The organism is Hymenobacter rigui (assembly GCF_003944715.1).
GTDB classification, from domain to species: Bacteria; Bacteroidota; Bacteroidia; order Cytophagales; family Hymenobacteraceae; genus Hymenobacter; species Hymenobacter rigui.
Map to the genome: position 1 here is coordinate 571027 of NZ_RWIT01000001.1, position 115343 is coordinate 686369.

Consider the following 115343-nt stretch of genomic DNA (forward strand, 5'->3'; position numbering starts at 1 on the left):
GCCCCCGATACCGGAACGCCCGCGCGGCAAACCAGGGTACTGTATCGGCCGCAGTAACCAGTGAAAAGCTGTTTAACATAGTTTGCGGATCATAGCGCAGCACAAAGCTGGTTGTGTCGGGCCCAACCAGCTGCCCGGCTGTTCCTAGCACTTCGGTCAGATTACGCGGAGAGGTAACTTCAAACGGAGCGAACCGGGCGGCTGTGTGAGTTTCACATGCCACCAGCTGCAACCCAACGCAACTCACCAAGGCTAAGCGGATAATTCGGAAAATGGTCATGGCCGGATGTATGATAGCAGATACCTGCGTGAATTAGCTCACTAAGCAAAAGGTAACCCACCCGCGCAAAACCCCGATATTTGTCTGCGCTATGCCCCAGGTTCCGCTGTCCGTCGTTATCATCACCTTCAACGAAGAAGCTAACATTGCCCGCTGCCTCGAAGCAGCTCGGCCTATTGCTGACGAACTGTTGGTAGTAGACAGCTTCTCCACCGACCGCACCGTGGAAATCTGCCAACAGCTGGGGGCCCGGGTGGTGCAGCACGCTTTCGAAGGCTATGTGCAGCAGAAAAACTACGCCACCGCCCAGGCCCGCCATGACTATGTGCTACAATTGGATGCCGACGAAGTGCTGACCGAAGAGCTGCGCCAGAGCATTCAGGCGGCCAAAGCCAACTGGCAGGGTGGAGGCTACACCCTGGCCCGCCTCACCAACTACTGCGGCAGTTGGGTGCGGCACGGCGGCTGGTACCCCGACCGGAAGCTGCGCCTCTACGACCGGCGCCTGGGCCGCTGGGAGGGCCTGCTGCTGCACGAGCGGTACGAGCTGCAACCCGGCCAGCCCGCGCCGTTGCCCTTGGTCGGCGACGCCCTGCATTACTCCTATGATTCCGTGGAGCAGCACGTACAGCAGCTCAACCGCTTCACCAGCATAGCCGCCGACGAACTGTGGCTGCGCGGCCGGCGTAACGTGTCCCTGTTTCATCTGCTACTGAAGCCGTGGTGGAAATTCGTGCACGGCTATGTATTGCGGCTGGGCTTCCTGGATGGCTTTGCCGGGCTGAGCATTGCCGTTATTTCGGCCTGGGGCGTATTTCTGAAATTTGCCAAGCTCAAAACCAAGCCGCGCCCATGAGTTGCACCTTCCTCCTCAGCCGCACCGATGCCATCGGCGACGTGGTGCTGACGCTGCCCGTGGCCGGCCGCCTGAAGCAGCTGTATCCCGGGTGCCGGGTGCTGTTACTGGGCCGCACCTATACCAAGGCCGTGGCCGAGGCATGTCCCTGGCTGGATGGCTTTCTGAATTTTGATGAGCTGCGGCAGCTGCCGGAATCCGCCCAGATAGGCGCCCTGCAGGCCACCGCCGCCGATACTATTCTGCACGTTTTCCCCAACAAACTGCTGGCTAAACTGGCCCGTAAAGCCGATATCCGGCAGCGCGTGGGTACTCGCAGCCGGTGGTTTCACTGGCTCACCTGCAACCGCCTGGTAGCCCTGAGCCGCCGCCACTCCCCGCTGCACGAAGCCCAACTGAATCTGCAGCTGCTGCGCGGCATAGGCGAAACGGCGGTTCTGCCTTTGACCGATGTGGTGCCGCTGGTAAAACTGCAGCCTGTCGTGCCGTTGCGGCCGGAGCTGCAGCAATTACTTGCCGCCCGGCAGCCAGAGGAGCTCAACGTCATTCTGCATCCACGCAGTCGGGGCAGTGCCCGGGAGTGGGGTCTGGCGCATTTCGGCATCTTGGCTCGGCTGCTACACCAAGCCGGGCACCGCGTGTTCATCACCGGCACGGCTGCGGAAGGCGAGGAGCTGCGCGAGTGGTTCATGGAACATCAGCCGTTCCTCGCCGCCGACCTAACCGGACAGCTGGAGCTGCCGGAGTTTCTGGCTTTCATTGCCGCCGCCGATGGGCTGGTGGCTGGTAGCACCGGCCCGCTGCACCTGGCCGCTGCTTTGGGCCGGTACGCGTTGGGGCTGTATCCGCCCATCCGGCCCATGCACCCCGGCCGCTGGGCCCCGCTGGGCTCGCACGCCGACTATCTGGTATTCGATAAACCCGACTGCCAGGAGTGTCGGGTGCAGCCTGCCGCTTGTACCTGTATTAAGGCGCTGGAGCCGCTGCAGGTGCTGGCCCGGGTGCAGCAATGGCAGCCTTTGCCCGTTGCTGGCAGTTCGCTGCCTGCCTGAAGGCCGCTACCCGATTTTTATCATTGAGCCGGAAACAGCGTTGGCCGAGAGCAGACCTAGCGTGGCTGGGTTGAAAAAATCAGCATGCAACCTGAAATGCCGCCCGGCCCGTAGGTATATTCAGCCAGCCTTATACACCTTTCCGGCCAAGGAAGTGCAACCTTCGCGTCGGGAACAGGTCAGGTCTGCGCACTCCGGCATACATGTACGCACATGGCTGGTGCGGAAACCTTCTGCGCCGGAGCCGGTATAACCCAAAGCATTTGTCAAACGGCGGTATTTTTTTAATATTCAGCCGCAATAATTAGCGTTCATGAGCGACTCTCCCGAGCGGATTCCAAAACTGAGCAAAGAGGAAAAGGACCGGCGTTTTCAGGCCGAACTAATGCCCGTGCTCGACCCCCTGTATAACTTCGCCTTCCGCCTCACTCTCGATGAAGATGATGCAAATGACTTGGTACAGGAAACTTATCTGAAAGCATATCGCTTCTTTGAGTACTTCGAACCGGGAACAAACGCCAAAGCGTGGCTGTTTCGCATCCTGAAAAATTCGTTCATCAACGATTTTCGCAAGAAGAGTAAGCAACCAGCCAAGGTTGATTACAGCGAAATCGAAGGGTACTACAACTCGGAAGATGTGGAAGCCGACAGTGATGCCGGCTCTACCTCAACCGACATGCGGCAACAGGCCGTGCGTGACCTTATCGGTGATGAGGTGGCTCGCGCGCTGAATTCGCTGCCCGTGGATTTTCGCACGGTCATTATCCTCTGCGACCTGGAAGGGTTCACGTACGAGGAAATGGCAAAAGTGCTGGACATCCCCATCGGTACGGTGCGCTCCCGCTTGCACCGGGCACGCAACTTCCTGAAAGAGAAACTTGAGAAGTACGCTAAGTCGATGGGCTACGGCTCCGAAGGCGACGGCGAAGAAGATTACACCTTTACTGAAGAGTCTGAATAACCTCCCCTCAGCCAAGCCCCCGCTATGGAAACTACTTCTACAAAGCAAACCAACCAGAGCGGCGCCCCTGTTACCAGCGGCCCCGACTGTGAACGTGTGAATACGATACTCGACCAAATCATTGTTGGGCAGGAGCCCACGGCGGAGGACGCGGAATACTTCATCAACCACGGTGAAGATTGTTCTCCCTGCTTCGATAGCCTCGAAAAACAGCACATCTTTATTGACTTTCTCAGCGCGCACGTAGGCCGCAAAAAGGCTCCCGTTACGCTGTCAAACTCAATTCTTGCGAAACTTCAGGGAGAAATGGCCTAATTTTGCCCGATGCAGGGTAAAATCATCGCCTTTTCGGCTCCCTCCGGAGCTGGTAAGACCACCATCGTACATCGGCTGCTGGAACGTATTCCGGAGCTAAGTTTCTCAATTTCAGCTTGTACGCGCGATAAGCGCGGGCGCACCGAAGCCAACGGCAAGGACTACTACTTCATCTCCGTACAGGAGTTTCAGGAGAAGATCCGGCACGATGACTTCGTGGAATGGGAAGAAGTGTACGAGGGAGCCTTCTATGGTACGCTTAAATCAGAGATTGAGCGCATCTGGGATAATGGGCAGCACGCCACGCTGGATGTGGATGTGAAAGGTGGCCTTAGCATCAAGGAGTTTTACAAAGACCGTGCCCTTGCGGTGTTCGTGAAGCCTCCGTCGCTGGAGGTGCTGGAGCAACGGCTGCGCAACCGCGCTACTGATTCCGAAGCGAGCATTTCGGCCCGGATTTATAAGGCCAACTTTGAACTCACGTTTGAGGACCGCTTCGATGTGGTCATCGTGAACGACGACTTGGAGCGTGCCATCGACGAGGCCGAGAAACTGGTGCGCGCCTTCATTACTGCCGAGTCAGCCATTCTGTGAGCAGTCCTGCTACCGAAACCCATACGGGCCGGAAAGTAGGACTGCTTTTTGGTTCCTTTAATCCCATCCATACCGGGCACCTGATTCTGGCGCACTTTATGGCTACCCATACCGACTTGGATGAGGTGTGGCTGGTTGTATCGCCGCAAAGCCCGTTTAAAGTAGGGCAGGAACTATTAGGTGAAACGGAACGGCTTGATTTGGTGGAGCGGGCCATTGCCGGCAATAATCGGCTGCGCGCCCTGGATGTGGAGTTTGTCATGCCCAAACCCAGCTACACCATTGATACGCTGGACGAATTACGACGACAATATCCGGCTCATCAGTTTGTGCTGCTGATGGGGGAGGACAACCTGCCCGGCCTGCCCCGGTGGAAGCAAGCCGACCGGATTTTAGCTGAAAACGAAATCTACGTGTATCCGCGCCCCGGGGTAGATGCCACTGAGGTGAATGCCCACCCTGGTGTGCGGGTAGTTGAGGCTCCGCTGCTGGACATTTCGGCTACCTTCATTCGCGAATGTGTACGGGAAGGCAAATCCATCCGCTACCTCGTGCCTGAGGCCGTTGAGCACCAGATTGCCGCGGCCGGCTACTGGCAGTAGTAAGCCGTACTCCTTAAACAGAAAGCCCCGGACCTCAGCTTGAGGTCCGGGGCTTTCTGTTTGTTATAGGGCAGCAGGAGAAATCAGATGGTCATGATTTCCGATTCCTTCTTGCTGAGCAGCTCATCGACTTTGCTGATGTAGATATCGGTGAACTTCTGCACTTTGGCTTCGGCATCCTTCACGGCATCTTCCGAGGCACCGTCTTTCTGCAGCTTACGCAACGATTCGTTCACGTCCTTGCGGATACCGCGGATGCGGACTTTGCCGCTCTCCGATTCGTTTTTGGCCTGCTTCACTAGGTCGCGGCGGCGTTCCTCCGTCATGGGCGGAATATTCAGACGCACACCTTCAGCATCCGACTGGGGGTTCAGGCCCAGGTCGCTGTTCTTGATGGCCTTGGCAATTTCGCTGATCATGTTCTTTTCCCAGGGCTTGATGAACAGCGTACGGGCATCGGGAGCCGCTACGTTGGCTACCTGCGCCACGGGCGTGGGCGTGCCGTAGTAATCAACGCGGAGCGAGTCGAGCATGGCCGGGCTGGCTTTGCCGGCCCGGATACGGGCAAATTCCACTTGCGTGTGCTGCAGGGCCTTGCCCATCGACTCCTCGGCCTCGTCCAGGTAAAACTTGATTTCTTCGTCCACTTCTTAAAAAGGTTGAGTGTTGGATGTAGGTGTTGAATTTGCGTGAGAACCGCGGCGGCGTTACGCCTGCTCCGGCGTGCTGTCGTGCGTAGTTGGCTGCAGGCTGCTGTGGTTGGGGTCGAGGTTGGTGGCCTTGCTGCCGTGCATGCTTACCAGCGTGCCCACGCTTTCCCCATCGAGCAGCCGCTGCAGGTTACCTTCCTTGTTCATGTCGAAGACAATAATAGGCAGGTTGTTTTCCTTACACAGCGTGAAGGCCGTCATGTCCATCACGTTCAGGTTCTTTTCCATCACCTCATCAAAGGTAATTTCCGGAAACCGTACGGCTGATGGGTCTTTCTCGGGGTCGGCGGTGTAGATGCCGTCCACACGGGTACCCTTCAGCACCACATCAGCTTCAATTTCGATGGCGCGCAGGGAGGCTGCCGAATCGGTAGTGAAGTAAGGAGAGCCAATGCCGGCCCCGAAGATAACCACGCGGCCTTTTTCCAGGTGGCGCATAGCCCGGCGGCGGATGTAAGGCTCACATACCCGCTGAATGGTAACACCGGAAAGCAGGCGGGTATTCACGCCCAGCTTTTCCAGGGCACTTTGCAGGGCCATCGAGTTGATGACGGTGGCCAGCATGCCCATGTAGTCGCCCTGCACACGGTCCAGCCCGAAGGCTTCGGCCTGCACGCCCCGGAAGATGTTGCCCCCCCCGATTACTACGGCTATCTGAGTACCCGTTTCGGCTACGGCCTTAATTTCTTCGGCGTACTGCATAAGGCGGGTGGCGTCAATGCCATACTGTTGCTGGCCCATCAGAGCCTCGCCGCTTAGTTTCAGCAGGATTCGGTTGTACTTCAAGATGAGAGAGGTTAAGCGTGAAACACGACTGTACGTAGCAAGGCCGTAAGCAAGTACCGGCGGTTGTAGCCGCACGGTATCCGCTTACGGCCCCGGGCAAAGAAAGTGCTGATTAGCTGAACTGTACCAGCACCTGGCCTTTGGTTACGTTGTCGCGCAAATTGACTTTTATAGCGGCCACGGTGCCGTCACCGGGCGCTTTCAGAATGTTTTCCATCTTCATGGCTTCCAGCACCAGCAGTGGGTCGCCTTTCTGTACGGTTTGGCCCGGGGCAACGCGCACATCCACAATCAGGCCGGGCATTGGGGCTTTCAACTCGTTGATTTTCTGGCTGGCCGCGTTGCTCATGCCCAGCTTGTCCAGCAGCAGATCAAACCGGTCTTTTGCCTCCAACTCCACGCGCTGGCCGTTCAGCTTCAGTACCAGTTGTTTGCTGGCGTAATCAGCCGATACTAGCTCTGCCGAGTAGGAGCGGCCCTCGTAGAGTACGTGGTAGCGCCCGTTGCCCAGCGGGGCAATATCCCAACTGAACGGCTGCCCGTTGACGGTAGTAGTGCCGTTAGGCTGATAATCAACCTCCCAAGCGGGTAGGGTAGGGGCAGTGCGGATCTGGAGCATCGGGAACAGAGCAGGGGTAGGGCGGAAAAGGGCTTAAAGATAGGCCAATTCTGAAATAAATTCGGAACTTGACCCTCCAATGTCCTAGTGCCTTTCCGCATGAAATATCCGCTCCTCGGTACCGTTGTTCTGGTGCTGATGTGTACTGTATACGCTCCAGCTCAGGTAGTTAAATCCAGTCGTCCCGCCTCATCGGTAAGCCACCCGGCCCGTAAAAAAGTCACGGAACCTGTTGCCGCGCCGGCGTCAGTGGCGGCCAGTGCGGCCGTGCCCAACTGGTTGCCCTCCACCAATCCGGTACAACCCTCGGCCACCATCCTGAGTGACCTGATCGATACCAAGCTGGATGTGCGCTTCGATTGGCCCAAACAGTGGCTGCTTGGGGTGGCTACGCTCACAGTTCGCCCTCATTTTTATCCGCAAAGTCAGCTGGTGCTGGATGCCAAGGGGTTTGATGTGAAAAGCGTGGAGCTCGTAAATGCTTCCCGTAAAGGCAAGGATCTGAAATTCAGCTATGATAAGAAGAAGCTGACTATCAGTCTTGACCGGCTGTACCAGCGCACTGAGCAATACCAGATCCGGATTCAGTACGTAGCCAAACCCAACGAACTGCCCAAAGGAGGCAGCGAAGCCATTACCGATGCCAAAGGCCTGTATTTTATCAACCCGCTGGGTACCGATAAAACTAAACCTCGGCAGGTCTGGACTCAGGGTGAGACAGAGGGGAGTTCCTGCTGGTTCCCTACCATCGACCGTCCCAACCAGCGCATGACGCAGGAAATCAGCCTCACGGTAGAAAGTGGTCAGAAAACCCTGTCCAACGGCCTGCTGGTTTCCTCCCGTCGCAACCCCGATGGTACCCGCACCGACCTGTGGAAGCTTAGCCAGGCGCACGCTCCATATCTGGCTATGCTGGCCGTAGGCGATTTTGCCGTGGTGTCGGACACGTGGCGCGGTAAACCTGTGGACTACTACGTGGACCCCGCGTTCCAGTACACCGCCAAGCGCGTTTTTGGGAATACCCCCGAAATGCTGGAGTTCTTCTCCAAAAAGCTGGCCGTTGATTATCCTTGGGACAAGTACGCCCAGGTAGCCGTGCACGACTTCGTGTCGGGAGCCATGGAAAACACCACGGCCTCCACTTTTCAGCAACAGCTAGTGCAGTTTACGCCCCGCGAGCTGGCTGATGTAACCTATGCCGCTTCAGAGTCGGTTATTGCGCACGAGCTGTTTCACCAGTGGTTTGGCGACTATGTAACCACCGAATCCTGGAGTAATCTGCCCCTGAACGAATCGTTTGCTGATTACTCTGAGCTGCTATGGGCCGAGCATAAGTATGGGGCCGATGCCGCGGCGCTGGTCCAGCAAACCAAGCTGCGCAACTACCTCGACGAAGCCCAGACGAAGCGGGAGCCACTGATCCGGTACCGGTACGCGGAACGGGAAGACATGTTTGACCGCCACTCCTATGATAAGGGAGGCCGCGTATTACACATGCTGCGTAATTATGTGGGCGAAGAAGCCTTTTATGCTTCCCTCACCCGGTACCTAACGCACAACAAGCTTTCCACTACCGAACTGGCAAAGCTCCGCATTGCCTTCGAGGAAACGACGGGGGAGGATTTGATGTGGTTTTTCGACCAGTGGTTTCTGCAGCGCGGCCATCCGGAGCTGCGCGTTACGCATAGCTACGAGAATAGCCAGGTAGTAGTACACGTGCAGCAGGTGCAGGATACGCTCTATCAGCCCGTATACCGTCTGCCCGTCACAGTAGCTACCTGGAACGGCAATCAGCCTACTGAGCACCGAATCATGATAACCAAGGCGGACCAGACCTTCCGGCTGGCCGTCAACCAGCGTCCCAACCTGGTCAAGTTTGACGATGAAGGCATCCTGCTGGCCGATATTGACGAAACTCAAAGTCAGGAAGAGTTGCTGTATCAGCTCAGCCACGCACGCGGTTACCTACAGAAGTATCAGGCTATCCAAGGCCTTCGCGCCAAGTCCTCCGATCTGCTGGTGAGTTCGGCGTTCCGCGGAGCACTCAACGACCCGTTTTGGGCGACCCGAGTGGCCGCACTGGATGGCCTGCGCAGATACCGTGGGGCCGAAGGCAATGCCGTCCGCAAGGATCTGCAGCGTATTGCCATGAACGAAAAGAATGGTACCGTTCGTGCTACGGCCATCAGCGTGCTGTCTTCCTTCCTTAATGAGGACTACAGTGAGGTGTATAGCTCAGCACTAAAAGATAGCTCCTATCTGGTGGCCAGCGCTGCCGTGAATGCCTTGGCGCATGCGCCCACACCTGCCACACGTACCCAGCTGGCTGCACTGCAGAATACCAATAACCCGGCGCTTCTTACAGCACTTTCCAACTACTATGGGTTAAACGGCACACTGGACGACTACCAGTGGTTCCTGCAGCGCAGTAAAGATGCGCCGGCAGAGGTTCTGTATGTAATGCTGGAGAATTTCGGCATCCTCATGCAGCGTATTCCTCCCATTGAGCGCGAGAAAGGTATCCAGCGGCTGGAAGCATTAGCCCGTACTCACCCGCAATTGTATGTGCGCTTGGGAGCCTACAAAGGATTGCATGAGTTAATAGCCAGCATGCCCACTCTGAAAGCTACGCTACAGGATATCCGAAATAAGGAGAAGGACGGTAATTTGAGAGCCATGTACAGCCTGATTCAATAAAAGCGCAACTTTTTTTCAGGTGCAGTACATTTTTTTTATAGTGATGCTTGTTATAGGTAGTCAGGTAATTATCTCTCAAAATGCTGTTCGCAGAATGCTTATCGGCGCAAAAAAGTAAAAACCTTTTTGCGCGGGCACTTGACTTACATCAGAAAGCCACTAATTTTGCAACTCCAATCGACACAGTAACGGCTTCACCGCTGCAGTTTTGAAAGGGAAGGTTTTCTGCAACCGGCAGAAAAATATAACTGGGGGCGTCGCATAGCGGCAATTGCGGGTGACTGTAACTCACCTCCTTCGGGTTCAAAGGTTCGAGTCCTTTCGCCCCCACAAAGTATCTGTATAGCTGGCTTCAGGCATTCGTCTGGAACGCAAACCGAATAGCCAGCCATTCAGTTGCTTCGCACGCGGGAGTAGCTCAGTTGGTAGAGCGGCAGCCTTCCAAGCTGCAGGTCGCGGGTTCGAACCTCGTCTCCCGCTCGGTGCCAGGAATGGCAGTGAGAAGTTACATAGATAGCATAGCTGGTAAATGTTTCTCTCCTGTTGTATCTTTGCCAAACAAATTAAAACAAGCCGTTTTAGCTCAGTGGTAGAGCACTTCCTTGGTAAGGAAGAGGTCATGGGTTCAAATCCCATAAATGGCTCAGAATTACGAGTACCAACGGGGCAGCGCGACTGCACCGTTTGGAAACTGTCAGCAAAGTAAAGCGACGTGCAGTCCCGACTAAACGGAGCTGTGTTTCGCTTTCTTACTGTATAGTCTAGTCGCGTTTCCCCCTCATCACCTCAAAATTCCTCTTAATCTCTTTACAATGGCTAAAGAAAATTTTGACCGGTCCAAGCCGCACGTAAACATCGGCACGATTGGTCACGTGGACCACGGCAAAACCACCCTCACTGCTGCTATCACCACGGTTCTGGCTAACAAGGGTCTGGCTGCCAAGCGCGACTTCTCTTCGATCGACAATGCTCCCGAAGAAAAAGAGCGTGGTATCACCATCAACACCGCTCACGTAGAATACGCTACCGAAAACCGTCACTATGCTCACGTTGACTGCCCCGGTCACGCTGACTATGTGAAGAACATGGTGACGGGTGCTGCTCAGATGGACGGCGCTATCCTCGTGGTAGCTGCTACCGACGGCCCGATGCCCCAGACGCGTGAGCACATCCTGCTCGCTCGCCAGGTAGGTGTTCCTCAGCTGGTTGTGTTCATGAACAAAGTGGACATGGTGGATGACCCCGAGCTGCTCGAGCTGGTGGAAATGGAAATCCGTGAGCTGCTGTCGTTCTACGACTTCGACGGTGACAACATTCCGGTTATCCAGGGCTCGGCTCTGGGCGGCCTGAACGGTGATGCCAACTGGGTTCCCAAAATCGAGGAATTGATGGCTGCTGTTGATAGCTACATTCCAATTCCTGCTCGTCTGACCGACCTGCCCTTCCTGATGCCCGTAGAGGACGTGTTCTCTATCACCGGTCGTGGTACGGTAGCAACCGGCCGTATCGAGCGTGGTATCATCAACTCGGGTGAGCAAGTTGAAATCCTCGGTATGGGTGCTGAGAACCTCAAGTCGACCGTAACGGGCGTTGAGATGTTCCGCAAAATCCTTGACCGTGGTGAAGCTGGCGACAACGTAGGTCTGCTGCTCCGCGGTATTGAAAAAGAAGCCATCCGTCGTGGTATGGTTATCTGCAAACCCGGTTCGGTTAAGCCCCACACCAAGTTCAAAGCTGAGGTGTACGTGCTGTCGAAAGAAGAAGGTGGCCGTCACACGCCGTTCTTCAACAACTACCGTCCCCAGTTCTATTTCCGCACCACCGACGTAACCGGCATCATCACGCTGGCCGAGGGTGTGGAAATGGTAATGCCCGGCGACAATGTAACTATCTCGGTTGAGCTGATCAACTCGGTAGCTATGGAAAAAGGCCTGCGTTTCGCTATCCGTGAGGGTGGCCGTACGGTAGGTGCCGGTCAGGTAACCGAAATCACCGAGTAGTTTTAACCAACTGCCGTTGAAATAATACAGATCCGCCTCCGAAAATTTCGGGGGCGGATTTGTTTTGTGTAAAGAGTTCCATACATTTGCAGTCCCAATCCAGCACCTTGACTGGCTGGGACGCATACACGGGCGTAGTTCAAGGGTAGAATAGAGGTCTCCAAAACCTTTGATGGGAGTTCGAATCTCTCCGCCCGTGCCACAAAAAAACTACGGCTGCTTCGGCAGCCGTAGTTTTACACCCCAAACCGGTGCTTTCTATCATGAGCAAGCTAACCAGATACTTTCAGGAGACATCCGAGGAGATGCGTTACAAAGTAACGTGGCCTTCGCTGGAGGAACTGCAGAAAAGCGCCGGCCTGGTGCTGATTGGTTCTTTGTTGTTTGCTGCCGTGGTAGGCGTGCTGGACGTGGCTTTCAAGGAAAGCCTAGAAGCATTTTATAACTCAGTCCGTTAATCGGGAGATATTCGACGACAATGGGTGAGTTGAAATGGTACGTAGTTCGCTCGGTTAGCGGACAGGAGAAAAAAGCCAAAACCTATCTGGAAACGGAAATTGGCCGTCATGGTCTTTCTGATTTGGTACCGCAGGTACTGATTCCGGTAGAGAAGGTATTCGAAATGCGCAACGGTAAGAAGCGCGTGCGTGAGCGTAACCTGTACCCTGGCTACATCATTATTCACGCCGACCTGACTCACGGGGAAGTAGACCACATTATCACCAGCACGCCTGGCGTAATTGGTTTCCTCAGCGACAAGGAAGGCAAAGCCGCCAACCAGAATACCAAACCTGTTCCCCTGCACATTTCCGAAGTAAACCGCATCCTTGGGATTGTAGATGAAGTGGAGGAGCAGGCAGCTACGCTGGAAACTCCATTCGTGGTAGGTGAACTGGTAAAGATTGTGGACGGTGGTTTCGCGGGTATGTCGGGCACGGTGTCCGAAGTATTCGAGGAACGGAAGAAACTGAACGTTATCGTGAAAATTTTCGGCCGTAGCACTCCCATGGAGCTTAGCTACACGCAGGTCGAGAAGGAAGTATAACTGCCATAACAACGTCACCGGTTATCCGCTCCGGACCGGTGGTGCTTCCACTTTTGGAGCAATTTTCATCTGAGGGCTACTACGTGTTACCGTAGAAACCCGAAGCCTTTTAAACCAAATGGCCAAAGAAATCAGAGGTTATCTGAAGCTTCAGATAAAGGGAGGCGCCGCAAACCCTGCGCCGCCGGTTGGACCTGCACTTGGTAGCAAAGGCCTTAACATCATGGAGTTCTGCAAGCAGTTCAATGCGCGGACCCAGGATAAGGCCGGCCAAGTTTGTCCTGTACTCATCACCATGTACACCGACAAGTCGTTTGACTTCGTGGTGAAGACTCCTCCGGTGCCGGTTCTGCTCATGGAAGCAGCCAAGCTCCAGAGCGGCTCGAAAGAGCCGAACCGTAACAAGGTAGGGTCGGTATCATGGGACCAAGTGCGCACCATCGCCGAGACGAAAATGCCGGACCTCAATGCCTTCAAGGTAGAGTCGGCTATGAAGCAGGTGGCTGGTACGGCTCGCAGCATGGGCATCACCATCTCGGGTACTTCTCCCTTTGCTGAATAATTAACAACGGAGAAGACACATGGCAAAGATTAGCAAAAAGCGCAAGGAAGCCCTTGCCAAGCACGACCTGACCGAAGTTCGGAACTTGGTGGAAGCTGCTAAAGTGGTAAAGGACATCACCTATACCAAGTTTGACGCTTCCGTTGACATCGATGTTCGTCTGGGTGTAGACCCCCGCAAAGCTGACCAGATGGTACGTGGCGTAGCTACGCTGCCCCACGGCACCGGTAAAACGGTTCGCGTTCTGGCCCTGGTTACCGCCGACAAAGAGGCCGAAGCTACTGCAGCGGGTGCCGACTACGTTGGTCTGGATGACTACATCGCCAAGATCGAAAAAGGCTGGACCGATATCGACGTAATCATCACGATGCCGTCGGTAATGGCCAAGGTTGGCCGTCTGGGCCGCGTACTGGGTCCCCGTGGCCTGATGCCGAACCCCAAGTCGGGCACCGTAACCACGGATGTAGCCAAGGCTGTGCAGGAAGTGAAAGCTGGTAAAATCGACTTCAAAGTTGACAAAACCGGTATCATCCACTGCTCGGTTGGTAAAGTGTCGTTCGATGACCAGAAGCTGGCTGAGAATGCCATCGAGGTTATCCAGACGCTGATCCGTCTGAAGCCTTCGTCGGCTAAAGGTACCTACATCAAGAGCATCACGCTTTCGAGCACGATGTCGCCCGCCGTTCCGGTTGACACCACGGTAACTTCCGCCTAATTTTAATCAACACGACGATATGATCCGGGAAGACAAACAAGCCCTCGTCGACGAGTTGAGCGAGAAGTTCCAATCGCACAACGCGTTCTACATTGCCGATGCTTCGGGAATGTCGGTGGCGAAAATCAACGAATTCCGTCGCCTGTGCTTTACGCGCGGCCTGGAGTTCAAAGTGTACAAAAACACGTTCATCCGCAAAGCTCTCGATACCCTAGGTGCCGATACCGCTGAGATGGACGCTGCGCTGAAAGGTCAATCGGGCATCCTGTTCTCGAAAGAGTCGGGTAACGCTCCTGCCAAACTGCTGCAAGACTTCTACAAGTCGCAGAACTACGGCAAGAACGTAGAGCCTAAGCCCGCTCTGAAAGGTGCTTACGTAGATGCTGGCATCTACATCGGCGCTAACCAGCTGGCTAGCCTGAGCACGCTGAAAGGCAAAAACGAGCTTATCGGTGACGTTATCGGTCTGCTCCAGTCGCCCGCCAAGAATGTTATCTCTGCTCTGTCGAGCGGCGGCAGCAAACTGGCTGGTATCCTCAAAACGCTTTCCGAGAAAGAAGAGGTTGCAGGCTAACCGCTGCTCATCTTTTTCACTTTCAATTTCCTTCAACAACCCCCTTTTTAACAATCTACAGAAATGGCAGATTTGAAAGCATTCGCCGAGCAGCTCGTTAGCCTGACGGTAAAAGAAGTAAACGAACTGGCTACTATCCTGAAAGACGAGTATGGCATCGAGCCTGCTGCTGCTGCTCCCGTAATGGTTGCTGGTGGTGCTGGTGCTGCTGCTGACGCTCCTGAGGAGAAAACCTCGTTCGACGTAATCCTGAAGTCGGCTGGTGCTGGCAAACTGGCTGTGGTGAAACTGGTGAAAGACCTGACCGGTCTGGGCCTGAAAGAAGCCAAAGAACTGGTTGACGGTGCTCCTAAAGCCCTGAAAGAAGGTGTTGCCAAAGACGAGGCTGAAGGCCTGAAGAAGCAACTGGAAGAAGCCGGCGCTGAAGTAGAAATCAAGTAGTTTCTGCTGCCTGCTCTTAAAACCAGCAAATAAGGGAGAGGCCTGGCAACTAAGCCAGGTCTTTTCCTGTTTGTAGGCAACAAACTAATAGGAAGTTCGTTTGCACGCCGCTTTGCGGCTTTTCGTGCCTACGGACGCCCCAAGCGCAAGGTTCTGCTTTGCGCTTTCGTGCGCCCGTTACTTCCCTTAACATCTCTCAAGATGGCGGCTTTGCGGCCATCCTGTTCTGGATTCTCCCAGTGTCCATTTCCTAACCCCACATACATTGGCTACACCGAAAGCACAGTCAGGTCTGCAAAAGCTGCAAGCTGCTGACGAGCGGATCAACTTCGCCAAGATTAAAAAGGTTATTGAGTATCCGGATTTCCTGGACGTGCAGGTTCGCTCGTTCATGGATTTCTTCCAGTTGGAAACGGCTGCTGAGAACCGTACCGATGAGGGCCTGTTCAAAGTATTCGCCGAGAACTTTCCGATTTCGGACTCGCGCGAAAACTTCGTGCTGACCTTCCTCGATTACCACGTTGACCCGCCCAAGTACTCGGTTGACGAGTGCATCGACCGCGGCCTCACGTACTCGGTTCCGCTGAAAGCCAAGTTGCGCCTGGTCTGCAATGACTCGGACAACGAGGATTTCGAAACGATTGAGCAGGAAGTGTTCCTCGGGAACATTCCTTACATGACCGAAAAGGGCTCGTTCGTTATCAACGGCGCTGAGCGCGTTATCGTATCGCAGCTGCATCGCTCGCCGGGCGTATTCTTCGCCCAGAGCAAGCACACGAACGGTACCAAGCTGTATTCGGCCCGTATCATTCCGTTCAAAGGCTCGTGGATTGAGTTTGCCACGGACGTGAATAACGTGATGTACGCGTACATCGACCGGAAGAAGAAGTTTCCGGTTACTACGCTGCTGCGCGCCATCGGTTACGGCACCGACAAGGACATCCTCGACCTGTTCGGGCTGTCGGAGGAAGTGAAGGCCGATAAAAAGAACCTCAAAAAAGCCGTTGGCCGCAAGCTGGCCGCCCGGGTGCTACGCACTTGGACGGAAGACTTCGTGGACGAGGACACCGGGGAAGTGGTGTCCATCGACCGGAACGAGGTACTGCTGGAGCGCGACTCTACCATCGAAGAGGAGGACATCGACACGATCCTGAACGCCGGGGCCAAGTCGGTGATTCTGCACCGCGAGAACGTAAACATTGCCGACTACGCAATTATTTACAACACGCTGCAGAAGGACAACTCCAACTCGGAGAAAGAAGCCGTGGAGCAAATCTATCGTCAACTCCGGAACACGGAGGCTCCCGACGAAGAGACGGCCCGCGACATCATCCAGAAGCTGTTCTTCTCGGATAAGCGCTACGACCTTGGGGACGTAGGCCGCTACCGTATCAATAAGAAGCTGGGTATTGACACCGGTTGGGACGCCCGTGTACTGACCAACGAGGACATTGTTCTCATTGTGAAATACCTGATTGGCTTGATCAACTCGAAGGCCATTGTCGATGACATTGACCACTTGAGCAACCGCCGGGTGCGCACCGTGGGTGAGCAGCTCTACGCCCAGTTCGGCGTAGGTCTGGCCCGGATGGCGCGTACTATCAAGGAGCGCATGAACGTGCGTGATAACGAGGACTTCAAGCCGGTTGACCTGATCAACGCCCGGACGCTGTCGTCTGTTATCAATTCGTTCTTCGGCACCAACCAGTTGTCGCAGTTCATGGACCAGACCAACCCGCTGGCCGAGGTGACGCACAAGCGTCGCGTATCGGCTCTGGGGCCGGGAGGTCTGTCGCGGGAGCGGGCTGGTTTTGAAGTACGTGACGTTCACTATACGCACTACGGCCGCCTCTGCACTATCGAAACGCCGGAAGGCCCGAACATCGGTCTAATTTCGTCGCTGTGCGTGCACGCCCGGGTTAACTCGATGGGCTTCATCGAGACGCCCTACCGCACGGTAGAAAACGGCAAGGTAGACACCACGGAAAACGTGAAATACCTGACTGCCGAAGAAGAAGATACCCACCACATTGCGCAGGCCAACGCCCGCATCGATGAGGAAGGTAACTTCATCAACGACTTGGTAAAAGGCCGTTTCGAAGGTGACTTCCCCGTGGTTGGTCCCGATGAATACAGCTACATGGACGTTGCTCCGAACCAGATTGTATCGGTGGCTGCTTCGCTGATTCCATTCCTGGAGCACGATGACGCCAACCGTGCCCTGATGGGTTCGAACATGCAACGTCAGGCCGTACCGCTGCTGCGCGCTGAAGCGCCCATCGTAGGTACTGGTCTGGAAGGCCGCGTGGCCATTGACTCCCGCACCCTGGTAGTTGCCGAAGGTGAGGGCGTGATTGACTACGTAGACGCCAATAAGATTGTGGTGAAGTACGATCTGACGGCCGACGACATCCTCGTAAGCTTCGACGCTGAGAAGATTTCGTACGACCTGATCAAGTTCCGTCGTACCAACCAGGATACCTGCATCAACCTTACCCCCATCGTGAAGAAGGGTGAGCGGGTGAGCAAAGGACAGCCCCTGTGCGAAGGCTACGGCACGAACAAAGGTGAGCTGGCTCTGGGCCGCAACATGCAGGTGGCTTTCATGCCGTGGCAAGGCTACAACTTCGAAGATGCTATTGTTATTTCGGAGCGTGTAGTTCGCGACGACATCTTCACCTCGATTCACATTGAGGAGTTTGAGCTGGAAGTGCGCGAGACCAAGCGTGGCGAAGAAGAGCTGACATCGGAAATTCCGAACGTGAGCGAAGAAGCCGTGCGTAACCTCGACGACAACGGCATCATTCGTCTGGGTGCTGAGGTGCGCGAAGGCGACATCCTCATCGGTAAGATTACGCCTAAGGGCGAAACCGACCCGACCCCGGAAGAGAAGCTGCTCCGTGCCATCTTCGGCGACAAAGCCGGCGATGTGAAGGATGCCTCACTTAAGGCGCCACCGTCCCTGAACGGGGTGGTAATCGGCACCAAGCTGTTCTCGCGTCCGAAGAAAGACAAAAACCTGCGGGCCAAGTCGAAGAAGGAAGTAGAGGAGCTGAAGGAGTCTTATGCCCGTGAACTGCGTGGTATTAAGGCAGTGATGATCGAGAAGCTGGTGGATTTGCTGGAAGGCAAAACCTCACAGGGCGTAAAGCACAAGTTCGGCGACGAAATCCTGACCAAAGGGGCCAAATTCGGCAAGAAGAACATCTCTGATGCCCTCTTCCCCGAGAAGAACCCCTACAAGGATGAGAGCAACTACGCCGTGCCGGAAGAGGTGAACATGTTCAAAGACCTCATTCTGGAAAATTGGACCGCCGATGCCCGCGTGAATGGTATGGTGCTGGAACTGGTGAAAAACTACACCAAGAAGCGCAACACCATCACGGCCCGCTTCAAGCGTGACCGGTTTACGCTGGAGGTTGGCGACGAGCTGCCCGCCGGTATCGTACAGCTGGCCAAAGTGTACATCGCCAAGAAGCGCAAGCTGAAGGTAGGTGACAAGATGGCCGGTCGTCACGGTAACAAAGGGGTAGTAGCCCGCATCGTGCGCGACGAGGACATGCCCTTCCTGCCCGACGGCACCCCGATGGACATCGTACTCAACCCGCTTGGTGTACCGAGCCGGATGAACATCGGTCAGATTTACGAGACCGTACTGGGCTGGGCCGGCCTGAAGCTGGGCCGCACCTACGCTACCCCCATTTTCGACGGTGCTACCGAAGAGGAAGTATCGAAAGAACTGGCGGAAGCCGGGCTGCCGCACTTCGGCCGTGCTTACCTGCACGACGGTCTGACGGGTCAGCGCTTCGATCAGCCGGTAACCGTGGGCGTGATTTACATGCTCAAGCTCGGTCACTTGGTTGACGACAAGATGCACGCCCGTTCCATCGGGCCGTACTCGCTCATCACGCAGCAGCCGCTGGGTGGTAAAGCGCAGTTCGGTGGTCAGCGCTTTGGTGAGATGGAAGTGTGGGCGCTGGAGGCCTTCGGGGCGTCCAACGTACTGCAGGAAATCCTCACCGTGAAGTCGGATGACGTGGTAGGTCGTGCCAAAGCGTACGAAGCCATTGTAAAAGGCGACGTACTGCCCAAGCCGAATATCCCTGAGTCATTCAACGTACTCATTCACGAGTTGCGTGGTCTGGCCCTGGAAATCACGCTTGACTAAGGTTTGAAAGAAGTGGCTGCTGATGCGCAAGTATCGGCAGCCACTTTTCAAGTCTTCTCATAATAGAGTACTGCAGTTGAAGCCGTCGGTGTCGTTCCGAGATAAGGTCAGAACGACATCAACGCCGACAGCCAACGCCGCAAACCGGTTCAGCTCGCTGAGCCACCCGCATACCAGACCTGGCGAAGAACTACTGCGCGGCGTACCTATCCGACCCGCAGAGCACTTTTCGCAGAGTCGAACTGTTACGTTCTTTCTGACCTCTCTTAAGAGGGGCAGAGCCAACGGACAGAAAACAAGCCACCAGCTAACAACAGCTACCCTACATGGCGTTTGCAAAAAACAAGAAACTGGTACAGGACTTCTCGAAAGTTACCATTTCGCTGGCCTCGCCCGAATCCATTCTGGAGCGGTCGAACGGTGAAGTAGTAAAGCCCGAGACGATCAACTACCGGACGTACAAGCCCGAGATGGGCGGCCTGTTTTGCGAGCGGATTTTCGGTCCCGTGAAGGACTGGGAATGCCACTGCGGCAAATACAAGCGGATTCGTTACAAAGGCATCATCTGCGACCGTTGCGGCGTGGAGGTGACCGAGAAGAAAGTACGTCGGGAGCGGATGGGCCACATCGAACTGGTGGTGCCCGTAGCGCACATCTGGTACTTCAAGTCCCTGCCCAATAAAATCGGCTACCTGCTGGGCCTGCCCACCAAGAAGCTCGATCAAATCATCTATTACGAGCGGTATGTAGTAGTACAGCCGGGCGTACTGGGCGAAGAAGGCGTGCAGCAGCTCGACTTCCTCACCGAAGATGAATACCTCGACATCATCGACAAGCTCCCCCGCGAGAACCAGATGCTGCCGAACGAGGACCCCAACAAGTTCATCGCCCGCATGGGTGCCGATGCCCTGCAACTCCTGCTGGAGCGCATCAACCTGGACGAGCTGAGCTACTCGCTGCGTGACTCTGCCGCTCACGAAACTTCGCAGCAGCGTAAAGCTGAGGCCTTGAAGCGTCTGCGTGTAGTAGAAGCTTTCCGTGACGCCGCTACCCGCGTGGAAAACAAGCCCGAGTGGATGGTCATCCGCATGGTGCCCGTTATTCCGCCGGAGCTGCGTCCCCTCGTTCCGCTGGATGGTGGCCGTTTCGCTACTTCCGACCTGAACGACCTGTACCGTCGCGTCATCATCCGCAACAACCGCCTCAAGCGCCTGATCGAAATCAAGGCTCCCGAGGTGATTCTGCGGAACGAGAAGCGCATGCTACAGGAAGCCGTTGACTCCCTGTTCGACAACTCGCGTAAGGTGAATGCCGTGCGCGCCGAAGGCAACCGCGCCCTGAAGTCGCTGTCCGATATGCTGAAAGGCAAGCAGGGCCGCTTCCGTCAGAACCTGCTCGGTAAGCGTGTCGACTACTCCGGTCGTTCGGTTATCGTGGTAGGCCCCGAGCTGAAACTGCACGAGTGCGGCCTGCCCAAGAACATGGCCGCCGAGCTGTTCAAGCCGTTCATCATCCGCAAGCTCATCGAGCGCGGCATCGTGAAAACGGTAAAGTCGGCCAAGAAGATTGTGGACCGCAAGGACGCCGTGGTATGGGACATCCTGGAAAATGTGCTGAAAGGCCACCCAGTGCTCCTGAACCGGGCCCCTACGCTTCACCGTCTGGGTATCCAGGCGTTCCAGCCCCGCCTCATCGAGGGCAAAGCTATCCAACTGCACCCGCTCGTTTGTACGGCCTTCAACGCTGACTTTGACGGTGACCAGATGGCTGTGCACGTGCCCCTCGGGCCGGCTGCTATTCTGGAAGCCTCCATGCTCATGCTGGCCTCGCACAACATCCTGAACCCGGCCAACGGCGCACCCATTGCGGTACCGTCGCAGGACATGGTACTCGGGCTGTACTACGTGACCAAAGGCAAGCGCAGCACCGAAGACGAGCAGATCCAGGGCGAAGGCCGCATGTTCTACTCGGATGAGGAAGTTGTAATTGCTCTGAACGAAGGTCAGCTGTCGAAGCACGCCTATATCAAGGTGCGCACGCAGGTTCGTGACGAGGATGATAACCTCGTCACGAAAATCATCGAGACGGTAGCCGGCCGCGTACTGTTCAACCAGCTGGTGCCGGTTGAGGTAGGTTTCGTGGATGAGCTACTGACCAAGAAGAAGCTGCAGCAAATCATTTCGATGGTGTTCAAGCGGACCGGCATGGCCCGCACCGCGCAGTTCCTCGACGACATCAAGACGCTGGGTTTCCAGTCGGCTTACAAAGGTGGTCTGTCGATGGGTCTGGGCGACATCAACATCCCCGCCGAGAAAGATATCCTCGTAGCGCAGGCGCAAGCCGACGTGAAAGCCGTAACCCAGAACTACCAGATGGGTCTGATTACGGACAACGAGCGTTACAACCAGGTTATCGACATCTGGACCCGCATCAACAACCAAATCACTGAAACCCTCATGGGTCGCCTCGAGAAGGAGAACCAAGGCTTCAACTCGATTTACATGATGATGCACTCCGGGGCCCGTGGTTCGCGCGAGCAGATCCGTCAGCTCGGCGGTATGCGGGGTCTGATGGCCAAGCCGCAGAAGTCGCTGCAGGGTTCGGTAGGTGAGATTATCGAAAACCCGATTCTGTCGAACTTCAAAGAAGGCCTCGACGTAATCGAGTACTTCATCTCGACCCACGGTGCTCGTAAAGGTCTGGCTGACACGGCTCTGAAGACGGCTGACGCCGGCTACCTGACCCGTCGTCTGGTAGACGTGTCGCAGGACGTAATCGTGAACGAAGTAGACTGCGGTACCCTCCGTGGCATCGAAACCTTCGCGCTGAAAGACAACGAGGACGTCGTAGAGCCCCTGGCCGAGCGTATCCTGGGCCGCGTAGCCGTTCACGACATCGTGGACCCGCTGACGGACGAAGTGATTCTGCCCGCCGGTGAGGAAATCACCGAGGAGGTAACCCGTCGTATCGATGCAACCAGCATCGAATCGGTGGAAATCCGCTCGGTACTGACGTGCGAAAGCAAGCGTGGTATCTGCGGTAAGTGCTATGGCCGTAACCTGTCGTCGGGCCGCATGGTACAGAAAGGGGAGGCTGTAGGCGTAATTGCTGCTCAGTCGATCGGTGAACCCGGCACCCAGCTGACCCTGCGTACCTTCCACGTAGGTGGTACGGCTTCCAACATTGCCGTTGAAGCCAGCCTGCGCGCCAAGTTCGCTGGTGTAATTGAGTTCGAAGACATCCGCACTGTGGAAACCGCCAACGCCGATGGCGAGCCGGTGAAAGTAGTGATGGGTCGCTCGGGCGAGATTCGCATCGTGGAGAAAGGCACCGGCAAGGTGTTCATCTCGAACCACGTACCGTATGGCTCATTCCTGCTCGTAAACGAAGGTCAGGAAGTAGAGAAAGGCCAGGAGCTGAACAACTGGGACCCCTACAACGCCGTTATTCTGGCCGAGTTTGATGGTACCGTTCAGTACGACGCCATCACCGAAGGCATCACCTACCGCGAGGAGTCGGACGAACAGACCGGTCACCGCGAGAAAGTGATTATCGAATCGAAGGCCAAGGACCAAAACCCGGCCATCATCGTGCGCCCCGGCAAAAAGGGCGACATGGAAGGTTCGAAAGGCTACTCCATTCCGGTGGGTTCTCACTTGAACGTGGAGAACGGCGAGAAAATCAAGGCTGGTCAGATCCTGGCTAAGATTCCGCGTGCCGTGGGCAAAACCCGCGACATTACCGGTGGTCTGCCCCGTGTTACGGAACTCTTCGAAGCCCGTAACCCCTCGAACCCGGCCGTTGTGGCCGAAATCGACGGTGTAGTAACCTACGGTACGGTGAAGCGTGGTAACCGTGAAATCTTCGTGGAGTCGAAAGACGGCGTGAAGAAGAAGTACATGGTGCCGCTGTCCAAGCACATCCTCGTGCAGGACAACGACTTCATCCGCGCTGGCTCGCCGCTGTCCGATGGTGCCATTACCCCGTCCGATATCCTGAACATTCAGGGACCCGGCGCGGTGCAGGAATACCTCGTGAACGAGATTCAGGAAGTATACCGCTTGCAGGGTGTGAAAATCAACGATAAGCACATCGAGGTGGTAGTTCGCCAGATGATGCAGAAAGTGGTTATCCTCGATGCCGGCGACACGACCTTCCTAGAGCACCAGGTAATCGACAAGATTATCTTCATGGAGGAAAACGATACCATCATCGACATGAAGGTGGTAACGAATGCCGGCGACTCGTCGAACCTGAAGCCCGGCCAGATTGTAACGGCTCGTCGCCTGCGCGACGAGAACAGCAGCCTGCGCCGCCGCGACTTGCAACTGGTAGAAGTACGCGACGCTCAGCCGGCCGTATCTCGCCCCACGCTGCAGGGTATCACCCAGGCTTCGCTGGGTACCCAGTCGTTCATCTCGGCCGCATCCTTCCAGGAAACGACCAAGGTGCTGTCGGAAGCTGCCATCCGTGGCAAGGCCGACGAGCTGCTGGGCCTGAAGGAGAACGTAATCGTAGGTCACCTCATCCCGGCTGGTACCGGTCTGCGCGAGTACACGCGTCAGATTGTGGGCTCGAAGGAAGAGCTGGAAGCCGCTCAGGCTGCCAAAGCCGACGAGACGCCTGCTCCCGCCAAGCGTGGCGCCCGCGCCTCGCGTCGCGAGTCGGTTTCGGAGTAATCTGAATCGGAGTAAATAAGAGAAGCCGGCTGGGGAAACCCGGCCGGCTTTTTCTTTTATTCGTATTTGCAACTTCATGCGCTGCTTGGCGGCGCCACATTCTGCCCTACTTTATGGCCCAAGTAACCCAACCCGAAAACACGCCCGAAACCATCCAGCCCCAAGACCCCAACGCCATCAGCATTGAGCTGTCGGAGGAAATTGCCGAGGGCGAGTACGCCAACCTCGCCATGATTGCCCACAGCAACAGCGAGTTTGTGATTGACTTCATTCGGCTGATGCCCGGTTTGCCCAAAGCCAAGGTTAAATCCCGCATCATCCTCACGCCGGAGCACGCCAAGCGGCTGGTAGCCGCCCTGAATGAGAACATCGAACGGTTCGAGCAGGCCAACGGTACCATCAAAGAGCAACCCACCGACGGGCCATTGTACCCGATGGGCTTCGGCGGAAAGATGGGAGAGGCATAAAACCTCGGAATAATACAGCACATGGAGCGGCTTTTATCGGGAAGATAGAAGCCGCTTCTGCGTTGAGTGCAAAACCTGCTGAATGAATGCACTGCGGCGCTGCCGGTGAGTGGCCGCTTGGCATTACCAGCCGAATCAGCTTCATGAGCCGGTGGGAGAGGGCAGGTTGGCGGGCATGGGAGCACTCTAAAATTAACTAATTCAACCTGTTTGCTATTTGCCGCCAACTTACCTACCTTTGCAAGCCTAATTTTTGGGAGAGAACCCTCCTTGACAAAACCTACCGTAGATGCCTACCATCAACCAGTTAGTACGAAAAGGCCGCGAGAAGCTGACGACTAAGTCGAAGTCGCCGGCTCTGGATTCGTGCCCGCAGCGCCGTGGCGTTTGCACCCGTGTGTACACCACCACGCCTAAGAAGCCGAACTCGGCTATGCGTAAAGTGGCCCGTGTGCGCCTCACCAACGGCAAAGAAGTTAACGCCTACATCCCCGGTGAAGGCCACAACCTGCAGGAGCACAGCATCGTGCTGATCCGTGGTGGCCGTGTGAAAGACCTTCCCGGCGTACGTTACCACATCATCCGTGGCGCTCTTGACACCGCCGGCGTAAACGGCCGTCTGCAGCGTCGCTCGAAATACGGCGCTAAGCGTCCGAAGCCCGGCCAGGCTGCAGCAGCTGGCAAAGGCGGCAAACCAGCTCCCGGCAAGAAAAAATAAGTGAAACCGAGGGCGGCAGCGCCCGGCGCCGGCTAGCAAATGGTTCTTAGCCTGTTGCCTGCTGTCCGTCGCTCATTTCTACACCCATGAGAAAGTCAAAACCAAAAAAGCGTATTCTCCTGCCCGACCCTAAGTTCAAGGAGACGCTGGTAACCCGTTTCGTCAACTACATGATGTACGACGGGAAGAAAAACCTGGCCTACACCATTTTCTACGATGCCTGCGAACTGGTTGAGCAGCGCACCAAAGAAAGCGGCCTGGAAATGTGGCGTAAGGCCCTGAACAACGTAATGCCGACCGTGGAGGTGAAAAGCCGCCGCGTAGGTGGTGCTACCTTCCAGGTGCCCACCGAGGTTCGTCCGGACCGTCGTATTGCTGTTGGCTCGAAGTGGCTGATTCAATATGCTCGTCGTCGTGGTGAGAAAACCATGAAAGACAAGCTGGCTGGCGAAATCATTGCCGCCGCCAAAGGTGAAGGTGCTGCCGTAAAGAAAAAAGACGACACGCACCGGATGGCAGAAGCCAACAAGGCTTTCTCGCACTTCCGCTTCTAATCAGACCAGCAGGAAGACTAGAAGTTTGGCGCGGCTGGAATGCGAAATGCATTTTTCGCGTTCTGCCAGCTCAACTACGAAACTTCCTACGTCACAACAAAAGCAATGGCTGTTAATCAAGATCTGCAATACCTCCGGAACATCGGGATTATGGCGCACATCGACGCCGGTAAGACCACCACGTCGGAGCGCATTCTCTACTATACCGGTAAAACCCACAAAATCGGGGAGGTGCACGAAGGTGCTGCCACGATGGACTGGATGGAGCAGGAGCAGGAGCGTGGTATCACCATCACGTCGGCTGCTACTACTACCTTCTGGAACTACCCGACCGTACAGGGCGACCCGACTCCGGAGACCAAGCAATACAAAATCAACCTGATCGATACCCCCGGTCACGTGGACTTCACCGTAGAGGTGGAACGCTCCCTGCGTGTACTGGACGGTGCCGTAGCTCTGTTCTGCGCCGTTTCGGGCGTTGAGCCGCAGTCGGAAACCGTATGGCGTCAGGCTGACAAATACAAAGTGCCCCGCATCTGCTTCGTCAACAAGATGGACCGTGCCGGCGCTGACTTCTTCAAAGCCGTAAACGAAATCAAAGACAAGCTGGGTGCTAACCCCGTGCCTCTGCAGATTCCGATTGGCGCTGAAGATACTTTCAAAGGTGTAGTTGACCTGCTGACTGGCAAAGCCATCGTGTGGGACGACGCCACCCAGGGCAAAACCTACAAGGAAGTTCCGGTTCCCGAAGACCTCGTGGACACGGTAGCCGAGTGGCGTGAGAAGCTCGTGGAAAGCGTAGCCGAGTACGATGACACGTTGATGGAGAAATTCTTCGACGATCCGGACTCCATTACCCGTGAGGAAATGATGACGGTAATCCGCAAAGCGGTTATCGACATGAAGTTCTCGCCCGTAATGTGCGGCTCGGCCTTCAAGAACAAAGGTGTTCAGGCTATGCTGGACGCGGTAATGGCTTACCTGCCTTCGCCGCTGGACATGCCCGCCATCATCGGTACCAACCCCGACACCGGCGAGGAAGTAGAGCGTCACCCTGACAACTCGGAGCCCTTTACCGCTCTGGCGTTCAAAATTGCTACCGACCCCTTCGTAGGTCGTCTGTGCTTCTTCCGCTGCTACAGCGGTCAGCTCGACGCTGGTTCGTACGTGCATAACAACCGCACGAACAAGAAGGAGCGTATCTCGCGCCTGATGCAGATGCACTCCAACAAGCAGAACCCCATCGACAAAATCCAGGCTGGTGACATTGCTGCCGGCGTGGGTTTCAAAGACATCAAAACCGGTGATACGCTGACCGACGAGAAGTCGCGCGTGGTACTGGAGTCGATGAGCTTCCCCGAGCCCGTAATCGGCTACGCCATTGAGCCCAAAACTCAGGCCGACGTTGATAAAATGGGTATGGCTATTGCCAAACTGGTAGAAGAAGATCCCACCCTGGTAGTGCAGACGGACCCCGAGACGGGCCAGACGGTACTGAAAGGCATGGGTGAGCTTCACCTTGAAATTATCATCGACCGGATGCGTCGTGAGTTCAAGGTTGAAATCAACCAGGGTGCTCCCCAGGTAGCTTACAAAGAGGTTCTCACCAAAACGGTTGAACACCGTGAGACCTACAAGAAGCAGACGGGTGGTCGTGGTAAATTCGGTGACATCGTATTCGAACTCGGTCCGAAACTGACCGATCCGGAGAAACCCGGTCTGGAGTTCGTAAACGACATCACGGGTGGTGTTATCCCCCGCGAATTCATTGCGCCGGTTCAGAAAGGTTTCGAAGAAGCCATGAAGAACGGTCCGCTGGCGGGCTTCCCCATCGAAGGCATGCGCGTGCGTCTGTTCTTCGGTTCGTACCACGACGTTGACTCGGACGCCCTGTCGTTCGAACTCGCTGCCCGTGGTGGTTTCCGTGAAGCTGGTAAGCAAGCTGGTCCAAAACTGCTCGAGCCGATCATGGCTGTAGAAGTTGTTTCGCCGGACGAGTACACCGGCTCGGTAACGGGTGACCTGAACCGTCGTCGTGGCATCATGAAAGGTATGGACACGAAAGGTGGTGCCAACGTTATCAAGGCTGACGTTCCGCTGTCGGAGCTGTTCGGCTACGTAACGTCGCTGCGTACCATCTCTTCGGGCCGTGCTTCCGCCTCGCTGACGTTCTCGCACTACGACCAAGTGCCTGCTAACTTGGCCGAAGGCATCATTGCTAAGCAAAAGGGTAACGCCATTCGCTAATACCGCTTTCATTCAAAGACATGAACCAGAAAATTCGCATCAAACTCAAATCCTACGACCACAACTTGGTGGACAAATCGTCGGAGAAGATTGTGAAGGCGGTAAAGGCCACGGGCGCTATCGTAAGCGGCCCCATTCCATTGCCGACCGACAAGGAAAAATTCACCGTTCTTCGTTCGCCCCACGTGAACAAGAAGTCGCGTGAGCAATTCCAGCTCTGCACCTACAAGCGCCTCGTGGACATCTACTCGACTTCGTCGAAGACGGTAGATGCCCTGATGAAGCTGGAACTGCCCAGCGGCGTTGACGTTGAAATCAAAGTCTGAGGACTGATTTCAACCGATAGGTAAGACAAACGCTCCACTGGTTCTTCGGAACCGGTGGAGCGTTTTCTGTTTTTATTGATGCAACTTGTCCCTTAAGTAAAGGCTCGTTGTACCGTGGAGCTTCCGGCCGACGTTACGTAGCACCGCCGTCCAGTAGGCTCCTTACTCCATTTCATGGCATTTTCGTTAAGGTCCGAATTGACTATTCCCCGGCTGTTGGTCGCAGCCACTTTTTTCAGTGCCTGCACCATCGTGGGCTTATTCACCAGTAGCTTTTTTCGGGTGCTGCCCAGCATCGGCATGATTGGTATGGCGGCTACGGGGCTTACCTGCTTCCTGCTGCACGGCCAACATTACCAGCGCACTAACCGAAGCAACTACCTTCCGTTCCTGCTGATTTTTCTGGTCCACGCCAGCGCCGGGGTCCTTACTTCCTCCGCCAGGATAGGGGAGTACATTCGGGATTTGGTATTACAACTGCCATTCCTCGTCCTGCCCCTGGCATTCTGGCTGCTGCCGCCATTGCCGACGCGTAACCTGCGGTTTCTGTGGCTGCTGCTGATTGGTACAACAGCGCTGGCAGCCTTGTTAAGCACAGGCAACTATCTACTGCATTTCGACCAGATCAACGAGATGTACCTGCGCTCCAAAGTAATGCCCACCGAGCCGGACCACATACGTTTCAGCCTTTTGGTCACGCTTTCCGTAGCCGCTGGTGTCTGCCTGTTGGCCCACCGGAGCGTAGTGGGAAAAGGAGCCATGGGATTATGGGCCCTTGTCATCTGTCTGGCTTTCTACCAGCACCTGCTGGCCGTACGCAGCGGGCTCGTCACGCTATACGTTATGGCTGTAGTGGCACTGCTGTGGCTGGTTTTCCGGACGCGGCAGTATCAGCAGGCGCTGCTGCTGGCTGCTGGGTTGGTTTTTGTTCCGGCCGTGAGCTACTCACTGTTTCCGACGCTACGGAATAAATCAGCCAACACCCGGGAGGACATGGGCCAGGTGGATAATACAGCTTCCGCCAACAATTACTCCTTGGTTGGCCGGGTGTACTCCTATAAAGTGGCGCTGGAAGTGGTGAAGGATAACCCGTGGTTTGGCGTAGGCCGCGCCGATATTGAACCGGAAATGGCCCTACGGTACCAGCGCGACTATCCCAATATTCGTCCGAATTTCTATATCCAGCCGCACAACCAGTTTCTGTTCTCAGCGGTGGCCTTCGGGTTGATTGGCTTGGTAGTGTTTATCGTCGGCTTCTACTACGCGGGCCTGAGTGTATGGCCCCGGTACGCACCACTGCTGTTGGCGCAGTACGTTATCGTCACACTTTCCTTTCTGGTTGAATACACGCTGGAAACGCAGATAGGATTGGGGTATGCGCTGTTTTTCATCTTGCTGGCGTTGGAAGGCCAGAAGCCGGTTCCGCAGCCGGAAGGGGAGTGGCGGCCGGTATAGACCTCCTGTAAAATTGGGTAAACAAATGCCAGTTGGTACGCATACCGGCTGGCATTCGGCTTTATACTCTGGTAAATACACCGTATTGTCTTCGGTTGTAAGCGTGCAGCGAGGAGCTAACTATCTAGCTCTTAAAATATTTCGGGAGGTAGTTAGATTATGACCTAACAATTTCCTAGCTTTGCACTCCATTTCCGAAAACGCCACTTGGGCGTTTTCAAGTGTGTCTTTTTCTAAAACCCCAATCGAATGCCTGGCATCATCGGTAAAAAAATCGGTATGACAAGCCTCTTCACTCCGGACGGGAAGAACATTCCCTGCACGCTCATCGAAGCGGGTCCGTGCGTAGTGACGCAGGTTAAGACCATCGAAACGGACGGCTACACGGCCATCCAGCTCGGCTACGGCGAGAAAAAGGCGAAGAACACCACCAAAGCACTGGCTGGTCACTTCGCTAAAGCCGGAACCACCCCCAAGAAAAAACTCGTTGAGTTCCGCACCGACGAGACCAGCAGCTTCGCTGCCGGCGCTACCATCGACGCTACCCTTTTCGAAGAAGGCGAATTCGTTGACGTAGTAGGTACCTCCAAAGGTAAAGGCTTCCAGGGCGTTGTAAAGCGTTACAACTTCGCTGGTGTTGGTGGCCAGACTCACGGTCAGCACAACCGCGGCCGTCACCCCGGTTCTATCGGTGCCTGCTCCTGGCCTTCGCGCGTATTCAAAGGAATGCGCATGGGTGGCCGCATGGGCAACGACCGTGTGAAAGTGCAGAACCTGAAGGTGATGCGCATTGTAGCCGACAAAAACCTCATCGTGGTGAGCGGCTCGGTTCCCGGTGCCAAGAACTCTTTCGTGGTCCTGGAAAAATAAGCTAGCAAGATGGAACTGTCAGTAATCAACATCAAAGGCGAGGACACCGGCCGTAAGGTTACCCTGTCCGACGCCATCTTCGGCTTGGAGCCGAACGAGCACGTGATGTACCTCGACGTTAAGCAGTACTTGGCCAACCAGCGCCAGGGCACGCACAAGTCGAAGCAGCGCAACGAAGTACACGGCACCACCAAGAAGCTGAAAAAGCAAAAAGGTACTGGTGGAGCTCGTGCCGGCTCTATGAAGTCAGGTGTATTCGTAGGTGGTGGCCGTATTTTCGGTCCTCAGCCCCGCGACTACGGCTTCAAGCTGAACAAGAAAACCAAGCGTCTGGCTCGTCTGTCGGCTCTGTCGGCACTGGCCAAAGACGGCAAGGTATCGGTAGTGGAAAACATTTCCCTGTCGACCCCCAAAACCAAAGAGTTTGCCGCCATTCTGGCTAGTCTGAAGCTGAACAACGGCCGCAAGACCCTGCTGGTAACTGGTTCGGTTGACAAGAACGTAGTTTTGTCGGCCCGCAACATTCAGCGCGTGAGCGTAGCTACCCCCGTAGCTCTAAACACCCACGATCTGCTGAACACCGACACCCTGCTGCTGTCGGAAGATGGGTTGAACGCACTGGAACAACTCTATACCACTGCTGAGTAATGAGCATCCTGAAGAAACCCATCGTAACTGAAAAGGCTACGGGTCTGAACGAGAAAAGCCAGTACGCTTTCGAAGTGGCTATCGACGCCAACAAGGTTCAGATCAAGAAAGAGATTGAGCAACTGTACGGGGTAACGGTAACGGGCATCAGCACCATCCGCACCATCGGTAAAGTGAAATCGAAGTTCACGAAAGGCGGCGCCGTTTCCGGCCGTCGTCCGCATGGCAAAAAAGCCATCGTGACCGTGAAAGAAGGCGACGTAATCGACTTCTACAGCACGCTGTAAGCCTGCCTTCCCGCCAAGAATTTTTTCCTAAGCAAGAGTAATGGCACTCAAAAAACTAAGACCAACATCACCGGGTCAGCGCTTCCGCATCGCCCCGGCCTTCGACGAGATTACCGCGTCGACGCCGGAGAAGTCGCTGTTGGCACCCCTGAAAAACTCCGGTGGCCGTAACAACTCGGGCAAAATGTCCAACCGCTACATCGGCGGTGGTCACAAAGCCAAGTACCGTATCATCGACTTCAAGCGTGACAAAGCCGGCGTTCCGGCCACGGTGAAGACGATTGAGTACGATCCTAACCGCACCGCCCGTATTGCTTTGCTGCAGTACGCCGATGGTGAGAAGCGCTACATCATTGCTCCTGCCGGCCTGGCCGTAGGTGCTTCGGTAGTGTCGGGTTCGGGCGTAGCTCCGGAAGTAGGCAACTCCCTGCCCCTGCGCGAGATTCCGCTGGGTACCATTGTGCACAACATCGAGCTGATGCCCGGTAATGGTGCTGCAATGGCCCGCTCGGCTGGTACCTACGCTCAGCTGGTAGCCCGCGAAGACAAGTACGCCACCCTGAAACTGCCTTCCGGCGAAATGCGCATGGTACTCGTTACCTGCATGGCCACGGTTGGTACTGTTTCCAATGGCGACCACATGAACGTGCGCCTCGGCAAAGCCGGTCGTAACCGTTGGTTGGGCCGTCGCCCCCGTGTTCGTGGTGTAGCCATGAACCCCGTGGATCACCCCATGGGTGGTGGTGAAGGCAAGTCGTCGGGTGGTCACCCACGCAGCCGTAACGGTATCTTCTCGAAAGGCCAGAAGACCCGTAACAAGAATAAGTATTCCGAGAACCTGATCGTAAGCCGGAAAGGCAAGAAATAAGCAATGGCACGTTCACTAAAAAAAGGGCCGTACATTGACTTCCGGCTCGAGAAGAAAGTATCGGCAATGGACGAATCCGGCAAAAAGTCGGTGGTGAAGACCTGGTCGCGCCGCTCGATGATTTCGCCTGATTTCGTTGGCCACACCTTCGCTGTGCACAACGGCAATAAGTTCATCCCGGTGTATGTAACGGAGAACATGGTAGGACACAAACTCGGTGAGTTTGCCCCGACCCGTAACTTCCGCGGCCATATCGCCAAGAAAGATAAAGGCAAGCGCTAATCATGGAAGCAGTAGCTAAACTCCGGAACGTGCCCACCTCGCCGCGCAAAATGCGCTTGGTGGCCAACCTGGTACGCGGTCAGAAAGTGACTCGTGCTCTGGGCCTGCTGAAATTCGAGGCTAACTCGGGTGCTCCTAAAATCGAAAAACTGCTCCTGTCGGCCCTGGCCAACTGGCAGCAGAAAAACGAGGATGAGCGCATCGAAGATGCTAACCTCTATATCAAAGAGATTTTCGTGGACGAAGGCCGTATGCTGAAGCGCCTGCGCCCTGCCCCCCAGGGTCGTGGCCACCGCATCCGCAAGCGCAGCAACCACGTGACGCTGATCATCGATTCGAAAGTGGAGCCCCTCGGTAGCAAAGCTGCCGCTAAGCAAGCTGCCGAAACTAAATCAGCTGCCACGGGTGTTGACGAGGCTCCGAAAAAATCGACCCGTCGCAGCTCGGCTAAAAAATCCACTGAAACCACGGCAGAAGCCACCGCATAAGCACTATGGGACAGAAAGTAAATCCGGTTGGCTTCCGTCTGGGCGTCATCAAAGGATGGGACTCGAACTGGTACGGCGGCAAGGACTTTGCCGACAAACTGGTTGAGGACGAGAAAATCCGCAAATACATCAACGCTCGTATCCCGAAAGGTGGCATCAGCCGCATCGTAATCGAGCGTACCCTGAAGCGTGTAACCATCACCATCAACACGGCTCGTCCGGGTGTGGTAATCGGTAAAGGCGGTCAGGAAGTTGATAAGATCAAAGACGAGCTGAAGCAGATCACTGGCAAAGACGTTCAGATCAACATCTTCGAAATTAAGCGCCCGGAACTCGACGCGAAACTGGTAGGTGAGAGCATTGCTCAGCAGCTGCAAGCACGTATCTCGTTCCGCCGGGCCATGAAAATGGCTATCCAGGCTGCTCTGCGCGTTGGTGCCGAAGGCATCAAAATCCAGTGCGGTGGCCGTTTGGGCGGTGCTGAAATTGCTCGTTCCGAGCAGTACAAAGAAGGACGCACTCCGCTGCATACCCTGCGCGCTGACATCGACTATGCTCTGTCGGAAGCTCAGACGGTATATGGCAAAATCGGCATCAAGGTGTGGGTTATGCGTGGTGAGGTATTCGGCAAGCCCGACCTCTCCCCTAACCAGCAGCCTGCGGGTGGTCAGGGTGGCGACAGCCGCAACGACCGTGGCCCACGCGGTGAGCGTGGTGACCGTGGTGGTGACCGTGGCCCGCGTCGCGACCGGAATGACCGGGGTGGCGAAGGCCGTGGCGGTGACAACCGTGGTGGCCAAGGTGGCGGACAGCGTCGCGGTGGCCAGGGTGGCCAGAACCGTGGCGGTCAGGGCGCAGGTGCTCCCCGTCGCTAGTCCTTTTCTTTTCTCTCGAATTTTAATTCAAGATAACTCATGTTACAACCGAAAAGGACCAAGTATCGCAAGATGCAAAAGGGTCGCGTGCATGGCTTAGCCCACCGCGGCAGCTCCATTGACTTCGGTTCGTTCGCTATCAAGTCGCTGGAACAAGCGTGGATTACGGCTCGCCAGATTGAGGCGGCTCGTATTGCCATGACCCGCGCCATGAAACGCGAAGGTCAAGTTTGGATCCGCATCTTCCCTGATAAGCCAATCACCAAGAAGCCCGCTGAAGTGCGGATGGGTAAGGGTAAAGGTTCGCCCGAGTATTGGGTAGCCTGTGTGAAGCCCGGCACCATCATGTTCGAATCGGATGGGGTTTCCCTGGAAGTAGCGCAGGAGTCGCTGCGTCTGGCTGCGCAGAAACTGCCAGTTCGGACCTCTTTTGTTGTTCGTCGCGACTACGTAGAAAGCAAGTAAAAGATGAAGAACGCAGAAATCCGCGCCCTCTCCCTGGAGGACCTCAAAAACCAGATTAAGTCGGAGCAGACCAACGGCCAGACCATGCGCTTTGCGCACGCCATTTCGCCTTTGGAGAACCCCCTCCGTCTGAAGCAAGCCCGCAAAAATGTCGCCCGTCTGCTGACCGAGTTGAAGCGTCGCGAGAACGAGCAGGCTACTAACACTGCTAACTAACGATGGCAAGCAACGAAGAACAGCAAGGCACTACCGCCGTTGAGCGGAACCTGCGCAAAGAAATCATCGGGCGCGTTACCTCCTCGAAAATGGACAAGTCCATTACGGTGATGGTAGAAAGCAAAATGAAACACCCGATCTACGGCAAATTCGTTACCAAGTCGACCAAATTTATGGCTCACGACGAGAACAACGAATGTGGCGAAGGGGATACGGTTCGCATCATGTCGACCCGTCCTCTGAGCAAGAACAAGCGGTGGAGACTGGTAGAAATTGTAGAACGCGCCAAGTAAGATGATACAGCAAGAATCCCGTCTGACCGTCGCTGATAACAGCGGCGCCAAAGAAGTTCTCTGCATCCGTGTCCTCGGTGGCACGGGCAAGAAATACGCCAGCGTAGGCGATAAGATTGTAGTAGCCATCAAATCGGCTATTCCTTCCGGCAACGCTAAAAAAGGCGCAGTTTCGAAAGCAGTAGTTGTTCGCACGAAGAAGGAAGTACGCCGCAAAGACGGTTCGTACATCCGCTTCGACGACAACGCTGCCGTACTGCTCAACAATAACGACGAGCCCCGCGGTACCCGCATCTTCGGCCCAGTGGCCCGCGAACTGCGTGAAAAGCAGTTCATGAAGATTGTTTCGCTGGCTCCTGAAGTTCTCTAAGCAATGGCAACGAAAACCAAAGCAACGCCCGCGAAACTGCACGTGAAAACCGGTGACACCGTTCTGGTGATTGCCGGCGACGAGAAAGGTAAAACCGGTGTTATCAAATCGGTGAACCGTTCGACGCAGCGTGTTATCGTGGAAGGCCTGAACCTGGCTACTAAGCACAACAAACCCAGTGCTAAGAACCCCCAGGGCGGCATCACCAAGATCGAGGCACCGATTCACGTGAGCAACGTGAAGCGCGTAGACTCGGCTAACGCCTAATCCGCTCTACGACCATGGCTCGACTGAAAGAAAAATATCAGAAAGAAGTAGTACCGGCGCTCCAGGAGAAATTCCAGTTCAAGAGCATCATGCAGGTACCGCGCATCACCAAGATCTGCATTAACCGCGGTATTGGTGCTGCTGTAGCTGACAAGAAGCTGGTTGACAACGGTGTTGATGAGTTGACCATCATCACCGGTCAGAAAGCTGTTCCAACCATCGCCAAGCGTTCGGTTTCGAACTTCAAGTTGCGTGAAGGTATGCCCATCGGCGCCCGCGTTACCCTGCGCGGTGAGCAGATGTATGAATTCCTTGACCGTCTGCTGACCGTGGCTCTGCCCCGTGTTCGTGACTTCAAAGGCATCAACGACAAAGGCTTCGATGGCCGCGGTAACTATACCCTGGGCATCAAAGAGCAAATCATCTTCCCGGAAATTTCGATTGACAAAATCAAGTCGATTGCCGGTATGGATATTACCTTCGTAACGACGGCTGAGAACGACGAGCAGAGCTACGAGCTGCTCCGCGCTTTCGGAATGCCTTTCGCTAACGCCAAGAAACAGAACAATGGCTAAGGAATCAATGAAAGCACGGGAGCGGAAGCGTATTGCTACCGTAGCCCGTTACGCTGAGAAGCGCAAGGCTCTGAAAGAGGCTGGCGACTTTGAAGGCCTGGACAAACTGCCGCGCAATGCGTCGCCTGTGCGTCTGCACAACCGCGACAAAATCGACGGCCGTCCCCGTGGTTATATGCGTAAGTTCGGCATCAGCCGCGTACGTTTCCGCGAAATGGCTCTCGCCGGCAAAATCCCCGGCGTAACCAAGTCCAGCTGGTAATCCCACTGTTCTTCCTGCCAACACAGAGCTTTCTGTAAGGCATTGTTACTTGGCAGGTTGCCAAAAGAAACCATCAGCCGAGCCCTCAAAAGCCGAGTTGAGTAGTCTTAACCGAAAATTTCGTCGCCTCTTTCCGTGGCGGCGAAATTTTCATATCTTTGCGGCTCCCTAAAAATGGGCGCTTCATTTTCATAATCGAATGAACACAGATCCAATTGCCGACTACCTGACCCGGGTACGCAATGCCATCAAGGCAAATCACCGGGTGGTAGAAATCCCGGCCAGCAACATCAAAAAGGAGATTACGAAAGTGCTCTATAAAAAGGGCTACATTCAGAGCTACCGGTTTGATGATGCCGCGGTACAGGGCACGATTAAAATCGCGCTGAAGTACAACCCGGCTACTAAAAAGCCCGCCATCACGAAGCTGGAGCGCATCAGCTCGCCTGGTCTGCGTACCTACGCTCACGTGGAGAACCTTCCCCGTGTACTCAGCGGTCTGGGTATTGCAATCCTGTCGACGTCGAAAGGCGTGATGACCGAGAAAGAGGCGAAAGCCGAGAACGTGGGCGGCGAAGTGCTGTGCTACGTCTACTAATCTGAAAGGAAAACGAGACTATGTCACGCATTGGTAAACTGCCCATCAGCCTGCCCAGCAACGTGCAGGTTGAAGTGAGCAACGAAAACACGGTTACCGTGAAGGGTCCGAAAGGCACTCTGACGGTTCCGGTTGACCGCGACATTACCGTAGCAACCGAAGACGGTCAGCTGGTAGTGACCCGCCCCACCGAACAGAAGCGCCACAAAGCCATGCACGGCCTGTACCGCTCGCTGCTCAACAACGCCATCAATGGCGTGAGCAACGGTCAGGAAGTGAAGCTGGAGCTGGTAGGTGTAGGTTACAAAGCTTCGATGGCCGGCACTACGCTGGAATTGTCGCTGGGCTACTCGCACAACATCTTCCTGTCGCTGCCGAAAGAAGTAACGGCTACAGCTGTAACGGAGAAAGGTAAAAACCCTATCGTTACGCTGACCAGCATTGACAAGCAACTGCTGGGTCAAGTGGCTGCCAAAATTCGCTCGTTGCGCAAAGTTGAGCCCTACAAAGGCAAAGGCGTGCGCTTCGTGGGTGAGCAGATTCGTCGTAAGGCTGGTAAAACGGCTTCGAAATAACATCACACCATGGCTTTCGATAAAGCAACTAGAAGAAAACGGATCCAGCGCATCATCCGCACTAAGGTGGCTGGCACGTCCGAGCGTCCACGTTTGTCGGTGTTCCGCAGCAATACGGGCATTTATGCTCAGATTATTGACGACACGACCGGTCACACGCTGGCGTCTGCTTCCTCGAAGCACGTATCGGTGGAAGGGGGCAACGGAGTCGCCCTCGCTGCCGCAGTCGGCAAAGAACTTGCTGCCCGTGCTACAGGAAAAGGAATTTCGAAAGTGGTATTTGACCGTTCCGGTTACCTCTACCACGGCCGCGTAAAATCATTGGCAGAAGGAGCCCGCGAAGGCGGCCTCAATTTCTAAATCATCATGGCAGAATTTAACAACGGCCCACGTGGTGGCAACGGCGACAACCGTGGCGGTGGTAATGACCGTCGTGGTGGTGGCAATGACCGTCGCGGCGGCAATGACCGCAAAGAAGAGTCGCGCACTGGCGACTCCGATTTGAAAGAGAAAGTGGTTGCTATCAACCGCGTAGCTAAGGTAGTAAAAGGCGGTCGTCGCTTCAGCTTCTCGGCTATCGTAGTAGTAGGTGACGGCAACGGTACCGTAGGCTACGGCCTCGGCAAAGCCAACGAAGTAACCGACGCCATTGCCAAAGGCATTGACGATGCAAAGAAAAATCTGGTGAAGGTGCCGCTGTACAAGCACACGGTTCCCCACATCATGGAAGGTAAGTACTCGGGTGGTTATGTGCTGGTTCAGCCGGCTGCTGCTGGTACGGGTGTAATTGCTGGCGGTGCTATGCGTGCCGTATTCGAAAGCGCCGGTATCAAAGACGTACTGGCCAAATCGAAAGGCTCGTCGAACCCCCACAACGTGGTAAAAGCGACCTTCGATGCCCTGCTGAAAATGCGTGACCCCATGCAAATCGCACAAGCTCGCGGCATTACTCTCTCCCAAGTTTTTAACGGTTAAGAGCAAATGGCGCAGATCCAAATCAAACTCGTAAAAAGCGTTATTGACCGCCCCGAGCGTCAGAAACGCACTGTGCAGGCCCTGGGCCTTGGCAAAATGGGCAGCACCAAGAGCGTGGAAAACACGCCTCAGGTTGCTGGCATGATCAATGCCGTTAAGCACTTGTTGGAAGTAACCGAACTCTAGGAATCTCCCGAAAATGAATCTCAGCAATCTCCAACCCGCCGCTGGCGCCACGCGCAACGAAAAGCGCATTGGCCGTGGTACGGGTTCCGGCCGCGGCGGCACGTCGACGCGTGGTCACAAAGGTGCCAAGTCCCGTTCGGGTTACTCCAAGAAGTCGGGCTTCGAAGGTGGCCAGATGCCTCTGCAGCGCCGCGTACCTAAATTTGGTTTCAAGAACATTAACCGTGTTGAGTACAAAGCCATCAACCTAGATGTGCTGGCTGCTCTAACGGAGAATGGCACCGCTACACTGGATGCCGCTTTCTTCGTAACGGCTGGTCTGGCTTCGAAGAACGCCAAAATCAAAGTGCTGGGTCGTGGTGAAATCACCAAGGCTCTGGAAGTGCATGCTCACGCTTTCTCCAAATCGGCCGTTGAGGCTATTGAGAAGGCTGGTGGCAAAGCTGTGACGCTGTAAGCCTGACTGGCAATGAACAAGTTAATCACCACGATTAAGAACATTTTTGCGATTGAAGATCTGCGTATGCGGATCTTCAATACGCTTTTTTTCATTGCCATCTACCGGCTGGGTTCTTACGTGGTGCTCCCCGGCGTCGACCCGAATCGGTTAAAACAGGGCGGTGCTACTGGCGTGCTGGGTATCCTAGATACTCTGCTCGGTGGTGCATTCAGCCATGCTTCGATTTTCGCGCTGGGCATCATGCCTTACATTTCCGCGTCAATTGTTCTGCAACTGCTGACAATTGCCGTTCCTTACTTTCAAAAGCTCCAGAAAGAGGGTGAATCGGGACGTAAGAAGATCAACCAGTACACGCGCATCCTTACCATTCCAATTGTAGCACTACAGTCAATCGGCTTTATTGCTACAATTAATGCCGAAGCCATCGTTAATCCCGGTGTCTTCTTTACCATTTCTACAGCCATGATTGTAACGGCGGGTACGCTGTTCTGCATGTGGCTGGGGGAAAAGATTACCGATAAAGGCATTGGCAACGGCATTTCCATGATCATTATGATTGGGATTGTGTCGCGCCTGCCAGGTGCTTTGATCGGAGAGGCAACGGCTCGTACTATGCGCGGTTCGTTGATTTTTCTGATTGAGTTGGTAGTACTGTTTTTGGTAGTTATGGCGGTCATCATCCTCACGCAGGCGGTTCGTCAGATTCCCGTACAGTATGCCAAGCAAATCGGTGGTGCTGCTAGCCTTAGCTCGCAGCGTCAGTATATTCCGATGAAAGTGAATGCAGCTGGCGTAATGCCGATCATCTTCGCTCAGTCGCTGATGTTCGTGCCGGCTATTGCTGCTTCTGCCTGGAACAAGAACAGCGACACGGCTACTCTCATTGGTACTTGGTTTCAGCCAAACCATTGGGTGTACAATGTCGTGTTCGGGTTGCTCATCATCATCTTCACGTACTTCTACACGGCAATCAGCGTCAATCCCAACCAGATTGCGGATGATCTGAAGCGTAGTGGTGGATTCATTCCAGGTGTTAAGCCTGGTCGTGATACCTCCGAATACATTGATGATGTGTTGACCCGGATTACCCTGCCCGGTGCAGTTGCTCTGGCCGTCATTGCTATCCTACCTTCACTGGCAACGGTAGCAGGCGTGACCCGTCCCTTTGCTCAGTTCTATGGTGGTACTTCCCTGATCATTATGGTAGGGGTAGTGCTGGATACCATGAATCAGGTAAAAAGCTATCTGCTCATGCGTCATTATGATGGCATGATGAAGACTGGTAAAACGCGGGGTCGTTCTCAGAACATTGCCCTCGCTTCGTAAGATGATTTTTTACAAGACCGAGGAAGAAATCGAGTTCATGCGGGCCAGTGCAAAAGTATTGGCGCAGGCTCATGGAGAAGTAGCTAAGCTCATCAAGGAAGGAGTTACTACGCGAGAGCTGGATCAGCGCGCAGAGGAATTCATCCGGGATAATGGCGGGGTTCCTTCTTTCAAAGGCTACAATGGATTCGAGTACAGCCTCTGTATTTCGCCGAACTCAGTAGTAGTGCATGGTTTCCCGGGCGACTACACGCTGAAAAACGGAGACGTTGTTTCGATAGACTGCGGAGTACTGCTCAATGGATACCACGCCGATAGTGCATACACCCACCCAGTAGGGGAGGTGGCACCAGAGGTAACGAAGTTGCTGGAGGAAACCAAAAAGTCACTGTATCTGGGCATTGAACAGGCAGTGGCGGGCAACCGGATGGGCGACGTCAGCTACGCTATTCAGAACCATGTTGAGAAACAGGGGTACGGAGTAGTTCGGGAGCTGGTCGGCCACGGGATTGGTAAAAAGCTTCACGAGCGGCCCGAGGTTCCGAACTACGGTAAGCGTGGAGCGGGACTCAAGTTGCAGACGGGGCTCGTGCTGGCCATTGAGCCTATGGTAAACCTCGGTACCAAAAGCGTGGTGCAGGAAAAGGACGGATGGACAATTCGGACGAAAGACCTGAAGCCATCCGCGCACTTTGAGCACACCGTAGTTGTTCGTAAAGACAAGGCGGAAATACTTACCTCCTTCGAATACATAGAAAAAGCCTTACAGTAGCCTTATGGCCAAACAAACTTCCATTGAGCAGGACGGTGTCATCCTGGAAGCCTTATCCAACGCCATGTTCCGCGTGGAGCTGGAAAATGGTCACCAGTTGATTGCCCACATTTCGGGCAAGATGCGGATGCACTACATCAAGATTCTGCCGGGAGATAAGGTAAAACTCGAAATGTCGCCCTACGATTTGTCGAAGGGACGCATTGTGTACCGTTACAAATAACCCGACGACATGAAAGTCAAAACCTCCGTAAAGAAGCGTAGCGTTGATTGCAAAATCATCCGCCGCAAAGGCAAGCTCTACGTGATCAACAAAAAGAACCCGCGCTATAAGCAGCGTCAGGGCTAGTAGCACCAGACCTTTTTAAGAAAGCACATGGCTCGTATTGCAGGGGTAGATATCCCAGACAACAAGCGCGGCGAAATCGCGCTGACCTACATTTTCGGCATTGGCCGTCCTTCTGCTCAGCAGATCCTCACCAAAGCAGGCGTTGACCTGAACAAGAAGGTGAAAGATTGGACTGAAGCCGAAGCTGGCGAAATCCGCGGCGTGATTGCCGCTGAGTATAAGACCGAAGGTGTACTGCGCTCAGAAGTGCAGTTGAACATCAAGCGCCTGATGGACATCGGTTGCTACCGCGGTCTGCGTCACCGCAAAGGTCTGCCGGTTCGTGGTCAGCGTACCAAGAACAACTCGCGTACCCGTAAGGGCAAGCGGAAGACCGTTGCTGGCAAGAAAAAGGCTACTAAATAATCTGTAGCGGGAATCGGAGCCCAGCTTCTCTTGTAGGGGCGGGCTTCAACACCTTCCGCAGTATTTTGCGATAACCAAATGGCACAAAAAAGAAAAGACAAAGCCAAGAAGCGCGTTGTCGTTGTAGAACCCGTAGGTCAGGTACACATCAAGGCCTCGTTCAACAACATCATCATCTCCATTACCAACAACAACGGCCAGGTAATCTCCTGGGCTTCGGCTGGTAAAATGGGCTTCCGTGGTTCGAAGAAGAACACGCCTTACGCCGCTCAAATGGCTATGACGGATTGCGGTAAAGTTGCTCACGACCTGGGCATGCGCAAAGCCGAAGTATTCGTGAAAGGTCCGGGTGCTGGTCGTGAATCGGCCATCCGTACGCTGGGTAACGTGGGTATTGAGGTAACGACCATTAAGGACGTGACGCCGCTGCCCCACAACGGCTGCCGTCCTCCCAAACGTCGTCGCGTTTGATTTATTGAACCTGTTCGCCTGGCGGACTACCTGAGCCGGTTGCTGCAGCTGCTTCTCACCCTTGCGAAGCCTGTTTCTGCCCGGTTCGAACGGTTCAACCCCCTCAACACTCAACAACTCCGAAATGGCACGTTATACTGGTCCTAAAACCAAGATTGCCCGTCGCTTCAATGAGCCGATCTTCGGCCCAAGCAAGGCACTCACCAAAAAAGCATACCCCCCCGGCCAGCACGGCCGTGGCCGTCGTAAGAAGCAGAGCGAGTACGCTGTCCAGCTGATGGAAAAGCAGAAAGTGAAGTACATGTATGGCGTACTGGAAAAGCAGTTCGAGAACCTGTTCCACAAGGCTGCCACGATGCCCGGCATCACCGGCGACAACCTGCTGGGCCTGCTCGAGTCGCGTCTTGACAACACGGTATACCGCTTAGGCATTGCTCCTACGCGTCGCGCCGCTCGTCAGCTCGTACTGCACAAGCACATCACCGTGAACGGTGAGATTGTAAACATTGCTTCGTACAAACTCCGCGCTGGTGACGTTGTTGCCGTGCGTGAAAAGTCGAAGTCGCTGGAGGCCATCACTACGAGCCTGAGCGCCCGCAACGCGCGTGCTTTCTCGTGGCTGGAGTGGGACGGCAAAGAAATGGTGGGCAAGTTCATCAGTGCCCCCTCGCGTGAGTTGATTCCGGAGAAAATCACGGAGCAGCTCATCGTCGAGCTGTACTCGAAGTAATTTATGGAACGGCCCGGCAGTCCGGGCCGTTTCTCTGCTTCGACTTTTTTCCTTGTTATATCTGGAAATGGGTAGCAGGCGGTAAGAAATCAGGCTACATTAGCCGCGTTCTTACGGTCTGCTACTCACTACTTCAAACGCCCCACTTATGTCAATCTTAGCTTTTCAAATGCCGGAGAAGGTGGTAATGGAGAAATCCGACGACTTCTACGGAACGTTTGAATTCAAGCCGCTGGAGAAAGGCTACGGCGTCACGATCGGCAACGCTCTGCGCCGCATCCTGCTGTCGTCGCTGGAGGGCTATGCCATCACGTCGGTTCGCACCAACAGCGTCCTGCACGAGTTCATGACTATTGAAGGTGTGATTGAGGACATGTCCGAAATCATCCTGAACCTGAAACAGGTTCGTTTCAAGAAAGTGAGCGACGCCATCGAGGATAAAATCACGGTGCGCGTGAAGGGCCAAGACACCTTCTCGGCTGGCGATATCAACAAATTCACCACCGGTTTCCAGGTATTGAACCCGGATCTGGTAATCTGTAACGTGGACCCCAGCACCGAGCTGGAATTCGAATTCACGATTCAGAAAGGCCGTGGCTACGTTCCCGCTGAGGAGAACAAGCCTGCTGACCAAGTTTTCGGTCAGATTGCCATTGATGCCATCTTTACGCCCATCAAAAACGTAAAGTATAGCATCGAAAACACCCGGGTAGAGCAAAAGACCGACTATGAGAAGCTCGTTATTGAGATTCACACCGACGGCTCGATTCACCCGGAGGACGCGCTGAAAGGTGCGGCCAACATTCTGATTCAACACTTCATGCTGTTCTCCGACAGCACCATGACCTTCGAAACGGTGAAAGCCGAAGAAGAGGAAACCGTGGACGAAGAGACGCTGCACATGCGCAAAGTCCTGAAAACGCCGCTGGCGGATATGGACCTGAGCGTGCGCGCCTACAACTGCCTCAAAGCTGCCGATATCAAAACCCTCGGCGACCTGGTGCAGCTCGACATGGCTGACATGATGAAGTTCCGCAACTTCGGTAAGAAGTCGCTGACGGAGCTGGAGAACCTTGTAGAGGAGAAAGGCCTGACCTTCGGGATGGACCTGAGCCGCTACAAGCTCGACGAAGAATAGGCTTCGGCTTGTTAATGTGCTGCTGCTGAATTAGTGCGTTCTGCACAATTTCGCAGCAGCACATTTTTTTTGCTTGGGTATTTCCTACCTTTGCACCCCATTCACACTTTTAACCTAGTAGGCCCGGAGGGGTAACGGTTCTAATGTGAGAACAGTCTGCTGTATCGGCTGTTTTCCGCCGTGGTCGTTGCCCGCAAGCCTACACTTTTTCATTTTTTATGCGTCACGGTAAAACCATCAACCACCTGGGCCGCACGGCCTCGCACCGCAATGCCATGTTGTCGAACATGGCTTCGTCGCTGATCCTGCACAAGCGCATCACCACGACGGTTGCTAAAGCCAAAGCCCTGCGTAAGTTCGTAGAGCCCCTGCTGACCAAATCCAAGAACGATACCACGCACTCGCGTCGTCTGGTGTTCTCGGAGCTGGGCAACAAGGACGTGCTGAAAGAGCTGTTCGGCACTATTTCGGCTAAAATTGCCGGCCGTCCCGGTGGTTACACCCGCATCATCAAGCTGAGCGCTACCCGTCTGGGTGACAACGCTGAGATGTGCATCATCGAGCTGGTTGACTTCAACGATACGCTGCTGGAAGCCAAAAACGCTGGCGAAGCCAAAGCTTCTACTACCCGTCGTTCGCGTCGTGGCGGCAGCAAGAAAGCTTCGGAAGGCGAAACGTCGGCTGAAGTAGTAGCTGAAGCCAAGCCCGCTAAGAAGGCCAAGGCTGCCACCACGGAGGTTTCGGCCCCCGAGGACACGGCTACCGAAACCCTGAAAGACGGCGAAACCCGCGAGGAGAAAGCTGCTGAGTAGTAGTATCCAGCCTTCGGGCTGATAGCAAAAGGGCGTTCCTGTTAACAGGAACGCCCTTTTTTTGTGTCGTGTGGTCCGTGGTGGCTACCGGGTTTGGTAGGTACTTGCGGAGGGGAAGAGCGGCGGGGGATGGAGCTAGCACGAGAACGGCTGCTAGGCCAGGTTTGGCAGGTGCTGAAGCTAGTGGCCTAGCAGATTGATAACCTGCATTCGGGGCGGAACCAAATTCTGGCAGGGAAAGGTCGGTGATACTATTTACCTTGCGGCCTAATGGCGTGGGAGCCATTACGCAAAACTGCATTCTGTTTCATAAACCCATTTCCCTATGAGCATTATCACCGAAATCCACGCTCGTCAGATCTTCGATTCGCGCGGCAACCCGACGGTTGAGGTAGATGTAACGACTGAAAGTGGCACTGTAGGCCGCGCCGCCGTTCCCTCGGGAGCCAGCACGGGCAAGCACGAGGCCGTAGAGCTACGCGACGACGACAAGTCCAAGTACATGGGCAAAGGCGTGCTGAAAGCGGTGGAAAACGTGAACAGCAAAATTGCCGAGGAGCTGGTGGGTTTCTCGGTGTTTGAGCAAGGTCTGCTCGACAAAATCATGCTGGAGCTGGATGGCACGCCGAACAAAGCCAACCTGGGCGCCAACGCCATTCTGGGTGCTTCGCTGGCTATTGCCCGCGCTGCTGCCGCCGAGGCTGGCATGCCGCTGTACCGCTACGTGGGCGGTGTAAATGCCACCACGCTGCCCGTGCCCATGATGAACATCCTGAACGGCGGTTCGCACGCTGATAACAGCATCGACTTCCAGGAATTCATGATTATGCCGGTGGGCGCTCCTTCGTTCTCGGAGGCGCTGCGCTGGGGTACCGAAATCTTCCACCACCTGAAGAACGTGCTCAAAAAACAGGGCATGAGCACCAACGTGGGGGATGAAGGTGGTTTCGCACCGAACATCAAGAGCAACGAAGACGCCATTAAAGTGGTGCTGCAAGCCATTGAAACGGCCGGCTACAAGCCAGGCGACGACGTAATGATTGCCATGGATGCCGCCGCTTCGGAGTTCTACGATGGCACGCACTACCACTTCAAGAAGAGCACCGGCGACAAGCTGACCTCTTCGGAAATGGTGAGCTACTGGACCGACTGGACCAAGAAGTATCCCATCGTGAGCATTGAGGATGGTATGGACGAGGACGACTGGACCGGCTGGAAAAACCTGACCGACAGCATCGGCTCGACCACGCAACTGGTAGGCGACGACCTGTTCGTGACCAACGTGAACCGCCTGCAGCGCGGCATTGATGAGAAGATTGCCAACGCCATCCTCATCAAAGTAAACCAGATTGGTACGCTGTCGGAAACCATTGATGCCATCAACCTGGGCCGCCGCAACGGTTACAAGAGCATCATGAGCCACCGCTCGGGTGAGACGGAGGACAACACCATTGCCGACCTGGCCGTGGCCCTGAACACCGGCCAGATCAAAACCGGCTCGGCTTCGCGCTCCGACCGGATGGCCAAGTACAACCAGCTGCTTCGCATTGAGGAGGAACTGGGCGAGGTAGCCTATTTCCCCGGCCGCAAAATGTAAGTCACGGCGGTAACAAGATTTCCCGGATTACGTGGATTTCTGTGGAACGGCACCGTTGCCCTGGGGGCGGCGGTGCCGTTTTTTTGTGGCCCGTGCCGGGCGAAATCAGATGAAGCGGGAGTGACAGAAATGCTGGATATTTGCGTAGGCTGACTCCGGAAACCTGCGCCAGCCACACCAACCATCAGCTTCCCACAGACCAACTGCCATGAGTGCTTCGGAAATATTTGAGCGGGTCCCACGCTTCCTGCGCAGCTTTTACTTCCTGACCGGGCTGGCCTTTCTGGTGTGGATGTTCCTGTTCGATGCCAACGACTTCATCAAGCAGTACGATATGTACGCGAAGTGGAAGGAGCTGAATACCGATAAAGAATACTACCTGCGCGAGATTGACAAGGTGAAGAAGGACCGGGCGGAACTGCTGAGTAGCCCGGAGCTACTGGAGAAATTCGCCCGTGAGAAGTACATCATGAAGCGCCCCGGCGAGGATGTGTTTGTGCTGGTACCCCAGGAAAAGGAATAACCCGCCTGACAAGTGGCGTGGTACTTGCCCGCCTACCGGTTATGCTCAAGCCTGCTACTTTTCGCGTCTTTTTACTGATTCTATCCGGCTGGATGCTGTCGGCGGCGGTGACGCGCCAGCAGGTGGCCAACTCGCAGGTGCAGGTGGCGCGGCAGTTTCTGCTGGCGGTACTGGCCGGCAACTGGGAGGCGGCGTATCAGCTCCTGAGTCCGGCTACCCGGCAGCAACTGCCGATGCCGGCCTTCAGAGCCGCCACGCAGCCGATTATTGAGCAGGCCCGAACCTACGGCCCCACTATCGACCTGTACAAGTTAGGCTACCGGCTCCGGGAAGAAGAAACGATTCAGCCGTTCGTGGGCTTCAGCTACCGCGCCGATAGTCTGCGCCCGGGGCCGCATGTGCAGCTCGACGTGACCTTTCAGGACTCTGCGGCCCGTCAGATTCAAAGTTTCGGTTTGATTCGGCTGCGGCCCTGATGCCTGGGGCTACGCCGGCAGGGAAATCTTTCCCATGCTGACGGCCGGTACGCGCTGCCGTCCGCTCCCGATGCTCAGGGGTTGACCTGCTACCGCCTCGTTGGCCAACACTGCAAACAGAATGGCCTCTTTGGCATCAGGTAACATGCCCAGCGCGGCCGTGGTAGTGAACCGGCAGGCCGGTAGCTGCTGTTGCAGCGCGGCCATCAGCGTGGGGTTGTGGGCACCGCCGCCGCTAACGTACACGGCTAGTGTCGGCGTGGCGCCAAACGCCTGCCGTACAGCCTGCGCTACCCCGGCGGCACTGACTTCCACCAGCGTAGCCAGCAGGTCTTCCAGCGGCAAGCCCGTTGTGCGGGTGCGCTCCTGAGCTGCCTGTACGTAGGCTGAGTTGAACAGCTCAGGGCCGGTGGTTCGGGGCAATGGTGCCTGAAAAAATGGGTGCGCCAGCAGCTCCGTCCGTAAAGCCTCCTGCACAGTACCGGCTGCGGCCAGATGGCCGTCTTCATCGTAGCTGAGGGCCGGCTGGTGCCGACGCACGGTGGCGTCGAGCAGCGTATTGCCGGGGCCGGTATCGGTACTGAAGGCCATGCGGGCATCCTGGCCGGCGCGGGGCAGGTACGTGAAGTTGGCAATGCCACCCAGGTTCAGCAGCAGCCGCTCCTCCTGGGGGCTGCTCAGCAGCAGATAATCCCCGTAGGCCGCCAGCGGAGCGCCTTCGCCGCCGGCGGCAATGTGCTTCTGCCGAAAGTCGCTGAGGGTGATGATGCCGGTCCGCACGGCTAGGTGGTCCGCGTCGCCGAGCTGCAGCGTGGCATTCGTGCCAGGGAAATCGGGGTGCTGATGCTGATGCACCGGGGCGTGGTACACCGTCTGGCCGTGACTGGCAATCAGGTCAACTTCGGCGGGCGGAATCTGCCACTGCTGTAGGCACTGCAGTACCATATCGGCGTGCAAATGGCCCAGCCAGGGGTTCAGCAGCGTCAGGTACTCAAGGCTCACCTGCTCCCGGGCAAATACCTGCCGGATGCGGTGGCGCACCTCATCAGTATACGGCACCGTGACAAACTGCTCCAACTCCAGTCGCGTGTTAGTGCCGTGCCCGTGCAGGCGGCACAGGGCCACATCCAGCCCATCGAGAGAAGTACCCGACATCAGGCCGACGATGCGGCGGCTGGGTTGCTGGGCCAGTTGGTACAGGCGGTGGAGGTGCGGATTCATGGGAACTTTATGTGCTGGCTACTGCCGGTGGCCGAACTCGGTTCAGGGTCGAAACGGTATTTGTACTCTTTAGTGCCGCGCGGCGGGCCGTCCGGGGGCGTAAAGCTGTAGACAGAAAACGAAAACCCCGCCGCCAGTAACTGACAGCGGGGCTGATATAGGACCAGTGAACTACCGGGCGGCCGTTTAGCCGATTTTTTTGCCGGCCATAGCCTGGCTGATGCTGATATTCATGACCCGCTCGGCAAACGGGCGGGTGAGTTCTTCCAGCTCATCTACGGCTTTCAGGATGGTATCCTTCTCCTTGGTTTCGAGGGCCGCTTTCAGCGTGGTTACACCGGCCTGCGTTTGGGTGGTTTCCTCGGGAGTAAGGTGCTGGCCGTTTTTGGCCACAAACCGCTCCACCTGGTACAGCATCTGCTCGGCTACGGTGCGAGCCTCAATAACCATGCGGGCGGCCACATCCTCGCGGGCGTGGGTGAGTGAGTCCATCAGCATCTGCTCCACCTGCTCATCGGTGAGGCCGTACTGAGGCTTGATTTCCACGGCCTGGCGCGTATTGGAGCGTAGTTCGATGGCTTCCACCTTGAGAATACCATCGGCATTCAGGATAAAGTTGACGTCTACCTTGGGCAACCCGGCGGGCATGGCCGGAATGCCGCGCAGGTCGAACTCGGCCAGCTTGCGGTTCTCCTTCACCAAATCCCGCTCACCCTGATACACTGAAATCTTCAGGTTTACCTGCCCGTCCACCGAAGTAGTGTACTGGCGGCCGGCTTTGGTGGGAATCTTGGAGTTGCGCGGAATGATAGAGTCCATCAGGCCGCCCATAGTTTCGATGCCCAGCGTGAGAGGCGTCACGTCCAGCAGCAGCACGTCGCGGCGGTTGCCAGCCAGGATATCGGCCTGAATGGCAGCGCCGAGGGCAACAACTTCATCGGGGTTGAGGGAGTTGTTGGCAGGCTGCTGGAAAAACTCCGACACGGCATCGTATACCAACGGCACGCGGGTAGAACCGCCCACCAGCAGCACGGCATCCAGCTGCTGCGGCGTGAGCTTGGCATCAGCAAGGGCCTGGTGGCAGGCGGCCAGGGTGCGGTCCACCAAGGGCTGCACTAGCTGGTTAAACTCGGTTTTAGAGAGGCGCACCACCACGTCGTCGCCGAGGTTGCCGGCAAAATCGTCGTGCTGGCTAAGGTATCGTTTGGCCGACTCGGCCAGCAGGCGCAGCTCCTGCTGTAGCGGGCCATTGTTTTGCAGCCGGGCACCGAGGTCGTACTGGGTAGTCCAATGCGCGGAAATAGCCCGGTCTAGGTCGTCGCCGCCCAGGTAGGTGTCGCCGTTGGTGCTGAGCACTTCAAAAATGCCCTGGTGCAGGTGCAGAATGCTGATATCGAAGGTGCCGCCGCCGAGGTCATACACGGCCACAGTTTTTTCCTCATCCGGCGAGAGGCCGATGCCATAGGCCAGCGCGGCGGCCGTCGGTTCATTCACAATACGCAATACCTCCAGGCCCGCCAAACGGCCGGCGTCGCGGGTGGCCTGGCGCTGCGAGTCGTTGAAGTAAGCCGGAACCGTAATAACGGCTTTGTTCACGGGCGTTTTGAGGGCGTGCTCGGCGCGGGCGCGCAGCTCCTTCAAAATTTCAGCCGACAGCTCGATGGGAGAGTAGAACTTGTCGCCCACCCGGATTTTTACCAGGCCTTCGGAGTTATCATCAATCACCTTGTAGCCCAGCTCCTGCGCGTGCTGGCCCAGGTCGTGGTAGCTCTTGCCCAGCAGGCGCTTCACCGAGTATATGGTGTTTTGCGGGTCAGTGAGCAAGTATTCTTTAGCCTCATTGCCCACCAGCGGTGCCTCGCCGGCAGCCGGAAAATGAACAACGGACGGCACGATGGTACCCCGGCCCTGGTCGTTGATGGCTACCGGCTGCCGGCCCTCGGGATGAATGTAGGCGACCAGGGAGTTGGTCGTGCCCAGATCGATACCCACAATAATTTCTTCCTGCTGAATACTCCCGGTAGAGAGGTTGATTGCGACTTTGGCCATATGGAGAGAGTACGCCGAAGCGTAAACAGAAAAGGCGGAATGATACCCTGAAGTAGCTACAACCAGCTCAGGGCCTGAAAGGCACAAAAATACGCAACAAAAGCGCGGCAGCCGTTGACTGCCGCCCTACCAACGTGTTGGTCGGAAGCTCTGTAATCCCGGCTTAGTGCAAGCCGCCCGGAAAAGTTCCGTGGGGGCTTAAAATAGTTGTATAAGATTCTGACTATTTAAATCCGTTGATGGGAGCGTAGCCGTAGGCCTTAGTACATATCCCGCGCTACATACCTGTCCGCTTCAGTCGCACCCTGGAGCATCTTATCATTCTCAGCCTGATCTGCTTACGAGAAGGTTGCCTTGCGCCCACCGTTGCCATTCCCAATTTCCAGCGGCCGTAGTTACGGCGCTTTTCCTGCTGCCTGCTGCAGGCAGTTTTTCTCACCCATTTCCACCATATACCCATTATGAAAAAAACGCTTACGCGTCCGATTCTCCAATTGTCGTTAGCTGCTACTGCGGTAGCAGGCCTGCTGGTCTGGAGTGGACAACACACGTACCTGGAAGCTTCCAGCCACCGCGAAGCTCCTCTCATTGCCGACGACCCGTTGGCCGATAATACCGACCTGTACGCCTTCCGCGACCCGAATAATGCGGAGATGATTAACATCGTGGCTAACTACATTCCGCTGGAATTGCCGCAGGGTGGGCCCAACTACAACACGTTCGGGCAGAACGTGCGCTACGAGATTCACATCAAAAACTCAGGTGCCAATCCGAACCAGGACGACATTACCTACCGGTTCACCTTCACGCGCACCAACCAGGACCCCGGAACTTTCTTCAACATCCGGCTGGGGCAGCAGAACCTGAAGGCGACCTACACCATGGAGGTAAGCCGCAATGGGGGGGCCTTCACCACGCTGACCAGTACCGGCGTGGTACCGCCCCCGAATATCGGCCCGCGCTCCATTCAGGGCGCTGCCGGGCTGAATGCGCCCAGCTACGAAAGCCTGATGACCGGCGCCATTCAGACAGTGGGCACTCTTAAAGTATTCTGCGGGCCCGTAGATGACCCGTTCTTCACAGACCTGGGCGGCATCTTCGACCTGGGCGGTATCCGGACGGCGGCTGCCCGCGACGGATTGGCCAAGAAAAATACGCACACCATTGCGCTGCAGATTCCGATTTCGGTGCTGCAGAAAGATGGTAAAACCGGTGCACAGGCCGCTAACATCTTGGATAGCGACTATGTAATCGGGGTATGGGCTTCAGCCAGTCGCCCGGCTATGCGTACTCTGAACACCGACGGTAGCCAGACCCATAGTGGCAACTGGGTACAGGTGTCGCGCATTGGCATGCCGCTCACCAATGAGGTGATTCAGCCAATTGGTGCTAAAGATGCCTGGAATGCGGCCACGCCTTACACGGAGGCTGCCGTTACCGAAGATTACCTCTCCAACCCGGAGCTGGGCCTGTACGTGGCCGAAGGAACCGGCTATTACGGCGCCGCGGTACCCGGCCTGGGGCAGCTGCGTATTCAGCGCAATTCGCTGAATACGTTTGATTTCGCTAATAATAAGAACGGCGTTTCGGCGCTGCTGAATGCGCCGGCTGCCGATGTGGCGGGTACGGCCTTTGCCAAAATTGCCGACGGCGGCTATGCGGAGTACCTGTTGCGGCCCGGCAAGCCTCGTTCCGTGGATATTCTGCCGATTTTCCACACGGGGGTTCCCAACGTGCGGCCGTATCAGCTGGCTACGGGCAAGCCCACCGGCAACCCACTGGCCGCCGGCAAGCCCTTCATCAACAACTTCCTGCCGCTTATTGATAACCCCGCTGCCGCCGGTGGCGTGGGTGGTGATATGCTCCGCCTGAACATGGCCGTGCCCGCTACGCCGCGTAATTCCGCTGATTTCAGCTCGGAAGGGCTGTTGGCAGCCGCGGTACTGGGCCTGACGGATGCCCGCTTCAACACCAGCACCGCGCTACAGGCTATTCCGAACATGGACGGCTTCCCGAACGGCCGCCGACTGGAGGATGATATTACCCGTATCGAGCTGCAGGCCGTGGGCGGTGTAGTGCTGGCGGCTATTGGACTGCCCTATGAAACTACCAACGGCTTGGGCAACGTGCTGGCTTTCCGGACGGGTATCGAGGCCAACGACACCACTTTCCGCAGCGGGTTCCCTTACGTGCAGACGCCCTGGAGCGGCACCAAGGCCCAGGGTACCATCACCTCGCAGCGCGGCGCTGTTGGGCTAGGCCTGAAACCCACTATCGTGGCAATGGCGCAGAACTATCCTAACCCCTTCGCCGATGTTACCAACCTACACTATGAAGTAGCCGAGAAGAGTGTGCTGACCATGTATGTGAGCGACCTGAATGGCCGGCGGGTAGCAACCCTGATGAGCGGTAAAACCCACAGACCCGGTGCCTACGACATGACGTGGAAAGCCGGCCCTGAGTTGGCAGCCGGCACTTATGTGCTGACGGTGGCTGCCGGCCATACCGTGCTACAGTCTGTGAAGCTGGTGCATACCCGATAAATCCGTGTTACTTGACTGGCCTGGTCTCCCATGGCGGGCCGGCTGGTTGCCACGGATGGATAGCCGGACCCTGGGTGAGTTCGGCTATCTTTTCCACTGCCTGAAGAAGGGAGCCGGCTGCTGAGCCGGTTCCCTTCCTTGCTGCTCCCCGTGCTAAACCAATCAGACTGCTGTGCGAAAATATCTTTACCCTGTTCTTGTTACCCTGTTCCTGGGCTTTATTGCCGTCATTTTCCTGACGCAGAAGCCCGAACCGGTGCCCACCCTCAAGGAGCGCCACGGCGACCTGGCGGCCGGGGGAGAGTGGCTGAATACCAAAGCCGCCATTAACGGGCTGCTGGCCCGGTTGCGCGCCAAACCCCACGATAACCAGGCTCGGGTGCTGCTGGCCGAAGCCTACATGCAGGAGGCCCGTATCACCGGCGACCATCCGTACTACGATACGGCAGCTATGGAGCTGCTTGACCAGGCTCTGCGCCAGGAGCCCGAGAATTTTGAAGCGCTGTGCTGCAAAGCCTCCCTGAGCCTGACTCAGCACCACTTCTCCGAAGGGCTGGCCGTAGCCGAAAAAGCCGTGGCCGTGAACCCGAACAACGCGTTTGTCTATGGGCTGCTTTGTGATGCCAATGTGGAGCTGGGCCGCTACCCCGAGGCCGTGCGCATGGCCGACAAAATGAACCAAGTGCGGCCCGATTTACGCTCCTACACCCGCGTATCCTATCTGCGCGAAATCCACGGCGACCTGCCGGGGGCCATTGAAGCTATGCAGATGGCTGTGGAAGCCGGTTACGCCGGTCTGGAACAAACGGAATGGGCCCGCGTGATGCTGGGTCACCTATACGAAACCACCGGTGACCTGAACCGCGCCGCGCAGCAGTACCAACAGGCCCTGCTGGCGCGCCCGCATTATGCTTACGCCCTGGCCGGACTGGGCCGCGTGGCACAGGCCCGACAGGATTACCCCACTGCCATCAAATACCTGCAGGACGCCCGCATTACGGTGAAGGATTACGCCTTTGCGGATGAATTGGCCGACCTCTACCACCAGAACAACCAGCCGGCCGAAGCCCGTAAAATGGCGCAGGAATCTATTGGCATGCTGGCGGCAGCCGCCAACGAAGCCGACGAGAATGAGGCTATGGGCCACTATGCCGACCGGGAGCTGGCCTACGCGTACGTGAAAACCGGGGAGCTGGACAAGGCCCTCCAGCACGCCAATATTGAATATAAGCGCCGCCCCGACAATATTGATGTGTGCGAAACCATGGCGTGGGTACACTACAAGCGCGGCGAATACAAAGAGGCGGAGAAGTACATGAGCATAGCCCGTCGTACCAATTCCCGCAACCCTACACTGTTGTGCCGCGCCGGGCTTATTGCAACCAAAAATGGCCACACCGCCGAAGGGCAGGCCCTGATCAAGCAGGCCCTGGCCATCAATCCATACCTCACGCTGGATCTGGCCGATGAGGGCCGCAAGCTGCTGGCGGTGCGTTAATGCGTGTTGCCTGTTATCCTGAGCAAGCGAAGGAGGACAGATGAAAACTGCCAGTAGTAAGGTCGTACAATCCACTTAACCGATGCCTTCCGTGCGTTTCATTCGGTATGCGCTGCCCGCCGCCCTGCTGCTGCTGCCGGGGCTGGCCGCCGCGCATGTGCTGGATGCCGACCTGAGCAAGCTCTCCCGCACCGACGTTTTCCTGACCTACCTCAAGCTCGGCTTCACACACATTCTGCCCTTGGGTTTCGACCACGTGCTGTTTGTGGTGAGTCTGTATTTGCTGGAGCCCCGCCTGAAGCCGGTGCTATGGCAGGCTACGGCTTTCACGGTGGCGCACTCCATTACGCTGGGCCTGGCCATGTACGGCGTGGTATCGCCGCCGCCCACGCTGGTAGAGCCGCTTATTGCCCTGTCTATTCTGTTTGTGGCCATTGAGAACATTGTAGTGGAGCGGCTGAATCCGTGGCGGGTGGTAGTGGTGTTTGGTTTTGGGCTGCTCCACGGCCTGGGTTTTGCCGGGGCACTCACCAGTCTGGGGCTGCCGCGGGCTATGTTTGTGGAGTCGTTGGTGGCTTTTAACGTGGGCGTAGAGCTGGGCCAGGTGGCCGTAATTCTACTGGCCTGGCTGCTTATTGGCCGCTGGGCTGCCAACAAGCCCTGGTACAAGCGCCGCGTACTGGTACCCGCCTCTGTCGCCATCGGCCTCATGGCTGCCTACTGGACGATTGAGCGACTGAGTTAGTTTTTCGTTGTCAGTTGATAGATGTCAGTTGCTGGTTGTCAGTTGCTGGTTGTCAGTTGTCAAACCTTCAATATTCAGCTTCCATCTACTCTACTTTAGGTTTTATCAACTCTTTCCAAAAACTGACAACCAACAACCAGAAACAAGCAACCAGAAACTAAAAAGATGCTCCGTCACTGTCTCATCCTGCTGCTGTTGCTGCCCTACCTGCTGGGGCTGAGTGCGGGCCTGGTGGGGCGGCCGGAACCTGCGGGCCCCACGGCGGCCCATCCATACGTACACAGTGCCGAGTGCCAGCGGCAGAACTACCTGCGCCTCGACTGTTTTGATACCTGCAATGGCGACCAACACGCCGTGCAGGCCCAGCATAAAGCCGGCACCGCTGCACAGTTGCTGGCCTCTTTTCAGAGTATCGACCTGCACTGTTTGCCGGATTTACCCGGTTTGCAGCTACTGCGGGTGCGCTACACCGCCAGTTACCGGCTGCTGTCGGCACCGCACGTGTTGGCGGGCGCTGGCCGCTCTATCTATCAGCCTCCCCAGGAAGCATAAGCAGCATCCGGTGTCCGCCCGTGCGGCAGCTCCGGAAACCGACGCGTACCGCGCCATCGGGCCCATCTCCTTATTCTTCCTACCCGACGCCCCCTGCTCTTCCTGCCGTTGCGGCCGGGACCGGGGCGTCGCATTGTGGCTGTATGCGTTCTACTTTTTACGGGATTTTCGCCGTCAGCCTGGGGCTGGCGGCTTTGGGGTGCGCCACTACGGCGCAGGCCCAGCTAAGTACGCTACGCGGCACTGTAGCCGATTCGGCCTCCGGCCGGCCGCTGAGCGGAATGCACGTGCAGCTACTAAGCCGCGTCGGCGGTACCACAGCCGATGAGCTGGGCCGCTTTCAGCTGGGCAATTTGCCAGCGGGTACCTACACAGTACGGGCTGGCGGGCTGGGCTACGCCTCGCGCAGCCAAACGGTAACGCTAACGGCCGGGCAACCCGCCACGGTGGCGTTGCGCCTGCCTACTGCCACCCTCACGCTGGCCGAGGTGACGGTGGCTCAGCCCCGCGACCCGAACCAGAGCCTGGCCGCCATTTCCAACATCGATAAGCTGCTGCGGCCGGTGAATTCGGCGCAGGATTTGTTGCCGCTGGTGCCGGGCCTGGTCATTGCCCAGCACGCGGGCGGGGGCAAAGCCGAGCAGATTTTCATCCGGGGCTTCGATTGTGACCATGGCACCGATTTCAACGTGAGTATCGACGGGTTGCCGGTGAATATGGTCAGCCACGCCCACGGGCAGGGCTACGCCGATTTTCACTTCGTGATTCCCGAAACCGTGGATCAGTTGCGGGTCTACAAAGGCCCCTATACGGCCCGGTTCGGGGATTTTGCCACGGCCGGGGCCGGTGAGTTCACCACCAAAACCCGCCTCGACCAGAGCCAGGTGAAAGTAGAGCTGGGCCAGTTTGACACCCGCCGGACCGTGGCCCTGGTGAACCTGCTGCCCCTGAACGGCCACCTGCTGGGCACCGGCCCTGAAAACGCCTACGTCGCCGCCGAGTACACCTTCACCAACTCTTACTTCGACGCCAAACAGCACTTCAAGCGGTTCAACGGGCTGGCCAAGTACACCGGTCAGCTCTCCGACCGCACCTCGCTAATGCTGCTGGCTTCCCGGTTCAGCTCCCGCTGGGATGCCTCGGGGCAGGTGCCGGAGCGGGGCATTCGGGAAGGGCTGATTTCGCGCTTCGGCAGTATTGATCCTACCGAAGGCGGTTCCACCAGTCGTACCAATGCTTCGGCGGTACTCACCACCGAGCTGCCCCACGCGGCCGTGCTGCGTCAGCAGGTGTATTACTCCCGTTACGATTTCAATCTGTTCTCCAACTTCACCTTCTTCCTGAACAATCCGGTAGATGGGGACCAGATCCGGCAGACCGATGGCCGCAACATCTACGGCTACACCGGCACCTACGAGCGGAATTTCCAGCTCGGTAGCCGCAGTCTGCGCACTACCGCCGGTCTGGGCACCCGCCTCGACGACATCGACGTGGCTCTGCGCAACTCGGTGCGGCGCACCGTGACGGATACCATCGTGACGGGCCGGGTGTACGAGCAGAACCTGAACGGCTACCTCGATGCCACGCTCAGCCTCACCGACCGGCTCACGCTCAACGCCGCGCTGCGCGCCGATTACTTCCGCTTCCGGTTCCGCGAAGACCGGGTGGATTCGCTGTCGGGGCGGGCCGGGAAGGGCCGGGTGAGTCCCAAGCTGAACCTGTACTACGATGTAACGCCGGCCGTGCAGCTGTTTGTACGCTCGGGCTTCGGGTTTCACTCCAACGATGCCCGGGCTGTGGTAACCAACCCTGGAGCTAACGTGCTGCCCCGCGCTATTGGTTACGAGGCGGGCAGCACCTTTAAGCCAGTGCCTACGCTGGTGGTGAATACGGCCTTATGGGCCCTGCACCTGCAGGATGAGCTGGTGTACGTGGGCGACGAAGGCGTGGTGGAAAGCGCCGGCCGCACCCGCCGCTTTGGCCTCGATGTGGCCGCCCGCTATCAGTTCACTCGCACCCTTTTTGCCGATGTGGACCTGAATTTCAACCGGGGCCGCTTGGTGGACGAACCGCGCACGGCCAACCGGATTCCGTTGGCCCCCACGTTCACCAGCGTAGGCGGCCTCACGCTGCGCCGGCCCGGCGGCTTCAGCGCCAGCCTGCGCTACCGCCACATCGACTCCCGCCCCGCCAACGAAGACAACTCGGTGCGGGCCCGGGGCTACTTCCTGCTGGATGCCGTGGCCAGTTACACTAGGCGTCATTTTCAGGTAGGGGCCACCGTGGAGAATCTACTGAACGTGGAGTGGAATCAGGCCCAGTTTGATACCACCACCCGCCTGCGCAACGAGGCCGCGCCGGTATCGGAGCTGCACTTCACGCCCGGCACGCCGTTTTACGCCAAGCTCAACGCCAGCGTATTGTTTTAGCGGCTCCGGAACGGAGCCAACCATTTTTGTTCTTCTCTAATCTTCTTCTTCATGGCAATTTTCTCGATTCCTTCTTTTTCTGTTGGTCTGGCTTCCTCTGAACTGAAACTGCCAGCTGCCTCGTCGGGGCCCGGTGGGCCGCCGCCGGTACCGTTACCCACCCGACGGCGGCTGACGGAGCAACAGGCCGCGGCGCGCTGCCGGAGTCATGCCCGCTCCGCGCCGTATTATTCCGGCAAGCGTTGGTAATGCAAAAGCCTCTTTGCGTAGCAGGAAAGAGGTTTTTTATCTAGTTTAGTACTGTTCCGACCATCGTGTCGGGGCTGATGGCTTGGATACAGCTTACCGAATGCGGATTTTCGGGCAGTATTTACCCCAATGCTATGCTCTCTACCGCTACGTTCCGCTCCCGTTTTGGCCGTTGGCAGTCAGCCGCTGCCCTGCTGCTGCTGGGTGGTGTGCTGGCGGGCTGTCAATCCTCAGCCGGCGAGCTACAAGCGGTCCAGACGGCGGCCGTCCGGTCCCGGTCGGTTCCGGCAGATACGGTTGCTGCGCCCGCTCTGCCCGATTCGCTGCGCCTGACGCCACTGGAGCCGCTGGCCAGCGTACCTGATTCGCTGCACCAGGCTGTGCAGCAGCTGCACGCACAGCTGGGCCCCGCGGCAGAAGCGCTGCGCCCCGAGGTATTGGAACGTGCCTGCGTGGGTTACCTGACGCTGCGGCAAGCCGGCAAAATCAGCCAGCCGGGCATTCTGGCCGTGGCCGATATGGATTTGCCGTCCTCTGAAAAGCGGCTGTGGGTGCTGGATCTGCGGAAGGCTGAGGTACTCCAGAACAGCCACGTAGCCCACGGCCGGGGCTCTGGCCACCTGCGCGCCCGGCGGTTCTCCAACGTCATGAAATCGGCGTGCACGGCCCTGGGCTTCTACCGCACCCAAGATACTTACGGCGGTAAGCACGGTCTCTCGCGCCGCCTGCGTGGCCTCGACGCGGGCCAGAACGATAACGCCCTACGCCGCTACGTGGTGCTTCACGCCGCCGACTATGTGAGCCGGCAACACCTGCAGCGCCATGGCCAGGCCGGCTACAGCCGTGGTTGCCCCGCACTGCCGCCTGACCAGTACCGCGCCATCATCCGCACGGTAGGGGAGGGCGGTTGCCTCTACCTCAGCGGCCCTGGCCTGGAATCAAAGTGGCTAAACCCCGAAGCCGCCGCGCAGCAACTGGCGTCGCGGGGGTGGCGGTAAAGAGAACAGCTTCGCCATGAAAGAAGAATTAATTGCTTTATCAGCCATGAGGAAGCAAGTACCCGTCGAGATGCGGGAGGGCCTGCGGCTATTAGCGGAGACCAAAGGTGATGTGCCGGCCGCTGTTGAGCGGTTCAAAGCTGAAAGGCTCGCACTTGTGGTTGAGAAGACTGGGGCTGATGTCAGCCTTTGTCTGCACTGTCTGAAGGTGAACCACTTTGACATTCGCCAAACCCTTATACAGATAGAAAACAGTAAGTATTCTGTATCTGAGCGTATTCTTTGCAAATGCACACAAAACGGTCAGGCACTTAGCGATATAGCTCTTGTGGTAGAGCAGGCGGCCCAACTGCAGCGCAAGTATTGGTTTCGTGTAACAGATCTGGCAGGATTGAATCGGCCCCAGTACGCGTTGCTGCTTATTCAGGAATGGACGACGTACGAAGAATGGGAAAGTTTTCCTGCTGCTTTATCATTCGAAATGGAGGCTGTGCTTGAGGTTTTCGAGCAAGAATTGGAGTTGCCGGCAGTTGCAGCCAATCTACGGGCGGCGAACCAACGCTATCAGCAGGTAAGGCTGACTACGAGTTATCGCGAAGCTTTGCGGCAAAAAGGCTACGCGCCAGCAGACCCGGAGCTACAGCAGTATGAGGATGTTTATCAAGGTCAACGAGTGTTAATTGACGAAAAACTAAGTGAGTACGTTCGGGCCCACATCACCTCGTTTCCATGAAAAAAAGCCCCGCCGGAATATTCCGACGGGGCTTTTTATACGATAGGGCCAGCAGTTACTTCACCACCACCTTCCGGCTCAGGTTCAGCTCGGGTACGGTGAGCTGATACACGCCGGCGGGCAGGGTGCGGGTTACGCTCAGGCGCTGCTCGGTGGAGCCGGGATACAGGCGCATGGATTGTTCGTGCACCGGGCGGCCCAGCAGGTCAATGAGGTGTAAAGTTGCCGTCATTTCCTTTGGCGACTGAATCACCACGTCAATCCGGTCAGAGGCGGTGGGGTTGGGGTACACGGCCAGGTCGGCACCCAGCGCGGCGGTTTCCTTGGCGGTAGCTGTGACGGTGGTTTCGCGCATGGCGGTGGTGTTCAGCACGGCCGGCGCGGTGTAGATAGCCTTCACGAATGCCCGCTGGGCGGGGTTGGTGGTAGAGGCGTTTTTGGCACGCAGCGTCAGCCAGCCATCTGCCGTGGGAGCATAGGTGCCGTTAAGGTTGCCCGTGCCGGTTTTGCTGCTCAGAATGGTGCCCGTGCTGCTTACTACTTCCACCGTGAGGCTGCGGGTAGCATCGGTGGGGAAGAGGTTGTAAGTAACCGTTTTGCCCGAAGCCACATAAATGCGGCCCGCCGTGCGGTACGCCGTGGACGAAGCTGGCAGCTGTCCGCCCTGCTTCAGCGACGAGGCGTGCGAATCGCCCAGATCATCGGCTAGCTCCCATTCCTGGGTGGTGGCCATAGCCGCCCGGGTGTAGTTGGTGCCGATACCGGTAGGTGCCCACACCGAGTAGCCACGCCGGCCGCCGCTGGCCGTGCCATTGCAGGGTGGCGTGTTGATACTCACCGTTTGCGAGGCGCTAACCGTCACGGTAGCCGTGCCATTGGCCCCGGAGTAATCCTTCAGCACCGTGCCGGGCGCAAAATCACAGGAAACGGTATTGTTCTGCCAGGCGCTGTAGTTGTCGTTGATGCCGATAATGGCTTTGGTGCTGCGCTCAATTACTAGGTGGTCGGCGGCCTGATAGCGCACCTTGTAGGCGCCGTCCTTGAAGTGTAGGTTCTGGTGGCACCAGATCAGGTTGTTCAGGTCGTCGCGCACCGGCAAATCGGTGGTGCTGGTGGGCAGGTGCGAGTACCGCTTGCTAGTGCTGCCCACGTTGAACAGGTCCTCAAAGAAAATCTGCGGGGAGCCATCCACGGCCAGTGCCGCCGCATACGCCGCCGAGAGGCGCGGGTCGAAGGGGTCGATGTGGGGGGCCAGTTCCGAGCCGGTGTTCCAGCCGGTGTAGTTGCCGTTGGCGTCGGTGGTGGGCCGGAAAGTGTCGTGGTTATTCACGAAGGGCACCGTGCGGTGCACGTAGGTGCCGTTAATGTTCACCACGCGGGTGCCCTGCTGGTAGCCCGGCAGGCTGCCCAGATCAAAATTGCCACCCCCGCTCACAATGCTGTACAGGCCGTTGCGCAGGCTAAAATCGAAGGTGCCGGCCCGGTTCTGCACGTTGGCTACCCAGCCGTCCATCTGACCGCTGCTGCCTACCCATTCGCCCACGGCAAACATGGTGGCCCCGCCCGAGGCCCAGCCGGCGTTGCTTTGCAGGTTATACAGGAAATCCTCGGAGGCGAAGTCGGGGAAGTGCTTCACGGCATCCATGCGCACCCCGTCAAAGCCTTCCTGCTTTTTGTACCACACCAGCCAGTCGCGCACCCCGTTGCGCATGTAGTCGGCGCCCTGGACGGGGTTGTAGGCGGCATTGGAGCTCTGGCCGTAGGAGCCGTTGTAGTAGCTCACATCGGGCCCGAAGTACACGGCGTTCCAGTCGCCGGAAGTGGAGTTATTGCCGGGATTAGGGTTGAAATTCTGCCAGTTTTTGGAGAAACGGCCGTTGCGGGCCAGGTAGTTGGCCGCGTCTTCGGCCGAGGCGGGCTTGCTGTAGCTCACGTACCGGAAGTTCTTGTACTTGCTGGTCGAGTAATCTTCCCAGGCCGCCGGGTCCTGGCCGCCGGCCCCGGTCTGAGAGCCGGCCCCGTCGTTGTGATTCAGCACGATATCCTGCACCACCTCAATGCCATTGGCGTGGAGCACGGCCACGGCCCGCAACAATTCATCCTTGGTGCCGAGGCGGGTGGCGGTGAAGCCTTTTTGGTACTTATCCCCCAGGTCGTAGTTATCGAAGGGAGAGTAGCCATTGCCCTGGTTGCCGTTTTTGATGCTCGGGGGCAGCCACACGGCATCAATGCCCATGGCTTTCAGGCGCGGGGCCAGCAGCGCAATGTAGTTGGCCCAGCCATTGGGGTAGTTAGAGTTCCAGTAATCCCACCAATAGCCTTGCAGGATTACTTTTTGAGCTTTGGCAGGCTGGCCGCCCAGAACTAAAAGGGCAGCCGCGGCCAGGGTGAGCTTGCGCCACCAGGAGTGTGTACCAGTATACATGTGGGAATTGGGGGAATTGGTTGGTAGGAAAAGAAACGACGCGTGGGAGCGTCGGAAAGAGCAGTTTTGGGGTTTCTAATATCTGAAGTTGAATAGGAAAATACCGGTGTTGTATTGCTGGAAGATGATAGTCTTTTAACAGGTTTTCGGGAAGCGAGGGAATTAATATCTTGAAAACTGCATTATAGATTTTCCCGTGACTGACCGCCTGCTATGCATCCGGCCGGGCCGGGCTTTCGTAGAAGCCTACGTGCACGGTAGCTCCCTTTGGGAGTCGCTGCGTGATTCGCAACCGAAACTGAACTGTGTCGATGGAAAATCAGAGTGTAGTGCGTCGTCAGCGTTTGAAGCGCCGGGCCCGTCGGATGGCGCGCCGGGTATTGCCCTTCGTCGCCTCGCTGTTTCTGGCCACGCCCCTGGCAGCACCCGTCACCAAATCCAAAGCGGCTACTCCAAGCTCCGAGCTGCGCCTGCCTGTTGCGGCCGTCACTAAAGCCGGCCTGTTCGACCAACGCCTGCACGACCTCTACCGCGACTTGCAGGTGGAGCAGCAGGGCCTGCGCTTTGATGTGTTTGAAAAGGCCATGACCGGCTACCTGAACCTGCAAAAGCAGGGTAAACTGGCCGATAAGCAATTGCTGACCGTGGTTGATTTCGGCTTGCCCTCCACTGAGAAGCGCCTGTGGGTGCTGGACCTGGCGGCCAAGCAGGTGAAGTTTCACACGCTGGTGGCCCACGGCCACAACTCCGGCGAAAACATGGCCACCAACTTCTCCAACGAGAACGAGTCGAACATGAGCAGCCTGGGGTTTTACGTAACCCAGGGCGAATATCAGGGCAAGCACGGCCGTAGCCTCAAGCTCCAAGGTTTGGACGAAGGCTACAATACCAATGCCCTCAGCCGCTCGGTGGTCATGCACGGTGCCGACTACGTAAGTGAGGAGTTCATCCGGCAGAATGGCCGCCTGGGCCGCAGCCTCGGCTGCCCGGCCCTACCCATGGACCAGAAAGACGCCATCATTGAAGCCGTGGAAGGCCAGACCTGCTTGTTCCTCAACGGTCCCGACCAAGCGTACTCGTCTAAGTACCTGAATCAGGACGTGGCGGTAACCACGCTGCTGGAGCGCGACAATCAGATGATTTAGTACAACCGACATTAACGCAAACGGCCCGGCTGCAGATGCAGCCGGGCCGTTTGCGTTAATGTCGCGCGCAGCTCTGCTTACAGCTTCACTCCAAACTTGCTGCCCACTGTTTCCAGGTCTTTCAGAACCGGCTCCAGCAGCGGAATACCGTCGATGAGGCGCACGGCGGAAGTTTCGCGTTCCGGGTCGCCGGGGATGAGCACGGACTTGCCGTCCACGGCCTGGGCCTGGCGGAAGGTGGTAATCCAGTTATCCATGTGGGCCTTGAACTCGTCGGCGGGGCGGAAGGCATCTACCCGCATGGCCCCGAAGAAGTGGCCCAGACCCTGGCCTACGGGGTTGGCCGAGGGCTGCAGGAAGGCCACGAAGGGCGGTACCCAGGGGCCGTAGTTGGCCCCGCTGAGCACGGCCGAGAAAATATCGACCACCGCACCCAGCCCGTAGCCCTTGTGCGAGCCGGTGGCCCCGCCCAGCGGCAGCAGCGCCCCGCCGTTTTTCACGGCGTTGGCATCGGTGGAGCCCGTGCCCTGGGCATCCTGGGCCCAGCCTTCCGGAATGGGCAGGTTCTTGCGTTGGGCAATTTCGAGTTTGCCGTTGGCGGCGGTGGTGGTAGCCATGTCCAGCACAAAATCGGGCTGCTCGCCGGCGGGTACGGCCACGGCAATGGGGTTGGTGCCCAGCAGCCGCTCCAGTGAGTAGGTGGGGGCCACCAGCGGCGAGGCGTTGGTCATGGCAATGCCAATCATGTCGAGGGCCAGGGCCTGCATGGCGTGGTAGCCGGCAATGCCGAAGTGGTTGGAGTTCTTCACCGATACCCAGCCGGTGCCTACCTGCCGGGCTTTCTCCAGGGCCACCTGCATGGCGCGCGGACCCACCACCAGCCCGAGGCCCCCGTCGCCATCCACCACGGCGGTGCTGGGCGTTTCGTAGGTTACCCCGATGCGGGGCGTGGCGTTGATGCGGCCGGCTTCCCAGAGGCGCACGTAGCCAATCAGCCGGGCCACCCCGTGCGAGTCCACCCCGCGCAAATCGGCCGACAACAGGGTTTCGGTAGCCAGCGTGGCATCAGCCTCCGGGCAGCCCATACCGCGAAATACGGCCTTGGTGAAGGAAAACAGCTGATTGTAGGAAAAGAGAGTCGGAGTCATGAGTGGCGTAGGCGTGTATCGGAAGCCTTCGGGTGGAATGCGTAAACAAGGCTGTCATTCCGAGCAAAGCGAGGAAGCTGGGTTAGTGCCTGAAGCCGTTTTCCAGATTCCTCGCTTCGCTTGGAATGACAGGTTACTCTGCAGCGGAGCCGGCCAGCATTTCGGCCAGCAGTCCTTCCTTGAGGGCGTAGGCGGAAGTGCGCAGGTGGGTGATGCCGGTAAGGGTAAGCACGTAGTCGATGAGCACGGAGGCCACCACTAGCATGTCGGCGCGCATGGGCAGGATGCCGGGCAAAGCGGCGCGCTCCATGTGGGGCAGCGTGAGCAGCTGCGCGTAGCTGCGCCGGAAGCTGTCCAGGGCCAGCTCAGTGCTGGGGGGCAGCTCGGCCTCGGTGCGCAACTGGCCTAGCTGCATGTCGGCCAGGCTGTCAAACGAGCCCGACGCGCCCACCAGCCCTACCGGCCGGTGCTCCTGCACGGCGGCGGCCAGCGGGGCCAGCACTTGCTGCAGGTAAGCCTGCTCAGCCGCTACGGCCTCGGGCGGGAACACGCCGCTGGGCTCTGGGAAAAACCGGTCCAGCAGCCGTTGGGCCCCAATCTCGAAGCTTTGCTTCCAGAAAATGGTGTGCTCGTTGGCAATGATAAACTCCACCGAGCCGCCGCCGATGTCCATAATCAGGTGCTTGTCGGGGCCCAGGGGCACGGCCCGGCGCACCCCGGCGCAGATCAGCTCGGCTTCCCGGTCGCCGGCAATAACCTCCACCCGAATGCCGGTCTGCTCGAAGATGTCCTTTACCAGCTCGGGGCCGTTGCTGGTGACGCGCATGGCGCTGGTGGCGGTGGCGCGCACGTCGGTTACCTGGTGCAGCTCCATTTCCTCCTTAAAGCCGGCCAGCGTGTGCAGGGCCCGGGCGTAGGGCTCGGGGGCAATGTGGCCCTTGCTGATGCCACCCTCGCCCAGGCGCACGCCCACCTTGGTGCGCAGCAGCGTAACGGGCTGGGCATGGCGCGGCTCAGGCAACTCCACAATCAGCAGATGAAACGTATTGGTGCCCATATCAATCAGGGCCAGGCGACGGTGGAGCATATCAGTTGTTAGTTGCTGGTTGTCAGTTGTTAGTTATGGGCTGCTTGTTGTATAGCGACACTAACAACTGACAACCAGCAACTAACAGCTAAAATTAATTGCCAAACCGGCAGAACGTGCCCAGGGGCAGCTTACGGTCGGCGCGGTCGTGCAGGTAAATTTCCCCGATTTCGCGGTTCTGGCGGGCCTGGGGGAAGATTTCGTGCACCAGGTTTTCCAAAATCAGGGCCGAGAAGCCCAGCGAGTAGAGGTTGATGAGGAAGAAGTGGTCCTCGGGGTCGAGCAGCTCTTTGCAGAGCTTGAGCATTTCGTTGAGCTCATCTTCCAGCTGCCACTTCTCGCCGTTGGGGCCGCGGCCGTAGGCAGGTGGGTCGAGGATGAGGCCCTGGTACTTGCTGCCGCGCTTTACTTCGCGCTTCACGTACTTCATGGCGTCTTCCACAAGCCAGCGCACCCCGTCGAGGTTGCTGGCCTCCATGTTGTCGCGGGCCCAGAAGTTCACCTGCTTCACCGAGTCGAGGTGAGTTACGTCGGCGCCAGCGGCGCGGGCGGCTAGGGTGGCGGCTCCGGTGTAGGCAAACAGGTTGAGCACGCGCGGCGTGGCGGCCCGGCGCTTGCGCGTCTGGTTGAAGATGAACTGCCAGTTGGGGTCCTGCTCCGGAAACAGCCCCACGTGCTTAAACGACGACATACCCAGGCGGAACCGCAGCTTCAACCCATCAGGCCGCTCGTAGCCAATGACCCACTGCTCGGGCGTGCCGGGCTTGATTTTCCACTGCCCCCGTTCCTGGCTGCCCTTTTCGCGGGTGAAAATGGCGTTGGCGCGCTGCCATTCCGAGGCGGGCAGGTGCGGGTCCCAGATGGCCTGGGGCTCGGGCCGGGCCAGAATATGCTTGCCGAAGCGCTCCAGCTTCTCAAAGTTGCCGGCATCTATCAGCTCGTAATCGGCCCAGGGGCTAGTGGTCAGAAACGTGTACATGCCGCAAAGGTAATGATGGTTGAATGGGTGGATGGGTGGGTAGGTTGTTTGGTGGTTGGGTGAACCGTCATTGCGAGGCGGAGCCGAAGCAATCCTTCCTTTTCGCCGCTCCTAACCCTATGTTCTTCCAAAGCCCCTTACGCCAGCTCAAACGTAAGGGCTTGGGAACAGGTCTGAATGCCAGATATAGTGAAGGACGGATTGCTTCGGCTCCGCCTCGCAATGACGTGCTTGATTTATGACCAATCATAACCCAACCATTCAATCACCTACCCATCCAACCACCAAACAACCCATCCACCCACCTAACCCTTCGTACCTTTGCCCCATGAGCACCACGCTGCACTTCCACAAATACCAGGGTACCGGCAACGACTTCGTGATGCTGGACGACCGGGGCCAGACGTTTGATATTGCCAACCACCAGCTGGTGCGCTTCCTCTGCGACCGACGCCGGGGCATCGGGGCCGATGGGCTGATTCTGCTGCGGCCCCACGCCGCCTACGATTTCGAGATGGTGTACTTCAACGCCGACGGCTACGTGGGTTCCATGTGCGGCAACGGCGGGCGGTGCACCGTGGCGTTTGCCCGCCAGTTGGGCGTTATCGAGACCAGCACCCGCTTTCTGGCCGCCGACGGCCCCCACGAGGCCCGCATCGACGCCGACGGCACCGTGCACCTGCGCATGCAGGACGTGCTGGGCCAGCAAGAGGTGGAGGAATACGGCGTGTTCCTTGATACCGGCTCGCCCCATTTGGTGCGCTTCCAGCCCGCCAGCACCCTGGCCGAGCTGAACGTGTTTGCCGAGGGCCGCGCCATCCGCTACAACGAGCGGTTCCGCGAGAAAGGCACCAACGTGAACTTCGTGGAAAGCCCCTCGGCCCCCGACCAGCCCTGGCAGGTGCGCACCTACGAGCGGGGCGTGGAAGACGAAACCCTGAGCTGCGGCACCGGCGTCACGGCCGTGGCCCTGGCCGCCAGCAAGCGGGGCGCCAGCAGCCCCGTGCACCTGCGCACCCCCGGCGGCGACCTGCGCGTGGCCTTCGAGGCCCGGCCCGACGGCTCCTTCACCCACGTCTTCCTCAGCGGCCCCGCCACCCACGTTTTCAGCGGCACGGTTGCCGTGTAGCATTGTGCCAGTAGGGCGAAGCCTTTGCTTCGCGTATCGTTGAACAAGGGATAGAAACGCCTGTACTTCTATTGTTCTGTGATACGCGAAGCAAAGGCTTCGCGTATCACCGCAACCGTCATTCTCCCTTGTTTTATGCCCGATTCCGAAGAATTCCTGACCGTTACCGACCTGAGCTTGACCGAGCGCGGAGCTACGGCCCTGCAGCAAGTGAGCTTTCGGCTGCCGGCCGGGCGGCGGCTGGCGCTGGCGGGCGAGTCGGGGGCTGGCAAAAGCACGCTGCTGCAGTGCATTGCGGGCCTGGTACAGCCCACGGGCGGCGAAATTCGGTTTGCGGGGCGGCGCGTGAAGGGGCCGCAGGAAGTGCTGGTGCCGGGCCACGACGGCATCGTGTACCTCTCGCAGAAATCCGACCTGCCCCACTCGCTGCGGGTGGAGCAGGTGCTGCGCTACGCCAACAAGCGCCCCGCCGCCGAAGCCGCCGCCGTGTACGGGGTCTGCCGCATTACGCACCTGCTGCCCCGCCGCACCGATCAGCTGTCGGGCGGCGAGCAGCAGCGGGTGGCGCTGGCGCGGCTGTTGCTTTCGGGGCCGCGCCTGCTGCTGCTCGATGAGCCCTTCTCCAACCTCGACCGGGTGCACAAGCAGCAGCTGCAAGCCATTTTGCGGGAAGTAAGCGAGCAGCTCAGCATCACCTGCCTGCTCGTTTCCCACGACCCCACCGATACGCTGCCCTGGGCCGAGGAAATCTTGGTGCTGCAGCAGGGCCGCCTGGTGCAGCAGGGCCCGCCCGAGCAGGTGTACCGCCAGCCCGTAAACGAGTACACCGCCGCCCTGTTCGGCGACTACAACCGCCTCCACGGCCCCGACCTGCGCGCGTTGCTGGCCGCCCCGCGCCGTCGTCTGCCCGCGCCGGTGCTGCTGCTGCGCCCCGAGAGCCTCGTGCTTCACCCCGCCGGGGCCGCCGGCGTGCCGGCCCGCGTGCAGGCCGTCCGGTTTCTGGGAAGCTACTATGAGGTGGAAGTGGAGCTGCCGGCCGGCACCCAGCTGCGCGTCCGCGTCACTGCCGAACCGCCCGCCGTGGGCACCGCCGTAGCCGTAACCCCGGCCCCCGGTGCCGCGCTGGCGTTTGTGGCGGAGTAGGCGAAAAGTGGGGAGATAATTGCGCGGATTCGTATTGTAAAAGCAGAAAATAACACGTGCATAACATCCAACACGCGTAGCTTTTCACTACTCACTACTCACTACTCACTACTCACTACTCACTACTCACTACTCACTACTCACTACATGCTCCGCTCCGACCTGATTTTCCTGCGCCCTTTGGAAGCCGATGACCTGGAGTTCCTGTATGCGCTGGAAAACGACCCGGCGGTCTGGGGCGTGTCGGATACACTGGCTCCCGTGTCGCGGCACGTGCTGCGGCAGTACCTGGATAGCGCCGCGGCCGACTTATTCGAGGTGCGGCAGCTGCGGCTGGTGATAGGGGAGGGGGCCACCGGCGCGGCCGTGGGCACGCTGGATGTATTCGGGTTTGAGCCCCTGCACCAGCGCGCCGGCGTGGGCATCACTATTCTGGCCGAGCACCGGCGGCACGGCTACGCCCGGGCGGCACTGGAGCTACTGCTGCCCTACGCCCGCCAGGTGTTGCGCCTACACCAGCTCTACTGCACCGTAGCCGCCGATAACGCGGCCAGCTTGCAGCTGTTTGCGGCGGCCGGATTTCGGGAAGTGGGGGTGCGCCGGGAGTGGCTGCGCACGGCCGCTGGCTGGCAGGATGCCGTGGAACTACAGCGGCTGCTGTAGTAGCCCATCGGGGCGCAATACCACAGGCCAGCCCTCTGGCCCGGGGCCGAACACCTGCCGCAAAGGCAGGGAATAGGGGACTAACAGGATTGGATTGTCGGTTCCAAGACAATTAGCGAACCTCGACAATATCCTTATTGTCTGAAGGGCGTATAGGATGAAGCAGCCCGGTAACTAGGCCAGTGTAGCAACCGGGCTGCACCTGTACATTTTACTCCTTCCCCTCTATGCCGCTGACCCCGCCGGTGGAGTCGCCCGTGCGTGCCTCCGCCAACCCCCAGGCTGATTCCACGCCTGCGTATTCTCTGCCCGACCTCGTTTGCTTTGCCCACTTGCATTGGGATTTTGTATGGCAGCGGCCCCAGCACCTGATGTCGCGCTTCGCCCAGCACGGGCGGGTGTTTTACGTGGAAGAGGCCTTCTTTCACGCCGACGACCTCATTGAGCCCCACATGGAGGTGAAGGAGCGCCAGCACGGCCTGAAGGTGCTGGTGGTGCACCTGCCCAACCGCCTGCGCGGCCCCGAGCACGAAGCCGCCGCGGACCAAGCTCAGTTTGAGGTGCTCAGCCACTACTTCGCCGAGCAGGGCCTCACGCAGTACATCTTCTGGTACTACACGCCCATGGCGTTGGGTAAGTCGCGCTTCTTCAAGCCGGCCCTCACCGTGTACGACTGCATGGATGAGCTGGCCGCCTTCAAGTTCGCGCCGCCCACTTTGCGCGAGCGGGAGCAGGAGCTGTTCGAGAAGGCCGACCTGGTCTTCACCGGCGGCCACACGCTCTACGAGGCCAAGCGCCAGCAGCACCCCGACGCCCACCCCTTCCCCAGCAGCATCGACAAAGCCCACTTCGGTCAGGCCCGCCAGGAAATGCCCGAGCCCGCCGACCAGGCCGTCATTGCCCACCCCCGCGTGGGCTTCTTCGGGGTGGTAGATGAGCGCCTGGATATTGAGCTGCTGCGTGAGCTGGCCGAGGCCCACCCCGAGTGGCAGTTTGTCATCATCGGGCCGGTGGTGAAGATTGACCCCGCCACGCTGCCTCGCCAGCAGAACGTACATTATCTGGGCGGCAAGGATTATCAGGAACTACCCGCTTACCTGCGGGGTTGGGAGGTAGCTACGCTGCTATTTGCTGATAACGAAAGCACGCGCTTCATCTCGCCCACCAAAACCCCGGAATACCTGGCCGCTGGCCGTCCCGTGGTGAGCACTCCCATCCGCGACGTGGTGCGGCCCTACGGCGACTTGAACCTCGTGCAGATTGCCGCTACCGCCCCCGAATTTGGGCAGGCCATTGAAAAGGCCCTGACCCAAACCCAGGACGCCGACTGGCGTCAACGCACCGACGACTACCTCGCCACCATCAGCTGGGACCAGACTTGGCAGCAGATGGTGGACCTCATGACCCGCAAGCTGACCCCGGCCGTTACGGCCGCCATGTCGGCTACCCGATAGTACCTGTTCATCCGCGCTGAGTTATCCGCATCCCGCCCCGATTTCCCCCCCCCCCCATTCTTTCATCCTTCCCAAACACCGCTAGCTATGTTCGATTATCTCATCGTAGGGGCCGGTTTCGCCGGTAGTGTGCTGGCCGAGCGGCTGGCCACGCGTTCCAACAAGAAAGTGCTTATCGTGGATAAGCGCAGCCACATTGCCGGCAATGCCTACGACCATTACAACGAGGATGGCATTCTGGTCCATAAATACGGCCCGCATATCTTCCACACCAACTCCAAGGACGTTTTCGAATACCTCTCCAACTTCACCGAGTGGCGCCCGTACGAGCACCGCGTGCTGGCCTCCGTGGATGGTCAGCTGGTGCCCATGCCCATCAACCTCGATACCATCAACAAGCTCTACGGCCTCTCGCTGAACAGCTTTGAGGTGGAGCAGTTCTTTGAGTCGCAGGCGGAGGAAGTACCCGTTATCCGTACCTCGGAAGACGTGGTGGTAAGCAAAGTAGGCCGCCAGCTCTACGAGAAGTTCTTCAAGAACTACACCCGCAAGCAATGGGGCCTCGACCCCTCGGAGCTGGATAAATCGGTAACGAGCCGCGTGCCTACCCGCACCAACCGCGACGACCGGTACTTCACCGATACCTACCAGGCCATGCCCCTGCACGGCTACACCCGCATGTTTGAGCGTCTGCTGGACCACCCCAACATCAAGGTGATGCTCAACACCGATTACCACGATATCATCGACTTCATTCCATTCAAGGAAATGATTTTCACGGGCCCGGTGGATGAGTACTTTGACTTCAAGTACGGCAAGCTGCCCTACCGCTCCCTGGAGTTCAAGCACGAAACCCTGAATGTGGAGCAGCACCTGGCCGCTCCGGTGGTGAACTTCCCCAACGACAACCTCTACACCCGCATCACTGAGTTTAAGGCCCTCACCGGCCAGAAACACCCCAAAACGGCGCTGGTGTATGAGTACCCCAAAGCCGAGGGCGACCCGTACTACCCCGTGCCGCGCCTGGAAAACGCCGAGCTGTACAACCAGTACAAGAAGCTGGCCGACGAAACCCCCAACGTGCACTTTGTAGGCCGCCTGGCTACCTACAAGTACTACAACATGGACCAAGTAGTAGCCCAGGCCCTCACGCTCTACAAGAAGCTCACGGAGAAGGAGGAAAGCCTCAAGCCCAAAAAGCCCGCCATCGTCGGCTCCACGTCCATCATGGATAAGCTGGTTCCCCGCGACCCAGCCAAGGAGTAGCGGTCATTGCGAGGACGCAGGACGAAGCAATCCTTCCTTTTCGTAGCGAAACGCGTTGATTTTCTAAAAAGCCCCTACCGCTGGAATCAGGCGTTGGGGGCTTTTTTATCTGTCTGGGCTCAGCACTGCGTGAAGGAAGGATTGGTTCGTCCTGCGTCCTCGCAATGACAACACACAACCTGACAACTTCGCCGCTTTGCCAAACCCTGCACACTCTTTGAGGTGCGGGGTTTGTCGTTTTGGGGGCCAGGGCGACGTGTTTACGGTAAAGCAGCCGGGACTTTCCCGAAAAACGCCGTAAATTTGAGTTGCGCCCCGGCGTTTCAATTAAGGTAAAACCAGCATGTTTGATTTTCTAGGGAAAACCGTCGCCAAAATTTTCGGCTCCAAATCGGACCGGGATTTGAAGGAGATTGTACCGTATGTGGCGCTTGTAAACGCCGAATATGCCAAACTGGCACAACTCAGCGACGACGAGCTGCGCGCCCGCACCGATGAAGTACGGGCCCGTATCAACGCTCACCTGAAAGCCATCGACGACCAGATTGCCAACCTGCACGCCCGCGTAAACGATGACGCTACGCTGGATGCCGTGCAGAAAGAGGAGCTGTTCGACCAGATTGACGTGCTGGAAAAGCAGCGCAACAAGGAGCTGGAAGTAGTGCTGATGGAAGTGCTGCCCGTGGGCTTCGCCATCTGCAAGGAAACCGCCCGCCGCTATACCCAGAACGGCCAGCTGGTGGTTACCGCCACCGACTACGACCGGGAATACGCCAGCCGCAAGCCCAACGTGCGCATCGAGGGCGACAAAGCCATCTGGAGCAACAAGTGGCTGGCTGCCGGCGCCGAGGTAACCTGGGACATGATTCACTACGACGTGCAGATCATCGGCGGCGTGGTGCTGCACCAGGGCAAGATTTCGGAAATGGCCACGGGCGAGGGCAAAACCCTGGTTTCGACCCTGCCGGCCTTCCTGAACTCGCTGGCCAAGCGCGGCGTGCACCTGGTAACGGTGAACGACTATCTGGCCAAGCGTGACTCGGAGTGGAATGCGCCGCTGTTCGAGTTCCACGGCATTACCGTGGACTGCATCGACAAGCACCAGCCCAACACCGACGCCCGCCGCAAGGCCTACCTAGCCGACATTACCTACGGCACCAACAACGAATTCGGCTTCGACTACCTGCGCGACAACATGGCGCGCGACCCCGAGGAACTGGTGCAGCGCCGCCACCACTACGCCATGGTGGACGAAGTGGACTCGGTACTGATTGACGACGCCCGGACGCCGCTCATCATCTCGGGCCCCGTGCCCCGCGGTGATGTGCACGAGTTCTACCAGCTCAAGCCCCGCATCCAGAAGCTGGTGGAAGCCCAGAAAAAGCAGGTGCAGAATTACCTGGTGGAAGCCCGCAAGCTCATCAAAGAAGGTAACGACGGCCCCAAGGAAGGCGAAGGCGGCCTGATGCTGTTCCGCGCCCACCGCGGCCTGCCCAAGAGCAAGCCCCTCATCAAGTTTCTCTCGGAAACCGGCATGCGTGCCGTGCTGCAGAAAACCGAGAACTATTACCTGCAGGACAACCAGCGCCAGATGCCCAAGGCCGATGAGCCGCTGTTCTTCACCATCGACGAGAAAAACAACCAGATTGAGCTGACCGAGCGAGGTGTTGACCTGATTACCGGCGAGGGCGAAGACCACAGCTTCTTCATCATGCCCGACATCGGCTCGGAGCTGGCCAACATTGAGAAGGACCAGAGCCTGAGCGGCGAAGAAAAGCTGCACCAGAAGGAGAAGGTGATGGATGACTTCCAGATCAAGTCGGAGCGCATCCACACCATCAACCAGCTGCTGAAAGCCTACACCCTGTTCGAGAAGGATGACCAGTACATCCTCACCGACGACGGTAAGGTGAAGATTGTGGACGAGCAGACCGGCCGCGTAATGGAAGGCCGCCGCTACTCCGATGGCCTGCACCAAGCCATTGAGGCCAAGGAAAACGTGCGCGTGGAAGACGCCACTCAGACCTACGCTACCGTAACGCTGCAGAACTACTTCCGCATGTACCACAAGCTGGGCGGCATGACGGGTACGGCCGAAACCGAGGCCGGCGAGTTCTGGGAAATCTACAAGCTCGACGTGGTAGTGATTCCCACCAACCGCGGCATCCAGCGTAAGGACGAGCACGATAAGGTGTACAAGACGGTTCGTGAGAAGTACAACGCTGTAGCCGAGGAAATTCAGACGCTGGTGAAAGCCGGCCGTCCGGTGCTGGTGGGTACTACCAGCGTGGAAATTTCGGAGCTGGTGAGCCGCATGCTCAAGCTGCGCAACATCCCGCACCAGGTACTCAACGCCAAGCAGAACCAGCGCGAAGCCGAAATTGTGGCCGCCGCCGGCTACCCCGGCACCGTAACCATTGCCACCAACATGGCCGGCCGGGGTACCGACATCAAGCTGAAGGAAACCTCCAAGGAATCGGGCGGGCTGGCTATCATCGGCACCGAGCGGCACGAGTCGCGCCGGGTTGACCGCCAGCTGCGGGGCCGCGCCGGCCGCCAGGGCGACCCGGGCTCCTCGCAGTTCTTCGTTTCGCTGGAAGACAACCTGATGCGCCTGTTCGGCTCCGACCGCATTGCCAAGCTCATGGACCGGATGGGTCTGGAAGAAGGCGAAGTGATTCAGCACTCCATGATTACGTCCTCGATTGAGCGCGCGCAGAAGAAGGTAGAGGAAAACAACTTCGGCATCCGCAAGCGCCTGCTGGAGTACGACGACGTGATGAACGCCCAACGCGAAGTGGTGTACAAGCGCCGCCGCAACGCCCTGCACGGCGAGCGTCTGGAGCTGGACATCTGGAACATGATCTACGACGTCTGCGAGGACATCGTGGTGGGCCATAAAGGCAACAACGACTTCGAGGACTTCAAACTGGCGGTTATCCGCGTATTCGGCTACGATACGCACCTGACGGCCCAGGACCTGAACGGCATGGCCGCCGGTCCGCTCACCCAGAAGCTCTACGACGAAGCCCTTGGCTATTACCACAGCAAAAACGAGTTCATCGGCAGCAACTCCATGCCACTGATCAACGATTTGCTCAGCCAGAACTCGCCTTACGAGAATATTGCCATTCCCTTCACCGATGGCCGCAAGCAGATTCAGGCCGTAGCCAACCTGCGCCGGGCGCAGGCCTCGCAGGGCCAGGAAATCATCCGGGGCATGGAGAAGGTCGTGGTGCTGTCGGTTATCGATGAGGCCTGGACCAAGCACCTGCGCGCCATGGACGACCTGAAACAGGTGGTACAGAATGCCGTGTACGAGCAGAAAGACCCGCTGCTGGTGTACAAGTTCGAGTCGTTTGAGCTGTTCAAGCAGATGATCAGCAAGGTGAACGAGGACACCATCCAGTTCCTGTTCCGCGCCGATGTGCCCATGCAGGCCAGCCCGGACGGTAGCTATGAGGAGCCCGAGTACTTCACCGAGGATGAGTTGCCTGTAGCCCCGCCCCAGCCCCGCCTGAAAGCCGAGAAGGAAGTTTCTTCCGTGTCGCTGGGCGCCGGCCCCGAGGACCTGGAGCAGGACGGTGCTATGCCGCAGGTGCTGGAAAAGCAACAGCCCGCCAAGTCGCAGAAGGTAGCCAACCGCAACGATAAGGTGAGTGTGCAGTACATGGACGGCCGCATCGTGCGCGACGTGAAGTACAAATCGGTGGAAGACGACCTGCTCAACGACCGGGCCGTACTCATCGACTAGGCTCACGGATTTTTCGGATTCGTTTTCGGATTTCCACGAATTTTGTGGACGATTTTTAAACCGCCCTGGCAGGAAGCCGGGGCGGTTTTTTGTAGCATTTACCCCACCCCCGGCCCCTCCCCTCCGGGAGAGGGGTGTGTTCAATGAATCAGGATTCATAAACTCGCGTCTGGCACCCCTCTCCCGGAGGGGAGGGGCCGGGGGTGGGGTAAACTTCCCCTCGTACCTTTGCCCTTGTGAACCTCGCCTCAACCATCGACCATACGCTGCTGAAGCCGGATGCCACGCCGGAGCAGATTGCCCGGCTTTGCACCGAAGCGGCCGAATACCATTTTGCCAGTGTGTGCGTGCCACCCTGCTACGTGCGGCTGGCCGCCGAGCAGCTGCACGGTACCGGCGTGCCGGTGTGCACCGTTATTGGCTTTCCGTTGGGCTACTCGTTGGCCAAGGTGAAGTTCTTTGAGGCCCACCAGGCCTTGGCCGAAGGCGCGACGGAGCTGGATATGGTCATCAACGTAGGTGCGCTGAAAGCCGGCCGACTGGAAGAAGTGGAGGAGGAAATCGGGCAGCTGGCCGAGCTGTGCCATTTGCGCGGGGCCCTGCTCAAAGTCATCATCGAAACGGCCCTGCTGACGGAGCAGGAAATTGTAACGGCCTGCCACCTGTGCGAGGAAGCCGGGGCCGACTTCGTGAAAACCTCCACCGGCTTTGCCAGTCGGGGGGCATCGGTGGCCGATATTGCCCTGATGCGCCAATCGTTGCCCGCGCACATCCGTATTAAGGCCTCGGGCGGCATTCGGGAGCGGGCGTTTGCACTGGCGCTGGTAGAAGCCGGCGCCGACCGGATTGGCTCATCTAATAGTCTGGCCCTGATAGCCGAATCTTCCCATGAAACATCTGCTACGTAACGTGCTGCTGCTGTCTGCCCTGTTTTCCCTCGGTGCCTGTGCCGCCTCGGGGCCCGCGGCTCCGGCCGCTTCCACTGCTCCCGATACCACGCGCAAAGCCACTTCTGTACCCGCTACGCCCGCTGCCGAAGACCTGAGCCGGTACCGGCCGGTATTTGCAGCTCCCAAGGCTTCGGCCACGGTTTCGGGTACGCCCGCCCGCTTCGTGACGCCCACCAACCAGGTGAATGCGCAGGTGGAGCAGCGCCTTCGTGACCAGGCCTACACCAACCAGAACGTGAAGTATGCCCAGGGCTACCGCATTCTGGCGTACGTGGGGCTGGAGAAGGACCAGGCCATGGCCGTCCGCCGAGCCGTTATCAGCCGCTACCCCGAGGAAACCGATTACCTGGCGTTCAAGCAGCCAATTTTCCGCCTCTGGATTGGCGACTACCTCACCCGGCTGGAGGCGGAGCAGGCGTTGCTGCGCATCCGGCCCCTGGCACCCAAGGCCGAGCTGGAATCGGCGCAGGTTATCATCAACAAAACCGCTTACTAACCAGCCGGCTTGCGTCGGGCCAATGCACGTTCGGTATGGCAAGTATGCGTCAGTTGCAATGGGATGAGCTGGACCTGTTACAGGGGCTGGAAGTCATTCCTACTGAAAACGACAACGGCGGGCTGCATTTTGAGGTGGAGCAGGCCGGTCTGAAGCTGCTGGTAACTCTCTGGTCGCACGCCGGTGTGGTGGATGTAACGCTGGTTCACCAGCCTACCCGGTCCATTCTGCTGGATTTTACGGTGGCTGTGCGCGGCCGTATACGCTACAACAACGACAAGCGCGGCCAGTATCTGGAGTTTCCGGATTGCGTGCTGGTAAGCCGTATCTCGTTTTCTTTGGAGCAGGATGAGGCCGCCTTCAATCCCAATACCTTTGGCCGGCCCATGCTCCTGACGGTGCGCCCGTATCCCAGCGTCCTGTTCGAGTAGCCTTAGCCGGCCGGCTGCCAGCTGGTGGGTTTCCTGTACGCCAGCTTGACCGTTTATTTCTCACTTGTTCTGCAGTTGCAGCCTTGCCTTATGCTTCATCTGATAGCCCGCATCAAAACCCTGGCCGCTGAGGCCGCCGCCGATACCGTAGCTCTGCGCCAACACCTGCACGCCCATCCGGAGCTGTCGTTTCAGGAGCACAATACGGCTGCTTTCGTTACGGAGCAGCTGCAGAAGCTGGGCCTGCAGCCCCGGCCCATTGCCGGTACCGGCCTGGTGGCCCTCATTGAAGGCCGTAATCCGGGCAGGCGTACCGTAGCCCTGCGCGCCGATATGGATGCGCTGCCCATTACCGAACAAAACGAAGTGGCCTACAAATCCACGAACCCCGGCGTGATGCATGCCTGTGGCCACGATGTGCACACGGCCTCGCTGCTGGGCGTGGCCCGCATTCTGGTGGCGTTGAAAGAAGAGTTTGAAGGCACTGTGAAGCTTATGTTTCAGCCCGGCGAGGAACTGCTGCCCGGCGGCGCTTCCCTGATGATTAAAGAGGGCGTGCTGGAAAACCCCAAACCGGCCAGCGTGCTGGGGCAGCACGTGTTTCCGCGCCTGCCGGCCGGAAAGGTGGGCCTGCGCGCCGGCCGCTACATGGCTAGCACCGATGAGCTGTACCTGACCGTACGCGGCAAAGGCGGCCATGGGGCCATGCCCGAGCAGAACATCGACCCTGTGCTGGTGGCCGCCCATATCATTGTGGCTGCCCAACAGATTGTGAGCCGCCGCGCCAATCCCAAGCTGCCCTCAGTGCTGTCGTTCGGGAAGGTCATTGCCCAGGGTGCCACCAACGTCATTCCGAACGAAGTGCTGCTGGAAGGCACCTTCCGGACCCTGAATGAAGAATGGCGCAACGAGGCCCACGAGCACCTGCGCCGCCTCTGCGAGGGGCTGGCCGAGAGCATGGGGGCCACCTGCGAGCTGGAAATCCGCCGCGGCTACCCCTATTTGGAAAACGAGCCTGCCCTCACCGCCCGCACCGAGCAGGCCGCCGTGGAGTACCTGGGCCGCGAAAACGTGGTGGAGCTGGACCAGTGGATGGCCGCCGAGGACTTCGCCTACTTCAGCCAGGCCGCCAGTGCCTGTTTCTACCGCCTGGGCACCGCCGCCGCCGACGGCAGCGGCCGGTTCACCTCGTCCGTGCACACGCCCACTTTTGATATCGACGCGGCTGCCCTGGAAACTGGTCCCGGCCTGATGGCTTGGCTGGCGCTGCGGGAGCTGGCGGAGTAGTTAATTTCTATAGCCTACTCTTAACCCAGGAGTAGTTTGTCATCACCCGTATCCGATGCGCAACTTTTCTATTCTACTCGCGGCGGTGGCCGCACTGGCACTGGCTACCACCGCTCAGGCCCAGCGCCGCACCAAAAGCTTTACGGTACTGCAGCCCCAGGCCCAGGTAGAACTGCCGCTCAGCGGCAACGACTACCTGTTTGGTGCCGTGGGTGTGCAACACTTCGATACCAAGCTGGAGGCCACGCCGCTGTTTTCGGGGCAAATCGTGCGACTGGGGTACGAGCATTTCTGGAATGACCAATGGAGCTGGGGGGCGGTGCTGAATGGGCAGCGTGTGCAGAACAGTACGCTGTACTCTTCCTTCTATACCCACACGCTGCTGCCGGAGGTGTTTGGCCGCCACTGGAATACGTTTGGTAGCGTCAATTTTCGGCAGCGGCTGGCAATTGGCTACAACTGGCCGTTGGATGTAGCCAACTCTGGGCGGTTCCTGGCAGCCCTGCGCCTGGATGTGGACCGGATTTTCCCGTTGGGTAGCAGCGGCCTGGCCCTGCGCCCGCGCGTGGCTGTGGAGCCCGAGGCTTACCTGCGCTTCCAGCGCGAAGACTATGAGGCGAAGGAGCCCTTCCTGGATTTCTCGGAGTTGCGTGGGGAAGTGGGTGTGCGTCTCTCGCCCCGTTTTGATTTTACGCCCTGGGTAGCCTGGCAGAACAGCTACTTCATCGGCCAGCCCCAGTTCAACCCCGACGGTAGCGTGAAAATCCCGGGCGGCAACGGCCGGATTGTGCAGCCGGTACTCGGCCTAGATATGCGCGTGACGCTGGGTCAGCGTGCTACTGATACCAGCCGGCGTCAGCTACCGACGCAGTATTAGTGTCATATTGTCATTTGTTATAAGGCGTGTTTTACTGCGTTTCCGGCGAATGAATGAAGATTGCTTGATAAATATAAATAAGTAAAATATCGGATAAGAATAAAATAAGACAAAAAGTCACTATTTGTTGATTGGTACAGATTTTATAGAGTACAGGAGTGTCCGCGCACCAGTTGCGGCGGACAGTGACACTTCAACTCTAAATTTTCGATAGTACCATGGCAACTCTGCTGTATAACAACCGCCCCGCCCGCGCCTTTAACTCCGTTTTGAACGACATGTTGCGCGACACGCTGCCTGCTCTCAATGAGCCGATAAAAACCTTTGTCCCCCAGGCCGACGTGCTGGAAAGCCCCGCTGGGTTCGAGCTGCACTTGCTGCTCCCAGGGGTTGCTAAGGAAGATGTGAAAATCGACTTCCAGGACAGCCAGCTTACCATCAGTGGGGAGCGAAAAGCCCCGGAAGCTGCTGAGGATGCGCCCAAGTTCCGCCGCGTAGAGTCGGGCTACGGTAGCTTTTCCCGCACCTTCCGCCTGCCCGATACGGTGGATGTAACTGCCATCCAGGCCGAGCTGACCAACGGCATCCTGCGTCTGCAACTGCCCTTCGATAGTAAGAAAGTCACCAAGCACCAGATTGAGGTGCGCTAAGTAGTTTACCGAAAGGGCACCCGAAACGGTGCCCTTTTTGTTTACTGCCTATACCATGACTGCTCGTGCAGTAGCTGAGCAGCTTAGCGGATAATCTACCAACGGGCGCTTTTCCTCCTTCAACGCCCATGCAACCGGACACCAATCAGGTGGTATCTGGCGTTAGGAGAGTAGAAAAGCAGCCCTGCTGCCCCAGCCGGGCAGTCGGTATTCATGGTCTGCTCACGTTTCTGTTGTATTTTCAAGTCATCTAGTTCATTTTTCACCTCTTTCTTACCCATGCAAGCAAAACAAATGATGCTCGGCCTGCTCGGTTCCGCCATTCTCGGTGGTGGCGTGGCGGTAGGTGGGTACAAGCTGCTGGAGCCGGCGCGTCCGTATTCGCCCCAGGCCATTGCCGCTGACCCGAATGTGCGCTACACCAGTGAGCTGCGCAGCAGCACCTACACGGTGCCTGAAGGCCTCAACTTCACGGCCGCTGCTGCCTCCGTAACGCCGGCCGTAGTGCACGTAATGACGGAATATGCTCCAAAAAATAACCAGGACGACGTGTCGCGCATGGACCCCTTCCTGCGGCAGTTCTTCGGGGATGAAATCGACCAGTATCAGGGCCGGGGCCGCCAGCAGGGGCCGCAACAGGGCTCGGGCTCGGGCGTTATCATTGCCGCCAACGGCTACATCGTGACCAACAACCACGTGGTGGACAAGGCCGATAAGATTGAGGTGGTGATGGACGACAAGCGCAAGTTCCAGGCTGAGCTGGTGGGCACTGACCCCACCACCGACCTGGCCCTGCTGAAGGTGAAGGCCGATAACCTGCCCTTCATCCGCTACGGCAACTCCGACCAGGTGAAGGTAGGGGAGTGGGTACTGGCCGTGGGCAACCCCTTCAATCTGAACTCCACCGTTACGGCCGGTATTATTTCGGCTAAGGGGCGTAACATCAATATCCTGCGCCGCGAAGATGGCATGGGCGTAGAGTCGTTCCTGCAGACGGACGCCGTAGTAAACCCCGGTAACTCAGGCGGTGCGCTGGTAAACCTCAATGGCGACCTGATTGGCATCAACTCGGCCATTGCCTCCCAAACGGGCTCGTTCGTGGGCTACTCGTTTGCCGTGCCCAGCTCCATTGTGAGCAAGGTGGTGGATGACTTGCTCAAGTATAAAGTGGTGCAGCGCGCCCTGCTGGGCGTGCAGATCCGGGAAGTGGATGCACAGCTGGCTTCCGAGAAAAAGCTTAACACTCTGAACGGCGTGTACGTGATGGGCTTCAACAAAACCAGCTCGGCCGCTGATGCCGGTTTGAAAGAAGGCGACATCATCACGGAAATCAACGGAGCCAAGGTAAACACCTCCTCACAGCTGCAGGAGCAGGTAGCCCGCTTCCGCCCCGGCGACAAAATCAAGGTGACTTACCTGCGCGACGGCCGCGAAAACACCGCCAGTGCCACCCTGCGTAATTCCACCGGCACCACCGATATTATCCGGGAGGAAGTAGCCTCGGTGATTAAGTACGAAGGCGCTTCGCTCACGCCCGTAACCAAGCAGGAGCAGAACAAGCTGGGCATCGAAGGTGGGGCCAAAATCAGCGGCATCCGCAGCTCCAACTTCCGCGAAACTGGTATTGCCGACGGCTTCATCATCACCCGCATCGACAAGAACAAGGTACAGAAGCCCCAGGACGTGCAGCGCTACCTCGAAGCTGCCAAGGAAACCGAAGGCGCGCTGGTTGAAGGCGTGTACCCCGACGGCCGCAAAGCCTATTACCCCATCGGGCAGGCCCAGTAACCACCAGCTTATTCTAGAACAAAAAAGGCCCTCCGCTGCAGCAGCGGAGGGCCTTTTTATTGTAAAGCTTCCATTGCGCCTGAAAAACCATCTGCAACTATGTTGAACGTCATGCTGAGCGCAGCCGAAGCATCTCTACCTCTGACTGACTTCTTTGACTAACACTGCAGTAAAGCCGCTCCGGCTCTGCTTAGTATAATCGTTTCGAAGTCTTCAGACAGTAGCCAGCAACCACTCCATGGCTACGCCTTCCTCGATAAACAGGCGCAGGTCGTAATTGCGGCCGGGTTCCAGGCCATACGCCAGGTACTGCTGCTGGGCTGGGTCGGCCTCGTACACGGCCAGCCGGCCGGGAGAACAGAGCACCGCAATACGCAGGTGCTGCGGCTCCAGCTGCGTGGCGGCCTGTGGGTAGAATACATGGGTAGTCCACTGGCCCAGCTCGGGGTTTAGCTGGTCGCGGCGGCGCACGTCCAGCAGCCACCGCGCTAGGTGGTGTTCCTGAGCCAGGGCCAGAATGTGGGCATAATCCTGCTGTAGCTGCACGGTAAGGCCATCATCGGCCCAGCGGGCAACCAGAATGTGCAGATCGGGGCGGGGAGTGATGGATAGGGCCGAGGACATAGGGTAAAGATACGGAGTGGGCGCGTGCTCAGAATGCTTTTGCTAGCTTTGCTGAACGCCCCGGCGCACCTCATTCAACTTCTCATTCCCACCCAACCATACCCGTTTTCACCCTCATGAAACAAGCTCTCGAAGAAGCCGTTGCCACCGGCACCGACGTACAGGACCACGACCACCACGGCATCCGGCAGGTACTGCACGACTTGGGCATTACGGCCCACAACGCGGCCTGGAGCACCGGCCTCACCTGGGGCGGTGCCGATAACGGCAACACCCGCACCATCACCTCCACCGCCGACGGCCGCACCATTGGCACCGTAGTCCTGGCCACCGCCGACGATTACGAGCAGGTAGTGCTGAAAGCCCAGGAAGCCTTCAAAACCTGGCGCCTGATGCCCGCCCCCAAGCGCGGCGAAATCGTGCGTCAGATTGGCAACAAGCTGCGCGAGTACAAAGACTCGCTGGGCAAGCTGGTGAGCTACGAGATGGGCAAAATCCTGCAGGAAGGCCTCGGAGAAGTGCAGGAAATGATTGACATCTGCGACTTTGCCGTGGGCCTCTCGCGGCAGCTGCACGGCTTCACCATGCACTCCGAGCGCCCCGGCCACCGCATGTACGAGCAGTACCACCCGCTGGGTGTGGTGGGCATCATCTCGGCCTTCAACTTCCCGGTGGCCGTGTGGAGCTGGAACGCTATGCTGGCCGCCGTGTGCGGGGACACCTGCATCTGGAAACCCTCCGAAAAAACGCCCCTCACGGCCGTAGCCGTGCAGCACATCCTGCAGGACGTACTGCGTGAAAACGAGCTGCCCGAGGGTATCTTCAACCTGATTATCGGCGACGCCGAAATCGGGGCCAAAATGGCCGCTGATACGCGCGTGCCGCTGGTATCGGCCACGGGCAGCACCCGCATGGGTAAGAAGGTAGGTGAAGTAGTTGGTGCCCGCCTGGGCCGCGCGCTGCTGGAGCTGGGCGGCAACAACGCCATCATCCTCACCGAAAACGCCGACCTCGGCCTGGCCATGCCGGGCATCGTGTTCGGGGCCGTGGGTACGGCCGGGCAGCGCTGCACCACCACCCGCCGCCTCATCATTCACGATTCCATTTACGAGGATGTGAAGGCCCGCCTGCTCAAAATCTACCCCAACCTGCCCATCGGCCACCCACTGCAGGAAGGCACGCTGGTAGGCCCTTTGATTGACAAAGACGCCGTAACCAGCTTCCAGAAAGCCCTGGAAGCCGTGCAGGCCGAAGGTGGCAAGCTGCTGATTGGCGGCGAAGTGCTGAGCGGTACTGGCTACGAAACCGGCACGTACGTGAAGCCCGCCATTGTGGAAGCCCGCAACGAGTACCACACCGTGCAGGAAGAAACCTTTGCGCCCATTCTCTACCTCATTAAGTACAGCGGCGGCGTGGAAAACGCCATTGACGTGCAGAACGGGGTACGGCAGGGCCTGTCGTCCAGCATCTTCACGGTGAACATGCGCGAGGCCGAAGCCTTCCTCAGCCACGCCGGCTCCGACTGCGGTATTGCCAACGTGAACATCGGCACCAGCGGGGCCGAAATTGGCGGGGCCTTCGGGGGCGAAAAAGAAACCGGCGGCGGCCGCGAATCGGGTTCCGACGCTTGGCGCGTGTACATGCGCCGCCAGACCAACACCATCAACTACAGCACCCAGCTTCCGCTGGCCCAGGGCATCAAGTTCGACGTGTAACGTCTGCTTCGACCTTATTTCGAATACCAACGGCCCGCTCGGTTTATCCGGGCGGGCCGTTGCGGTACGTAGGCGGCTGCCGGTTTAGCCTCCGAACTTGATATCACCGTGGCCCTTTATGTACATGCTCCTCAGAACAGGATTGTAGATGACGTAATATACCCGGTACACAGTATTAGCCTTGAACTTGTCGGCCGGAAACTCAAAGTGAAACAGAATATCAGGAACACTGAAAGTGCCGTATTCCTGTTCATTGACAATCTGATACTTCCGGTCAACGTACACCAGTTTCAGCATGGCGCCGCCGGGGATGTTGTAAAAACCGAAGTTCCCGCCCCCCTGAAGCGTAGCCGGATTCGGGAAAAAGGTGCGGGGCTGCGTGTTGGCAGTAGGGGCCACGTTCAGGTTGAAGGGCAGCTTAAATAGCGCCAGTTCCTGCTCATTCCAGGTGTCGTCGCGGGCCCAGTCGGTGGGGTCGGTTGTGCCGATGGAGCGGTTGCTGGCATCACGCTCCGTGATACCGCCATCTGCTCCGAAGTTGATGGTCGGAGTGGAATCCTTTTTAGAACACGCTGTCAGGGCAGTCAGGAGACTTAGGCCGAATAGAATTTTTTTCATGGGAGAATACGGGTGATAGAAGCCAGCGGGGGTGCAAGGATTGAGCCAATTGGAAGAAAAAGGCGGCGTTACGGTGCCGGATGGAAGTAGGTAGCCAAAGCTATTGAACAATCTGAAACGAGCCGTTGTCTTTTTAAGGTAGTGCAACCCTGCGCGGTGGCCTACTGTCTTTCACCTGCTTACCTGATAGCACGAGCCGTTTTAGCCCGGAAAGTTGGATATTTACGATTCACCCGTTTCCGAACATCCGCCAACAGAGCAACCAATGGAGGCATTTGCGTACACTGACATCAATGCGCCGCTAGTCGAGCGGTGCCGCCTGGGTGACCGGCGTGCCCAGGCCGAAATCTACAAGCGCTACTCCAAGGCTATGTTCAACGCCTCCCTGCGGATTACCGGCGACTATGCCGAGGCCGAGGATGTGCTGCAGGAGTCGTTTCTGAGTGCTTTCCGGGAGCTGCACAGCTACAAAGGCGATTCGTCGTTTGGCTCCTGGCTTAAGCGCATCGTCATCAACAAAAGCATTAACTGCCTGCGCAACCGGCGCCTGCAGCTGGTGCCGCTGGCCGAGCAGCACGATGGGGCCGCCGCCGACTCGGAGCCGCTCGGGCTGGACTCGGAGGAGCTTGGCTGGCGGGCCGATGTGGTGCGCCGCTGCGTGCAGGAGCTTCCCGATGGGTACCGCGTAGTACTGTCGCTCTACCTGCTGGAAGGCTACGACCACGCTGAAATTGCCGGTATCCTCAACATCACGGAATCCACCTCCAAGTCGCAGTATAGCCGGGCCCGGAAAAAGCTCCTGGAGCTGGCCCGTCAGCACGGCCTGTAGCATAAAAGAGCCCTGTTTCCATCCTTCACCCGACCTCACGCGTTGTTTGCTGGCCCGGTATTTACGCTGGTCCACCCCATCTGCCTACTCAGCCTGCCCCGGCTTACACCGCTCCATTACCACCTGACATGAACGAGAAGAAAACCGGACTGGAAGCCTTCGTGGAACACCACCGCGCCGACTTCGATGTGTTCGAGCCCCGCCCGAATCTGTGGGATGATATTGCGCTTGACCTGGATCTGGCCGCCGCGCCGGAAGAAGAAACCGCGCCGTTGCGCGTAGTGCCGCTGTTCCCGGTGGCTGAAACTCAGCCGTTGACCCCGGCTGCCGCCCCGGATACTGCTGCTGTTCGCTCGGCCCGGCCGTATGGCGTAGCGGCCGCCGTGGCCGCACTATTGATGGTGGGTACCTGGTTCTGGCAGCACCGTACCGAAGCCACCATCTGGACGCGCACCGGGCAGCCGGCCCTGACCATGGCGGCGCCCTCAGACCCCGACCATGACCTGTACTCCGGTCCGGCCCTGACGGCCACTGCTGCCGCCGATGGCCCGGAGCAGCGCCTGGCCAGTGCCGTGAAGCGCATGGAATCCTATTACGCCGCCCAGATTTCGGAGCGGCAGCAGGAGCTGCGTGAAGTAACGGCCGAAACCGTGGGCCAAGCCCCCAAAGCCGACTGGCAGCAGGAGCTGACTGCGTTGGACTCCACTTACCAGCAACTGAAAACCGAGCTGTACCGCAACCCCGAGCCCGATGTGGTGCTGGAAGCCATGAACCGCAACATGCAGATCCGGCTGGAGCTGCTTACCCAGCAGCTGCACACGCGGGAACGAATCCGGGATTATCATAGCCAACCGTACATGGTGGCCGACAGCCGCCGGATTCCGTGATCTATGCGCCTTTTTTCACTGAATTCTGGTCAGGTTGGGCGTTTAGGACTGCTGGCCGGGCTGCTGAGTGTGGCCGTACACAGCGGACAGGCGCAGTTGTTGCCAACAGGCCCGTCTGTAGCCGCCGCGTACTACTGTGAGCCGACTATTCCTGCGCTGCCTGGCAATGAGCAGGGTACTCCCGATGCCCGCCAGGGCGGCACCGGCCAGGGCCCGCAGGAAGAAGCCCAGCCGACGCTGGCGGTAGAAAAAGTGCGCAAAATCAGCCGCACCTTTCCGGCCAGTGCCACCAAGCTGTACACACTGGATACCCGCTACGGCCGCGTCCAAGTGAACGTGTGGAACCGACCCGAGGTGCGGACCGATGTGGACATCATCACCCGCGCTGAAACCGAGGAAAAAGCCCAGCAGCTGCAGGATATGATTCAGGTGCAGCTGCAGGACAAAGACCCCGTAACGGGCGGTACGGTAGCCCGTTCCCGCTTCGGGGTCATGCCACGGGAGTGCTGGACCCGTACCAAGCTCTACGAAGTAAACTACACGGTGTGGGTGCCGAAGAATACGCCGCTGGCTCTGCACAATACCTTTGGGGAAATCAGCCTGACCAGTGATGTAAGCGGCGCTACTGAGCTGGCCGTGGAGTACGGCAGCCTGCGTACGGCCCGGCTGGAAGGACCCCGCAATACGGTGCGCCTGTGCAATGCCCAGTGCTCCGTGCCGTTTGCCGGCCGCATGGTGGTGGATGCATCCTACTCCAAGCTGCGCCTCACCGACGGCGGCACTATTGACCTGCGCAACAACTCATCCGATATTGACATTGGCACGGTGCAGGACCTGACGGTGCACAGCAAGTATGGTGATGTGGCCCTGGGCACCGTGCGCAACCTGCGCGGCACTTCCGGCTACTCCCGCTTCAGCATTGATAAGCTCAGCAACCAGCTGGATATGAAGCTGCAGTATTGCCCCAATTTTGAGGTGCGCAACACCGGCAAAAATTTCCGGCAAATCAACCTCGACGGCGGCTACAGCACCATTCTGCTCAACTTCCCCGATGGCGCCGGCTTCGACTTCGACGTGAACACCGACCACGGCAAGCTGCTGGTGGATAAGCGCCTGGTGAAAGTGGAATCTGAGGAAACCAGTGCTTCCTCCAGTGACATGCAGGGCACGTTTGGGGCATTGCCTGCCCGTAATGCCGGTAACGTGAACATCAAAGTGCGCTACGGCAACGTGAGCTTCAACCGGTAAGCCAAGAAGACGCAAAAAGAAAAGGTCAGAAGTAGCCGTGCGGTTACTTTTGACCTTTTCTTTTTGCCTTCTCTGCCGATGCGTACTTTCCTGCTGGTGTTCCTGCTCCTGAGTAGCCACCTTTTCGCCACTGCTCAATCTTCTTCGGTTATGCCTGCTGCCCCTGCTTCCTCACTGCGCACGTATGCGCTGCGCCTGCGGCCGGGCCAGGATGTGCGCCGGGAGCTGCAGGCTTTTGCCCAGCAGCACCACCTGCGGGCCGCCGGCATCCTGACCGCCGTGGGCAGCCTGACTACGGCCACCCTGCGGCTGGCTAATCAGGAAGGTGCTACGGCGTACCACGGCCATTTCGAGGTAGTTTCTTTGGTAGGGACGCTTTCCGTAAATGGCAGCCACCTGCACCTGTCCGTGGCCGATTCTACCGGCCGTACGCTGGGGGGCCACCTGCTGGAAGGCAACATTGTGTATACCACGCTGGAACTGATAATTGGCGAACTGCCGGAACTGGAATTCCGGCGCGAAACGGATGCCACCTTTGGGTATCAGGAACTTGCCGTGTACCCCGCACCTGCCGCCGCAAAACCGGCTCCGGCCGCTCCGAAACCGGCCCGCAAAAAATAGCGCTTCCCTGGTGAGGGTAGGACTTTTTCAAGCCACCCAAAACAGGTATACTTGTGGAACTATCAACGTGCCACCGCAGGGGCGGAGAGGCCGATGGAGTATTTTATTCAGTTCTATAGTAATGCGTGTTTTTACGTACGGTATGCTCCTGAGCCTGTGGGCCGGAGCCGCCGCTGCCGCGTACGGGCAACAACAGCCTGCCGCTCTGCCTACCGCCGCCCAGGTGCTGCCCGAGGCCATTGCTCTCCATGATAAAGGAGATTATGCCGGTGCCATTCGCCAGTATCTGCTGGTGCCGTCCTCCGATACGGGGTATGTGAATATTCAGGGTGAACTGGCGCTGTCGTATCTGCAGAACAAGCAGTATAAAGAGGCGGCTGAAGCCAGCCGCCGGGCCATTGCCCTGTACATGCACGACCCCCAGCCGTACTACGTGTTGGCAGAGGCCGAAGAAAACCTGAAGCACGAGCCCGAAACGTTTCAGGCTTACGCTGATGGGCTGAAGCGCTTCCCGTACAACCAGCTGCTGTGGTTTAACCAGGGGGTAAGCTACGATGCCCTGAAAAAGCGCCCCGCCGCCCTGGCCAGTTGGACGCGCAGTCTGGAGCTGGCGCCCACCCACCCGGGCACGCACTATCAGCTGGCATGGCTGGCCCTGGAGCAGGGCCAGACGGCCCGGGCCCTCATCAGTCTGCTCACGTATCTGGCCATCAACCCCGATGGCGAGAAAAGCCAGGAAGTGCTGATTCTGGCTGAGCGGATTGCCCGCAACGCCCAGGAAATCGACCTCAAGGACCAGGAAAAGCCCTTCGTGCCCAACGACGCGTTCCAGGACCTGGACCTACTGATTACGTCGAAAGTAGCATTGCGCAGCGACTATAAGTCGAAGGTGAAGTTCGATGCCAACATTGTGAAGCAGGCGCAACTGCTGGTGGAGAAGTTTCCGGCGGCCGGCCCCAACGAAACCGACCTGTGGCTGCGCGCTTACGGCCCCATGGTGGAAGCCCTGCGCCGCGACGATAACCTGACGGCCTTCACCTACCTCATTCTATACTCCGCCGATGATAAGCGGCCCGCCCAGTGGGTGAAGTCGAACAAAAGCAAGGTGGAGCGCATGAGCCAGGATGTGGCCCGGGCACTGCTGAGCCTGCGCGTGCAGCAGCCGGTAGCAGGGCAGCCGGAGGGCAAGCGCCTGCAGGGCTGGTTTCATGAAAACAGGCTGCAGGGAATCGGGCAGGGGGTATCCAAGGATGGCGACCTGCAAAGCCTGAGCGGCCCCTGGCTGATTGTGGACAAAGCCGGTGCCATCGTCAAGCAGGGTACTTTCACGGCCGATGGCAAGCGGACCGGCCTCTGGCGCGAGTACCACGACAACGGGCAGGTTTCCAAAGAGCTGAACTATGATGCCGAAGGTCGTCTCGACGGCCGCTACGTAGAATACCACGACAACGGACGCTTATCGGTAGAGGGAACCTACAAAGCAGGCCAGCTTGCGGGCACGGCCAAGCTGTATCACTACTGCGGCGAGGTGCGCGAAGTGCGACCCTATGTGAACGGGGATGCCGTGGGCGAAGCGCTGTTCTACTACCCCAACGGCAAGCTGCAGCGCCGGGCCATCTACAAGGCCGATAAGCTGGAGGGAGCTTCCACCAACTACTACCCCAATGGTACCACCGAAATGACGGCCGCTTATGTCGCCGACAAGCGTCAGGGGCCGTTTGAGGTGTTCTACGCGGACAAAACGCTGGAGCGCAAAGGCTCCTATGAGCAGGGCGAACTGCACGGTGACTATCAGGACTTCTTCGCCAATGGGAAGCTGGCCCACACCGGCCGCTACAGCAACGGCAAGCAGGTAGGCCGCTGGCAGACCTTCTACGATACCGGTAAGATCAGTGAGGAGAAAAACCTGGACCCAACCACCGGCGAGCTGCACGGCAGCTTCAAGGACTATGACTCCGAAGGCCGCCTGCTGAACGAGCTGGAATACAACCAGGGCCGGGTAGTGAAGGTAACCAACTTTGATGCGGCCGGCAAGGCGCTGAATACGGTGGCCGTAGCCAAAAAAGGCCGCACCGAGGTGAAAGGCTCCTACACCGATGGCGGCACGCACTTCACCGGCCAGTACGTAGATGGCAACATGAGCGGCGAGTGGAAATGGTACCGCCCCAACGGCAACCTGAGCCTCGTGCGCCAGTACGAAAAAGGCCGCCAGGAAGGCAAGGAGGAGCATTTCACCAATGCCGGTAAGGTCAGCCAGCGCAATCAGTACCACAACGATGAGCTGAACGGCTACACCGAAGCCTTCTTCGACCATGGCCAGCTGCGCCGCTCCGGCTACTATGCCAACGGTGAGCAGCAGGGCACCTGGCGCCAGTACTACGTTACGGGCCAGGTAAGCGAAGAATACAACCTGCAGGACGGCACTCTGCACGGCCAGACGCGCAGCTTCACGCCCGGCGGCAAACTCACGCAGGAGCGCTGGGTAGAGTACGGCCGCGACCTGAACGTGACGGCCTACGACTCTACGGGCCGGGTGGTGGACCGCCTGACGTTGCTGCCCACTTCGCGCACCATTACCAAGCACTATCCCAATGGCAAGCCGCTGGTGGAAAGCAACTGGCTCTGCTATGACAGCCAGGGCACCGAAACGTGGCTAACCCCGAGCGGCAAGCAGGAAATAGTGATGGAGATGGACCAGGGCAAGCAGCACGGCGCATACAAAGCATATCATCCGTTCACCGGCAAGCTGATTGCGGAAGGCCAATACGTGGAAGGCCGCCGGGAAGGGGAGTGGAAAACCTATTACCCCTCGGGCGCGCTGGAGCGCAAAGGCTCCTACCAGCACGGCGAGTGGGAAGGCGAGTGGCTGACGTATTTCGAAAACGGTAAGCTGGAACGCACCACCACGTACCACCAGGGGGATTTGCAGGGCCCGTTGCGCGTGTTCAACATGCAGGGCGAATTACTGGTGGAAAAGAACTACGCTAACGGCGAAATTACCGGCTACCGGGCTCCGGGCACCGATGGTAAAGGCACCGGTGACCTGAAACCCGCCGCTGCCATCAGCACCACGTTTGCCAATGGCAAGCCCGCCGCCACCGAAACCTACCAAAAAGGCATCCTCAGCGGTCCGCGCACCTATTACTACAGCACCGGCCAGGTATTCCGCCGGACGCAGAACAACGCCGACGGTCAGCTCCACGGGCAGCTAACCACTTACTACCCCAACGGCAAAGTGCAGGAAGAGGAAGCGTATGCCTTCGACGAACTGCACGGCCGCAGCCGCTACTACCGCCCCGATGGTACTCTGGAGCGGGAAGAAACCTTCCAGGCCGGCGAAAAAGCCGGCCCTACGGTGTATTATGATGCCCAGGGCAAACCACTCCGCACCGATTATTACTGGAATACCCATGTATATGAAGCTCGCTAAGTTGCGCCGTTGGGCCGTGGTGTTGGGCGTGGTGGTGGGAGCCGGGCAGCAGGTCCGGGCCCAGCAGCCACTGCAGCACCTCATGCAGCTCAAGCAGCAGTATCCCACCGAAAAAGCCGTGTATCTCGACTACCGGCAGGAAATAACCGTGGAGCTGAAGGGCGACTCGGTGCAGGTGCTGGCCCGCCACCACTACGATATGCTGCACCTGGCCGCGCAGTCGGATATGTACGCCCCCGACCAGGTGTACAGCTCCCACTTCAACCGCCTGCAGAAGATTGAGGCCCGCACGCTGCTGCCCGGCACCAACGACTACAAGGCGGTGAAGGTGACGGAGTTCAAGGATAAGTTTGAAATCCGGCCGGGTATCTTCTTTGATGATGCCCGCTCCGTGAGCTTCACGTACCCGGCCGTGGCCCCCGGCGTGCGTACCGTGTGCGACTACACCGTGCGTCACCCCGATGCCCGCTTCCTCAACCCGTTCTACTTTGCCAGCTATGTGCCCATCCGGCACGCCGAGCTGGTGATTACGGCGCCGCGCACGGTGCGCCTCAATACCAAACAGTTCAACATTCCGGCCGGCATGGTGGCGCAGGCCCGGCAGGAAAAGGGCAGCAACGTCATCTACCGCTGGACGGCCGAGAATATCCCCGCCGCCGCCCGCGAGTCGGATGCGCCGGAGTCCAGCTATTACGTGCCCCATCTGGTGTATTTCCTGGAAGAAGCCCAGATCAACGGCCAGTCGAGGAAGCTGCTGGGCGGCGTACCGGAGCTGTACAGCCTGTATTCCGGTTTCGTCACCAATCTGGATAAGCAGGAAGCTCCGGCCCTGCGCCGCGTGGTGGACTCGCTGACCGTAGGAGCCCGCACGGAGCCCGAAAAAGTGGCCCGCATCTACTACTGGGTGCAGGACCACGTGCGCTACATTGCTTTTGAAAACGGCCTGCGCGGCTTTATTCCGCATGATGCCGGCAAGGTGTACGCCAGCCGCTACGGTGATTGTAAGGATATGGCCAACCTACTGCACGAAATGCTGCGCATGGCCGGCATCAAATCATACCGCACCTGGATTGGCACCCGCGACCTGCCTTACCACTACGCCGACCTGGCCACGCCCGGCGTGGATAACCACATGATTACCACCTACGAGCCCAGTCCCGGCCAGTACGTATTCCTGGATGCCACCAGCAAGTACACGCCCTACGGCATGCCGTCGTCCATGATTCAGGGCAAGGATGCGCTGCTGGCGCTGGATGGCAAGAACTGCAAAGTGGTGAGCGTACCCGTAATGGAGCGCCAGCGCAGCCGCACTGTGGATAGCTCCGTGGTGGTGCTGGATGGCAACACCGGCCTGCGCGGTACCGGCCGCCTGGCCCTGAGCGGCTACAGCAAAGTACGGCAGTCGTATGCGCTGGATGGGCTGAACTCTACCGATGAGGCCAAGCTGGTGAAAAACCTGGTGGAGCGCGGCAACAACAAGTTCTTCGTGGATAAGTACGCCGTGCAGCACCTCGACTCCCGCGACCAGCCCCTCACGGTGGACTACGAGTACCGCCTGCAGGATTACGTGCAGCGCCTCGACGACGAGGTGTACGTTAACCTCAACCTCGACCAGAGCTACGCCTCTGACCGCCTCGACCCCGCCAAGCGCACCCTGGCCCGCACCAACGACTTCTACCACACCACCCGCACCCGCACCGAGTTTGAGGTACCTGCCGGCTATGAAGTAACCTACCTGCCCACCAACGTGGAAGGCCAGGACCAGATGCTGGGCTTCTCGATTCGCTACGAGCGGAAGGGCAACAAAATCATCCAGGAAAAGGAGTTGTTCGTGAACTACCTGATGCTGGAGCCCACGCAGTTTGGCAAATGGAACACGGTGGTAGATAAACTGAACGCCGCTTACCGCGACGCCATCATTCTGAAGCGCAAAAAAGCCTGATCATCAGCGCAAAAAGGCCCATCAAGCTGCGCCTCCGCGGACGCCAGATCAGGCATGACGTTCCGATTAATTTTCCGGCATGCCTCACCCGCTGCCATTCCTCAGTATATCCTTTTTCTCCCTCCTCGTGACAACTACCGCTACCCTATACGGCCGGGCTCTGCTGGCTGCTGCCTTGTTGTGGCTGCCGGCCGCCGTGCAGGCCCAGAGCGCGCCCTCTACGCTCACATACGCCAATTACACCTGGGATGCCAAGCGCAAACCCATGACCGTTACGGCTGCTGAGGCCAAGCAGCCCGCCATTGTACTCCGCGACTTTCGGGTGGAGGAGTTTGCCCGGGATGCCAAGAACGAAATGCACCTGTACTCGGTGGACCACCGCATTGTGCGCGTGAATACCTCCGACGGCATTGAGCAGTTCAACAAGATTTACCTGCCCGTGCAGGATGGCGGCCGCATCCTGTCCCTGAAAGCCCGCACCATTAGCCCCTGGGGCGAAATTGTGGACGTGCAGGAAAGCAACATGAAGGAGCTGAAGGACGAAGACGGCAGCCGCGGCTATAAAGTGTTTGCCGTGGAAGGCGTGGAGAAAGGCAGCGAAATTGAGTACCTGTTCACCCGGGAGCGGGGTATCAACTATTTCGGCCGCATGTACCTGCAGAGCCAGGTGCCCGCCCGCGACGTGCAGGTGGAGCTGATTACGCCCGAAGCGCTGACCTTCGAAGTGCGCCGCTACCCCGGCACCCTCGTGCGCGACACCGTGCTGCAGGAAAAACGCATCAGCCGCGTGGTGCTGCACGATGTGCCCGGCCTGCGCGAAGAAGGCTTCTCCAACCTGCAGGCCCAGCGCCAGCGCCTGGAGTACAAGCTGGCCTACAATGCCTCGCAGGGTCGGGTGCGCCTGTTTACCTGGGCGGCCGCCAGTCAGTTCCTCTACAACCGCGTGTACAACTGGGACAAGGATGAGCTGAAGGCCGTGGACAAGCTGCTCAAGCAGATGAACCTGCCCGCTACCCAGCCCCTGCCGGCCCTGGAGAACTACCTCAAAACCAATTTTCGCCTGAATGAAAGTGCCGGTGATGTGAACCTGACGCGGGTTATTGCGTCCAAATCGGCTTCGGAAACTGGTTTTGCCCGGCTGTTTGCCGCTCTGATGAGCAAGCTGAATATTGCCCACGAGCTGGTGCTCACCAACGACCGGACCGAAGCTCCCTTCGATGACACCTTCGATACCTGGAACTACCTCGACCACCCGGTTTTCTACTTCCCTGGCACCAAGCAGTGGCTGGCTCCCGGCCGCCCCGATTACCGTCTGCCCCTGATTCCGGCCGACTGGACCGATAATAAAGGCCTGTTTGTGCGCCGCGTGCAGTTGGGAACTACTGAAACGGCGGTGGGTAAAATCGGGGATATTCCAACGATGGGCGCTGAGCAAAGCCCCAACGACCTGGATATTGCCGTGCAGTTTGCGCCCAACCTCGACAAAAGCACCGTGACCATCCGCGAAACGCTGGGCGGCTACAGTGCCCAGCAGATCCAGCCCTTCTACGCCCTGATTCCGGAGGATAAGCGCCCCGAGGTGCTGCAAGGCATCATCAAAAGCAACGTGCCCGATGCCAACTTCCTGAAGCTGGAGGTCAAAAACGGCGAAACCGGCCTGAACCCGCTGGAGAAGCCATTTATTGTGGATGCTACCGTGGAATCGGTGGCGCTGCTGGACCGGGCCGGCCCTAAGTACCTGTTCAAAGTAGGCACACTGCTCGGGCCGCAGTCGGAGCTGTACCAGGCTGAGCAGCGGCAGTTCGACGTGGAAAACGAGTTCAACCGCAGCTACAGCCGTACTATCACGTTTGAGGTACCCGCCGGCTACCAGGTGCGCAACCTGCAGGATCTGAACATGAACGTAACGGCCGGCCCTACTGCCAACGGCCCAGAATACCTGTTCAACTCCAGCTACCAGCAGCAGGGCCAGAAGGTAACCGTAACCATTCGGGAGTACTACCGCCAGATCCGCTGGCCCAAGTCGGATTTTGAAGCCTTCCGGAGCGTGGTAAATGCCGCCGCCAACTTCAACAAAGTAGTATTGGTGATGGAGAAGAAGGGCTAGTTCGCCTGCCGTTTGCTTATACATGCAGCCCTATCCTCAATTGAGGATGGGGCTGCTGCGTTTTCGGGCAGACTCCGGAGTGAAAAATACTCAGCATGCCGAGTATTTTTTGTTCATTGCAAATGTTCAACCGCCTGTCTTATGAACTCAACGCCCGCCACCATTCCGGCCGACGACGCCCGCCTTGCTTCGTTTCGCCGCAACATCAGCAATCCACTCAAGCTGAAGCTGTTTATGCTGCGGCGGCTGCCCATGGCCTACCTGGCCGGGCTGCGCGTGGCGGAGCTGACGGCGGAGCGGGCTACCGTAACGGTGCCGTATAAATACCTCACCCAAAATCCGTTTCGCAGCATCTATTTTGCCTGCCTGAGCATGGCGGCCGAAATGGCTAGCGGCCTGCTGAGCATGATGCACGTGCAGGCTGGCCCGCCGGTTTCCATGCTGGTAACGGGTCTGGAAGCGGAATTCACCAAAAAGGCAGTAGGCCTGATTCGCTTCATCAGCCACGATGGGGCGGCCATCGGGCAGGCCATTGCCGAAAGCCGGGCCACCGGCGAGGGCCGCACCGTGGTGTGCACCAGCGTAGGCACCGATGCCGCCGGCGACACCGTGGCTACTTTCCGGATTACGTGGTCGTTTCGGGCGAAGCGCGGGTAGCGAAAAATATATAGTGTCACAGACGCAACCATCCTAGTCGTTGTATGGTCACAGTTGCGTAGATAAAGCTCTGTTATATGCAAAAAAACTATTCTTCTCAGTTACGGTACGCATTGGCTGGTCTGGCCTTAGCCGTGAGTCTCGCATCGTGCGAAAAATCCGAGGAAAAACCGCAAACCCAAACCTTCGAGGGCCAGGTACAGCTTTACGACCAATACGGCGACCCGCTGACCGATAACGGCGGGGTGACCGTAGCACTGGAAGACAGCGCGGAAATTGCCACCAAAACTACCTCCGACGGCCGCTATACTTTGCAGGCTGCCGTGTTCGGGCAGCACCGGCTGAGCTTCACCAAAAACGGGTACGGCTTGTACATCTCGGAACCATCCACCTTTGGCGCAACCAGCCATACGCTTAGCCGCCGCATTCAATTAGGGCAGATTCCGACTCACCGGTACACCTTCCAGTACGCCAGCCACGATAGTAAGGGCTACTGGGTTATCAGTGGTAAACTGAGGCCGGGGTACAATGGTAAGCCGGTAAACTGGCCGCAGAACAAGCCCCGCTACCACCGGCTGTTTCTGGATATAGCCCTTACCCATGGGGGAGATCCGTACCAGGAGTGGTATTACGGTTTTTCGAAGGCAGTCCGGGATAATCAGGCTGATGGCTTTTCCGATACGATTCAGTATGCGTCCATGCGTCCTAAGAGGCTCAGAGAAGTTTTCTGGTTCGATGTAAACCCCTATAATGCTAAAGCCGATTCCTGTTACAGCGTATTCAGGTGCCGTGATAATATATTCAGCTGCGAACCAATCGAACCCGTTGTGAAGCAACAGTTTCCGGGTTATGGCAATGGTTTCGACATTACTCCAACGCTGAGATGGGCTAAATAAAAGATTCCTTAAACCACAACAGCGCGGTCCGCTCCATCTGTTTTTATGGAGCGGACCGCGCTGTTGTCGTACGTACCAAGCTATTCTTCCCGCAGGCTTTCTTTCGTAATCACATCCACCAGGCCATCTTCGCTGACCACAATGGCCAGGCAGGGGTAGGGCGAGCTGTCCACGTAGCGAATGGCGGAGTTGTAGCGGGCTCCGCGGGTGCTGGTGCCGTGGCCCGAGGCCTTGCCATCCAGAATCACCCCAATGGAATAGCAGTAGCTGTCGGGGTCGAGGAGTACGGCTCCATCAATGGCCGTTACCAGGCGGGTAATAAGGGGCGTGAGGGGCACCGGCTCGATGAGGGTGCACTGCAGCTTCAGGCGGTCAGCTTCGGCCAGGGCCTCGGTGGTAATGACCAGCAGCGTACCGTGCTTCTGGCGGCTGGCTTCCACTACCACATCCCAAAGGCGCTCAATCCTGACATTGTCGGTGAGCTGAAAGGTCTGCTTCAGGTCGCGGCGGAACCGGGCGCGGTTGAGACGGGTGCGGGGCAGGCTGGGCAGGCCGTAGTGGGCGCGCATGAGCACCTGCCCGCCGTGCTGAAACTCCCAGGCGTAGTGCGTGACAAAGTTGATAACGAACAGATCTTCCCGGGAGGCATCGTACTGGCCCACCTGCCGGCCCAAAGCGTACACGTTTTCGCCGTCGGCCAGCAGGCTTACATCCGAGGTAGTCATTTCCAGCAGCTTGCGCACGGCCCGGTAGTCGGTGAGCGGAGTGGGGCAGGTGAGGGCAAATACCTCCGAGAGGTTGGGGTGCCCGCGCCGGGCCAGCAGCAGCTTGCCAATGCCCTCGGCTCCTTCGTAGCGCAGCGAAGAAATAGTGTTGCAGGTGGCAAACAGCTTGGTGGCGGCCGGGTTCATGCCGAGGTCCTGAGCCGGCGTATCCATGAACAGCTTGCCAGCCGAGCGGATGATTTCATCGGTGTCGCGGGGGCGCACCAGCAGGCCCGAGCCGGGTTCCGGCTCCGTCAAGGACTTGTAGCACTCCTCGTGGAAGCGCAGAATGGCCGACATCAGCAGCGAGTAGGACAGAAAGCGGCCGTCGGTGTAGTAGCGGTTTTTCTGCAGGGTGGGGTGCGCCTGCGCGGGTTTGCGGTTTAGGCGCAGCACGGGCATCACATAATGCTGCTGAATACGCACGCCCGGCCCGGCAAAGTACAGGTGCTTGCCCGTGGGCAAATCATCGAACACTTCCTGCACGGCTAGGCGCAGGCCCAGGGCGGTTTGCTTGCGCAGCACCATCTCCTCGCTCATAAACTCCGCATCGGGCGACGACCAAGGCTGCAGCATCTGGTAATAGCGCCCCCGCGCCCGGGCTTCCGCAAAGGCCTGCCCATCGAGGTTATAGTCGGCCGGCTCCAGGCAAATCGGGGTTGGGTCGGTCTGGTCGGCATCGTTTACCGGCAGGGCCAGCAGTAGCACATACGGGTCGAGGTCTTCGTCCAGCGCCTCAAATACGCCGTTGGCAATCAGCTGGGCGGCCTGCCGGAACCGCGCCTGATACGGCCAGATGGTAAAGCTGTCCGGCACGGGCAACGGAGTTCCGAAGGCAACGGGAGGAGCAGCAAGCAGGGGGAGGGGCGACAACATAGCGGGAAGGAAAGCAGGCGGCGCGCAAAGCGGGCCTGGTAGTGCATCAGCGCAGGTAAACGGGCTGACGGGTGAAAGCAGAAAATACTTAAATACAGTGCCGAAGAAATAGCGGCGTTGCTACAGCGTAAATACAACCGGCAACACCATCTTTTGCTTCATTGGCTGGCCCTGATAGGTGGCGGGATCCCACTTGGGGGCCGCCTTAATCAGCCGGATGGCTTCTTCATCGAGGCCGGAGCCGAGGCGTTTTACGGGCTTTATGTCGGTGAGGGAGCCATCCTTCTGCACCACAAATTCCATCATCACCCGGCCCTGAATTTTTTTCTGCCGGGCCAGGGCGGGGTACTTCTGGTTTTGCTGAATCCACTCGAAAAATGCCTCCGTGCCCCCCACCGGGCGGGCCGGCTGGTCAGGCTTAACCACTTGCGTAACGGGGCCCGCGGCGGCGGTGCCAACCGGGGCGGTAGCAGCGCCGCTGCCGTTTTCCGCCGGAATTTCAAACGCAATGGGTACCGATACCCGCTGGCGCACTACGCCGCCGCGGTGCTGGGCAGGTGTCCAGCGCGGGCCGCCCTTGATGAGCCGGATGGCTTCGGCATCCAGGGCCGGGTTGAGCGGCTGGGCCACGGCCACATTGGAAATAGAGCCGGTTTTCTCCACCACAAACGACACGGTGACCGTACCCTTCGCCCCGGCCTGCAGCGCCGCCGTGGGGTACTGCTGGTTATCGGCCAGGTACTGGGCATAGGCTTCCACGCCGCCCACCGGCACGGCGGGCTTCTCCACGGCATCGTAAATTTCGGAGGCCGCCGGTGCTTTGGGGTACTTCAGCTTCTGGGCGGTGGCCGGAGCCAGGGCCGCAATGCTGACGGCAGTAGTGAGAAGCAACGAGCGGAATGCGTGTTTCATAGCAACGGAGAAATAAACGGGACGGCAGCCGGCTGGCACAACAACCGCACCAGCTCATGGACCAGTTTCAGGGAAGTACGAAAAGTTCGGGTTTTCGGTAGATTTGACGCTATGGAACCTGACGTAACTTCCGCTGCGCACAACTCTTCCCGCGCCCCCGAGCCGGTAGGCCTCTACCCGCATGCCCGCCGCGTGGGCAACCTGCTGTTTCTCTCGGGCGTGGGGCCGCGCCAGCGGGGCCAGAAGCACGTGCCCGGCGTGGAGCTGGACGAGGATGGCAACATCCTGCGCTACGATTTCGAAAGCCAGTGCCACGCCGTGTTTCAGAACGTGCGCTACATTCTGGAAGACGCCGGGGCCCGCTGGGAAGACCTGGTGGACGTGACGGTATTCCTGACCAACATGCAGGATGACTTTCATACCTACAACCGCCTCTACGCCGAGTATTTCCAGACCAATCAGCCCTGCCGCACTACCGTCGAAATCAACCGCCTGCCCACACCCATTGCCATTGAGCTAAAGTGCGTGGCGGCGTTGCCGGGATAGGGAACAGTAATAAGTAACTAGTGGTGTATCGGATGTGTCTGAATAGAAAAGTGGGGCGCGCGCTGCTGCTGGCGTTGCTGGGCAGTCAGTCGGCGGCGTGGGCGCAGGACACCCGCGCCAGCCTCCGGGCTGAGCAGGTGGCTAAGTTGCAGGCCCTGGCGGGCTCATACGAAGGCCGGATTGGCGGCAAGTATGCCATCCGGCTGCAGCTCAGTGCGGGGGAAGCCGATACGCTGCTGACGGGCATGTACTACTATCTTTCTAAAGGGCAGCCGCTGGAACTGAAGGGCTTCACCCGCCCCAGTGTGCCCACCCAAGCTTTGGAGCTGCGCGAAAACACGTCGGCCGCGGCGGAGGCTACCGGATGGTTCACTATTGGGCTGGGCCAGGCCAATGAGCCGGAGCTACTGGGCCAGTGGTTTAATGCCTCGGGCACCACGCTGCTGCCCGTGCAGCTCCGACGCGTGGGCGGGGCCGCCCGTCCGGCGGGCCTGGTAGCGCACATCACCCCCAAAGTCTACCTCAAGTCGTTCCGGGTGCCGGTAGTAACGGTACCCGACGCTGGCGTGACCCGACTGCTGGCGCACTGGTTTTCCCTACAGAACCTGACTACCGACGACGTAACTGGGCTTCGGCAGCAGCTGGCCGAGCACAGCGGCACGCAGAGCGCCGATTATTCGGTTAGCTACAATGCCCGAGGTCTGCTGAGCCTCACTGCTCAGACCGAAGGGCTGGGAGCCGGCGTGTGGTACGACAGTAAGACGTACAACCTGGACCTGATAACGGGCTTTCCCATCCGGCTGGCCGATGAGTTGAAGCCGGAATTACTTTCGCAGTTTCTGGCGCTGGGACAACGAAAACTGGCGGTAAAAAACAAAGAGTGCGTGGCGGGGCAAGGTGACTTTTTGTCGGCTGAGGACCAGGCTGGGGTACTGAGTCAGGAGTTTGATCTGGGCAGCACCGAAGAATATACCATTGGCACCGGCGGCCTCGTGTTCGACCATCAGGTGTCGTATGATGGCCTGTCGAATTATGTCTGGAAAACACTGCGGGGCAGCTTCGAGGTGACGTTCACGCATGCTGAACTCAAGCCTTTTCTGAAGGCGAATAGTCCGTTGCGCCGGTTACTCTAACGCTGATTATCGTGCGAATACTACTAGTTGCAGCGGCTGGACTGCTACTGCTGACCGGCTGTGAGTCGAAGCAGGCTGCCAACATTCTCCCGCCCGCAAAAAATCTGGCAGCGGCAACGGATAACAAGCCGGCAGCTACGGCCCTGGGTGATTACGAAGGCACGCTGGGTGGCAAGTATCCCTTCCGGCTGGCCATCAACTTCCAGGACGATACAGCCGGCCTGACCGGCATCTACTACTACCTCAGCCAGCAGAAACCAATCCGCCTGTGGGGGTTTCGGGCCCCGGACGGGGAAATATGGCTGCGGGAAATGGACCCGGAGCATCCCGACACGGTGGCTGCCGGCTGGGGGCAAACCGGGAAAGCCATGCAGCCCTTCGCCTACTTCCGGCTGCGGCCAGGCGGGCAGGGTAGTTTGACGGGCAGCTGGCTGGCTGCCAAGTCGGGCCGCCGGCTGGCGGCTCAGCTGCGGCCGTACCAGAGCCGCACGCCGGTGCAAAAGGCACACGTGAGCGAGCAAACGTACTTCGGCGAGTTTACGACCCCGCAGTTCACGGTGCCGGATATGAAGGTGACGCAGGATTTGTACTGGCTGTTCGACATCGAAGCCCTGTCGGAACAGGGGCTGGAAATGTTGGAGGAGGAGCACCGGAACCACGCGGCCGGCAGCTACCAGGGCTACGGCGGTATAGATTCGCGGGTGACCTATAATAACCGGGGCCTGCTGAGCGTGGCCCTGCGCGACGAGTACACGGCGGCCAACGTGAACAGCCGTTTCTGGTCGGTAGTGGTGGATCTGCGCACCGGCGAACCACTGGCGCTGGATGAAGTTGACCCCACCCGGAAAGCCGCCTTCCTGGCCGCCTGCAACACAAAGCTCCATGAGCGGATAGCTGCCTACCTCGACCCTTCAGACCCCAATAGTGAGGAACAGGATTCAGTGGATGTTGCCGGGTTGAGCAGCCAGCACATCGGCCCCGATAATCCGCCCGATGACATGCTGATCGAAGACGGCCGGATTTCCTTCAATCACTTCGTAGAGTACGACGGCCTGTCAAATTTCACGCGTAAAATGTACGCTCAGCAGTTTCGGGTGGCCTTTACCTTCGCGGAAATGGCCCGCTTTCTGAAGCCCAACAGCCCGCTGCGCCGCCTGTTGTAACCGGAGCTCCGGTAAGCCTTGGTTTGCAGAGGGCGAAAGCACAGCATAGCCGTACCTTCGCAGCTTCATCAGCTTACCCATACCCTGTGCCCGTTTCCACCGAATTCCGCAAGCTTGCCGTAGCCCCTGCCGAGCTGTTTCAGGAAAATCTCGCCCACCATACCGAGCAGGAAAACTACTTTGCCGGCCGGCACCGGTTGGTAGCCCTGGTGCGGCTGCTGGTGTTTGGCGGGGCGGCCGTGGGGGCCTGGGTGCTGTTTAGCGCCGGCAGCGTGCTGGCTGGTTTTGGGGTGATTCTGGCGGCGTATCTGGTGTTTCTGGGGCTGGTGCAATGGCACAGCAAGGTGGGCTACCAACGCGAGCATCACCGCCTGCTGGCCCGGCTGAACCAGGACGAGCTGGCGCGGCTGGCCGGCAAGCTCAGCGGCTTCGACCCCGGCCTGCGCTACCTCGACGCTCAGCACCCCTACGCCGCCGACCTCGACGTGTTCGGGCCGCACTCGGTGTTTCAATTGCTGAACCGCAGCACCTCCCGGCTGGGGCAGGACTGGCTGGCCGGCTGGCTGCTGGCCCCGGCGTCCCCCGCCACCGTACAGGAGCGGCAACAGGCCGCCGTCGAGCTGGCCCCCGATGTGGCCTGGCAGCAGGAATGGCAGGCCCGCGCCCGGCACTATCCGCGGCAGGAGCAGGACCCACGCGCCTTTTCCGGCTGGTTGCGCCAGCCCGATTTTTTCGCCAGTCGGGCGTGGCTGGTGCCGCTGATGGCCGTGCTGCCGGTGCTGGGCGTAGGGGCTATACTGGCAACACTCAACGGGTACAGTATGGCCCTGCTGTTGCTGCTGCCCGCGGTGGTGCTGAACAGCCAGTTGGCCGCCATCCGGGCCGAGTATTACGAGCAGACCACTACCATCCGCGACGCGCTACGGGCCGCCCACGACCAGCTGGCCCTGTTTGAAGCCGGGGAGTGGAAAAGTCCGGCGTTGCGCCGCCTGCACCGGGTGCTGCACGATACGGGCGGTACGGCCGCGGCCCAACTGCTGCGGCGGCTGTCGGGGGTGGCGGGCTGGTTTTCGGCCCGGCAGAACCCGGCCGTAGCGGGCGTGCTGAATACCTTGCTGCTCTGGGACCTGTGGGGCATATGGCAGCTGGAGCGCTGGAAGCGCCGCCTTACCGGCGGCCTGGAGCCGCTGCTGGAAGCCGCCGCCGAACTGGATGCGCTGGTGAGCCTGGCTGCCTTCCGGGCGGCCAACCCCGCCTTTGCCGAACCTGATGTAACAGCTCCCGCCCTGACGGTGGAAGCCCGGCAGCTGGGCCACCCGCTGCTGTTCGGCGGGGAAGGCGTGCGCAACGATTTTCAGACCAGTGGCCAGGGCCAAACGGTTATCGTAACCGGCTCCAACATGGCCGGCAAAAGTACTTTCCTGCGCACCGTGGGGCTGAACCTGGTGCTGGCCCAGGCCGGGGCCGTGGTGCCTGCCGAGGCATTGCGCTGCGGGCCGGCCCAGGTGTTCACGGCCATGCGCTCCAACGACAACCTGGCCGAAAGCACCTCCTCCTTCTACGCCGAGCTGAAGCGCCTGCGCCTGCTGCTGGACCTGACGGACGGCAGCCCCGCCCTAGGCACTACCAACGAAGCACCAGGCACTAACTCCCCCGTTTTCTACCTGCTCGATGAGATTCTGAAAGGCACCAACTCCGAGGACCGCCACCGTGGCGCCCGGGCCCTAGTATACCAGCTGCGCCACCGCGCCGCCAGCGGCCTCATCAGCACCCACGACCTGGAGCTGGCCGCCCTGGAAGCCGACCTGCCGGCCCACGTGCGCAACGTGAGTTTCAACAGCTTTCTGAACCCCGACGGCACCCTGCGCTTCGATTACCGCCTCACGCCCGGCGTGTGCCGCTCCTTCAACGCCAGCCAGCTAATGCGCCTGATGGGTATTGTGGTAGACGAGCCGGCCTGAGCAGATTGCGCTACTGTTGAGCAACTCGCGCAGGGGGAGGCTGCGTATGTACGTACAGAATTATCGGGTTTAATAGGAGGTTAATGTTGGCCCTCTACCTTACCTGCTTGTCCTGCTCTCCTCACGCTTATCCCCTCGCTCTGTGTATATACGCGAAAATCTCCGCTGGCATATTATCTGGAAGTTAGGCTGGAAATCGGTGGCTATTTTCACCGTGTACAGTGCCCTGGTTTGTCTGGTGTACGGTCCCCTGAACTTTCACTCGGTGGCCATTCCGTGGCAGCCGGTGGCTACCCTGGGTACGGCCGTGGCCTTCTACATCGGCTTCAAAAACAACGGCTCCTACGACCGTTTCTGGGAAGGCCGGCAGCTTTGGGGCGGTATCGTGAACAGCAGCCGCACCTCGGCCGTGCAGATTCTGGAGTTCGTTACCTCCGTGGTAGATGCCCCGGGCGTGGATGCTCCCGCCGCCTCGGCCGAGGAGCTCACGCACCGCCACCGCCGCATGGTGTACCGCCAGATTGCCTGGTGCAACGCGCTGCGCATTCACCTGCGTCGCCAGCCCGAGCAGTGGGACGCCGCCGTGGGGCCTTTTCTGGAAGAGGAAGAATCGGAAAAACTGCGCCAGATGGCCAACCCGCCGGCCCAGCTGATCCGGCAGCAGGCCGCCGAGCTACGCAGGCTGCGCGAGGAGCGGGGCCTGCTCAACGACTTCCAGCACGTGACCATGATGAACACGCTGGAGGTGCTCTACAACCTGCAGGGCGGCTGCGAGCGAATCAAAAACACGCCGTTTCCGCGTCAGTACGCCTTCTTCAGCATGGTATTCGTGTACCTGTTTGCCGCCCTGATGCCACTGGGTCTGGTCACGGAGTTTGCCAAAATGGGCCCCACGCATATTTGGCTGACGGTTCCCTTCTCAGTGATGGTTTCCTGGGTGTTCACTACCATTGAGAAAGTGGGCCACAGCAGCGAAAATCCGTTTGAGAACAACATGAACGACGTGTCGATGACGGCCATCTGCCGCAGCATTGAAATTGACCTGCGCCAGATGCTGGGCGAAACCGAAGTGCCCCCCAAGCTGGAGCCGGTAGAAGACATCCTGTACTAAGCGGCCCGCCCGCGGCCCTGCAAGGCAGACGACGACTCGCCCCTCCGGCAGTCGTCGTCTGCCTTTTGTGCTGTCTGACCCCGCCGCGGCTGTCATTGGTCGGATGGCGGCATACTTTCGCGGGAAGGTTGCGTTTAATGCCCAAATCTGCTTGCTTGACGGTGCGCCCGCCGCCAGGCGCCCCGCTGCTCCCCATGACCGACTCTGTTCGTAAGCTTCGCTACTTTTTTTCCAGTCAGGAATTTTCGGATGGCATCCGAACCACGCTGTCTATCCTGCTGCCTGGCCTGCTGCTGGGGTGGCAAGGCGACGTGGAAACCGGGCTTACGGTGTCGTTGGGGGCAGTGTGCGTGAGTCTGGCCGATTTGCCCGGCCCGCCCGGCCAAAAGCGTAATGGCATGCTGGCCGCCACGGCTCTTGTGGGCCTCATGGCGTTAATCACCGGCTTTATTCAGCCCTATCCGTGGCTGTTGGGGGCAGCCGTGGTGGGAGCGAGCTTCGTGTTTACGCTGCTGCTGGCCTACGGCAACCGGGCCGGCACCGTGGGCACGGCGGGCCTACTCATTATGATTCTGATGCTGGATAAGCCGCTGCCGCCCGGGAAAGTGCTGCCCTACGCGGGCCTAGTGCTGCTGGGCGGCCTGTGGTACGCCGGTATTGCGGGCCTGCTCAACCAGATTCGGCCGCACCGGGTGGCCCAGCAGGCCCTCGGCGACTGTATCCGGGCCATTGCCGATTTTCTGCGTCTCAAAGCCGAGTTCTACCGCACGGGTACCAATCTGGAGGCTGATTACCGCCGGCTGATGCAGCAGCAGGTAACGGTAAGCGAAAAGCAGGACGCTGTGCGCGAAATCCTGTTCAAAACCCGCCAGCTGGTAAAGGATTCCACGGGTACCGGCCGCCGCCTGGTGCTCACCTTCGTGGATTTGGTGGACCTCTACGAGCAGATTACCATCACTTATTACGACTACGCCGACCTGCACCGGCGCTTCGAGTCCACGGGCGTACTGGACGTGGTGGCCCGCGAAATTGACGAAGTGGCCGCCGAGCTGGAAAGCATCGGGTTTGCCATTCAGGCCAACCACGGCTACACCTCCCGCCGCGACCTGCCGGCCGGGCTGGAACGGGTGAAAAACCGCATCGATGCGCTGGATGACCCAGCCCGCCCCGGCCACACGCGCATGCTCAAGAAGATTCTGGTGAACCTGCGCAACCTGGTGGGCCGCCTTCAGGATATTCTGGCCTACTTCGATGCCAGCTCGCCGGTACCGGCCGGGCGGGAGCTGGAATTCGGCCGCTTTGTGACGCACCAGAGCTACGACGTGAAAGTGCTGCGCGACCACCTGACTATGCGCTCCGGCATCTTCCGCCACTCGGTGCGCATGCTGGTGGCCTGCCTGATTGGGTTTATCATCACCAAGCTGCTGCCCGGCCACCACAGCTACTGGGTACTCATGACGATTACCTACATGCTCAAGCCCGCCTTCAGCCTCACCAAGCAGCGCAACGTACAGCGCGTGCTGGGCACGCTGGCCGGCGGGGTGCTGGGAGCCGGCCTGCTGTGGCTGATTCCGGACCGGCAGGTGCTGCTAGGGCTGATGGTGGTATTTATGGTGGTGTCGTACAGCTTCGTCCGCATCAACTACCTGGTTACCGTCACGTTCATGACGCCCTTTATTCTCATTCTGTTCAGCTTCCTGGGGCTGGGGTACGTGCAGGTGGTGGAGGAGCGCGTGTTCGATACCGTGCTGGGCTGCCTGATTGCGTTTTCGGTGGGCTACCTGCTGTTTCCACGCTGGGAGTCCGACCAGCTGCAGGACTACTTCAAAGCTGTATTGCGGGCCAACCTTAAGTACCTGCGCACCTTGCAGGAGGCCCTTATCGGCTCGCCGGTGGCGCTGGTTGATTACAAGCTGGCCCGCAAGGAGGTGTACGTGTCGTCGGCCAACCTGGGGGCGGCATTTCAGCGCATGATGTCGGAGCCCCAGGCCAAGCAGCACCGGCCCACCGAGGTGCACGAGTTTGTGGTGCTCAATCACATCCTGTCGTCCAACGTGGCGTCCATCACTTCCTCTTTGCTCAACGGCGAAACCCGCCCGGCGCTTTCGGCCAGCAGCCTGAAGTGTCTGCGCCAGTCCCAGCAAATCCTGCACCGCAGCCTGCGCCGCCTCGACGTCCAGGAGCCCGACAACCTCCCCGCCGACCTGCCCACACCCGCCCCGGCCCACTCGCCCGATGCCCAATTGGGCGAACAGCTGGAGTTCATCCAGAAAGTCAGCAGCGACATTGGCAAGGTCACGGAAGCCGTGCTGAAGTAGATAGAGCTGCAAGCAGTAAGCCACAAGCCACAAGCTCCGGACAACAAGGGAGGATTCCCTGCTATCCGGAGCTTGTGGCTTGTGGCTTGTGGCTTGTGGCTTACCGCTTGCAGCTACCTTACAGCTTCACGCCCACCGAGGCAAACCAGGTGCGGCCATCGGCGGGCAGCAGGCCGGGGCCGGGGTAGCCGCCCGAGCGGCGGGTGAAGTAGTTTTTATCGAACACGTTGTTGAGGCCGCCGCGTACGGTGAAGCGCTTGGCGAAGCGGTAAGTAGCCGAGAGGTCGGTAACCGAGTAGCCGGGCACGCGGCCAGTGGTAGCGGCAGCATTGGCGGCTACGGTGTTGTTGGCATCGGCAAACACGCTGGAAACCCGCGTGAGTTGGGCCGTGGCCGACAGGCCCTTGTGGGCGAAGGTGGCGCCCACGCGGTGCGAGTATTTGGGGGCGTACTCCACGCGGTTGTCCTTCAAATCACCTTCCTGAATACCGCCGTTAGCCAGCGTAGTCGTCAGCAGGCGGGTGTAGCGGGCATCCACGAAGGCCGAGGAGGCAAATACGTCCAGGTGGGGCAGGTCGAAGTTCTGCGTGAGGGCGTGCAGCACGTCCAGCTCCACGTAGGCCTCCACGCCCTTGTGCACGCTGGTGCCGATGTTAGTGCGCAGCTGCTGGGTTTGGGTGGTGCTGCCCGGCACCAGCCGGCGGATGGTCCCGATGCGGTTATCGTAGTTCAGCCAGAATGCGTCCAAGTCGAAGGTCAGCACCTTGCCCCAGGTGCCCCGGTATCCCACCTCGGCATTATAGCCGCGGGCATCCTTCAGGTTGGGGTCGATGACGTCGGAAGTGGCCGGCGGGGTCAGGTCGCCGAAGGTTACGGGGCGGAAGGCCCGCGAGTAGTTGGCGTAGAGGTTGGTCTGGTCGGTTACGCGCAGCTCGGCCCCGGCCCCGTACAGAAACACGCGGCGGCGCGAGTCCTGCTTGATCTGGTTTTCCGAGCCGTCGGCGTTCAGGCTCAGGTAGCCGCGGCCTTCGTTGTCAATTACCTCGTAGCGCACGCCCGGCGTGAAAGTGAAGCGGGAGCCCAAGCGGAAGATGTTTTCCACGAAGGCGGCGTAGTTGCGGGTCCGGAAGCTCAGGTCGCGGCCGTAGCGCGCAGCTTGCAGGTCCAGGTTGAAGTCGGAGCCAGTGTCGCCCTTGCCCTGCTGGCGGCGGCCCAGGTTGGCGGCGGCCACGCGCACACCCGCAGCCAGCGTGTGCTGCTGGCCCAGCAGGCCGTAATCGGTGAGCAGGCGCAGCTCCGAGCCCAGGTTGCGGTACCGGTCCCGGTCGAGCTGGCGGTTGGCGGGCTGGCCGGTGGCGGGGTTCACCGCGTCGGGCTTATCCACGCCCACGCTGCTGGGCAGGCCAATGGAGTTCCGCTCGCCCAGCAGGCCAAAGGTTTTCAGGCTCAGGCGGGTGCGGTCCGAGAACTGGTAGTCGGCCGTGAAAGCCGGAATCGTCCAGGGCGTGCTGAACCAGTTGCGGCCGCGCGAGCTGTTGCGCACGTTGCCGTTGTAGAACTGGGCATCGGTGAGGCCGCCGGGCTGCTGAATCTCGTAGCCCAGGTGGCTGATTTCGGCCCCGAGGCGCAGCTTGCTGGTGGCCTGGAACTGCACGTTCACGTGCGCATTGCGGATGTTGAACTCCGAGTTGTCGCGCCAGCCGCCGCCTAGCCGCTGCTGGTAGTAGCCAAAGTAGCTCACCTTGCCCACCGTACCGCCCAGCGAGTTGTAGGTGCCCACCAGCCCGTTGTTGCCCACCGAGTTGCTGGTTTCAAACTCGATTTTCTTGTCGCGGGGGCCGTGCTTGAGCTCGTAGTTGAGCATGCCGCCAAACTGGGGCCCATACTGCAAGGAGCCGCCGCCCCGGATAATCTGAATACGGTCCACAGCCTCCAGTGGCGGGTTGTAGTATGCCTCGGGGTAGCCGAAGGGGTCGGAGCTGATGTCCATTCCGTTCTGGCGGGTATTGAACTCCCAGCTGCGGTTGGGCGAGAGGCCACGGCTGGCCACGTTAATCTGCTGGCCCGAGCCGTCGCTTTCCCACACCGTAATGCCGGGCACCTTGGCAAACACCTGCCGGGCCGAGTTCACCACCAGGTTGGCATCGAGCTTATCCAGCTGAATGATTTCGTTTTTCTTGCCGGCCGTGAGGGTGGTACCGTCTACCTCGGGGGCGTAGCGGGTGGCCTTGGCGGCTACCGTTACACCGGCCAGCTCCTGCAGGGCTTCTTCCAGGGTAAAGCGCAGGGTGTGCACCTGCCCGTTCTGCAGCGTGAGCGTCTGCGTCTGGGGTTTGGTGCTGAGGCCGGTTACCGTTACGGTGGCTTCGCCGGCCGGCAGGCCGTAGAGGCGGAAGCTGCCGCGGGCATCGGTGGTGGCCGAGCGGTCGGCGACGCTTATTAGCACGCCCTCCACGGGCTGCCCGGCACGGTCGAGCACGGTGCCGGTAAGGGTGGCCCCGCGGCCGTTTTCGTCATGACCATTCAGGTGCGTGGGCGGGGTAGTAGTGGCCGCCAGAGCAGGTGCCGTGGCCGTGAGCAAGGAAGAAAGCAGCAGAGAAGAAGCAGTACGCATACACTATACCGGGGCATACGGCCCCTTTTCGGCTGCAAAAGTACTACTGTTCAGATTGATTTTAAATAACTGATTAGAAAATATCTAAATAAAACAATCCCGGCAGGTTGTTGATTTCCTGCTCTTCCGCCTCCAGATGCCTGCTTGTAGAGACGCCAAGCAGCGCCCCGGTCCGACGGCGCAGCCGTCCGACCGGTTGCCGTCTGGGGCCATTGCAACGTCATCGTTCCAGCGTCAGCACGCAGCCAACCGGTCGGACGGCTGCGCCGTCGGACCGGGGGCATCCTCAAAAAAAGGCGCTGACCGATGCTCATGCATCAGCCAGCGCCTCGTTTTTCATCACGTAGTGCTTACCGTTCCAGCTTGAAGCCGGGTTCCCGGGCGGGTGGGACGGGGCGGTTGGCCACGGCCCAGCCGGTGAGGTACATCCATTGCGTCATGCGCAGGAGCTTGCCGTAATCGATGCGGCTGGCTTCGTCCTTGGGCGTGTGGTAGTCGGGGTGGAGCCAGGAGGTGTACATCACGGCCGGAATGCCCAGGCGGGCGTAGGGCAGGTGGTCGGAGCGGAAGTACCAGCCCTCGGGGTGACTGGCCTGGTCCCATTTGGTATCCAGCTTGAACTTCGGGCCCTGCTGGTTGGCTTCCAAAGCAGTTTTTACGAGGTCGGAGGAGTTCAGGTGGGGCGGGATGGAGCCCAGCAGCGCGGCCGAATCGGGGGTGTTGCGGCCCATCATTTCGGCGTTCAGTACGGCCACAATGCTCTTCTGCGGCACGGTGGGCTTGGCCGAGTAGTAGCGGGAGCCCAGCAGGCCCCGTTCCTCGGCCCCGTGAAACACGAACAGCGCCGAGCGGCGGGCGGGCTGCTGCTTGTAGGCGCGCATAATGGCCAGCAAGGCCGCGCAGCCGGTGGCGTTGTCGTCGGCCCCGTTCCAGATGGAGTCGCCCTGCACGGCCTCGCGCACCCCGTCGTGGTCCTGGTGGGTGCTGAACAGCACGTACTCGTTCTTGAGCTGGGCGTCGGTGCCCGGTACGGTAGCCACGATGTTCACCGAAGGATACTGGAACGACTCCGTGCGCAAATCGGCCGTGAACTGCTGACCGGCCTGCTGCACCCAGCTCAGGGCGCTGCTGGGCAGCAGCAGGGTGGGGGCGGTGGTCACGGCGGCCACATTGGCGTCGCCGGGCAGACCGTAACGGCCCCGCTCGTAGGTGTGGCCCCAGTGCTCGTAAATGTTCTGGGCCCGGTCGTCGGCCACGAACACCACGGCCACCGCCCCGGCCTTCAGCAGCTCCGCCGATTTATCGCGCAGCACCTGGCTCAGGTAGCGCCGGAAGCTCATGTCGGCCGCGGGCTGACCTGAGAACAGCAGGGCCACGGCCTTGCCCTTGATGTCGGTTTTGGCCAGCTCGGCGGCGGTGCCGGTGCCCACGTACACCAGCGGGGCCTGCACGGCGTAGGTGGTGGGCGCAAACACCAGGGCATCGTGGTTGGGCCGCAACTGGTGTGTGCCAATGCTCAGGCGGCTGGCTTTGGTGAGGCGGGTGCGCTGCAGGTTGAAGAACTGGAAGAAGGTGCCGTCGTCGCCGGCGGGTTGCAGGCCCAGGGCGCGCATTTTTTCCGCCAGCCACATGCTGGCCCGCAGCTCATCAAGGGTGCCGCCTTCCCGGCCCCGGTACTTGTCGTCGGCCAGGGCAAACAGGTCGGCTTTGATATCGGCTTCCCTGATGGCACCGAGGGCGTTGGCGGGCTTTTTCTGGGCCGGGGCCAGCAGCGGCGCCGCCGCCAACAAACCGGCCAGCAGCAGCCGGCGAATGGATAGGTTGAGCATATGGTTGATTTCTCGCAGAGTTTCGCAGTGGAATACGCAGTGGCCCGGGGTGGTCGTTCACGGCGAACCACTGCGCCAGCCACCGCGCGCCACTGCGTGAAAAAGGAAAGCTACACGAAAAAGCCCCGCCCACCAATGGTGGTGCGGGGCAAATCGGAAAAGGGCAGTGGCGGTTCGGAAGTGCTAGAACGCAAAGCCCAGGTTGATGCCGGGCCGCAGGCCCAGGCCCCGCATGGGCACACTGCCGAACACGTTCTGGCTGTAGCCCTGGGTGCTTACCTCCAGCTGGCCGGCATCGTAGCCGATGCCCAGGTAGGGGTCTACTACAAAGCGCTGGCCGAAAATCCACTGCCGGCCTACCAACAGACCCCCGCCCAGGGTAGTCAGCTTGCCGGTGGCCTTGGCCGTTTGCCCGGAGTTGTCCGATACATCCATGGTCAGGCGGAAATGCTGCACGCGCAGGTAGGAACCCACGTAAAGACCGTTGAGCACCTCCCCGGTAAGGTAGCGGCGGTACTCCGGCGTCAGGCCGAAACCGGTGTAATCGGTGCCGGCCGCGTGCAGGAATGAGCCGAATGCGCCCAGCTGCACCGAAGAGCGGGAGTTGATGGCCTGCTCGTAGAACAGCGTGCCCGACAGTACCAGGGGGCTCAGAATGTTGGTTTTGAGAACGTGCGTCCGGGCCGGGGTGGTGGGCACTACGGCCCGCGGAGCGGCCGACGTAGCAGGGGCGGCCTGGGGAGCGGCCGGGGCGGTAGGAGTTTGCTGCAGGGAAGGTTGCTGCTGAGCGCGGGCGGTGGTCAGGCCACCCAACAATACGAACGAGAGTACAAGCTTTTTCATAGCACAGAAAGAAGAACGAAATAAAAAAAGTAGCTCCGCCGGGAATCATTCGCTGCATTCCGGCGTTGATAGTGCCTTTTTTAAAAAAAGGGCCAATTACATAGGGTAAACTATATGTATGTTTCTACATAAATTTTAACGGGCTGACTATCAGAGTAAAAAAATATTCCTGGCCCGCTAAGCAGACCAGGAATACCAGTGAAAAGAAGCGGCATACAGCCTTAGCGGCCGGCCTCCGGCTTGAGCGTGCGGCCCAGCCACTCAAAGAACACCCGGTTCCAGAGCACCGAGTTCTGGGGCTTGCCAATCCAGTGGCCTTCGTTGGGGAAGTACAGGAAGCGGCTCGGAATGCCGCGCAGCTGCGCCGTGCCGAAGGCCTCCATGCCCTGGCCCTCGGGCACCCGGAAGTCCTTGCCGCCGTGAATCAC

The 115343-nt window shown here is 58.6% G+C and carries 107 protein-coding genes, 4 tRNA genes and 2 pseudogenes (2 of these 113 only partly in view); 95 read left to right on the forward strand and 18 right to left on the reverse strand.

All coding sequences use genetic code 11. The annotated features are described in order from the left end of the window. Nucleotides 1-79, reverse strand: partial view of a T9SS type A sorting domain-containing protein gene (locus EI291_RS02290; RefSeq protein ID WP_170172468.1) — the start only. It extends 557 nt beyond the left edge of the window; only the first 79 of its 636 coding nucleotides appear in the window; it begins with the start codon at nt 77-79; its stop codon lies off the left edge, out of view. Between the two features lie 292 nt (nt 80-371). On the opposite strand from EI291_RS02290, the gene EI291_RS02295 reads away from it, so the two are divergent. The 6 genes from EI291_RS02295 to nadD all read left to right on the forward strand — a co-directional run bounded on the left by EI291_RS02295 (nt 372) and on the right by nadD (nt 4660). Next, entirely contained in the window at nt 372-1136 is a 765-nt protein-coding gene (locus tag EI291_RS02295) for a glycosyltransferase family 2 protein (protein ID WP_125417643.1), read from the forward strand. Then, on the forward strand, nt 1133-2188 hold the full coding sequence (locus EI291_RS02300; RefSeq protein ID WP_125417644.1) for a glycosyltransferase family 9 protein: 1056 nt from the start codon (nt 1133-1135) through the stop codon (nt 2186-2188). Before EI291_RS02295 ends, EI291_RS02300 begins: the two co-directional genes overlap by 4 nt. A gap of 313 nt (nt 2189-2501) precedes the next feature. Then, on the forward strand, nt 2502-3149 hold the full coding sequence (locus tag EI291_RS02305) for a sigma-70 family RNA polymerase sigma factor (RefSeq protein ID WP_125417645.1): 648 nt from the start codon (nt 2502-2504) through the stop codon (nt 3147-3149). Nucleotides 3150-3173: 24 nt separating this feature from the next. Continuing rightward, nucleotides 3174-3464, forward strand: a complete 291-nt coding sequence (locus tag EI291_RS02310; protein ID WP_125417646.1) for a hypothetical protein — start codon at nt 3174-3176, stop codon at nt 3462-3464. Between the two features lie 9 nt (nt 3465-3473). After that, entirely contained in the window at nt 3474-4058 is a 585-nt protein-coding gene (gene gmk, locus EI291_RS02315; protein WP_125417647.1) for a guanylate kinase, read from the forward strand. Continuing rightward, the gene (nadD, locus tag EI291_RS02320; RefSeq protein WP_125417648.1) at nt 4055-4660 is read left to right on the forward strand and encodes a nicotinate (nicotinamide) nucleotide adenylyltransferase; all 606 of its coding nucleotides are present in this window, start codon (nt 4055-4057) and stop codon (nt 4658-4660) included. Before gmk ends, nadD begins: the two co-directional genes overlap by 4 nt. A gap of 83 nt (nt 4661-4743) precedes the next feature. On the opposite strand, the gene frr is transcribed toward nadD, so the two are convergent. The 3 genes from frr to EI291_RS02335 all read right to left on the reverse strand — a co-directional run bounded on the left by frr (nt 4744) and on the right by EI291_RS02335 (nt 6775). After that, nucleotides 4744-5307, reverse strand: a complete 564-nt coding sequence (frr, locus tag EI291_RS02325; protein ID WP_125417649.1) for a ribosome recycling factor — start codon at nt 5305-5307, stop codon at nt 4744-4746. Between the two features lie 60 nt (nt 5308-5367). Further along, entirely contained in the window at nt 5368-6156 is a 789-nt protein-coding gene (pyrH, locus tag EI291_RS02330; protein ID WP_240635340.1) for a UMP kinase, read from the reverse strand. A 112-nt stretch (nt 6157-6268) separates the two neighbouring features. After that, nucleotides 6269-6775 carry a biotin/lipoyl-containing protein gene (locus EI291_RS02335; RefSeq protein ID WP_125417650.1) on the reverse strand — a complete coding sequence of 169 codons (507 nt, stop codon included), beginning with the start codon at nt 6773-6775 and terminating at the stop codon, nt 6269-6271. Between the two features lie 99 nt (nt 6776-6874). Between EI291_RS02335 and EI291_RS02340 the strand changes: the two genes are divergently transcribed. From EI291_RS02340 to EI291_RS02595, 52 genes and pseudogenes are all read left to right on the forward strand, one after another. Further along, the gene (locus tag EI291_RS02340) at nt 6875-9472 is read left to right on the forward strand and encodes a M1 family metallopeptidase (RefSeq protein ID WP_125417651.1); all 2598 of its coding nucleotides are present in this window, start codon (nt 6875-6877) and stop codon (nt 9470-9472) included. Between the two features lie 250 nt (nt 9473-9722). Then, nucleotides 9723-9802: transfer RNA gene (locus EI291_RS02345), tRNA-Tyr, on the forward strand. Between the two features lie 77 nt (nt 9803-9879). After that, nucleotides 9880-9952: transfer RNA gene (locus EI291_RS02350), tRNA-Gly, on the forward strand. A gap of 92 nt (nt 9953-10044) precedes the next feature. Further along, nucleotides 10045-10116: transfer RNA gene (locus EI291_RS02355), tRNA-Thr, on the forward strand. A 168-nt stretch (nt 10117-10284) separates the two neighbouring features. Next, nucleotides 10285-11472: an elongation factor Tu gene (gene tuf, locus EI291_RS02360; RefSeq protein ID WP_125417652.1), complete on the forward strand. Its 1188-nt coding sequence runs from the start codon at nt 10285-10287 to the stop codon at nt 11470-11472. A gap of 128 nt (nt 11473-11600) precedes the next feature. Further along, nucleotides 11601-11674: transfer RNA gene (locus tag EI291_RS02365), tRNA-Trp, on the forward strand. A 61-nt stretch (nt 11675-11735) separates the two neighbouring features. Next, nucleotides 11736-11930 carry a preprotein translocase subunit SecE gene (secE, locus tag EI291_RS02370; RefSeq protein WP_125417653.1) on the forward strand — a complete coding sequence of 65 codons (195 nt, stop codon included), beginning with the start codon at nt 11736-11738 and terminating at the stop codon, nt 11928-11930. 20 nt (nt 11931-11950) lie between these two features. Beyond that, nucleotides 11951-12517: a transcription termination/antitermination protein NusG gene (nusG, locus tag EI291_RS02375; RefSeq protein ID WP_125417654.1), complete on the forward strand. Its 567-nt coding sequence runs from the start codon at nt 11951-11953 to the stop codon at nt 12515-12517. A 118-nt stretch (nt 12518-12635) separates the two neighbouring features. Then, the gene (gene rplK / locus EI291_RS02380) at nt 12636-13079 is read left to right on the forward strand and encodes a 50S ribosomal protein L11 (protein ID WP_125417655.1); all 444 of its coding nucleotides are present in this window, start codon (nt 12636-12638) and stop codon (nt 13077-13079) included. 19 nt (nt 13080-13098) lie between these two features. Continuing rightward, nucleotides 13099-13794, forward strand: coding sequence for a 50S ribosomal protein L1 (gene rplA / locus EI291_RS02385; RefSeq protein WP_073281270.1), 696 nt, complete (start codon nt 13099-13101; stop codon nt 13792-13794). Between the two features lie 19 nt (nt 13795-13813). Continuing rightward, nucleotides 13814-14368 (forward strand): 50S ribosomal protein L10, encoded by a 555-nt coding sequence (gene rplJ, locus EI291_RS02390; RefSeq protein WP_125417656.1) that lies wholly within the window; start codon nt 13814-13816, stop codon nt 14366-14368. A gap of 63 nt (nt 14369-14431) precedes the next feature. Beyond that, nucleotides 14432-14809 carry a 50S ribosomal protein L7/L12 gene (gene rplL / locus EI291_RS02395; RefSeq protein ID WP_125417657.1) on the forward strand — a complete coding sequence of 126 codons (378 nt, stop codon included), beginning with the start codon at nt 14432-14434 and terminating at the stop codon, nt 14807-14809. 292 nt (nt 14810-15101) lie between these two features. Then, nucleotides 15102-18977, forward strand: coding sequence for a DNA-directed RNA polymerase subunit beta (gene rpoB / locus EI291_RS02400; RefSeq protein ID WP_205701561.1), 3876 nt, complete (start codon nt 15102-15104; stop codon nt 18975-18977). Nucleotides 18978-19303: 326 nt separating this feature from the next. Further along, nucleotides 19304-23656: a DNA-directed RNA polymerase subunit beta' gene (gene rpoC, locus EI291_RS02405; RefSeq protein ID WP_125417658.1), complete on the forward strand. Its 4353-nt coding sequence runs from the start codon at nt 19304-19306 to the stop codon at nt 23654-23656. 113 nt (nt 23657-23769) lie between these two features. Beyond that, the gene (locus EI291_RS02410; protein WP_125417659.1) at nt 23770-24123 is read left to right on the forward strand and encodes a DUF3467 domain-containing protein; all 354 of its coding nucleotides are present in this window, start codon (nt 23770-23772) and stop codon (nt 24121-24123) included. Nucleotides 24124-24412: 289 nt separating this feature from the next. Continuing rightward, nucleotides 24413-24841: a 30S ribosomal protein S12 gene (gene rpsL, locus EI291_RS02415; RefSeq protein WP_045688446.1), complete on the forward strand. Its 429-nt coding sequence runs from the start codon at nt 24413-24415 to the stop codon at nt 24839-24841. An 86-nt stretch (nt 24842-24927) separates the two neighbouring features. Then, on the forward strand, nt 24928-25395 hold the full coding sequence (rpsG, locus tag EI291_RS02420; RefSeq protein ID WP_110976705.1) for a 30S ribosomal protein S7: 468 nt from the start codon (nt 24928-24930) through the stop codon (nt 25393-25395). A gap of 105 nt (nt 25396-25500) precedes the next feature. Beyond that, nucleotides 25501-27642 carry an elongation factor G gene (gene fusA / locus EI291_RS02425; RefSeq protein ID WP_125417660.1) on the forward strand — a complete coding sequence of 714 codons (2142 nt, stop codon included), beginning with the start codon at nt 25501-25503 and terminating at the stop codon, nt 27640-27642. Nucleotides 27643-27662: 20 nt separating this feature from the next. Next, nucleotides 27663-27968 carry a 30S ribosomal protein S10 gene (rpsJ, locus tag EI291_RS02430; protein WP_022822123.1) on the forward strand — a complete coding sequence of 102 codons (306 nt, stop codon included), beginning with the start codon at nt 27663-27665 and terminating at the stop codon, nt 27966-27968. A 174-nt stretch (nt 27969-28142) separates the two neighbouring features. After that, the gene (locus tag EI291_RS02435; RefSeq protein WP_125417661.1) at nt 28143-29423 is read left to right on the forward strand and encodes an O-antigen ligase family protein; all 1281 of its coding nucleotides are present in this window, start codon (nt 28143-28145) and stop codon (nt 29421-29423) included. Nucleotides 29424-29672: 249 nt separating this feature from the next. Beyond that, the gene (rplC, locus tag EI291_RS02440; RefSeq protein WP_125417662.1) at nt 29673-30293 is read left to right on the forward strand and encodes a 50S ribosomal protein L3; all 621 of its coding nucleotides are present in this window, start codon (nt 29673-29675) and stop codon (nt 30291-30293) included. A 9-nt stretch (nt 30294-30302) separates the two neighbouring features. Beyond that, nucleotides 30303-30941, forward strand: a complete 639-nt coding sequence (rplD, locus tag EI291_RS02445) for a 50S ribosomal protein L4 (protein ID WP_125417663.1) — start codon at nt 30303-30305, stop codon at nt 30939-30941. After that, on the forward strand, nt 30941-31228 hold the full coding sequence (gene rplW / locus EI291_RS02450) for a 50S ribosomal protein L23 (protein ID WP_125417664.1): 288 nt from the start codon (nt 30941-30943) through the stop codon (nt 31226-31228). The genes rplD and rplW overlap by 1 nt, the downstream gene beginning before the upstream one ends. A 40-nt stretch (nt 31229-31268) precedes the next feature. Then, nucleotides 31269-32024, forward strand: a pseudogene (rplB, locus tag EI291_RS02455) (50S ribosomal protein L2); the annotation flags it as partial. 75 nt (nt 32025-32099) lie between these two features. After that, complete coding sequence (gene rpsS / locus EI291_RS02460; RefSeq protein ID WP_110976712.1) at nt 32100-32378, forward strand: 30S ribosomal protein S19; 279 nt, start codon at nt 32100-32102, stop codon at nt 32376-32378. 2 nt (nt 32379-32380) lie between these two features. Further along, nucleotides 32381-32866, forward strand: a complete 486-nt coding sequence (rplV, locus tag EI291_RS02465) for a 50S ribosomal protein L22 (protein ID WP_125417666.1) — start codon at nt 32381-32383, stop codon at nt 32864-32866. Between the two features lie 5 nt (nt 32867-32871). Further along, nucleotides 32872-33741, forward strand: a complete 870-nt coding sequence (gene rpsC / locus EI291_RS02470) for a 30S ribosomal protein S3 (RefSeq protein WP_125417667.1) — start codon at nt 32872-32874, stop codon at nt 33739-33741. A 39-nt stretch (nt 33742-33780) separates the two neighbouring features. After that, a complete protein-coding gene (gene rplP / locus EI291_RS02475) occupies nt 33781-34206 on the forward strand; it encodes a 50S ribosomal protein L16 (RefSeq protein ID WP_125417668.1) in 426 nt (141 codons plus the stop codon). Between the two features lie 3 nt (nt 34207-34209). Further along, nucleotides 34210-34422, forward strand: coding sequence for a 50S ribosomal protein L29 (rpmC, locus tag EI291_RS02480; protein WP_125417669.1), 213 nt, complete (start codon nt 34210-34212; stop codon nt 34420-34422). A gap of 2 nt (nt 34423-34424) precedes the next feature. Next, on the forward strand, nt 34425-34715 hold the full coding sequence (rpsQ, locus tag EI291_RS02485) for a 30S ribosomal protein S17 (RefSeq protein WP_125417670.1): 291 nt from the start codon (nt 34425-34427) through the stop codon (nt 34713-34715). A gap of 1 nt (nt 34716) precedes the next feature. After that, nucleotides 34717-35085: a 50S ribosomal protein L14 gene (gene rplN, locus EI291_RS02490; RefSeq protein WP_110976717.1), complete on the forward strand. Its 369-nt coding sequence runs from the start codon at nt 34717-34719 to the stop codon at nt 35083-35085. Between the two features lie 3 nt (nt 35086-35088). Then, a pseudogene (gene rplX, locus EI291_RS02495) lies at nt 35089-35337 on the forward strand (50S ribosomal protein L24); the annotation flags it as partial. Between the two features lie 29 nt (nt 35338-35366). Further along, entirely contained in the window at nt 35367-35927 is a 561-nt protein-coding gene (gene rplE, locus EI291_RS02500) for a 50S ribosomal protein L5 (RefSeq protein ID WP_125417672.1), read from the forward strand. Further along, nucleotides 35920-36189: a 30S ribosomal protein S14 gene (gene rpsN / locus EI291_RS02505; protein WP_044003242.1), complete on the forward strand. Its 270-nt coding sequence runs from the start codon at nt 35920-35922 to the stop codon at nt 36187-36189. The genes rplE and rpsN overlap by 8 nt, the downstream gene beginning before the upstream one ends. A gap of 199 nt (nt 36190-36388) precedes the next feature. After that, the gene (rpsH, locus tag EI291_RS02510; RefSeq protein ID WP_044003241.1) at nt 36389-36787 is read left to right on the forward strand and encodes a 30S ribosomal protein S8; all 399 of its coding nucleotides are present in this window, start codon (nt 36389-36391) and stop codon (nt 36785-36787) included. Nucleotides 36788-36807: 20 nt separating this feature from the next. Next, nucleotides 36808-37362, forward strand: coding sequence for a 50S ribosomal protein L6 (gene rplF / locus EI291_RS02515; RefSeq protein ID WP_125417673.1), 555 nt, complete (start codon nt 36808-36810; stop codon nt 37360-37362). A gap of 9 nt (nt 37363-37371) precedes the next feature. Next, nucleotides 37372-37722, forward strand: a complete 351-nt coding sequence (gene rplR, locus EI291_RS02520; protein ID WP_044003239.1) for a 50S ribosomal protein L18 — start codon at nt 37372-37374, stop codon at nt 37720-37722. Between the two features lie 6 nt (nt 37723-37728). After that, complete coding sequence (gene rpsE, locus EI291_RS02525) at nt 37729-38337, forward strand: 30S ribosomal protein S5 (RefSeq protein ID WP_240635341.1); 609 nt, start codon at nt 37729-37731, stop codon at nt 38335-38337. A gap of 6 nt (nt 38338-38343) precedes the next feature. Next, nucleotides 38344-38523, forward strand: a complete 180-nt coding sequence (gene rpmD / locus EI291_RS02530) for a 50S ribosomal protein L30 (protein WP_044003237.1) — start codon at nt 38344-38346, stop codon at nt 38521-38523. Nucleotides 38524-38536: 13 nt separating this feature from the next. Then, complete coding sequence (rplO, locus tag EI291_RS02535) at nt 38537-38980, forward strand: 50S ribosomal protein L15 (protein WP_125417674.1); 444 nt, start codon at nt 38537-38539, stop codon at nt 38978-38980. 12 nt (nt 38981-38992) lie between these two features. Beyond that, nucleotides 38993-40309, forward strand: a complete 1317-nt coding sequence (gene secY, locus EI291_RS02540) for a preprotein translocase subunit SecY (RefSeq protein WP_125417675.1) — start codon at nt 38993-38995, stop codon at nt 40307-40309. Nucleotide 40310: 1 nt separating this feature from the next. Continuing rightward, a complete protein-coding gene (map, locus tag EI291_RS02545; RefSeq protein ID WP_125417676.1) occupies nt 40311-41081 on the forward strand; it encodes a type I methionyl aminopeptidase in 771 nt (256 codons plus the stop codon). A 4-nt stretch (nt 41082-41085) separates the two neighbouring features. Further along, entirely contained in the window at nt 41086-41304 is a 219-nt protein-coding gene (infA, locus tag EI291_RS02550; RefSeq protein ID WP_022822146.1) for a translation initiation factor IF-1, read from the forward strand. Between the two features lie 9 nt (nt 41305-41313). Then, complete coding sequence (gene rpmJ, locus EI291_RS02555) at nt 41314-41430, forward strand: 50S ribosomal protein L36 (RefSeq protein ID WP_044003233.1); 117 nt, start codon at nt 41314-41316, stop codon at nt 41428-41430. Between the two features lie 27 nt (nt 41431-41457). Then, complete coding sequence (gene rpsM / locus EI291_RS02560) at nt 41458-41835, forward strand: 30S ribosomal protein S13 (RefSeq protein ID WP_045688471.1); 378 nt, start codon at nt 41458-41460, stop codon at nt 41833-41835. Between the two features lie 78 nt (nt 41836-41913). Then, nucleotides 41914-42306 carry a 30S ribosomal protein S11 gene (gene rpsK, locus EI291_RS02565; RefSeq protein ID WP_044003231.1) on the forward strand — a complete coding sequence of 131 codons (393 nt, stop codon included), beginning with the start codon at nt 41914-41916 and terminating at the stop codon, nt 42304-42306. 124 nt (nt 42307-42430) lie between these two features. Beyond that, nucleotides 42431-43036 (forward strand): 30S ribosomal protein S4, encoded by a 606-nt coding sequence (rpsD, locus tag EI291_RS02570; RefSeq protein WP_125417677.1) that lies wholly within the window; start codon nt 42431-42433, stop codon nt 43034-43036. Nucleotides 43037-43184: 148 nt separating this feature from the next. Beyond that, nucleotides 43185-44174 carry a DNA-directed RNA polymerase subunit alpha gene (locus EI291_RS02575; protein ID WP_125417678.1) on the forward strand — a complete coding sequence of 330 codons (990 nt, stop codon included), beginning with the start codon at nt 43185-43187 and terminating at the stop codon, nt 44172-44174. 218 nt (nt 44175-44392) lie between these two features. Beyond that, on the forward strand, nt 44393-44986 hold the full coding sequence (gene rplQ / locus EI291_RS02580) for a 50S ribosomal protein L17 (RefSeq protein WP_125417679.1): 594 nt from the start codon (nt 44393-44395) through the stop codon (nt 44984-44986). 325 nt (nt 44987-45311) lie between these two features. Continuing rightward, nucleotides 45312-46583, forward strand: coding sequence for a phosphopyruvate hydratase (eno, locus tag EI291_RS02585; RefSeq protein WP_125417680.1), 1272 nt, complete (start codon nt 45312-45314; stop codon nt 46581-46583). A gap of 208 nt (nt 46584-46791) precedes the next feature. Next, on the forward strand, nt 46792-47106 hold the full coding sequence (locus EI291_RS02590) for an FtsB family cell division protein (RefSeq protein ID WP_125417681.1): 315 nt from the start codon (nt 46792-46794) through the stop codon (nt 47104-47106). A gap of 41 nt (nt 47107-47147) precedes the next feature. Beyond that, on the forward strand, nt 47148-47582 hold the full coding sequence (locus EI291_RS02595; protein ID WP_125417682.1) for a hypothetical protein: 435 nt from the start codon (nt 47148-47150) through the stop codon (nt 47580-47582). 9 nt (nt 47583-47591) lie between these two features. On the opposite strand, the gene EI291_RS02600 is transcribed toward EI291_RS02595, so the two are convergent. After that, nucleotides 47592-48803, reverse strand: coding sequence for an anhydro-N-acetylmuramic acid kinase (locus EI291_RS02600; protein ID WP_125417683.1), 1212 nt, complete (start codon nt 48801-48803; stop codon nt 47592-47594). A 186-nt stretch (nt 48804-48989) separates the two neighbouring features. Next, on the reverse strand, nt 48990-50852 hold the full coding sequence (hscA, locus tag EI291_RS02605; protein ID WP_125417684.1) for a Fe-S protein assembly chaperone HscA: 1863 nt from the start codon (nt 50850-50852) through the stop codon (nt 48990-48992). A gap of 461 nt (nt 50853-51313) precedes the next feature. Here hscA and EI291_RS02610 point away from each other — a divergent pair, with 461 nt between their 5' ends. From EI291_RS02610 to EI291_RS02640, 7 genes are all read left to right on the forward strand, one after another. After that, nucleotides 51314-53395, forward strand: a complete 2082-nt coding sequence (locus EI291_RS02610; RefSeq protein ID WP_125417685.1) for a DUF4331 family protein — start codon at nt 51314-51316, stop codon at nt 53393-53395. Nucleotides 53396-53567: 172 nt separating this feature from the next. Beyond that, the gene (locus tag EI291_RS02615) at nt 53568-54893 is read left to right on the forward strand and encodes a tetratricopeptide repeat protein (protein WP_125417686.1); all 1326 of its coding nucleotides are present in this window, start codon (nt 53568-53570) and stop codon (nt 54891-54893) included. Between the two features lie 91 nt (nt 54894-54984). Then, nucleotides 54985-55638 carry a HupE/UreJ family protein gene (locus EI291_RS02620; protein ID WP_240635342.1) on the forward strand — a complete coding sequence of 218 codons (654 nt, stop codon included), beginning with the start codon at nt 54985-54987 and terminating at the stop codon, nt 55636-55638. Between the two features lie 165 nt (nt 55639-55803). Then, complete coding sequence (locus EI291_RS02625; protein ID WP_125417687.1) at nt 55804-56190, forward strand: hypothetical protein; 387 nt, start codon at nt 55804-55806, stop codon at nt 56188-56190. Nucleotides 56191-56333: 143 nt separating this feature from the next. After that, nucleotides 56334-58619 carry a TonB-dependent receptor gene (locus EI291_RS02630; protein ID WP_125417688.1) on the forward strand — a complete coding sequence of 762 codons (2286 nt, stop codon included), beginning with the start codon at nt 56334-56336 and terminating at the stop codon, nt 58617-58619. A 383-nt stretch (nt 58620-59002) separates the two neighbouring features. Then, nucleotides 59003-59866, forward strand: coding sequence for a murein L,D-transpeptidase catalytic domain family protein (locus EI291_RS02635; protein WP_170172469.1), 864 nt, complete (start codon nt 59003-59005; stop codon nt 59864-59866). Nucleotides 59867-59882: 16 nt separating this feature from the next. Next, a complete protein-coding gene (locus EI291_RS02640) occupies nt 59883-60599 on the forward strand; it encodes a hypothetical protein (RefSeq protein WP_125417690.1) in 717 nt (238 codons plus the stop codon). A gap of 55 nt (nt 60600-60654) precedes the next feature. On the opposite strand, the gene EI291_RS02645 is transcribed toward EI291_RS02640, so the two are convergent. Then, nucleotides 60655-63024 (reverse strand): alpha-amylase family glycosyl hydrolase, encoded by a 2370-nt coding sequence (locus tag EI291_RS02645; protein ID WP_125417691.1) that lies wholly within the window; start codon nt 63022-63024, stop codon nt 60655-60657. 311 nt (nt 63025-63335) lie between these two features. Here EI291_RS02645 and EI291_RS02650 point away from each other — a divergent pair, with 311 nt between their 5' ends. Then, a complete protein-coding gene (locus EI291_RS02650; protein ID WP_125417692.1) occupies nt 63336-64169 on the forward strand; it encodes a murein L,D-transpeptidase catalytic domain family protein in 834 nt (277 codons plus the stop codon). A gap of 77 nt (nt 64170-64246) precedes the next feature. Here EI291_RS02650 and EI291_RS02655 read toward each other — a convergent pair whose 3' ends face one another. The 3 genes from EI291_RS02655 to EI291_RS02665 all read right to left on the reverse strand — a co-directional run bounded on the left by EI291_RS02655 (nt 64247) and on the right by EI291_RS02665 (nt 67383). Continuing rightward, nucleotides 64247-65317, reverse strand: a complete 1071-nt coding sequence (locus EI291_RS02655) for an Ldh family oxidoreductase (RefSeq protein ID WP_125417693.1) — start codon at nt 65315-65317, stop codon at nt 64247-64249. Between the two features lie 133 nt (nt 65318-65450). Further along, entirely contained in the window at nt 65451-66404 is a 954-nt protein-coding gene (locus tag EI291_RS02660) for a Ppx/GppA phosphatase family protein (protein WP_125417694.1), read from the reverse strand. 94 nt (nt 66405-66498) lie between these two features. Beyond that, nucleotides 66499-67383 carry a class I SAM-dependent methyltransferase gene (locus EI291_RS02665; protein ID WP_125417695.1) on the reverse strand — a complete coding sequence of 295 codons (885 nt, stop codon included), beginning with the start codon at nt 67381-67383 and terminating at the stop codon, nt 66499-66501. 328 nt (nt 67384-67711) lie between these two features. Here EI291_RS02665 and dapF point away from each other — a divergent pair, with 328 nt between their 5' ends. The 13 genes from dapF (at nt 67712) to EI291_RS02730 (ending at nt 83271) form a co-directional block, all read left to right on the forward strand. Beyond that, the gene (gene dapF / locus EI291_RS02670; RefSeq protein ID WP_125417696.1) at nt 67712-68512 is read left to right on the forward strand and encodes a diaminopimelate epimerase; all 801 of its coding nucleotides are present in this window, start codon (nt 67712-67714) and stop codon (nt 68510-68512) included. A gap of 135 nt (nt 68513-68647) precedes the next feature. Continuing rightward, entirely contained in the window at nt 68648-69655 is a 1008-nt protein-coding gene (locus EI291_RS02675) for an ABC transporter ATP-binding protein (protein WP_125417697.1), read from the forward strand. A 147-nt stretch (nt 69656-69802) separates the two neighbouring features. Then, nucleotides 69803-70318, forward strand: a complete 516-nt coding sequence (locus EI291_RS02680) for a GNAT family N-acetyltransferase (RefSeq protein WP_125417698.1) — start codon at nt 69803-69805, stop codon at nt 70316-70318. Nucleotides 70319-70545: 227 nt separating this feature from the next. Next, the gene (locus EI291_RS02685) at nt 70546-71772 is read left to right on the forward strand and encodes a glycosyltransferase family 1 protein (protein WP_170172470.1); all 1227 of its coding nucleotides are present in this window, start codon (nt 70546-70548) and stop codon (nt 71770-71772) included. A gap of 87 nt (nt 71773-71859) precedes the next feature. Next, nucleotides 71860-73038, forward strand: coding sequence for a UDP-galactopyranose mutase (gene glf, locus EI291_RS02690; protein WP_125417699.1), 1179 nt, complete (start codon nt 71860-71862; stop codon nt 73036-73038). A 343-nt stretch (nt 73039-73381) separates the two neighbouring features. Continuing rightward, nucleotides 73382-76792 (forward strand): preprotein translocase subunit SecA, encoded by a 3411-nt coding sequence (gene secA / locus EI291_RS02695; RefSeq protein WP_125417700.1) that lies wholly within the window; start codon nt 73382-73384, stop codon nt 76790-76792. 236 nt (nt 76793-77028) lie between these two features. After that, nucleotides 77029-77700, forward strand: a complete 672-nt coding sequence (deoC, locus tag EI291_RS02700; RefSeq protein WP_125417701.1) for a deoxyribose-phosphate aldolase — start codon at nt 77029-77031, stop codon at nt 77698-77700. Then, nucleotides 77681-78238, forward strand: a complete 558-nt coding sequence (locus EI291_RS02705) for a sporulation protein (protein ID WP_125417702.1) — start codon at nt 77681-77683, stop codon at nt 78236-78238. Before deoC ends, EI291_RS02705 begins: the two co-directional genes overlap by 20 nt. 44 nt (nt 78239-78282) lie before the next feature. Next, nucleotides 78283-78669, forward strand: a complete 387-nt coding sequence (locus EI291_RS02710; RefSeq protein ID WP_125417703.1) for a hypothetical protein — start codon at nt 78283-78285, stop codon at nt 78667-78669. 90 nt (nt 78670-78759) lie between these two features. Beyond that, nucleotides 78760-79956, forward strand: coding sequence for a M20 metallopeptidase family protein (locus EI291_RS02715; RefSeq protein ID WP_125417704.1), 1197 nt, complete (start codon nt 78760-78762; stop codon nt 79954-79956). A gap of 55 nt (nt 79957-80011) precedes the next feature. Continuing rightward, nucleotides 80012-80833 carry a hypothetical protein gene (locus EI291_RS02720; protein WP_125417705.1) on the forward strand — a complete coding sequence of 274 codons (822 nt, stop codon included), beginning with the start codon at nt 80012-80014 and terminating at the stop codon, nt 80831-80833. Nucleotides 80834-81051: 218 nt separating this feature from the next. Further along, entirely contained in the window at nt 81052-81483 is a 432-nt protein-coding gene (locus EI291_RS02725) for an Hsp20/alpha crystallin family protein (protein ID WP_125417706.1), read from the forward strand. A gap of 279 nt (nt 81484-81762) precedes the next feature. Next, nucleotides 81763-83271 carry a Do family serine endopeptidase gene (locus EI291_RS02730; RefSeq protein ID WP_240635343.1) on the forward strand — a complete coding sequence of 503 codons (1509 nt, stop codon included), beginning with the start codon at nt 81763-81765 and terminating at the stop codon, nt 83269-83271. A gap of 213 nt (nt 83272-83484) precedes the next feature. Here EI291_RS02730 and EI291_RS02735 read toward each other — a convergent pair whose 3' ends face one another. Further along, nucleotides 83485-83895, reverse strand: coding sequence for a hypothetical protein (locus tag EI291_RS02735; protein ID WP_125417707.1), 411 nt, complete (start codon nt 83893-83895; stop codon nt 83485-83487). A 116-nt stretch (nt 83896-84011) separates the two neighbouring features. On the opposite strand from EI291_RS02735, the gene amaB reads away from it, so the two are divergent. Continuing rightward, nucleotides 84012-85610 carry an L-piperidine-6-carboxylate dehydrogenase gene (amaB, locus tag EI291_RS02740; protein ID WP_125417708.1) on the forward strand — a complete coding sequence of 533 codons (1599 nt, stop codon included), beginning with the start codon at nt 84012-84014 and terminating at the stop codon, nt 85608-85610. An 84-nt stretch (nt 85611-85694) separates the two neighbouring features. Here the strand turns inward: amaB and EI291_RS02745 are convergent, their stop codons facing one another. Continuing rightward, nucleotides 85695-86228, reverse strand: a complete 534-nt coding sequence (locus EI291_RS02745) for a membrane lipoprotein lipid attachment site-containing protein (protein WP_125417709.1) — start codon at nt 86226-86228, stop codon at nt 85695-85697. A 265-nt stretch (nt 86229-86493) separates the two neighbouring features. Between EI291_RS02745 and EI291_RS02750 the strand changes: the two genes are divergently transcribed. From EI291_RS02750 to EI291_RS02790, 9 genes are all read left to right on the forward strand, one after another. Beyond that, nucleotides 86494-87057 carry an RNA polymerase sigma factor gene (locus tag EI291_RS02750; protein WP_125417710.1) on the forward strand — a complete coding sequence of 188 codons (564 nt, stop codon included), beginning with the start codon at nt 86494-86496 and terminating at the stop codon, nt 87055-87057. A 128-nt stretch (nt 87058-87185) separates the two neighbouring features. Next, complete coding sequence (locus EI291_RS02755) at nt 87186-87944, forward strand: hypothetical protein (RefSeq protein WP_125417711.1); 759 nt, start codon at nt 87186-87188, stop codon at nt 87942-87944. Nucleotides 87945-87947: 3 nt separating this feature from the next. Further along, nucleotides 87948-89192 carry a hypothetical protein gene (locus EI291_RS02760; RefSeq protein ID WP_125417712.1) on the forward strand — a complete coding sequence of 415 codons (1245 nt, stop codon included), beginning with the start codon at nt 87948-87950 and terminating at the stop codon, nt 89190-89192. 78 nt (nt 89193-89270) lie between these two features. Continuing rightward, complete coding sequence (locus EI291_RS02765) at nt 89271-89813, forward strand: PPC domain-containing DNA-binding protein (protein WP_125417713.1); 543 nt, start codon at nt 89271-89273, stop codon at nt 89811-89813. Between the two features lie 142 nt (nt 89814-89955). Continuing rightward, entirely contained in the window at nt 89956-93243 is a 3288-nt protein-coding gene (locus tag EI291_RS02770; RefSeq protein ID WP_170172471.1) for a toxin-antitoxin system YwqK family antitoxin, read from the forward strand. Further along, nucleotides 93230-95185 (forward strand): DUF3857 domain-containing protein, encoded by a 1956-nt coding sequence (locus EI291_RS02775; protein WP_170172472.1) that lies wholly within the window; start codon nt 93230-93232, stop codon nt 95183-95185. The genes EI291_RS02770 and EI291_RS02775 overlap by 14 nt, the downstream gene beginning before the upstream one ends. A 127-nt stretch (nt 95186-95312) precedes the next feature. Beyond that, nucleotides 95313-97292 carry a DUF3857 domain-containing protein gene (locus EI291_RS02780; RefSeq protein ID WP_170172473.1) on the forward strand — a complete coding sequence of 660 codons (1980 nt, stop codon included), beginning with the start codon at nt 95313-95315 and terminating at the stop codon, nt 97290-97292. Between the two features lie 141 nt (nt 97293-97433). After that, nucleotides 97434-97949, forward strand: coding sequence for a DUF4442 domain-containing protein (locus EI291_RS02785; protein WP_125417717.1), 516 nt, complete (start codon nt 97434-97436; stop codon nt 97947-97949). Nucleotides 97950-98026: 77 nt separating this feature from the next. Then, nucleotides 98027-98845, forward strand: a complete 819-nt coding sequence (locus EI291_RS02790) for a carboxypeptidase-like regulatory domain-containing protein (RefSeq protein ID WP_125417719.1) — start codon at nt 98027-98029, stop codon at nt 98843-98845. 80 nt (nt 98846-98925) lie between these two features. Here EI291_RS02790 and EI291_RS02795 read toward each other — a convergent pair whose 3' ends face one another. Together EI291_RS02795 and EI291_RS02800 are read right to left on the reverse strand one after the other, a co-directional pair. Next, the gene (locus EI291_RS02795; protein WP_125417721.1) at nt 98926-100485 is read right to left on the reverse strand and encodes a DNA integrity scanning protein DisA nucleotide-binding domain protein; all 1560 of its coding nucleotides are present in this window, start codon (nt 100483-100485) and stop codon (nt 98926-98928) included. Nucleotides 100486-100605: 120 nt separating this feature from the next. Then, entirely contained in the window at nt 100606-101397 is a 792-nt protein-coding gene (locus EI291_RS02800) for an energy transducer TonB (RefSeq protein ID WP_125417723.1), read from the reverse strand. Nucleotides 101398-101508: 111 nt separating this feature from the next. Here EI291_RS02800 and EI291_RS02805 point away from each other — a divergent pair, with 111 nt between their 5' ends. The 6 genes from EI291_RS02805 to EI291_RS02830 all read left to right on the forward strand — a co-directional run bounded on the left by EI291_RS02805 (nt 101509) and on the right by EI291_RS02830 (nt 109629). Continuing rightward, nucleotides 101509-101943, forward strand: coding sequence for a RidA family protein (locus EI291_RS02805; protein WP_125417725.1), 435 nt, complete (start codon nt 101509-101511; stop codon nt 101941-101943). 32 nt (nt 101944-101975) lie between these two features. Beyond that, nucleotides 101976-103076: a hypothetical protein gene (locus tag EI291_RS02810; protein ID WP_125417727.1), complete on the forward strand. Its 1101-nt coding sequence runs from the start codon at nt 101976-101978 to the stop codon at nt 103074-103076. An 11-nt stretch (nt 103077-103087) separates the two neighbouring features. Next, on the forward strand, nt 103088-104239 hold the full coding sequence (locus tag EI291_RS02815; protein WP_125417729.1) for a hypothetical protein: 1152 nt from the start codon (nt 103088-103090) through the stop codon (nt 104237-104239). An 86-nt stretch (nt 104240-104325) separates the two neighbouring features. Beyond that, the gene (locus tag EI291_RS02820) at nt 104326-106200 is read left to right on the forward strand and encodes a MutS-related protein (RefSeq protein WP_125417731.1); all 1875 of its coding nucleotides are present in this window, start codon (nt 104326-104328) and stop codon (nt 106198-106200) included. 142 nt (nt 106201-106342) lie between these two features. Next, nucleotides 106343-107311, forward strand: a complete 969-nt coding sequence (locus tag EI291_RS02825) for a bestrophin family protein (protein WP_170172474.1) — start codon at nt 106343-106345, stop codon at nt 107309-107311. A gap of 194 nt (nt 107312-107505) precedes the next feature. Beyond that, nucleotides 107506-109629, forward strand: coding sequence for an FUSC family membrane protein (locus EI291_RS02830; RefSeq protein WP_125417735.1), 2124 nt, complete (start codon nt 107506-107508; stop codon nt 109627-109629). 118 nt (nt 109630-109747) lie between these two features. Here the strand turns inward: EI291_RS02830 and EI291_RS02835 are convergent, their stop codons facing one another. The 4 genes from EI291_RS02835 to EI291_RS02850 all read right to left on the reverse strand — a co-directional run. Then, nucleotides 109748-112243: a TonB-dependent receptor gene (locus EI291_RS02835; RefSeq protein ID WP_125417737.1), complete on the reverse strand. Its 2496-nt coding sequence runs from the start codon at nt 112241-112243 to the stop codon at nt 109748-109750. A gap of 350 nt (nt 112244-112593) precedes the next feature. Further along, nucleotides 112594-114072 carry a M28 family metallopeptidase gene (locus tag EI291_RS02840; protein ID WP_125417739.1) on the reverse strand — a complete coding sequence of 493 codons (1479 nt, stop codon included), beginning with the start codon at nt 114070-114072 and terminating at the stop codon, nt 112594-112596. Nucleotides 114073-114255: 183 nt separating this feature from the next. Next, nucleotides 114256-114915 (reverse strand): DUF3575 domain-containing protein, encoded by a 660-nt coding sequence (locus EI291_RS02845; RefSeq protein ID WP_125417741.1) that lies wholly within the window; start codon nt 114913-114915, stop codon nt 114256-114258. Between the two features lie 221 nt (nt 114916-115136). Next, nucleotides 115137-115343: the 3' end of a S9 family peptidase gene (locus EI291_RS02850; RefSeq protein WP_125417743.1), read on the reverse strand. The gene runs 2004 nt beyond the window's last position; 207 of the gene's 2211 nt are visible here — the last part of the coding sequence; its start codon lies off the right edge, out of view; it ends in the stop codon at nt 115137-115139.

Bases quoted from the DNA above. Each gene is read 5' to 3' on its own strand.
- EI291_RS02295 (WP_125417643.1), top strand. From the start codon at position 372: ATGCCCCAGGTTCCGCTGTCCGTCGTTATCATCACCTTCAACGAAGAA.
- EI291_RS02300 (WP_125417644.1), top strand. From the start codon at position 1,133: ATGAGTTGCACCTTCCTCCTCAGCCGCACCGATGCCATCGGCGACGTG.
- EI291_RS02305 (WP_125417645.1), top strand. From the start codon at position 2,502: ATGAGCGACTCTCCCGAGCGGATTCCAAAACTGAGCAAAGAGGAAAAG.
- EI291_RS02310 (WP_125417646.1), top strand. From the start codon at position 3,174: ATGGAAACTACTTCTACAAAGCAAACCAACCAGAGCGGCGCCCCTGTT.
- gmk (WP_125417647.1), top strand. From the start codon at position 3,474: ATGCAGGGTAAAATCATCGCCTTTTCGGCTCCCTCCGGAGCTGGTAAG.
- EI291_RS02335 (WP_125417650.1), bottom strand. From the start codon at position 6,775: ATGCTCCAGATCCGCACTGCCCCTACCCTACCCGCTTGGGAGGTTGAT.
- EI291_RS02340 (WP_125417651.1), top strand. From the start codon at position 6,875: ATGAAATATCCGCTCCTCGGTACCGTTGTTCTGGTGCTGATGTGTACT.
- tuf (WP_125417652.1), top strand. From the start codon at position 10,285: ATGGCTAAAGAAAATTTTGACCGGTCCAAGCCGCACGTAAACATCGGC.
- secE (WP_125417653.1), top strand. From the start codon at position 11,736: ATGAGCAAGCTAACCAGATACTTTCAGGAGACATCCGAGGAGATGCGT.
- nusG (WP_125417654.1), top strand. From the start codon at position 11,951: ATGGGTGAGTTGAAATGGTACGTAGTTCGCTCGGTTAGCGGACAGGAG.
- rplK (WP_125417655.1), top strand. From the start codon at position 12,636: ATGGCCAAAGAAATCAGAGGTTATCTGAAGCTTCAGATAAAGGGAGGC.
- rplA (WP_073281270.1), top strand. From the start codon at position 13,099: ATGGCAAAGATTAGCAAAAAGCGCAAGGAAGCCCTTGCCAAGCACGAC.
- rplJ (WP_125417656.1), top strand. From the start codon at position 13,814: ATGATCCGGGAAGACAAACAAGCCCTCGTCGACGAGTTGAGCGAGAAG.
- rplL (WP_125417657.1), top strand. From the start codon at position 14,432: ATGGCAGATTTGAAAGCATTCGCCGAGCAGCTCGTTAGCCTGACGGTA.
- rpoC (WP_125417658.1), top strand. From the start codon at position 19,304: ATGGCGTTTGCAAAAAACAAGAAACTGGTACAGGACTTCTCGAAAGTT.
- EI291_RS02410 (WP_125417659.1), top strand. From the start codon at position 23,770: ATGGCCCAAGTAACCCAACCCGAAAACACGCCCGAAACCATCCAGCCC.
- rpsL (WP_045688446.1), top strand. From the start codon at position 24,413: ATGCCTACCATCAACCAGTTAGTACGAAAAGGCCGCGAGAAGCTGACG.
- rpsG (WP_110976705.1), top strand. From the start codon at position 24,928: ATGAGAAAGTCAAAACCAAAAAAGCGTATTCTCCTGCCCGACCCTAAG.
- fusA (WP_125417660.1), top strand. From the start codon at position 25,501: ATGGCTGTTAATCAAGATCTGCAATACCTCCGGAACATCGGGATTATG.
- rpsJ (WP_022822123.1), top strand. From the start codon at position 27,663: ATGAACCAGAAAATTCGCATCAAACTCAAATCCTACGACCACAACTTG.
- EI291_RS02435 (WP_125417661.1), top strand. From the start codon at position 28,143: ATGGCATTTTCGTTAAGGTCCGAATTGACTATTCCCCGGCTGTTGGTC.
- rplC (WP_125417662.1), top strand. From the start codon at position 29,673: ATGCCTGGCATCATCGGTAAAAAAATCGGTATGACAAGCCTCTTCACT.
- rplD (WP_125417663.1), top strand. From the start codon at position 30,303: ATGGAACTGTCAGTAATCAACATCAAAGGCGAGGACACCGGCCGTAAG.
- rplW (WP_125417664.1), top strand. From the start codon at position 30,941: ATGAGCATCCTGAAGAAACCCATCGTAACTGAAAAGGCTACGGGTCTG.
- rpsS (WP_110976712.1), top strand. From the start codon at position 32,100: ATGGCACGTTCACTAAAAAAAGGGCCGTACATTGACTTCCGGCTCGAG.
- rplV (WP_125417666.1), top strand. From the start codon at position 32,381: ATGGAAGCAGTAGCTAAACTCCGGAACGTGCCCACCTCGCCGCGCAAA.
- rpsC (WP_125417667.1), top strand. From the start codon at position 32,872: ATGGGACAGAAAGTAAATCCGGTTGGCTTCCGTCTGGGCGTCATCAAA.
- rplP (WP_125417668.1), top strand. From the start codon at position 33,781: ATGTTACAACCGAAAAGGACCAAGTATCGCAAGATGCAAAAGGGTCGC.
- rpmC (WP_125417669.1), top strand. From the start codon at position 34,210: ATGAAGAACGCAGAAATCCGCGCCCTCTCCCTGGAGGACCTCAAAAAC.
- rpsQ (WP_125417670.1), top strand. From the start codon at position 34,425: ATGGCAAGCAACGAAGAACAGCAAGGCACTACCGCCGTTGAGCGGAAC.
- rplN (WP_110976717.1), top strand. From the start codon at position 34,717: ATGATACAGCAAGAATCCCGTCTGACCGTCGCTGATAACAGCGGCGCC.
- rplE (WP_125417672.1), top strand. From the start codon at position 35,367: ATGGCTCGACTGAAAGAAAAATATCAGAAAGAAGTAGTACCGGCGCTC.
- rpsN (WP_044003242.1), top strand. From the start codon at position 35,920: ATGGCTAAGGAATCAATGAAAGCACGGGAGCGGAAGCGTATTGCTACC.
- rpsH (WP_044003241.1), top strand. From the start codon at position 36,389: ATGAACACAGATCCAATTGCCGACTACCTGACCCGGGTACGCAATGCC.
- rplF (WP_125417673.1), top strand. From the start codon at position 36,808: ATGTCACGCATTGGTAAACTGCCCATCAGCCTGCCCAGCAACGTGCAG.
- rplR (WP_044003239.1), top strand. From the start codon at position 37,372: ATGGCTTTCGATAAAGCAACTAGAAGAAAACGGATCCAGCGCATCATC.
- rpsE (WP_240635341.1), top strand. From the start codon at position 37,729: ATGGCAGAATTTAACAACGGCCCACGTGGTGGCAACGGCGACAACCGT.
- rpmD (WP_044003237.1), top strand. From the start codon at position 38,344: ATGGCGCAGATCCAAATCAAACTCGTAAAAAGCGTTATTGACCGCCCC.
- rplO (WP_125417674.1), top strand. From the start codon at position 38,537: ATGAATCTCAGCAATCTCCAACCCGCCGCTGGCGCCACGCGCAACGAA.
- secY (WP_125417675.1), top strand. From the start codon at position 38,993: ATGAACAAGTTAATCACCACGATTAAGAACATTTTTGCGATTGAAGAT.
- map (WP_125417676.1), top strand. From the start codon at position 40,311: ATGATTTTTTACAAGACCGAGGAAGAAATCGAGTTCATGCGGGCCAGT.
- infA (WP_022822146.1), top strand. From the start codon at position 41,086: ATGGCCAAACAAACTTCCATTGAGCAGGACGGTGTCATCCTGGAAGCC.
- rpmJ (WP_044003233.1), top strand. From the start codon at position 41,314: ATGAAAGTCAAAACCTCCGTAAAGAAGCGTAGCGTTGATTGCAAAATC.
- rpsM (WP_045688471.1), top strand. From the start codon at position 41,458: ATGGCTCGTATTGCAGGGGTAGATATCCCAGACAACAAGCGCGGCGAA.
- rpsK (WP_044003231.1), top strand. From the start codon at position 41,914: ATGGCACAAAAAAGAAAAGACAAAGCCAAGAAGCGCGTTGTCGTTGTA.
- rpsD (WP_125417677.1), top strand. From the start codon at position 42,431: ATGGCACGTTATACTGGTCCTAAAACCAAGATTGCCCGTCGCTTCAAT.
- EI291_RS02575 (WP_125417678.1), top strand. From the start codon at position 43,185: ATGTCAATCTTAGCTTTTCAAATGCCGGAGAAGGTGGTAATGGAGAAA.
- rplQ (WP_125417679.1), top strand. From the start codon at position 44,393: ATGCGTCACGGTAAAACCATCAACCACCTGGGCCGCACGGCCTCGCAC.
- eno (WP_125417680.1), top strand. From the start codon at position 45,312: ATGAGCATTATCACCGAAATCCACGCTCGTCAGATCTTCGATTCGCGC.
- EI291_RS02590 (WP_125417681.1), top strand. From the start codon at position 46,792: ATGAGTGCTTCGGAAATATTTGAGCGGGTCCCACGCTTCCTGCGCAGC.
- EI291_RS02595 (WP_125417682.1), top strand. From the start codon at position 47,148: ATGCTCAAGCCTGCTACTTTTCGCGTCTTTTTACTGATTCTATCCGGC.
- EI291_RS02600 (WP_125417683.1), bottom strand. From the start codon at position 48,803: ATGAATCCGCACCTCCACCGCCTGTACCAACTGGCCCAGCAACCCAGC.
- hscA (WP_125417684.1), bottom strand. From the start codon at position 50,852: ATGGCCAAAGTCGCAATCAACCTCTCTACCGGGAGTATTCAGCAGGAA.
- EI291_RS02610 (WP_125417685.1), top strand. From the start codon at position 51,314: ATGAAAAAAACGCTTACGCGTCCGATTCTCCAATTGTCGTTAGCTGCT.
- EI291_RS02625 (WP_125417687.1), top strand. From the start codon at position 55,804: ATGCTCCGTCACTGTCTCATCCTGCTGCTGTTGCTGCCCTACCTGCTG.
- EI291_RS02630 (WP_125417688.1), top strand. From the start codon at position 56,334: ATGCGTTCTACTTTTTACGGGATTTTCGCCGTCAGCCTGGGGCTGGCG.
- EI291_RS02635 (WP_170172469.1), top strand. From the start codon at position 59,003: ATGCTCTCTACCGCTACGTTCCGCTCCCGTTTTGGCCGTTGGCAGTCA.
- EI291_RS02640 (WP_125417690.1), top strand. From the start codon at position 59,883: ATGAAAGAAGAATTAATTGCTTTATCAGCCATGAGGAAGCAAGTACCC.
- EI291_RS02645 (WP_125417691.1), bottom strand. From the start codon at position 63,024: ATGTATACTGGTACACACTCCTGGTGGCGCAAGCTCACCCTGGCCGCG.
- EI291_RS02650 (WP_125417692.1), top strand. From the start codon at position 63,336: ATGGAAAATCAGAGTGTAGTGCGTCGTCAGCGTTTGAAGCGCCGGGCC.
- EI291_RS02655 (WP_125417693.1), bottom strand. From the start codon at position 65,317: ATGACTCCGACTCTCTTTTCCTACAATCAGCTGTTTTCCTTCACCAAG.
- EI291_RS02660 (WP_125417694.1), bottom strand. From the start codon at position 66,404: ATGCTCCACCGTCGCCTGGCCCTGATTGATATGGGCACCAATACGTTT.
- EI291_RS02665 (WP_125417695.1), bottom strand. From the start codon at position 67,383: ATGTACACGTTTCTGACCACTAGCCCCTGGGCCGATTACGAGCTGATA.
- dapF (WP_125417696.1), top strand. From the start codon at position 67,712: ATGAGCACCACGCTGCACTTCCACAAATACCAGGGTACCGGCAACGAC.
- EI291_RS02675 (WP_125417697.1), top strand. From the start codon at position 68,648: ATGCCCGATTCCGAAGAATTCCTGACCGTTACCGACCTGAGCTTGACC.
- EI291_RS02680 (WP_125417698.1), top strand. From the start codon at position 69,803: ATGCTCCGCTCCGACCTGATTTTCCTGCGCCCTTTGGAAGCCGATGAC.
- EI291_RS02685 (WP_170172470.1), top strand. From the start codon at position 70,546: ATGCCGCTGACCCCGCCGGTGGAGTCGCCCGTGCGTGCCTCCGCCAAC.
- glf (WP_125417699.1), top strand. From the start codon at position 71,860: ATGTTCGATTATCTCATCGTAGGGGCCGGTTTCGCCGGTAGTGTGCTG.
- secA (WP_125417700.1), top strand. From the start codon at position 73,382: ATGTTTGATTTTCTAGGGAAAACCGTCGCCAAAATTTTCGGCTCCAAA.
- EI291_RS02705 (WP_125417702.1), top strand. From the start codon at position 77,681: ATGAAACATCTGCTACGTAACGTGCTGCTGCTGTCTGCCCTGTTTTCC.
- EI291_RS02710 (WP_125417703.1), top strand. From the start codon at position 78,283: ATGCGTCAGTTGCAATGGGATGAGCTGGACCTGTTACAGGGGCTGGAA.
- EI291_RS02715 (WP_125417704.1), top strand. From the start codon at position 78,760: ATGCTTCATCTGATAGCCCGCATCAAAACCCTGGCCGCTGAGGCCGCC.
- EI291_RS02720 (WP_125417705.1), top strand. From the start codon at position 80,012: ATGCGCAACTTTTCTATTCTACTCGCGGCGGTGGCCGCACTGGCACTG.
- EI291_RS02725 (WP_125417706.1), top strand. From the start codon at position 81,052: ATGGCAACTCTGCTGTATAACAACCGCCCCGCCCGCGCCTTTAACTCC.
- EI291_RS02730 (WP_240635343.1), top strand. From the start codon at position 81,763: ATGCAAGCAAAACAAATGATGCTCGGCCTGCTCGGTTCCGCCATTCTC.
- EI291_RS02735 (WP_125417707.1), bottom strand. From the start codon at position 83,895: ATGTCCTCGGCCCTATCCATCACTCCCCGCCCCGATCTGCACATTCTG.
- amaB (WP_125417708.1), top strand. From the start codon at position 84,012: ATGAAACAAGCTCTCGAAGAAGCCGTTGCCACCGGCACCGACGTACAG.
- EI291_RS02745 (WP_125417709.1), bottom strand. From the start codon at position 86,228: ATGAAAAAAATTCTATTCGGCCTAAGTCTCCTGACTGCCCTGACAGCG.
- EI291_RS02750 (WP_125417710.1), top strand. From the start codon at position 86,494: ATGGAGGCATTTGCGTACACTGACATCAATGCGCCGCTAGTCGAGCGG.
- EI291_RS02755 (WP_125417711.1), top strand. From the start codon at position 87,186: ATGAACGAGAAGAAAACCGGACTGGAAGCCTTCGTGGAACACCACCGC.
- EI291_RS02760 (WP_125417712.1), top strand. From the start codon at position 87,948: ATGCGCCTTTTTTCACTGAATTCTGGTCAGGTTGGGCGTTTAGGACTG.
- EI291_RS02765 (WP_125417713.1), top strand. From the start codon at position 89,271: ATGCGTACTTTCCTGCTGGTGTTCCTGCTCCTGAGTAGCCACCTTTTC.
- EI291_RS02770 (WP_170172471.1), top strand. From the start codon at position 89,956: ATGCTCCTGAGCCTGTGGGCCGGAGCCGCCGCTGCCGCGTACGGGCAA.
- EI291_RS02775 (WP_170172472.1), top strand. From the start codon at position 93,230: ATGAAGCTCGCTAAGTTGCGCCGTTGGGCCGTGGTGTTGGGCGTGGTG.
- EI291_RS02785 (WP_125417717.1), top strand. From the start codon at position 97,434: ATGAACTCAACGCCCGCCACCATTCCGGCCGACGACGCCCGCCTTGCT.
- EI291_RS02790 (WP_125417719.1), top strand. From the start codon at position 98,027: ATGCAAAAAAACTATTCTTCTCAGTTACGGTACGCATTGGCTGGTCTG.
- EI291_RS02795 (WP_125417721.1), bottom strand. From the start codon at position 100,485: ATGTTGTCGCCCCTCCCCCTGCTTGCTGCTCCTCCCGTTGCCTTCGGA.
- EI291_RS02800 (WP_125417723.1), bottom strand. From the start codon at position 101,397: ATGAAACACGCATTCCGCTCGTTGCTTCTCACTACTGCCGTCAGCATT.
- EI291_RS02805 (WP_125417725.1), top strand. From the start codon at position 101,509: ATGGAACCTGACGTAACTTCCGCTGCGCACAACTCTTCCCGCGCCCCC.
- EI291_RS02810 (WP_125417727.1), top strand. From the start codon at position 101,976: ATGTGTCTGAATAGAAAAGTGGGGCGCGCGCTGCTGCTGGCGTTGCTG.
- EI291_RS02830 (WP_125417735.1), top strand. From the start codon at position 107,506: ATGACCGACTCTGTTCGTAAGCTTCGCTACTTTTTTTCCAGTCAGGAA.
- EI291_RS02835 (WP_125417737.1), bottom strand. From the start codon at position 112,243: ATGCGTACTGCTTCTTCTCTGCTGCTTTCTTCCTTGCTCACGGCCACG.
- EI291_RS02840 (WP_125417739.1), bottom strand. From the start codon at position 114,072: ATGCTCAACCTATCCATTCGCCGGCTGCTGCTGGCCGGTTTGTTGGCG.
- EI291_RS02845 (WP_125417741.1), bottom strand. From the start codon at position 114,915: ATGAAAAAGCTTGTACTCTCGTTCGTATTGTTGGGTGGCCTGACCACC.